Origin of the sequence: Pseudomonas siliginis (assembly GCF_019145195.1) — a bacterium.
GTDB lineage: Bacteria > Pseudomonadota > Gammaproteobacteria > Pseudomonadales > Pseudomonadaceae > Aquipseudomonas > Aquipseudomonas siliginis.
Genome location: NZ_JAHSTW010000007.1, coordinates 113,298 through 228,640 on the forward strand (window position 1 = coordinate 113,298; position 115,343 = coordinate 228,640).

102 protein-coding genes and 1 tRNA gene are annotated in these 115,343 nt (G+C 59.8%); 40 read left to right on the forward strand and 63 right to left on the reverse strand.

Annotated features, from left to right (window positions below):
• Positions 1 to 556: 556 nt before the first annotated feature.
• Both KVG87_RS15210 and KVG87_RS15215 read left to right on the forward strand, forming a co-directional pair.
• Complete coding sequence (locus KVG87_RS15210; protein WP_217851404.1) at positions 557 to 3,676, forward strand: transglycosylase domain-containing protein; 3,120 nt, start codon at positions 557 to 559, stop codon at positions 3,674 to 3,676.
• Positions 3,677 to 3,861: 185 nt separating this feature from the next.
• Positions 3,862 to 8,853, forward strand: coding sequence for a dermonecrotic toxin domain-containing protein (locus KVG87_RS15215; protein ID WP_217851406.1), 4,992 nt, complete (start codon positions 3,862 to 3,864; stop codon positions 8,851 to 8,853).
• Between the two features lie 92 nt (positions 8,854 to 8,945).
• On the opposite strand, the gene KVG87_RS15220 is transcribed toward KVG87_RS15215, so the two are convergent.
• The 5 genes from KVG87_RS15220 to KVG87_RS15240 all read right to left on the reverse strand — a co-directional run bounded on the left by KVG87_RS15220 (position 8,946) and on the right by KVG87_RS15240 (position 14,630).
• A complete protein-coding gene (locus tag KVG87_RS15220; protein ID WP_217851408.1) occupies positions 8,946 to 9,461 on the reverse strand; it encodes a CS1 type fimbrial major subunit in 516 nt (171 codons plus the stop codon).
• A gap of 33 nt (positions 9,462 to 9,494) precedes the next feature.
• The gene (locus KVG87_RS15225) at positions 9,495 to 10,238 is read right to left on the reverse strand and encodes a molecular chaperone (protein WP_217851410.1); all 744 of its coding nucleotides are present in this window, start codon (positions 10,236 to 10,238) and stop codon (positions 9,495 to 9,497) included.
• A 44-nt stretch (positions 10,239 to 10,282) separates the two neighbouring features.
• Positions 10,283 to 11,500, reverse strand: coding sequence for a hypothetical protein (locus KVG87_RS15230; protein ID WP_217851411.1), 1,218 nt, complete (start codon positions 11,498 to 11,500; stop codon positions 10,283 to 10,285).
• A gap of 4 nt (positions 11,501 to 11,504) precedes the next feature.
• Positions 11,505 to 14,027 (reverse strand): TcfC E-set like domain-containing protein, encoded by a 2,523-nt coding sequence (locus KVG87_RS15235; protein WP_217851412.1) that lies wholly within the window; start codon positions 14,025 to 14,027, stop codon positions 11,505 to 11,507.
• 114 nt (positions 14,028 to 14,141) lie between these two features.
• Positions 14,142 to 14,630 (reverse strand): CS1 type fimbrial major subunit, encoded by a 489-nt coding sequence (locus tag KVG87_RS15240; RefSeq protein ID WP_076564027.1) that lies wholly within the window; start codon positions 14,628 to 14,630, stop codon positions 14,142 to 14,144.
• A 494-nt stretch (positions 14,631 to 15,124) separates the two neighbouring features.
• Here KVG87_RS15240 and KVG87_RS15245 point away from each other — a divergent pair, with 494 nt between their 5' ends.
• Both KVG87_RS15245 and KVG87_RS15250 read left to right on the forward strand, forming a co-directional pair.
• On the forward strand, positions 15,125 to 15,700 hold the full coding sequence (locus KVG87_RS15245) for a PadR family transcriptional regulator (protein ID WP_024014184.1): 576 nt from the start codon (positions 15,125 to 15,127) through the stop codon (positions 15,698 to 15,700).
• On the forward strand, positions 15,697 to 16,482 hold the full coding sequence (locus tag KVG87_RS15250) for a siderophore-interacting protein (protein ID WP_076564028.1): 786 nt from the start codon (positions 15,697 to 15,699) through the stop codon (positions 16,480 to 16,482). The genes KVG87_RS15245 and KVG87_RS15250 overlap by 4 nt, the downstream gene beginning before the upstream one ends.
• Before the next feature lie 121 nt (positions 16,483 to 16,603).
• Here the strand turns inward: KVG87_RS15250 and KVG87_RS15255 are convergent, their stop codons facing one another.
• Positions 16,604 to 17,242 (reverse strand): Pr6Pr family membrane protein, encoded by a 639-nt coding sequence (locus tag KVG87_RS15255; RefSeq protein ID WP_217851413.1) that lies wholly within the window; start codon positions 17,240 to 17,242, stop codon positions 16,604 to 16,606.
• Position 17,243: 1 nt separating this feature from the next.
• Positions 17,244 to 17,474 (reverse strand): VF530 family protein, encoded by a 231-nt coding sequence (locus KVG87_RS15260; protein ID WP_016987543.1) that lies wholly within the window; start codon positions 17,472 to 17,474, stop codon positions 17,244 to 17,246.
• A gap of 298 nt (positions 17,475 to 17,772) precedes the next feature.
• On the opposite strand from KVG87_RS15260, the gene KVG87_RS15265 reads away from it, so the two are divergent.
• The gene (locus tag KVG87_RS15265) at positions 17,773 to 19,134 is read left to right on the forward strand and encodes a carbohydrate porin (RefSeq protein WP_217851414.1); all 1,362 of its coding nucleotides are present in this window, start codon (positions 17,773 to 17,775) and stop codon (positions 19,132 to 19,134) included.
• A 222-nt stretch (positions 19,135 to 19,356) separates the two neighbouring features.
• Entirely contained in the window at positions 19,357 to 21,768 is a 2,412-nt protein-coding gene (locus tag KVG87_RS15270; RefSeq protein WP_073473247.1) for a glucose/quinate/shikimate family membrane-bound PQQ-dependent dehydrogenase, read from the forward strand.
• Positions 21,769 to 21,974: 206 nt separating this feature from the next.
• Here the strand turns inward: KVG87_RS15270 and KVG87_RS15275 are convergent, their stop codons facing one another.
• Positions 21,975 to 22,163 carry a hypothetical protein gene (locus tag KVG87_RS15275; RefSeq protein ID WP_076564031.1) on the reverse strand — a complete coding sequence of 63 codons (189 nt, stop codon included), beginning with the start codon at positions 22,161 to 22,163 and terminating at the stop codon, positions 21,975 to 21,977.
• A gap of 396 nt (positions 22,164 to 22,559) precedes the next feature.
• Here KVG87_RS15275 and lon point away from each other — a divergent pair, with 396 nt between their 5' ends.
• From lon to cmoB, 4 genes are all read left to right on the forward strand, one after another.
• On the forward strand, positions 22,560 to 24,974 hold the full coding sequence (gene lon, locus KVG87_RS15280) for an endopeptidase La (protein WP_024014191.1): 2,415 nt from the start codon (positions 22,560 to 22,562) through the stop codon (positions 24,972 to 24,974).
• 217 nt (positions 24,975 to 25,191) lie between these two features.
• On the forward strand, positions 25,192 to 25,584 hold the full coding sequence (locus KVG87_RS15285) for a protease inhibitor I42 family protein (protein WP_217851415.1): 393 nt from the start codon (positions 25,192 to 25,194) through the stop codon (positions 25,582 to 25,584).
• A 209-nt stretch (positions 25,585 to 25,793) separates the two neighbouring features.
• Positions 25,794 to 26,537 carry a carboxy-S-adenosyl-L-methionine synthase CmoA gene (cmoA, locus tag KVG87_RS15290; RefSeq protein WP_217851417.1) on the forward strand — a complete coding sequence of 248 codons (744 nt, stop codon included), beginning with the start codon at positions 25,794 to 25,796 and terminating at the stop codon, positions 26,535 to 26,537.
• Positions 26,534 to 27,490, forward strand: coding sequence for a tRNA 5-methoxyuridine(34)/uridine 5-oxyacetic acid(34) synthase CmoB (gene cmoB / locus KVG87_RS15295; protein ID WP_076564033.1), 957 nt, complete (start codon positions 26,534 to 26,536; stop codon positions 27,488 to 27,490). The genes cmoA and cmoB overlap by 4 nt, the downstream gene beginning before the upstream one ends.
• A 131-nt stretch (positions 27,491 to 27,621) precedes the next feature.
• On the opposite strand, the gene tadA is transcribed toward cmoB, so the two are convergent.
• The 7 genes from tadA to treP all read right to left on the reverse strand — a co-directional run bounded on the left by tadA (position 27,622) and on the right by treP (position 36,925).
• Positions 27,622 to 28,119: a tRNA adenosine(34) deaminase TadA gene (gene tadA / locus KVG87_RS15300; protein ID WP_122611858.1), complete on the reverse strand. Its 498-nt coding sequence runs from the start codon at positions 28,117 to 28,119 to the stop codon at positions 27,622 to 27,624.
• Positions 28,119 to 29,495, reverse strand: coding sequence for a multicopper oxidase family protein (locus tag KVG87_RS15305; protein WP_076564035.1), 1,377 nt, complete (start codon positions 29,493 to 29,495; stop codon positions 28,119 to 28,121). Before KVG87_RS15305 ends, tadA begins: the two co-directional genes overlap by 1 nt.
• Positions 29,496 to 29,613: 118 nt before the next feature.
• Positions 29,614 to 29,904, reverse strand: coding sequence for a PTS sugar transporter subunit IIB (locus KVG87_RS15310; protein WP_076564036.1), 291 nt, complete (start codon positions 29,902 to 29,904; stop codon positions 29,614 to 29,616).
• 2 nt (positions 29,905 to 29,906) lie between these two features.
• The gene (gene ptsP, locus KVG87_RS15315; RefSeq protein WP_217851419.1) at positions 29,907 to 32,435 is read right to left on the reverse strand and encodes a phosphoenolpyruvate--protein phosphotransferase; all 2,529 of its coding nucleotides are present in this window, start codon (positions 32,433 to 32,435) and stop codon (positions 29,907 to 29,909) included.
• A gap of 50 nt (positions 32,436 to 32,485) precedes the next feature.
• Positions 32,486 to 33,709 (reverse strand): maltoporin, encoded by a 1,224-nt coding sequence (locus KVG87_RS15320; RefSeq protein WP_217851421.1) that lies wholly within the window; start codon positions 33,707 to 33,709, stop codon positions 32,486 to 32,488.
• A 105-nt stretch (positions 33,710 to 33,814) separates the two neighbouring features.
• Complete coding sequence (treC, locus tag KVG87_RS15325) at positions 33,815 to 35,461, reverse strand: alpha,alpha-phosphotrehalase (protein WP_217851422.1); 1,647 nt, start codon at positions 35,459 to 35,461, stop codon at positions 33,815 to 33,817.
• 21 nt (positions 35,462 to 35,482) lie between these two features.
• A complete protein-coding gene (gene treP / locus KVG87_RS15330) occupies positions 35,483 to 36,925 on the reverse strand; it encodes a PTS system trehalose-specific EIIBC component (protein WP_041479919.1) in 1,443 nt (480 codons plus the stop codon).
• 235 nt (positions 36,926 to 37,160) lie between these two features.
• Between treP and treR the strand changes: the two genes are divergently transcribed.
• The 3 genes from treR to KVG87_RS15345 all read left to right on the forward strand — a co-directional run bounded on the left by treR (position 37,161) and on the right by KVG87_RS15345 (position 43,404).
• Entirely contained in the window at positions 37,161 to 37,865 is a 705-nt protein-coding gene (gene treR, locus KVG87_RS15335; RefSeq protein ID WP_041479920.1) for a trehalose operon repressor, read from the forward strand.
• Between the two features lie 176 nt (positions 37,866 to 38,041).
• The gene (locus tag KVG87_RS15340; RefSeq protein ID WP_367616685.1) at positions 38,042 to 40,159 is read left to right on the forward strand and encodes a TerD family protein; all 2,118 of its coding nucleotides are present in this window, start codon (positions 38,042 to 38,044) and stop codon (positions 40,157 to 40,159) included.
• 116 nt (positions 40,160 to 40,275) lie between these two features.
• The gene (locus tag KVG87_RS15345; RefSeq protein WP_217851423.1) at positions 40,276 to 43,404 is read left to right on the forward strand and encodes a membrane-targeted effector domain-containing toxin; all 3,129 of its coding nucleotides are present in this window, start codon (positions 40,276 to 40,278) and stop codon (positions 43,402 to 43,404) included.
• A 77-nt stretch (positions 43,405 to 43,481) separates the two neighbouring features.
• Here KVG87_RS15345 and guaA read toward each other — a convergent pair whose 3' ends face one another.
• The 4 genes from guaA to KVG87_RS15365 all read right to left on the reverse strand — a co-directional run bounded on the left by guaA (position 43,482) and on the right by KVG87_RS15365 (position 48,194).
• Positions 43,482 to 45,059 (reverse strand): glutamine-hydrolyzing GMP synthase, encoded by a 1,578-nt coding sequence (gene guaA / locus KVG87_RS15350; RefSeq protein WP_016773344.1) that lies wholly within the window; start codon positions 45,057 to 45,059, stop codon positions 43,482 to 43,484.
• Positions 45,060 to 45,139: 80 nt separating this feature from the next.
• Positions 45,140 to 46,609 carry an IMP dehydrogenase gene (guaB, locus tag KVG87_RS15355; RefSeq protein WP_016773343.1) on the reverse strand — a complete coding sequence of 490 codons (1,470 nt, stop codon included), beginning with the start codon at positions 46,607 to 46,609 and terminating at the stop codon, positions 45,140 to 45,142.
• Between the two features lie 105 nt (positions 46,610 to 46,714).
• Positions 46,715 to 47,263, reverse strand: coding sequence for a sugar ABC transporter ATPase (locus KVG87_RS15360; protein ID WP_041479923.1), 549 nt, complete (start codon positions 47,261 to 47,263; stop codon positions 46,715 to 46,717).
• A 163-nt stretch (positions 47,264 to 47,426) separates the two neighbouring features.
• The gene (locus KVG87_RS15365; protein WP_217851424.1) at positions 47,427 to 48,194 is read right to left on the reverse strand and encodes a sulfite exporter TauE/SafE family protein; all 768 of its coding nucleotides are present in this window, start codon (positions 48,192 to 48,194) and stop codon (positions 47,427 to 47,429) included.
• Between the two features lie 221 nt (positions 48,195 to 48,415).
• Here KVG87_RS15365 and xseA point away from each other — a divergent pair, with 221 nt between their 5' ends.
• The 3 genes from xseA to leuA all read left to right on the forward strand — a co-directional run bounded on the left by xseA (position 48,416) and on the right by leuA (position 52,763).
• Positions 48,416 to 49,795 carry an exodeoxyribonuclease VII large subunit gene (gene xseA / locus KVG87_RS15370; RefSeq protein WP_024014206.1) on the forward strand — a complete coding sequence of 460 codons (1,380 nt, stop codon included), beginning with the start codon at positions 48,416 to 48,418 and terminating at the stop codon, positions 49,793 to 49,795.
• 3 nt (positions 49,796 to 49,798) lie between these two features.
• Complete coding sequence (locus KVG87_RS15375) at positions 49,799 to 50,620, forward strand: peptidoglycan DD-metalloendopeptidase family protein (protein WP_217851425.1); 822 nt, start codon at positions 49,799 to 49,801, stop codon at positions 50,618 to 50,620.
• A 463-nt stretch (positions 50,621 to 51,083) separates the two neighbouring features.
• On the forward strand, positions 51,084 to 52,763 hold the full coding sequence (leuA, locus tag KVG87_RS15380; protein WP_217851426.1) for a 2-isopropylmalate synthase: 1,680 nt from the start codon (positions 51,084 to 51,086) through the stop codon (positions 52,761 to 52,763).
• A gap of 177 nt (positions 52,764 to 52,940) precedes the next feature.
• On the opposite strand, the gene KVG87_RS15385 is transcribed toward leuA, so the two are convergent.
• The 21 genes from KVG87_RS15385 to trmJ all read right to left on the reverse strand — a co-directional run bounded on the left by KVG87_RS15385 (position 52,941) and on the right by trmJ (position 71,755).
• The gene (locus KVG87_RS15385; protein WP_217851427.1) at positions 52,941 to 53,732 is read right to left on the reverse strand and encodes an amidohydrolase; all 792 of its coding nucleotides are present in this window, start codon (positions 53,730 to 53,732) and stop codon (positions 52,941 to 52,943) included.
• Positions 53,720 to 54,868, reverse strand: coding sequence for a pyridoxal phosphate-dependent aminotransferase (locus KVG87_RS15390; protein WP_217851429.1), 1,149 nt, complete (start codon positions 54,866 to 54,868; stop codon positions 53,720 to 53,722). The genes KVG87_RS15385 and KVG87_RS15390 overlap by 13 nt, the downstream gene beginning before the upstream one ends.
• A 151-nt stretch (positions 54,869 to 55,019) precedes the next feature.
• On the reverse strand, positions 55,020 to 56,492 hold the full coding sequence (gene der, locus KVG87_RS15395) for a ribosome biogenesis GTPase Der (protein ID WP_024014210.1): 1,473 nt from the start codon (positions 56,490 to 56,492) through the stop codon (positions 55,020 to 55,022).
• A 135-nt stretch (positions 56,493 to 56,627) separates the two neighbouring features.
• On the reverse strand, positions 56,628 to 57,779 hold the full coding sequence (gene bamB, locus KVG87_RS15400) for an outer membrane protein assembly factor BamB (RefSeq protein ID WP_051600540.1): 1,152 nt from the start codon (positions 57,777 to 57,779) through the stop codon (positions 56,628 to 56,630).
• Positions 57,772 to 58,413 carry a tetratricopeptide repeat protein gene (locus tag KVG87_RS15405; protein WP_056790153.1) on the reverse strand — a complete coding sequence of 214 codons (642 nt, stop codon included), beginning with the start codon at positions 58,411 to 58,413 and terminating at the stop codon, positions 57,772 to 57,774. Before KVG87_RS15405 ends, bamB begins: the two co-directional genes overlap by 8 nt.
• 41 nt (positions 58,414 to 58,454) lie before the next feature.
• A complete protein-coding gene (gene hisS, locus KVG87_RS15410; protein WP_016773333.1) occupies positions 58,455 to 59,744 on the reverse strand; it encodes a histidine--tRNA ligase in 1,290 nt (429 codons plus the stop codon).
• A gap of 22 nt (positions 59,745 to 59,766) precedes the next feature.
• A complete protein-coding gene (gene ispG, locus KVG87_RS15415) occupies positions 59,767 to 60,876 on the reverse strand; it encodes a flavodoxin-dependent (E)-4-hydroxy-3-methylbut-2-enyl-diphosphate synthase (RefSeq protein ID WP_016773332.1) in 1,110 nt (369 codons plus the stop codon).
• A gap of 3 nt (positions 60,877 to 60,879) precedes the next feature.
• Positions 60,880 to 61,899, reverse strand: coding sequence for a RodZ domain-containing protein (locus KVG87_RS15420; protein WP_217851431.1), 1,020 nt, complete (start codon positions 61,897 to 61,899; stop codon positions 60,880 to 60,882).
• Positions 61,899 to 62,657: a type IV pilus biogenesis/stability protein PilW gene (gene pilW / locus KVG87_RS15425; protein ID WP_016773330.1), complete on the reverse strand. Its 759-nt coding sequence runs from the start codon at positions 62,655 to 62,657 to the stop codon at positions 61,899 to 61,901. The genes KVG87_RS15420 and pilW overlap by 1 nt, the downstream gene beginning before the upstream one ends.
• Positions 62,658 to 62,669: 12 nt before the next feature.
• Positions 62,670 to 63,818: a dual-specificity RNA methyltransferase RlmN gene (gene rlmN / locus KVG87_RS15430; RefSeq protein ID WP_024014215.1), complete on the reverse strand. Its 1,149-nt coding sequence runs from the start codon at positions 63,816 to 63,818 to the stop codon at positions 62,670 to 62,672.
• 28 nt (positions 63,819 to 63,846) lie between these two features.
• Entirely contained in the window at positions 63,847 to 64,272 is a 426-nt protein-coding gene (gene ndk / locus KVG87_RS15435) for a nucleoside-diphosphate kinase (RefSeq protein WP_024014216.1), read from the reverse strand.
• A gap of 88 nt (positions 64,273 to 64,360) precedes the next feature.
• Complete coding sequence (gene iscX, locus KVG87_RS15440) at positions 64,361 to 64,561, reverse strand: Fe-S cluster assembly protein IscX (RefSeq protein WP_027619659.1); 201 nt, start codon at positions 64,559 to 64,561, stop codon at positions 64,361 to 64,363.
• 14 nt (positions 64,562 to 64,575) lie between these two features.
• Positions 64,576 to 64,917, reverse strand: a complete 342-nt coding sequence (gene fdx / locus KVG87_RS15445) for an ISC system 2Fe-2S type ferredoxin (protein WP_016773327.1) — start codon at positions 64,915 to 64,917, stop codon at positions 64,576 to 64,578.
• On the reverse strand, positions 64,917 to 66,782 hold the full coding sequence (gene hscA / locus KVG87_RS15450) for a Fe-S protein assembly chaperone HscA (RefSeq protein ID WP_217851433.1): 1,866 nt from the start codon (positions 66,780 to 66,782) through the stop codon (positions 64,917 to 64,919). Before hscA ends, fdx begins: the two co-directional genes overlap by 1 nt.
• A 50-nt stretch (positions 66,783 to 66,832) precedes the next feature.
• The gene (gene hscB / locus KVG87_RS15455; RefSeq protein ID WP_217851436.1) at positions 66,833 to 67,354 is read right to left on the reverse strand and encodes a co-chaperone HscB; all 522 of its coding nucleotides are present in this window, start codon (positions 67,352 to 67,354) and stop codon (positions 66,833 to 66,835) included.
• Positions 67,355 to 67,362: 8 nt separating this feature from the next.
• Positions 67,363 to 67,686, reverse strand: coding sequence for an iron-sulfur cluster assembly protein IscA (gene iscA / locus KVG87_RS15460; protein ID WP_003227904.1), 324 nt, complete (start codon positions 67,684 to 67,686; stop codon positions 67,363 to 67,365).
• Positions 67,687 to 67,720: 34 nt separating this feature from the next.
• The gene (gene iscU / locus KVG87_RS15465; RefSeq protein ID WP_003227907.1) at positions 67,721 to 68,107 is read right to left on the reverse strand and encodes a Fe-S cluster assembly scaffold IscU; all 387 of its coding nucleotides are present in this window, start codon (positions 68,105 to 68,107) and stop codon (positions 67,721 to 67,723) included.
• A gap of 100 nt (positions 68,108 to 68,207) precedes the next feature.
• Complete coding sequence (locus tag KVG87_RS15470; protein ID WP_016773324.1) at positions 68,208 to 69,422, reverse strand: IscS subfamily cysteine desulfurase; 1,215 nt, start codon at positions 69,420 to 69,422, stop codon at positions 68,208 to 68,210.
• Between the two features lie 50 nt (positions 69,423 to 69,472).
• Positions 69,473 to 69,964, reverse strand: a complete 492-nt coding sequence (gene iscR, locus KVG87_RS15475) for a Fe-S cluster assembly transcriptional regulator IscR (protein ID WP_016773323.1) — start codon at positions 69,962 to 69,964, stop codon at positions 69,473 to 69,475.
• Between the two features lie 240 nt (positions 69,965 to 70,204).
• Entirely contained in the window at positions 70,205 to 70,981 is a 777-nt protein-coding gene (cysE, locus tag KVG87_RS15480) for a serine O-acetyltransferase (protein ID WP_024014221.1), read from the reverse strand.
• Positions 70,982 to 70,984: 3 nt separating this feature from the next.
• Complete coding sequence (gene trmJ / locus KVG87_RS15485) at positions 70,985 to 71,755, reverse strand: tRNA (cytosine(32)/uridine(32)-2'-O)-methyltransferase TrmJ (protein WP_041479930.1); 771 nt, start codon at positions 71,753 to 71,755, stop codon at positions 70,985 to 70,987.
• A 145-nt stretch (positions 71,756 to 71,900) separates the two neighbouring features.
• On the opposite strand from trmJ, the gene suhB reads away from it, so the two are divergent.
• Positions 71,901 to 72,719: a type III secretion system regulator SuhB gene (gene suhB, locus KVG87_RS15490; protein ID WP_016773320.1), complete on the forward strand. Its 819-nt coding sequence runs from the start codon at positions 71,901 to 71,903 to the stop codon at positions 72,717 to 72,719.
• Positions 72,720 to 72,962: 243 nt separating this feature from the next.
• Here suhB and KVG87_RS15495 read toward each other — a convergent pair whose 3' ends face one another.
• From KVG87_RS15495 to queA, 6 genes are all read right to left on the reverse strand, one after another.
• Positions 72,963 to 73,511 carry a glycine zipper 2TM domain-containing protein gene (locus tag KVG87_RS15495; RefSeq protein ID WP_217851438.1) on the reverse strand — a complete coding sequence of 183 codons (549 nt, stop codon included), beginning with the start codon at positions 73,509 to 73,511 and terminating at the stop codon, positions 72,963 to 72,965.
• A 121-nt stretch (positions 73,512 to 73,632) separates the two neighbouring features.
• Positions 73,633 to 74,547 (reverse strand): protein translocase subunit SecF, encoded by a 915-nt coding sequence (gene secF / locus KVG87_RS15500; RefSeq protein WP_110603668.1) that lies wholly within the window; start codon positions 74,545 to 74,547, stop codon positions 73,633 to 73,635.
• Positions 74,548 to 74,556: 9 nt separating this feature from the next.
• Positions 74,557 to 76,425, reverse strand: coding sequence for a protein translocase subunit SecD (gene secD / locus KVG87_RS15505; RefSeq protein WP_217851440.1), 1,869 nt, complete (start codon positions 76,423 to 76,425; stop codon positions 74,557 to 74,559).
• A gap of 65 nt (positions 76,426 to 76,490) precedes the next feature.
• A complete protein-coding gene (gene yajC / locus KVG87_RS15510) occupies positions 76,491 to 76,829 on the reverse strand; it encodes a preprotein translocase subunit YajC (protein ID WP_016773317.1) in 339 nt (112 codons plus the stop codon).
• Positions 76,830 to 76,872: 43 nt separating this feature from the next.
• Positions 76,873 to 77,988, reverse strand: a complete 1,116-nt coding sequence (tgt, locus tag KVG87_RS15515) for a tRNA guanosine(34) transglycosylase Tgt (RefSeq protein WP_160768392.1) — start codon at positions 77,986 to 77,988, stop codon at positions 76,873 to 76,875.
• A gap of 14 nt (positions 77,989 to 78,002) precedes the next feature.
• Complete coding sequence (gene queA / locus KVG87_RS15520) at positions 78,003 to 79,067, reverse strand: tRNA preQ1(34) S-adenosylmethionine ribosyltransferase-isomerase QueA (RefSeq protein WP_123444221.1); 1,065 nt, start codon at positions 79,065 to 79,067, stop codon at positions 78,003 to 78,005.
• 108 nt (positions 79,068 to 79,175) lie between these two features.
• Here queA and KVG87_RS15525 point away from each other — a divergent pair.
• Positions 79,176 to 79,260 (forward strand) — tRNA-Leu (locus tag KVG87_RS15525).
• 313 nt (positions 79,261 to 79,573) lie between these two features.
• On the opposite strand, the gene KVG87_RS15530 is transcribed toward KVG87_RS15525, so the two are convergent.
• The 4 genes from KVG87_RS15530 to KVG87_RS15545 form a co-directional block, all read right to left on the reverse strand.
• Positions 79,574 to 79,930: a DUF7079 family protein gene (locus KVG87_RS15530; RefSeq protein WP_039761423.1), complete on the reverse strand. Its 357-nt coding sequence runs from the start codon at positions 79,928 to 79,930 to the stop codon at positions 79,574 to 79,576.
• Complete coding sequence (locus KVG87_RS15535; protein WP_217851442.1) at positions 79,915 to 80,697, reverse strand: hypothetical protein; 783 nt, start codon at positions 80,695 to 80,697, stop codon at positions 79,915 to 79,917. The genes KVG87_RS15530 and KVG87_RS15535 overlap by 16 nt, the downstream gene beginning before the upstream one ends.
• Before the next feature lie 10 nt (positions 80,698 to 80,707).
• On the reverse strand, positions 80,708 to 81,253 hold the full coding sequence (locus KVG87_RS15540; RefSeq protein ID WP_217851444.1) for a PAAR domain-containing protein: 546 nt from the start codon (positions 81,251 to 81,253) through the stop codon (positions 80,708 to 80,710).
• A gap of 200 nt (positions 81,254 to 81,453) precedes the next feature.
• Positions 81,454 to 81,672, reverse strand: coding sequence for a DUF6429 family protein (locus KVG87_RS15545; RefSeq protein ID WP_225930902.1), 219 nt, complete (start codon positions 81,670 to 81,672; stop codon positions 81,454 to 81,456).
• 220 nt (positions 81,673 to 81,892) lie between these two features.
• Here KVG87_RS15545 and KVG87_RS15550 point away from each other — a divergent pair, with 220 nt between their 5' ends.
• Positions 81,893 to 82,222 (forward strand): hypothetical protein, encoded by a 330-nt coding sequence (locus KVG87_RS15550; RefSeq protein ID WP_041479934.1) that lies wholly within the window; start codon positions 81,893 to 81,895, stop codon positions 82,220 to 82,222.
• A 35-nt stretch (positions 82,223 to 82,257) separates the two neighbouring features.
• Here KVG87_RS15550 and KVG87_RS15555 read toward each other — a convergent pair whose 3' ends face one another.
• Positions 82,258 to 83,007, reverse strand: coding sequence for a hypothetical protein (locus KVG87_RS15555; RefSeq protein ID WP_056790170.1), 750 nt, complete (start codon positions 83,005 to 83,007; stop codon positions 82,258 to 82,260).
• A gap of 115 nt (positions 83,008 to 83,122) precedes the next feature.
• Here KVG87_RS15555 and KVG87_RS15560 point away from each other — a divergent pair, with 115 nt between their 5' ends.
• The 5 genes from KVG87_RS15560 (at position 83,123) to KVG87_RS15580 (ending at position 87,051) form a co-directional block, all read left to right on the forward strand.
• Entirely contained in the window at positions 83,123 to 83,488 is a 366-nt protein-coding gene (locus tag KVG87_RS15560; protein ID WP_041479936.1) for a hypothetical protein, read from the forward strand.
• 100 nt (positions 83,489 to 83,588) lie between these two features.
• Positions 83,589 to 84,323, forward strand: coding sequence for a hypothetical protein (locus tag KVG87_RS15565; RefSeq protein WP_217851446.1), 735 nt, complete (start codon positions 83,589 to 83,591; stop codon positions 84,321 to 84,323).
• 71 nt (positions 84,324 to 84,394) lie between these two features.
• Positions 84,395 to 86,314 carry an alkaline phosphatase D family protein gene (locus KVG87_RS15570; RefSeq protein WP_217851448.1) on the forward strand — a complete coding sequence of 640 codons (1,920 nt, stop codon included), beginning with the start codon at positions 84,395 to 84,397 and terminating at the stop codon, positions 86,312 to 86,314.
• Between the two features lie 231 nt (positions 86,315 to 86,545).
• Entirely contained in the window at positions 86,546 to 86,800 is a 255-nt protein-coding gene (locus KVG87_RS15575; RefSeq protein ID WP_042608352.1) for a type II toxin-antitoxin system prevent-host-death family antitoxin, read from the forward strand.
• On the forward strand, positions 86,797 to 87,051 hold the full coding sequence (locus KVG87_RS15580) for a Txe/YoeB family addiction module toxin (RefSeq protein WP_073473381.1): 255 nt from the start codon (positions 86,797 to 86,799) through the stop codon (positions 87,049 to 87,051). The genes KVG87_RS15575 and KVG87_RS15580 overlap by 4 nt, the downstream gene beginning before the upstream one ends.
• Here KVG87_RS15580 and KVG87_RS15585 read toward each other — a convergent pair.
• Positions 87,045 to 88,232 carry an aspartate aminotransferase family protein gene (locus KVG87_RS15585; RefSeq protein WP_217851450.1) on the reverse strand — a complete coding sequence of 396 codons (1,188 nt, stop codon included), beginning with the start codon at positions 88,230 to 88,232 and terminating at the stop codon, positions 87,045 to 87,047. The two genes, KVG87_RS15580 and KVG87_RS15585, sit on opposite strands and share 7 nt — an antisense overlap.
• A 102-nt stretch (positions 88,233 to 88,334) precedes the next feature.
• Here KVG87_RS15585 and KVG87_RS15590 point away from each other — a divergent pair, with 102 nt between their 5' ends.
• The 3 genes from KVG87_RS15590 to KVG87_RS15600 all read left to right on the forward strand — a co-directional run bounded on the left by KVG87_RS15590 (position 88,335) and on the right by KVG87_RS15600 (position 90,534).
• A complete protein-coding gene (locus KVG87_RS15590) occupies positions 88,335 to 89,255 on the forward strand; it encodes a LysR family transcriptional regulator (RefSeq protein ID WP_110646188.1) in 921 nt (306 codons plus the stop codon).
• Positions 89,256 to 89,293: 38 nt separating this feature from the next.
• On the forward strand, positions 89,294 to 89,698 hold the full coding sequence (locus tag KVG87_RS15595) for a GNAT family N-acetyltransferase (RefSeq protein WP_217851452.1): 405 nt from the start codon (positions 89,294 to 89,296) through the stop codon (positions 89,696 to 89,698).
• Between the two features lie 134 nt (positions 89,699 to 89,832).
• Positions 89,833 to 90,534, forward strand: a complete 702-nt coding sequence (locus tag KVG87_RS15600; protein WP_016773307.1) for a hypothetical protein — start codon at positions 89,833 to 89,835, stop codon at positions 90,532 to 90,534.
• Positions 90,535 to 90,607: 73 nt separating this feature from the next.
• Here KVG87_RS15600 and KVG87_RS15605 read toward each other — a convergent pair whose 3' ends face one another.
• The 6 genes from KVG87_RS15605 to cyoA all read right to left on the reverse strand — a co-directional run bounded on the left by KVG87_RS15605 (position 90,608) and on the right by cyoA (position 96,171).
• Entirely contained in the window at positions 90,608 to 91,099 is a 492-nt protein-coding gene (locus tag KVG87_RS15605) for a RidA family protein (protein WP_076564057.1), read from the reverse strand.
• Between the two features lie 236 nt (positions 91,100 to 91,335).
• Positions 91,336 to 92,223: a heme o synthase gene (gene cyoE, locus KVG87_RS15610; protein ID WP_016773305.1), complete on the reverse strand. Its 888-nt coding sequence runs from the start codon at positions 92,221 to 92,223 to the stop codon at positions 91,336 to 91,338.
• A 10-nt stretch (positions 92,224 to 92,233) separates the two neighbouring features.
• Positions 92,234 to 92,569: a cytochrome o ubiquinol oxidase subunit IV gene (gene cyoD / locus KVG87_RS15615; RefSeq protein ID WP_011335842.1), complete on the reverse strand. Its 336-nt coding sequence runs from the start codon at positions 92,567 to 92,569 to the stop codon at positions 92,234 to 92,236.
• The gene (gene cyoC / locus KVG87_RS15620) at positions 92,569 to 93,192 is read right to left on the reverse strand and encodes a cytochrome o ubiquinol oxidase subunit III (RefSeq protein WP_024014230.1); all 624 of its coding nucleotides are present in this window, start codon (positions 93,190 to 93,192) and stop codon (positions 92,569 to 92,571) included. Before cyoC ends, cyoD begins: the two co-directional genes overlap by 1 nt.
• A gap of 3 nt (positions 93,193 to 93,195) precedes the next feature.
• Positions 93,196 to 95,226: a cytochrome o ubiquinol oxidase subunit I gene (gene cyoB / locus KVG87_RS15625; RefSeq protein ID WP_016773302.1), complete on the reverse strand. Its 2,031-nt coding sequence runs from the start codon at positions 95,224 to 95,226 to the stop codon at positions 93,196 to 93,198.
• Between the two features lie 3 nt (positions 95,227 to 95,229).
• Positions 95,230 to 96,171 carry a ubiquinol oxidase subunit II gene (gene cyoA / locus KVG87_RS15630; protein ID WP_024014231.1) on the reverse strand — a complete coding sequence of 314 codons (942 nt, stop codon included), beginning with the start codon at positions 96,169 to 96,171 and terminating at the stop codon, positions 95,230 to 95,232.
• A 350-nt stretch (positions 96,172 to 96,521) separates the two neighbouring features.
• On the opposite strand from cyoA, the gene KVG87_RS15635 reads away from it, so the two are divergent.
• On the forward strand, positions 96,522 to 96,857 hold the full coding sequence (locus KVG87_RS15635; RefSeq protein WP_217851453.1) for a hypothetical protein: 336 nt from the start codon (positions 96,522 to 96,524) through the stop codon (positions 96,855 to 96,857).
• Positions 96,858 to 96,998: 141 nt separating this feature from the next.
• On the opposite strand, the gene KVG87_RS15640 is transcribed toward KVG87_RS15635, so the two are convergent.
• Complete coding sequence (locus KVG87_RS15640) at positions 96,999 to 97,508, reverse strand: disulfide bond formation protein B (protein ID WP_041479949.1); 510 nt, start codon at positions 97,506 to 97,508, stop codon at positions 96,999 to 97,001.
• 222 nt (positions 97,509 to 97,730) lie between these two features.
• Positions 97,731 to 98,912, reverse strand: coding sequence for an NO-inducible flavohemoprotein (gene hmpA, locus KVG87_RS15645; RefSeq protein ID WP_217851454.1), 1,182 nt, complete (start codon positions 98,910 to 98,912; stop codon positions 97,731 to 97,733).
• Positions 98,913 to 99,075: 163 nt separating this feature from the next.
• On the opposite strand from hmpA, the gene norR reads away from it, so the two are divergent.
• The 5 genes from norR (at position 99,076) to KVG87_RS15670 (ending at position 103,557) form a co-directional block, all read left to right on the forward strand.
• Positions 99,076 to 100,635 carry a nitric oxide reductase transcriptional regulator NorR gene (gene norR, locus KVG87_RS15650; RefSeq protein WP_217851455.1) on the forward strand — a complete coding sequence of 520 codons (1,560 nt, stop codon included), beginning with the start codon at positions 99,076 to 99,078 and terminating at the stop codon, positions 100,633 to 100,635.
• Positions 100,636 to 100,864: 229 nt separating this feature from the next.
• On the forward strand, positions 100,865 to 101,767 hold the full coding sequence (locus KVG87_RS15655) for a chemotaxis protein CheV (protein WP_016773296.1): 903 nt from the start codon (positions 100,865 to 100,867) through the stop codon (positions 101,765 to 101,767).
• A gap of 3 nt (positions 101,768 to 101,770) precedes the next feature.
• Positions 101,771 to 102,253: a GNAT family N-acetyltransferase gene (locus KVG87_RS15660; protein ID WP_217851456.1), complete on the forward strand. Its 483-nt coding sequence runs from the start codon at positions 101,771 to 101,773 to the stop codon at positions 102,251 to 102,253.
• 144 nt (positions 102,254 to 102,397) lie between these two features.
• Positions 102,398 to 102,724, forward strand: coding sequence for a hypothetical protein (locus tag KVG87_RS15665; protein WP_217851457.1), 327 nt, complete (start codon positions 102,398 to 102,400; stop codon positions 102,722 to 102,724).
• A gap of 83 nt (positions 102,725 to 102,807) precedes the next feature.
• Positions 102,808 to 103,557, forward strand: coding sequence for a YkgJ family cysteine cluster protein (locus tag KVG87_RS15670; protein WP_217851458.1), 750 nt, complete (start codon positions 102,808 to 102,810; stop codon positions 103,555 to 103,557).
• Positions 103,558 to 103,691: 134 nt separating this feature from the next.
• On the opposite strand, the gene KVG87_RS15675 is transcribed toward KVG87_RS15670, so the two are convergent.
• The 3 genes from KVG87_RS15675 to KVG87_RS15685 form a co-directional block, all read right to left on the reverse strand.
• Entirely contained in the window at positions 103,692 to 103,931 is a 240-nt protein-coding gene (locus KVG87_RS15675) for a hypothetical protein (RefSeq protein ID WP_064364310.1), read from the reverse strand.
• Positions 103,932 to 104,070: 139 nt separating this feature from the next.
• The gene (locus tag KVG87_RS15680) at positions 104,071 to 104,490 is read right to left on the reverse strand and encodes a hypothetical protein (RefSeq protein WP_122611828.1); all 420 of its coding nucleotides are present in this window, start codon (positions 104,488 to 104,490) and stop codon (positions 104,071 to 104,073) included.
• Entirely contained in the window at positions 104,453 to 105,082 is a 630-nt protein-coding gene (locus tag KVG87_RS15685; protein ID WP_217851459.1) for a nucleotidyltransferase domain-containing protein, read from the reverse strand. Before KVG87_RS15685 ends, KVG87_RS15680 begins: the two co-directional genes overlap by 38 nt.
• 191 nt (positions 105,083 to 105,273) lie before the next feature.
• Here KVG87_RS15685 and KVG87_RS15690 point away from each other — a divergent pair, with 191 nt between their 5' ends.
• The 7 genes from KVG87_RS15690 to KVG87_RS15720 all read left to right on the forward strand — a co-directional run bounded on the left by KVG87_RS15690 (position 105,274) and on the right by KVG87_RS15720 (position 115,309).
• Complete coding sequence (locus KVG87_RS15690) at positions 105,274 to 106,434, forward strand: efflux RND transporter periplasmic adaptor subunit (RefSeq protein ID WP_217851461.1); 1,161 nt, start codon at positions 105,274 to 105,276, stop codon at positions 106,432 to 106,434.
• On the forward strand, positions 106,431 to 109,544 hold the full coding sequence (locus KVG87_RS15695; protein WP_217851463.1) for a multidrug efflux RND transporter permease subunit: 3,114 nt from the start codon (positions 106,431 to 106,433) through the stop codon (positions 109,542 to 109,544). The genes KVG87_RS15690 and KVG87_RS15695 overlap by 4 nt, the downstream gene beginning before the upstream one ends.
• A 7-nt stretch (positions 109,545 to 109,551) precedes the next feature.
• Positions 109,552 to 110,229: a heavy metal response regulator transcription factor gene (locus KVG87_RS15700; protein ID WP_110603080.1), complete on the forward strand. Its 678-nt coding sequence runs from the start codon at positions 109,552 to 109,554 to the stop codon at positions 110,227 to 110,229.
• Positions 110,219 to 111,583: a heavy metal sensor histidine kinase gene (locus KVG87_RS15705; protein ID WP_217851465.1), complete on the forward strand. Its 1,365-nt coding sequence runs from the start codon at positions 110,219 to 110,221 to the stop codon at positions 111,581 to 111,583. Before KVG87_RS15700 ends, KVG87_RS15705 begins: the two co-directional genes overlap by 11 nt.
• 299 nt (positions 111,584 to 111,882) lie before the next feature.
• Positions 111,883 to 112,104, forward strand: a complete 222-nt coding sequence (locus KVG87_RS15710) for a hypothetical protein (protein WP_016773285.1) — start codon at positions 111,883 to 111,885, stop codon at positions 112,102 to 112,104.
• Between the two features lie 194 nt (positions 112,105 to 112,298).
• A complete protein-coding gene (locus tag KVG87_RS15715; protein WP_217851467.1) occupies positions 112,299 to 113,615 on the forward strand; it encodes an OprD family porin in 1,317 nt (438 codons plus the stop codon).
• A gap of 185 nt (positions 113,616 to 113,800) precedes the next feature.
• A complete protein-coding gene (locus KVG87_RS15720; protein ID WP_217851469.1) occupies positions 113,801 to 115,309 on the forward strand; it encodes a sensor domain-containing diguanylate cyclase in 1,509 nt (502 codons plus the stop codon).
• Positions 115,310 to 115,343 lie beyond the last annotated feature (34 nt).

A 115,343-nucleotide genomic window follows, 5' to 3' on the forward strand; every position in this document is an offset into this window, starting at 1 on the left:
TGCAAGACTGACAAATCTGCTAGCCACAGGGAGTCCATCGCTCGCACAGACACATCATGGGGATGTGAACAGCATCCTTGTGGCGAGGGGATTTATCCCCGCTCGGCTGCGCAGCAGGCGCAACTTGCTCACATGCGGTGTGCCTGTAGAAACCGTGGTGGCAGGTTTTGGGGCTGCTTTGCAGCCCAACGGGGATGAATCCCCTCGCCACAGGGAGTCCCTGCAAGACTGATAAATCTGCTAGCCATCTAAATCCATCGCTCGCACAGACACATCATGAGGATGTGAACAGCATCCTTGTGGCGAGGGGATTTATCCCCGCTCGGCTGCGTAGCAGGCGCAACTTGCTCACATGCGCTGTGCCTGTAGAAACCGTGCTGGCAGGTTTTGGGGCTGCTTTGCAGCCCAGCGGGGATAAATCCCCTCGCCACAGTGTTCGTTTCAGTTTTATTCAGACAAGCCGTCTCCACCGCTCTGCACATTTTCTTCACCGGCTCCAACCACCGTCTAAGCTTCAGACAAGTCCGATCAATCTGCGTGAATGGATCAGTCGACTATGGGCGCTTTGTGGCAAACCGATTCGAGTAAAACCGTGGTTCAGACTGAAAGTGTGAATGAAGCGCCTGTCCCTGAAAAACCCCGTCGTCAGCGGCACGGGTGGAAGGCTTTCTGGTTGCTGTTTTTGATCATTGCGGTGGTGGTGGGGCTCGCCGCGTCCAAGGAAATGCGCACTTCGCGCTTTCAGGCGCGGGAGCTGAGCCAGTACGCCGCTTCGCTGACCTACAAACTTGAACCCGGCCCCAGCGAAGCGATTCGTTATCCGGGCAACGGCCCATTCGATCTGCGCCTGGGTTACAGCTCTCTGGACGAATTCCTCCCGCGCCTGCTCAAGCGCAATTACGTGATCACCGAGCAGACGCGCTTCTCCCCCGCCCTGCTCGGTTACACCGACAAAGGCCTGTTCGTTCCGTATTCGGAAAAGATCCAGGCCGGGTTGTCGATCACCGACTGCCGAGGCGCGCCGCTGTATCGATACAACTATCCGCAGCAACTGTATGCCGACTTCGCGGCGATTCCGCCGGTGGTGGTCAGCAGCCTGCTGTTCATCGAAAACCGCTTTCTCCTCGACCCGAAACAGCCGCTGTCCAACCCGGCGGTGGACTGGCCGCGCTTCGGCATGGCCGCGTGGTCGCAAGTGGCGAAGTTGCTGCACCTGCCCGGGCAATCGGCCGGCGGCAGTACCCTGGCGACGCAGCTGGAAAAGTATCGCCATTCGCCCGACGGCCTCACCGTGTCGGGCGCGGAGAAGATCCGCCAGATGATTTCCGCCAGCGTGCGCGCCTATCAGGATGGCCCGCAGACCCTCGGTTCGCGGCAGAACATCGTGCGCGACTACCTCAACAGCGTGCCGCTCTCGGCGGTGCCCGGCCACGGTGAAGTGCACGGCATGGCCGAAGGTTTGCGGGTCTGGTACGGCAGTGATTTCAACAAGGCCAACGAGCAACTGAACAGCCCGAAGACCGACCCGCAGACCATGGCCGCCAAAGGCCTGGCCTTGCGTGAAATGCTCTCGCTGATGATCGCCCAGCGCCGTCCTTCGCATTACCTGACCAAGGGCCGCGAGGAATTGGCCAGCCTCACCGACAGCCACCTGCGCCTGCTCAAGCAGAACGGTGTGATCGACAGCGCCCTTGCTGACGCTGCGCTGGCGAGCACCGTGTCTTATCGCGACTGGCAGACCCAGCCAACGATGCAGCCGATTGAAACCAACAAGGGCATCAGCGTCGCCCGCAGTCGTCTGGCGAGCATGCTCAACCGTCCGCTGTACGACCTCGATCGCCTCGACCTGTCGGCCACCAGCACCCTGCAGGGCGATCTGCAAACGCAGGCCACGGCTTATCTGAAAAAACTTGCCGACCCGGCCTACGCAGCAGAGATCGGTCTGCTCGGCGAACGCTTGCTGACGCCGACCAGCACCACGCAAGTACGCTACAGCTTTACCCTGTTCGAACTGACCCCGGACGGCTCGCGGGTGCGCGTGCAGACCGACAGCACTGATCAACCGTTCGACATCAACGAAGGCAGCAAGCTTGAACTCGGCTCGACGGCGAAAATGCGTGTGCTGACCACGTACCTGCAAATCGTCGCCGAGCTGCACGACAAATACGGCGCGATGAGCGGGCCAGAACTGAAAAAAGTCGAAGTGCCCGATCAGGATCGCCTCAGCCGCTGGGTCATCGACTACCTGATCCAGAACAAGGATCACGACCTGTCGAAGCTGCTCGGCGCCGCGCTGGATCGCAAATATTCAGCGAGCCCGGGCGAGGCGTTTTTCACCGGCGGCGGCCTGCACAGATTCAACAACTTCCGCAAAGAGGACAACGGTCGCCTGCCGACCCTGCGCGATTCGCTGCGCGAGTCGATCAACCTGCCATTCATTCGCCTGATGCGCGACATCGTCCGTTACACCACCTACTCAGGCCCCAACGGCGAATTGCTCAAGGATGACCGCGATCCGCGCCGTCAGGAATACCTGGCCAGTTTCGCCGACCGCGAAGGCACCTCGTTCCTGCTCAAATTCTGGAAAAAGTACAAGAACAAGGACACCCAGGCGCGCCTGGAAACCTTCCTCGACAGCATCCGCCCGACGCCGATCCGCATGGCGGCGGTGCATCGCTATCTGCTGCCGGAGGCCGGTCAGGAAGACTTCAACCGCTTCGTGCGCTCGCACCTCAAGGGCACCAAGCTCAACGAAAAACTCACTGACGACCGTCTGATCCGCCTCTACGATTCCTATGGCCCCGGCAGTTACGATTTGCCTGATCAGGGTTTCATCGCCAAGGTGCATCCGCTGGACCTGTGGATGATGGGTTATCTGCTGCATCACCCGGAAGCGACCTTCAGCGAGATCGTCAAGGCCAGCCATTTCGAACGCCAGGAAGTCTACAGCTGGCTGTTCAAGAGCCGGCACAAAGGCGCGCGCGACAGCCGCATTCGCACCATGCTCGAGATCGAAGCGTTCCTCGACATTCATCAGCGCTGGCAGAAAGTCGGCTACCCGTTCGATCACCTCGTGCCGTCACTGGCCACGGCCATCGGCAGTTCCGGCGACCGTCCCGCCGCGCTCGCCGAGCTGATCGGCACCATTCTCAATGACGGCGTACGCATGCCGACGCTGCGCATCGACAGCCTGCACTTCGCCGCCGATACGCCCTACGAAACCAGACTGGTCAACGACCCGCACGTAGGCAAACGCGTGATGCCGGTGGAAGTGGCCCGGGCCATGCGCGAGGCGCTGTCGCAAGTGGTCGACGCCGGTACTGCCAAACGGCTGTCCGGCAGTTTCAAATTGCCCGACGGCACACCGCTGGCCATGGGCGGCAAGACCGGCACCGGCGACAACCGCATTGCGGCGATCGGCTCCGGCGGGCGGATCATCAGTTCGAAGTCGATCAACCGCACGGCGACCTTTGTGTTCTACATCGGCGACCACCATTTCGGCACCCTCACCGCGTTCGTCCCGGGGCGCTCGGCGGAGAACTTCAAGTTCACCTCGGCCCTGCCCACGCAAGTGCTCAAGGGCATGGCGCCGATTCTCACGCCGTATCTGCAACCGGGCAGCGACTCACAGTGCCAACCGCCACAGGCGCCCGTGGTGGCATCGGCGCTGCACTGACCGAACGTGGCCTGCACGTTGCGCCAAAGGATATCGGCACGAAGGTGGTATTGGTGCATTGTTCCGATTCGAATTCCTGTCGCATCGCTGAGGCGATCACACGTTTGGCTCCCGATCTTTGAACTTTTGTTTTGCCCTGCCGCCGGTACGCTGATCATTCCTCAAACAATCAAGGATGATTGGCCATGTCTGACTCCCCTCAGCCTGCCGCAGCCGCCGACAAAGGCCGGCATTACGCGTTCATCGAATCGGCTGTCAGCGCGCCGTTCAAAGCCGCGACGCTCAGCCGCAGCCTGGCACTCGCCGCCACGCCACTGAAGCGCGAACCCTGGTACAGCGCACCCGGTACGTTTGCCAGCCGACTCGCCGCCGCCAATCTCAAGGCCTGGGACTCGCAGAACAAGGTCGATCATCTGCTGGCCAGAACCGACCTGTACGCCTTCGCCGAGCCGCTGCTCAAAGCAAGGATCAAGCAATGCCATGGCATCGAGCCGGACGTCAGGAAGACCTGGCTGCGCCTGTACATTCCCGCCAGCAGTCCCTGGTATGCAATCGACGTGGTCGACGGCTCGACGACCCGTACGGTCTCACTGCTCGACGCCGCTCTGCACAACTTTGCCGCCAACGAGACGGTCGGCGCAGGCTCGGACTACATCAGCCAGCCTGATGCGCGCGGCCACTTCGACGTATTGCCGCTCAAAAACCAAATGCCCATCAGCCAGTTCCAGACACTGTGTCGCGACCTCGACCTGGGCGGGCAATATGCCAGGCACTTGCATGGCTACTTGCTGCCCGGCGAAGCGCTGGCCGAGAGCCTTTTGCAATACAAGATTGGCACCAGCCTCAAAGACGCCCTCGCCGTCGCGGCGCACATCGCCTTGCTCAAGGCAGAGATCCAGTACGACACCTTCAGGATGGTGCTCAGCTTCAGCACAGAGGAAAACCCGCGCTTGCGTCTCAACAACCGTTCGATTCGCTGCAATGACCTGTCCATGCTCGGTACCCGCCTGACCGGCATTCTGTTGCTGATGCACGGCCACCCCGACAGTCGTGGGGTTCGACGCCTGATCGTCTACGTGCCGCACGATCCTGATCATCCACTCAAGGAGTACGAGTCGCTGGCTGCGTTTCGTGACGAACTGACTCGCCAGTTGCGCGAAGACCGCCTGAGCGCCTCGACCGGGCAGACCTACCGGCAATTCTTCAGCCAGTTCGTCGATCAGCAGCAACGTGGGCATTTCTTTGCCGAACTCGAACAGCGCTTGTTCGTCGTCCGCCATCACGAACGCGAGCAGAGCACCGACCAACGCCCGGTGTGGCGCAAGGACCCGGTGGAAAAGCCCAGGTTGCAGTTCACGCGCTTGCCGTTGCAAGGCGATTACTGGCGGCACGTCTATCAGCAGAAACTCAACAAGATCATCAATGATGCGCGGCAAATCGCTGTCTCGACCGCCGATGCCGACAGCAACGCACGCTGGGCATGGTGGGACAACTTCAAGCGGATCGTCTCGGACATTTTCAACGTCGCCCTGCTGATTGCCACGCCTTTTGTGCCTGGTCTGGGCGAGGTGATGATGGCCTATACCGCCTATCAACTGACCAGCGATGTGATTGAAGGCATCGTCGATCTGGCCGAAGGCGTCTGGGAGGAAGCTGCCGGACATGTCATCAGTGTGGTGACCGATGTCATTCAACTGGCGGCGTTCGGCGCCGGCGCGCAGATTGGCGAAACGTTGCGGATAAAACTCTCACCGCAGGTCGATGCCATGCAACAGGTCAAATTGCCCGACGGCAAACCAAGCCTGTGGCATCGCGACCTCAGCCCTTATGCACGTGACGAACTGAGCCTGGCAGCGCAATCGAAGCCCGATCAACACGGTCTGCATCAACATGCCAGCGCCAGCGTCCTGCCGCTGGAGGGCAAGCTCTATGTGGTGGAAAAAGCCTCCGCCGATGCCACCAGCAAAACTCACCGGATCAAACATCCGAATCGAGAAAATGCCTACCAGCCACGGATCGAACACAACGGTCACGGCGCCTGGCTGCATGAAGCAGAATCGCCAGGCGACTGGCCCGACGCCCGGCTGATGCCTCGCCTGGGTCACAGCGTCGAGCGCTTTACGCCTGTGCAACTGGAGGATATCCGGCGCAGCAGCGGCACCAGCCACGATGAACTGCGTCGCATGCACAGCGACAACAGCCCGCCACCGCCGCTGCTGGCCGACACGGTCAGGCGCGTCAATGCATACGAGGATGTCATCGAGGCTGCGCAGAACCTGCGTAACGGCAAACCGATCGATGCCGATGCGGTATGGCTGGAGCCGATGCTGACCAGCCTGCCGGGCTGGCCGCCGCGACGCGCGCTGGAGGTTTTCGCGCGTCAGGACCTGACCGGCTACTCGCATAAATACGGCAACCCGCTGGCGTCCGAAGCCGACACGTTGCGTATCAGCCAGGCTGATCTCAACGCCGGACATTTGCCCGAGCGGGTCGCCGGGTTCCTGCGCGACGACGAGTTCAATCATCTGCTCGGCCCGAAGGTCACTGCCGAGCAACGGGTCGAGGTCCTGCGCGGTCAACTGGCCGACGCGCTCAATGAGCAGCGCAGCGCCGTCGCCCGCCATCTGTACCAGGCCGGGCAGCGCAACGGCCACGCCGACATTGCCGTAATCAGACAGTCGTTTCCGGATCTGCCGTTGCCCTTGGCCGAGACGGTTCTGAGCCAGGCTCGTGCTGCCGAACGGCAACGCATCAGCGACGAACAGCACTTGCCGCTACGCCTGAAGAATCAGGCCCGGGAGCTGGATTTCGAGGCGTCGGCCAGTCGCGCGTACGACGGTTTTTATCGGGACGATCTGATGACCGAACAGACCGAACGCCTGGCGCTCAATACGCTGAAAATCCACACCGACACCTTTGCCGACCTGCGCATCGAGGTGTTCGATGGCAGTCCGCACGGTCCGTTGCGCTGCAGTGTCGGGCCGCAGGACGCCAGCACCGTAAGGCAACTGCTCAGGCGTGGCGAAGGCCGTTATGAAGTGCGCGACGCCAAGGGTCAGGTGCTGCATGACAGTAGCGATTTCCACGAAGCCATCCTGCGCGCCGTACCACTCGAAACGCTGGCGAGTACCGGTTATCAGCGCGGTCAGGGCCGCGCCTTGAAACTGTGGATCATGGAACAGTGCGCCCCGCCAGCCGAACGCCGTATTGCTCTGGCGCAACCGCCGATCCGAACGGTCGCCCCCCGCGAGACGGAGATTCTTCTACGCGGCTGGCCCTGGGCGGCAAAAACCCCGGAACAGCGGCTCAGACAGTTGTACCCGAAACTGAACGACAGAGAGATCGCGGGTTTCCTGATGACGCTGGAAAAAAAGGGCAACAGCGAACGCGCCATCGCCGCCCTTGAGCGCGAGCGCGAAGTGCTCGACAACGCCCTCGACAGCTGGCGCAGCAGTTACACCCCCGTCATTGAAGACAACGGGGAGCTGATCGCGCTGCCAACGGATTTCGTCCGCGAGGGCGGCCTGTATATCGAGCAGCAGTTGAGGAAGTGCTTCAAACGCGAGAGCGAACGGCCCGGCGCACGCAATCCCCATCCGGAACACGGCTATACGCTGGACCTTTCAGCCGAACTGCCGCTACCGAACCTTGAGTCATGGTGGCGCGACTTGCGACGGCGTCCCGGGATGCAGCAATACTTCGACCGGATTACCGGACTGAACATCACCAACGTTGCGCTTTCAACCACACCGGACAGCCTGCTGGCGAGTTTCCCGAATCTGCGGCAATTGAGCGCCCAACGCTGCGGTTTCAAGGAGGTGCCGGCTGCCCTCGGGAAAATGCATCAGTTGCAGACGCTGGATCTGTCGCACAACAGCATTGAACTGACCTATGACTCAAGCACGCGCCTGAGCAATCTCACCCGCCTGCACAGCCTGAATCTCAATGGCAACAACCTGCGTGTGCCGCCGGATATCGGGCGCATGGAGCAACTGGTGGAACTGAACCTGGTCAATACGCGCATTCGCGATTGGCCGGCGGGATGGCTTGAAGTCGATGGACAGATACGGCAGCGCCCGAAAGGCTTCTACCTGGACATGCGAGACAATCCGCTGGACACCCTGCCCCGGGTCGAACCCGGTAGCGATCAGGCGCGCCTGCTGGCTCGCGCACGGATCAGTGTTGCCGAATTCGACAGTGACCAGTTGCGGCGTCTTGGCGAGTATCGCCAGTCGGTAGGGTTGAGCGTCGTGCCCGGTTATTCATCCGCCGCCGCCGATGAGCTTGATTACTGGAAGTTGATGCCCGCCAATGCGGATCCGTCCCACCCCTCCTCGGCCTTCAGCCGATACCGCGAGCAGTCCTGGCATGACCTGATGGCCGAGCCTGATTCCGCCGGCTTTTTCAGCGTGATCCGCAAGCAACGCGAATCCGCCGACTATGGGACTGACGCGGGGCGGCGGAATTTGACCGCACGGGTCTGGGACATGGTCGATGCGGCGGCGCTCGACGAACATCTGCGCAAAAAGCTCTTCGAGCAGAACGTGTCTGCACAGGACTGCGCTGATCTGGGCCAGCAGCTGTTCAATTCACTGGGGCTCAAAGTCCTGGTATCCAAGGCCTACAACGAATCGGCATCGGCCTCGCAGCTGGAAGACAGACTCGTGCGTCTGGCGCGCAGCGCGGCGCGCCTTGATCGGGTCAGCGATGAGGCCGCCATGGAGGTCAGTCGCCAGCAGCAGCAACACCTGATTGATCCGCGCCTGCCGGCGCCGGACGAAATTCAGATTCATCGGGCGTTCGAAGCGGGCCTGGGCGAGCGTCTGGAATTGCCCTGGCAAGCGGAGGGCGTGCCTGTGCAGCCTCGGGCCGGGGTCACCGAGGAAAAGCTCAACGCTGCCTACCAGAGAATCATCCAGCGCGAACAGGGGGACGGCCTGGTCAACGGCATGATCGATCTCTATACCGATCCTTTCTGGGAGGATTACCTGCGCAATACCTATCCTGACCGTTATCAGGAGAATCTGCGCCTGTTCGAAGAACAATCCCGTCAGCTCGACAGCCAAGTGTTCAGCAACGACCGGGAGTACAGGAAGCTGGCCGACAAAATCAGCTACGAGCGCAACGAGCTATCCCGCGCATTGAGTCGCGAAGCCCTCGACAGGGCCGGACTCTGAAACCATCACACGGCATTCGGCGAGCGTTTCCGGCTGGCCGAATCTGCGCGGCGGACCTGCGTCGTGCGAGCGTTACCCACCTCGTACGACATTCAGGCATCAGCGTCATTGCCGTCTGGCGCGCTGGCGTTGAACAACAACACTACGTTGCCGCTGTAATGCCCGGGGCGATACCCACCTGGGGGTTTGATGGGTTCGATTTTCAGCAGCACACGTTTACCGACAGCGGCCTCTTCTTTCGACAGCACTTGCTGCGGGGTGATGTGCGAACTCAGCACGACGTCATTGAACGTCACCCGCAGCTCAATCACTTCACCCGTTGTGCCGGTGTCAATGAATGGCTCGATGGCCAGACGCGCCTCGATGGCGCTGCTGTCATGCCGTATGTCAAAAGATTTTTCCAGATTGCCCAGGCTGTCCGTGGCGTGTTGCCAGGCCAGCACCTGCGGACGGTGAATCCAGTCCGGTTGTGCCGGAATGATGTAGAAGGGCCGACTGGGAATGGTCAGCGACACTTCGAAGGTGTGCTCCTCCCGGGCGGCCCACGTCACAGCCGCGGTCAACGCGGCGGCGACCGCCAGCAGGGCGGCGGTGCATTGCTTGATCATGTTGGCTACCTGATGCGTGAATGGAAAACCGGCCTAGCGGCTGGCGACTTTCATGGTTTTCTTGTCGCTGCCTTCGATCAGAAAGAAGCGGTACTCACGGCCCTTTTCCTTGTTGAAGGCAAAGGACTTGCCCGCCAGCACATGGTGTTTGGTGGTCGCCCCGCAATCGCTTTCCTTGCTCAGCGAACAGCTCTTGAACTCATCGACGATCACCACGGTATTGCCGTTGTTACGCAGTTCGTAGCGACTCTCGGTTTCGTTGATCGCCGTGGCGTAACGCGCGTCTCTGGGGCGGACAAAGAAGATCGTGCCGAACCCGGTCATGACGTTGACGCCGGCCGACAACGACTTTTTGTAATCCTCCCGCTCTTCACCGGTGACGACAAAATCGTCTTCCTTTTCCGGCACCACGGGCACGAAGCGCACGCGAAAATAGCGTTCTCGATCCCGTTCGCCCATGTACAGCAAGCGTGTGCCCTGCATGCCTTGCGCCGGGACGATCAGCCGCGCCGGGCTGGCCATCAGGCCGTTGCGCGAGGCGCCATCGGCGGCGTTCTCGACAGCAATTTCCTTGGGCGCGCCGGCGTCGTCGTAAACGATTTCGAGCACATTGATCTTGACGAATGCGGTGGCGTCGCCGCTGTTGAAAACCCGTTTGAGATAGGTGCTCTTGTCGGCTTCCAGATAGTCGTAAACGGTGCCGACATTGATCTGCGGCCCGGCCTGCGCCGTCAGGCAAAAAACGCTGAGCAGGCCCAGCAAAAGACCACGGTTCATCGTGTTGAACTCCATGAACGTTGAGTGAAAGCGGACCGGGAGGCTCATACTTCCGAATCCCAGATAATGGTGACGTTGCCGCGCAAACGGTCGTTCTTGCCCGGCCTGAGCAGGAAGTCGATGTCTTTCGATTTCATATCAAAATGCAGATAGCCAGGCTTGCGCTCGACATACACGCCAGGCTGAAACGGCGCTGACCAGCGATTGAAATCCAGGGAAATCCGGTTAACCGGACCGCCGCCGGGGCCAATGATGCCTGGCGGCAAACTCATCGAGACCTGAACCGGGGCCGTATCACCCTTCGGGCTACCCAGGTTGCAGACGTTTCCGCCGTAGGACTTGCACAACATCATGACCTTGAAACGCGACGAGGCCGAAATGTAGAAGACTTGGTCGGCAAATATCCGCGTGGGTTTGCGTCCACTGTTGATCCATGGCTCCCAGCCACCTACGGGCTCAAGCGTGACCCGAGTGCCGCCGGGGGGCAGGTCGACCTTGAGGGTGTGTTGCACGTCGAGGACGAAATCCAGGGTCAGCGTGGGGTCGTCGGGCTGCAGCAAGAGGCCGCCCAGAACAAAATCGCGGCCGCCTCCCAGGGTGTAAGTAACCGAACCGGTATATTGCCCGGTAGACATGCCCAACGGATTGGGAGTCCTTAACTCATAAGCAAAATCCATCTTGTCGAAAGCTATTGACGGGAGACGGTAAGCGGCGTTTTTGGTGCAGCCAGCTTGCACCGGGGTCTTCCAGAAGAAGCGATAACTGTCAGGACCATAGGACGCCACACCGCTGTAGCGGCAGGGTTCCGGCACATAAACCCAACCGCTGGAGTCCCATAATTTGTCATGTGCTTGAGCCTCGTCTGACACGCCGGTGATGTTGGTCGCGGTATCGCCCAGAATGTATGTGGAGCCGATACCGATGATGCGCACTTCGACGGTTTCGGTTTCCTGCGTTTGCATATTGGTAACTGTCAATTGTCGCCAGTCGGCCGGGGCTTTCACGAGCATCGGTTCACCGCGTGAGATGAAGCGTGTGGAGTCGAACCGTACAGGCATCTCGATGCTGAAAATGTTGTGGTCGGCGCATTGCGCCGGGTAGCTTGCGCAGTAGCCGGTGTTGGGGGTTTTGTTCACGAACAGGTTCTTGCCTGGCTGCGTCGGGTCAGGCTGGAACAACGCACGGATTTCCTGATTGAACCCATGGGCGGTGGACATGGCCAACGCCAGCGTCAGCGCGCAGCTTGCCTGGAGGATTTTCATATGCTCAGCCTGCCTTCATTTCGGTGGTAGTGACGTCGGCGAGAGTGTCTGGGGTGCAACGCAGATCGCCGATCATCAACACGTCGTTTTCGCTGCGGTGGTCGGCCTCGTTCAAGCGGAACTGACACAGCAACTGGTTGCCCTGGCGCACTTCCAGGGTGGGTGAACCAGCGTTCATTTCCATCGAGAAGAAACCGTCGACTTCGGTCACGCCACGGCTGGCGTGGTTGATCACGTGGTGGCCCTTGAGCGGCCGCCCGCTTGCATCGACCAGGCGACCGAGCACGGTGAGGGTTTTCATCACGCGAACCTTGCGATACTCGATGCCGCCCTTGTTCAGGTGATAGCGGGTTCGCGCCGGTTCGATGGTGGCGGCCGGTACGGTGTTGCCTTCGAAGTCGAAGCTCACCGAGCTGTTCTGATAGGCGGTGATCGGAATGAAATTGCGCCCCGGCTTCAGCGCGGCACCGCCGCCGCTGTAGTCGTCAGCCCGCAGGACAATGTCGTCGATATCCGACTCGACATCGACGATCATTCCGGCACCACGCACGTCGCTCTGGCTGGTCAGGAGCATCTTTTCGCCGCCGACCACCAATGTGCTGTCGAGGTTGAGCCCGCCAGTGAAGTTGCCGTTGTAGGAAGAGCGCTGGACGAAGGCGTCGCCGTTTACCGCGTCGGTGCGGAAATTGGTCAGGCTCGACATGCCCAGACCGTAAGTGTCGGTAAGCGCCGTGACCGAGACGCTTTGCAGCACGTGGTCCTTGAAATCCTTGCGCCAGCCGAGCGAGGCATTGTTGTCGCGTTTGCCGTCGCGGGCCGTGCGTGAACCGATGCTGCCGGTAAGCTGCTGACCGGGAGCGCCCAACGCCAGGTTGATGCTCAGATCGACGCCGCGATTGCGCGCATCGCCACTGCTGAAACTGCCCGGGCGATCAAAGACCGACAGGCGCCAACTGGCATCACTGCCCAGCAATACCGCGCGCTGGGTCCAGCCCAGATCCACGCCCACGCCTTCGACATTGCCTTCGCTGTGCGAGACCCGGGCATTGACCGAACTCTTGCTGCTCAGCCGATGGTTGAGCGCCAGCGACGAATTGCTGGTCTGGCCGACAAACACGTTACGTGGACGAACGCGCGTGCCGTCCGGCAGCGTGTCGTAGGTGTTGGTGGTGTCGAGCCAGCTGCGGTTGTGGCTGATCACCAGACTGCCCGCGCCATAGTTGTAAAGGCTTTGCAGGTCCAGACCGGTGCCGTAATCCTCGGTCTTGTAGACATTGGCGTACAGGCTGACGTGGTTGGCCAGCGTCCAGTCGATGGAAGTGCCGTACTGCAGTTTTTCGCGGATCTGCCGCGCCGAAGCGCCGACAATCACTCGCGGGTGCAGCAGGTAATTGACCGCAGCACCGGCGGTGGGACTGCCGCTCGATTGCGTGTCCCAGTTGCTCAGCAGTTTGCTTTCTTCACCGGCAAACACGTTGTAGCGCCAGCGTTCGTCGAGGTTGCGCCAGTTGCTGGGCTTGTACACCAACTCCTGGGTGGTGGAGGTGATCTGGCCGTCTTCGATCAGGCGCACTTCCACTTCATAAATACCGCCGGGCAGCGGCCGGGTATCAAGGGTCTGCAAACCGGCCGGCACCGATTGGGTATTGATCAACAGACCGTCGCGCCAGATCTCCACCGCACCCTGCCGGTTGGCTGTCACGTAGATCGGGTAAACGCTGGGCATCGGGCTGTTGATCGCGAGGCTGTCGGAGCTGCCGTACATGATGCCGACCGCCGTATCGGGGCTGGTGCCAAACGTGCGCGGCTGGCGCGTCAGTCCCTCGGAATTGGGGGTGAAATAGCCCAGGCGCAAGAAGCTGCCTTGCAGTTCGCGCTGGGTGTGCAGCTCGTGCACGGCGTGGTAGAGCTTGTCGTCGGGGCCACCAAGCCGGGCCAATTGCAGATTCAGCGTCTGGCTCCAGTTGCCCAGGCTTGAACTGGCTTCCAGGCCGAAGCGTCCGCCGAGGTCCTGATCCTGGCCACCGTTGAGGTTGAGCTGGTTGCGCACCATCAGGCCGCTGCTACCACCGCTCGGTTGCTCGTAATAACGCTTGGCTTGAAGGTCGCGTTCGGCGTTTTCGGTAACGATCGAAACCAGGGAATTTTCCAGGCTGTAGTGCACCGCGAGAAACTGGTCCGGGCAGGAACCGCTGCACGCACCTAATGGCACGCCGGGTTTGAGGTAGCTTGCCCATTTTTCCCGTTCAGCGGGGCCGAAGCGGTTTTCGCTGGTGTCGGTGAATTCGAGAAGGGTGATGCGATCATCGCGGGACAACACCACCATGGCCTCACCCAACGGCTGTTGGTCGACTTCGACCCGCACCGCCAGAGGCACATCAAAGAAATGCTCCTCGAAATCCGCTGGCAAGCCTTTGGCCTGCGCCAGCAAACTACGTGGCGTCGTACCGGCGGTGTTGGATGCGACGGCTGCGCTGGCACAAAACAACAGCGCAAGCGCAGCCGCGATGGGTGTCATCGGGAACATGAACTCGTACTCTGATTGACTGACAATGAAAGTCCGTCGGGGCAAACATCACTGCCTGCCCCGTCGGTTGACGCCACTGCTGAAAAGCGAGCGTTTTTGAACCTGATCAGTCGATCAGTTGCTGGCAACCGGTGGCACAGCGTCGAAGATCATCGCCACGGAACCGGTGTAGTCACCCGGCTGGAAGTTGCTGCCTTTGGCGGAGATTTTCAGCGGGGCGCGGTAGTTCACATCCGACTCGGATTCACCGACGACCATTTGCGGGGTCAGGGTCAGTTCCTTGTTGTTGAGCATGACCTGCAGGTCGATCGAGGTATTGCCGGCAACCAGTTTCGGCAGGCTTTCCAGGCTGGCGTGGACCGAACCGTTGTTATTGCGCACATCGAAGAAACCGTTGACGTCGGCCATCTTGCCGGTGGTCGGCTGATAGCTCATGTCCTGGTCCTTGTTGACCAGATCCGGATCGGTCGGCACCACATAGAAACCATTGGTTGGCACATGAGCGATCAGGCTGATGGAGTGCGACGCTTCGCCCGCAGCGAAGGCAGTGGAGGACATTGCCAGAAGAGCCAGTGGAGCAGCGATTGCGATTTTCTTGAACATCGTTCAGTACCTGTTTGCTTTATATAGGGGGGTCATTGAAAGTTCACAAACCATTTGCTCATCGACCGCCGGAGCAACTTGAACCTTCAATGGCGGGCATCATCGGCTGTTGCCTCTGGAATGTAAGCAGGCAACTTCCGACAAACTCGTAGTTAAACAACCTCACACCCCGCCAGAAAAAAGAACAAAAAACAGATACTTGCAACATTCGCTGTAAGTTTCGCCCTACACACAGTTACAGACAAAAAACCATACAGCAACTTAGCCGCTTTAACGCGGTAACTTGCGAGGAATTAGAACATATACTCAAGTACAACTAGAGCGATAACTTTAACTTCAAGGTCACCGCTGCGTTTTATTGATCAAAAAACTTTTTCCGGCTCTTTTTCGCTTTGACCACTCGTCCGTCGAGCTCAGGACAAGGCCAAAAACGTCTTGCGCAACCCTTAAGATATATCTTAAGTTGTATCTAAATACGACGAGAGAGAAGTGAAATGAGAGACCATCATTCCCCCCATCGCGAGCACGGCGATGGCCGCGACGGCTTCGAGAAACGCCCCGGTCGCGAACGCGGCGGCCGCGGCCCGCGAGTCTTTGCCCCCGGCGACTTGAAATTGCTGTTGCTGGCGCTGATCGCCGAGCAGCCCTGCCACGGTTACGACCTGATCCGCCAGATCGAAGGCATGTTCGATGGCGCTTACAGCCCGAGCCCCGGGGTGATCTACCCGACCCTGACCTTTCTGGAAGAGAGCGATTTGATTGCCGGTGATGCCGAGGCCGGCAAAAAGCGTTACAGCGTCACCGACGCCGGTCGTTTGTCTTTAAGTGAACAAGCGGTGGCGCTCGACGGCGTACGCATGCGCATCGATGTCAGCAAGCGCTCGCTGCGCGGCCATGATCGTCCGGCGGAAATCCACGAAGCGGTGCATAACCTGCGCCATGCCTTGCAGCTGCACCACGGGCGCTGGAGTGCCGAAGAAATCCTGCGCGTGCGCGACCTGCTCAACGACACCGCCAAAGCCATCGTCGACGGCCCTGCCGTTCAACCTGCCACGGAGAAAGCCGAATGACTGCAGTCGATACTCAAACCATTCACCGCGTGATGCACGAAATCAAACGGCGCAAGCTTGAAGTGCTGCGCGTCACCGACCTGACCCCACGCATGCGCCGCATCACCCTCGGCGGGCCGGAACTGGCCGGGTTCATCAGCCTGGGCACGGACGATCACGTCAAACTGCTGTTCCCGCAGAACGCCGAACAAGCGGCGGCGCTAGAGACGATGCAACTGGGCGCCGGCAAGGACAACGGGCCGATGCCCGAGATGCGCGACTACACGCCGCGTCGTTACGACCTGGAAAAAATGGAGCTGGACATCGATTTCGTCCTGCACGGCGACGGCCCTGCCTCGACCTGGGCCGAGCAGGCACAGCCGGGGCAGTTCCTGCACATCGGCGGGCCACGCGGGTCGATGATCGTGCCGGACATCTTCGACAGCTATCTGCTGATCGGCGACGAAACCGCCCTCCCCGCCATCGCCCGCCGCCTCGAAGGTCTGGCGGCAAATCGCCGGGCATTGGTGGTGATCGAAGTGGAAAACGGCGCCGAGCAGCAAGTGCTGGAAAGTGCGGCGCAGTTCAATGTGATCTGGGTGCTGCGCGAAGGCGGCAAGGACAACCTGCTGGCTACCGTCAAGCAATTGCAGGTGCCCAAGGGCAATCTGTACGCGTGGGTGGCGACCGAAACCAAGGTCTCACGGCAGATCCGCCGGGTACTGATCGATGAGCACGGGCTCGATGAGCAGTTCATCAAGGCGGTTGGCTACTGGCGCGCGGAAGGCTCTGAGGAAGAGTGATCTCTTCCTGACCCATATCACCCATGTGGGAGCGAGCCTGCTCGCGAAGGCATCGGCACAGTCGAAAGATTTGCTGACTGCCGCACCGCCTTCGCGAGCAGGCTCGCTCCCACACTGGATCTCAACTTCGTGCGGACAATTTGCGGTCGAGGCCGATAATCAGCACCCCCACCAACACAAACCCCACCAATATCCCCCCGGCATTGATCAGCACCTGTGGATAACCCAACACCGCCACATCAATAAACGGATACGCATAGGCGCCGAGCAGATGCCCGCGCAGCAAGGCATAGATGAAATACACCAGCGGATAGATCAGCCACAGCGGCAGATGCCACAGGCGCAACGTGCCTTTTGGGACGCAGCGCCACCAATAGCCGAGAAACAGCAATGGCATGACGTCGTGGAGCAACTCATCGGCAACAAACTGCCAGCCTTCGGGGTGCCACAAATGCCGTAACAGAATGCTGTAGGCCAGACCGACCACGGCGATACTCACCGCGATTCCACTGCTGACCCACGGTTGCAGAAACCAGCGCCGCGCGGCGGATTCGCGCTCGGTGACCGCGCAGGTCAGCACCGTCGCCACCAGGGTGTTGGTCAATATGGTGAAGTAGCTGAAGAAACTCACCAGCCCGCCCAGCAGGCTGGCGCCGATGCTCAATCGTGCGAAGAGAATCAGGTACAGCTGAATTGCCAGCCCCGCCCAGCCCAACACGGCCAGGCCGGTGATCAGGCGTCGGCGCCTCGCGCTGTCCATCTCAGAGCGGTCGCTTGGTGCGCATCAGCTTCACGTACAGGCGTTCGACCTTTTCCCGCGCCCATGGGGTTTTACGCAGGAAGGTCAGGCTCGACTTGATGCTTGGATCGCTTTTGAAGCAACGGATGTCGATACGCTCGGCCAGACCCGACCACTCGTAGTGAGTCACCAGTGCATTGAGGATCTGTTCAAGGGTCACGCCGTGCAGCGGATCGGGGGTTTGTTCGTTCATGCCGGGCCTTTGGGCGAAGTGATATGCAGAAGCCGCGCACCTTAGCCGAGGGGCTGAGCGGGTGGAAGGCCTTCCTGCAAATGTAGGCCAACCCGGGAAGATCGCAGGCTGCGGCCCGACTCACAATGCGCCCGTTTGCCGCACTGTTACCGAATCCGAAACGCTGCATGTCTGCAAAAGCGCTTTCTCAATTTGTTACAGATCATTATCCTGCCGCCCTTCCGCTGAAACGCTTCACTGCCTGCGACAATCTGAAGCGCTCGGCCTGCACCTGAAAACATCAAAAAAAGACTTCTTCATGCCTGACTTTTCCTTCTCCCGAGACAGCGCTATCTCTGCCCTGCGCACCCTTGGCGGCTGCACCGCCCTTGGCTTGGCGACCTGTGCCCACGCGGCGCCGGCCTTCGACAGTGAATCACCGTACATGCTCGGTGACTGGAACGGCACGCGCACAGAACTTGCGGAAAAAGGCTACGACTTCAAACTCGATTACACCGGCGAAATGGGCAGCAACCTGCACGGCGGCTATGACCACGACCGCACTGCCCGCTACAGCGACCAGTTCGGCCTGGGCACCCATCTGGATCTGCAGAAGATCCTCGGTTGGAACGACGCCGAATTTCAGCTGACCATCACCAAACGCAGCGGCAACAACATCAGTAACGACCGCATCAACGACCCGCGCGTCGGTGGCTTCACTTCCGCCCAGGAAGTCTGGGGCCGTGGCCAGACCACGCGCCTGACGCAGATGTGGTATCAGCAGAAATTCTTCGATCAGAAACTCGACATCAAGGTCGGCCGTTTCGGCGAAGGTGAAGACTTCAACAGCTTCCCTTGCGACTTCCAGAACCTGGCCTTCTGCGGCTCGCAGGTCGGCAACTGGGTCGGCGGCATCTGGTACAACTGGCCGGTCAGCCAATGGGCGCTGCGGGTCAAATATCACCTGACGCCGGAGCTGTATGCGCAGGTCGGCGCCTACGAGCAGAACCCGTCGAACCTTGATCGCGGCAACGGCTTCAAACTCAGCGGCAGCGGCACGCAAGGCGCGATCCTGCCGGTCGAACTGGTGTGGACGCCGAAGCTCAACGGTCTGCCGGGCGAATACCGCGCCGGTTATTACTACAGCAATGCCAAGGCCTCTGACGTCTATAAAGACCGCAACGACCAGCCGGCAGCGCTGAGCGGCGAAGCCTATCGCAGCGCGTCGAGCAAGCACGGCGTGTGGCTGGGCATTCAGCAGCAGGTCACCAGCATCGCCAGCGACCACTCGCGCGGCTTGAGCCTGTTTGCCAATGCGACGATGCATGACAAGAAAACCAATGCCATCGACAACTACGTGCAGGCCGGCCTGACCTACAAAGGCCCGTTCGACGCCCGCGCCAAGGACGACATCGGTTTCGCCCTCGCTCGTGTGCACGTCAACCCGGCCTATCGCAAGAACGCCGAAATGACCAACCGCGCCAACGCCGTCTACGACTACGACAATCCGGCGTTCCTGCCACCGCAGGACACCGAATACAGCGCCGAGCTGTATTACGGCGTGCACGTGACCAACTGGCTGACCGTACGCCCGAACCTGCAATACATCCGCCACCCCGGTGGCGTGAACGACGTCGACGACGCCCTGATCGGCGGGATCAAGATCCAGTCGTCGTTCTAAAAAACTCCACAAGGCCCTGTGGGAGCTGGCTTGCCAGCGATAGCAATCTGTCTGGCGATTTCAGTGGTGGATGTGCAATCGCCATCGCTGGCAAGCCAGCTCCCACAGGGATCCATGAAATTCGTTAGCCGAACAAGTTTTTATCTGAACCATGCCTGCGCCAGATCGTCATCTAAAGTGACTACAGCGCGGGACTACATAAACGTCACGGAGAATCACACTATGAGCACCGAAAGTGCTTCGAGTCGGGGCCGTCTGCTACCGGGCCTGCTCGGCATCCTGCTTCTACTGATGGGCCTGGCCATGCTGGCCGGGGGAGTCAAGCTGAGCATGCTCGGCGGCTCGCTTTACTATCTGCTGGCCGGTATCGGCATTGCGCTGAGCGGCATTCTGCTGCTGATGCGCCGCCGCGCGGCACTGGGCCTGTACGCCATCGTGCTGTTTGCCAGCACTGTCTGGGCATTGTGGGAAGTCGGTCTGGACTGGTGGCAACTGGTGCCGCGTCTGGCGCTGTGGTTTGTCCTCGGCTTCGTGATGCTGCTGCCATGGTTCCGTCGTCCGCTGCTGCTCAACGGCCCGGCAAAAATCGGCACTGGCGGTCTGACCGTGGCGGTGATCCTGGCCGGCGTTACCGCCCTGGCCAGCCTCTTCACTCATCCAGGCGAAACCTTCGGCGAACTGGGCCGCGACAGCGCCGACATGACCAGCACCGCACCGGCCATGCCGGATGGCGACTGGCAAGCGTACGGTCGCACCGAGTTCGGTGACCGCTACTCGCCGCTCAAGCAGATCACCCCGGAAAATGTCGGCAAGCTGCAAGAAGCCTGGCGCATCCAGACCGGCGACCTGCCAACTGCGGATGACCCGGTCGAGCTGACCAACGAAAACACCCCGCTCAAAGCCAACGGCATGGTCTACGCCTGCACCGCGCACAGCAAAGTGCTGGCACTGGACCCGGACACCGGCAAGGAAATCTGGCGCTTCGATCCACAGATCAAGAGCCCGGTCGGCTTCAAGGGCTTCGCCCACATGACTTGCCGTGGCGTTTCGTATTACGACGAAGCCGCCTATGCCAAGTCTGAAAACGCTGGCTCGGCCGTCATCTCCGAAGCCGGCCAGGCCGTTGCTCAGGCCTGCCCGCGTCGTCTGTACCTGCCAACCGCAGATGCCCGCCTGATCGCACTGAACGCCGACACCGGCAAAATCTGCGAAGGCTTCGGCACCAACGGCGTGGTCGACCTGACCCAAGGCATCGGCCCGTTCACCGCTGGCGGCTACTACTCCACCTCGCCAGCAGCGATTACCCGTGATCTGGTGATCATGGGCGGTCACGTCACCGACAACGAGTCGACCAACGAGCCATCGGGCGTGATCCGCGCCTTCGACGTGCGCGACGGTCACCTGGTGTGGAACTGGGACAGCGACAAGCCGGACGCCACCGAGCCATTGGCTCCGGGCGAAACCTACAGCCGCAACTCGGCGAACATGTGGTCGCTGGCCAGCGTCGATGAAAAACTCGGCATGGTCTACCTGCCACTGGGCAACCAGACCCCTGACCAATGGGGCGGCAATCGCACCCCGGGCGCCGAGAAATTCAGCGCCGGCCTCGTCGCGCTGGACCTGGCCACCGGTAAAGTGCGCTGGAACTACCAGTTCACCCACCATGACCTGTGGGACATGGACGTGGGCAGCCAGCCTACCCTGCTCGACATGAAAACCGCCGACGGCGTGAAACCTGCGCTGATCGCTCCGACCAAACAGGGCAGCCTGTACGTCCTCGACCGTCGTGACGGCACGCCGATCATTCCGATCAAGGAAATCCCGGTTCCGCAGGGCGCCGTGAAAGGCGACCACACCGCACCGACCCAGGCCCGTTCGGACCTCAACCTGCTGGCCCCGGAACTGACCGAAAAAGCCATGTGGGGCGCGAGCCCGTTCGATCAGATGCTGTGCCGCATCCAGTTCAAGGAACTGCGTTACGAAGGCCAGTACACCCCGCCATCGGAACAGGGCAGCCTGATCTATCCGGGTAACGTCGGCGTGTTCAACTGGGGCGGCGTCTCGGTCGACCCGGTTCGCCAGCTGCTGTTCACCAGCCCGAACTACATGGCCTTCGTCTCGAAAATGGTCCCACGCGAGCAAGTCGAAGCCGGCAGCAAGCGCGAGAGCGAAACTTCGGGCGTGCAGCCAAACACCGGCGCGCCATACGCGGTGATCATGCACCCGTTCATGTCGCCACTGGGCGTACCGTGCCAGGCCCCGGCCTGGGGCTACGTCGCCGGTATCGACCTGACCACCGGCAAAGTCGTGTGGAAACGCAAGAACGGCACCAGCCGCGACAGCTCGCCAATCCCGATCGGCTTCACCCTCGGCGTACCGAGCATGGGCGGTTCGATGGTTACAGCCGGCGGCGTCGGCTTCCTCAGCGGCACCCTTGACCAGTACCTGCGTGCTTATGACGTGAACACCGGTAAAGAGCTGTGGAAATCGCGCCTGCCAGCCGGCGGTCAAGCGACTCCGATGACCTACACCGGCAAGGACGGCAAGCAATACGTGCTGCTCGTTGTTGGCGGTCACGGCTCGCTGGGCACCAAGATGGGTGACTACATCATTGCGTACAAACTGCCGGAATAAGCGTTAGCTGGCGGTAAAAAAGAAGGCGCCACCCTGTGAGGGGGGCGCCTTTTTACATGGAGGACTGCCCAACATGCTCCATTCGCACCCAGGTGTATGGCGTCAATGAAGTCTGTCCACTTCGCCTTGGGCAATTCGGTGCTTTCAAGAAAAAATCAAAAGATCGCAACCTTCGAACGCTCATCGTCAGCGTTGACCCTACAGCATCAAAAGGCTTTTCCTCCATTTGCCATCCCTTGCAATCGATCAATGATCAGTTGCTCGGCGTGCTTGCGGGTCTCCAGCAACAAACTCTTTTCCGTTTCGCTGTAGATCACCTGGAAACGCAAACCCGGCGTGTCGGAAGAATATTCGCGAATGATGAAATCCCTGTATTTCGTATCGGTATGACTCATGGTTCGATTCCGTGACGTTGGTAAATTCTCGAACACCTCTCTGGCGTTCGAGATTGAACTGCAATCTTCGGACGATTGAGTCAGTTGTCTACTGTCAGAAATTACAGGGGCTCAAGGTCAGTTCGAAATAAGCCGAACGGAACCCATCAAAACTCCATTTAATCGTTAAAGCTAACCAACACTCGCGTTTTTCGCTAGTTATGCACAGACATTGTTAGATTCCACTAGGCATCCGTGCCGACCTGAAGGATCTTGCCACCGGCCCAAAGGCCGCCAAGGTTAACAAGGTCAAAAACTTTGCAAACCTGAACACACACGCAGAAACACACCCGCCCCATTGAAACCACCCCACCCCTGCCCCATCTAACACCCCATACCCCATTGCGCAGGTGCCCCATGACCGACCAGCAAGATCGCCCGGACAACCACGACGATTACGAAACCGACCACATCGAACACACCTCCTCCGGCACCGGCCTGGCGCTGCCCGGGCAAAACCTGCCGGACAAGGTCTATATCATCCCGATCCACAACCGCCCGTTCTTCCCGGCTCAGGTCCTGCCGGTCATCGTCAATGAAGAGCCGTGGGCCGAAACCCTCGAACTGGTCAGCAAATCCGAACACCACTCCCTGGCCCTGTTCTTCATGGACACGCCCCAGGAAGACCCGCGCCACTTCGACACCGGCGCCCTCCCCGAATACGGCACGCTGGTCAAGGTCCACCACGCCAGCCGCGAAAACGGCAAATTGCAATTTGTCGCCCAGGGCCTGAGCCGTGTGCGCATCAAGACCTGGCTCAAACACCACCGCCCGCCGTACCTGGTCGAAGTCGAATACCCGCACCAGCCCACCGAGCCGACCGACGAGGTCAAGGCCTACGGCATGGCGCTGATCAATGCGATCAAGGAGCTGCTGCCGCTCAACCCGCTGTACAGCGAAGAGCTGAAAAATTACCTCAATCGCTTCAGCCCCAACGACCCGTCGCCGCTGACCGACTTCGCCGCCGCCCTGACCTCCGCCACCGGCCCCGAACTGCAAGAAGTGCTCGACTGCGTGCCGATGCTCAAGCGCATGGAAAAAGTCCTCCCGATGCTGCGCAAGGAAGTCGAAGTCGCGCGCCTGCAGAAAGAAATTTCCGCCGAAGTCAACCGCAAGATCGGCGAGCATCAGCGTGAGTTCTTTCTCAAGGAACAGCTCAAGGTCATCCAGCAGGAACTTGGCCTGACCAAGGACGACCGCAGCGCCGACCTCGAACAGTTCCAGCAACGCCTCGAAGGCAAAACCCTGCCGGCGCAGGTGCAGAAACGCCTCGAAGAAGAAACCCACAAACTGTCGATCCTCGAAACCGGCTCGCCGGAGTACGCGGTCACGCGCAATTATCTGGACTGGGCAACATCGGTGCCGTGGGGCGTGTACGGCGAGGACAAACTCGACCTCAAGCACGCGCGCAAAATCCTCGATAAACACCATGCGGGTCTGGACGACATCAAGGATCGCATCCTCGAATTCCTCGCCGTCGGTGCGTACAAAGGCGAGATCAGCGGCTCGATCGTGCTGCTGGTCGGCCCGCCGGGCGTGGGTAAAACCAGCGTCGGCAAATCCATCGCCGAATCCCTCGGGCGGCCGTTCTACCGCTTCAGCGTCGGCGGCATGCGCGACGAAGCCGAAATCAAGGGCCACCGCCGCACCTACATCGGCGCGCAGCCGGGCAAACTGGTGCAGGCGTTGAAAGACGTCGAAGTGATGAACCCGGTGATCATGCTCGACGAGATCGACAAGATGGGCCAGAGCTATCAGGGCGACCCGGCCTCGGCGCTGCTGGAAACCCTCGACCCGGAACAGAACGTCGAATTCCTCGACCACTACCTCGACCTGCGCATGGACTTGTCGAAGGTCCTGTTCGTCTGCACCGCCAATACCCTGGATTCAATTCCCGGCCCGTTGCTCGACCGAATGGAAGTGATTCGCCTGTCCGGCTACATCACCGAAGAAAAAGTCGCCATCGCCAAGCGTCACCTGTGGCCGAAACTGCTGGAAAAGGCTGGCGTATCAAAAGGCAGCCTGAGCATCAGCGACACCGCGCTCAAAGCCCTGATCGACGGCTATGCCCGTGAAGCCGGCGTGCGGCAGCTGGAAAAGCAGATGGGCAAACTGGTGCGCAAAGCGGTGATGAAGCTGATCGACGATCCGAAAGCGGTGATCAAACTCGGGCCGAAAGATCTTGAAGCCTCGCTGGGCCATCCGGTATTCCGCAATGAGCAAGTGCTGTCCGGCACCGGCGTGATTACCGGTCTGGCGTGGACCAGCATGGGCGGCGCGACCTTGCCGATCGAGGCCACGCGGATCCATACACTCAACCGGGGCTTCAAGCTCACTGGACAACTGGGCGATGTGATGAAGGAATCGGCAGAGATCGCCTACAGCTACGTCAGCTCGCACCTCAAGCAATTTGGCGGTGACGCGAAGTTCTTCGACGAAGCCTTCGTCCACCTGCACGTACCAGAAGGCGCGACACCAAAGGACGGCCCGAGCGCCGGCGTGACCATGGCCAGCGCCCTGCTCTCGCTTGCACGCAATCAACCGCCGAAAAAAGGCGTGGCGATGACCGGCGAACTGACCCTGACCGGGCATGTATTGCCGATCGGCGGCGTGCGCGAGAAAGTGATCGCAGCGCGCCGGCAGAAGATTTTCGAATTGATTCTGCCGGAGCCCAACCGGGGTAACTTTGAGGAATTGCCGGACTACCTGAAGGAAGGGATTACCGTGCACTTTGCCAAGCGGTTTGCGGATGTGGCGAAGGTGCTCTTCTGACAGTCATGTAGCGCCTGATGTACCGCTATCGCTGGCAAGCCAGCTCCCACAATGTTCAATGTGCCCACAAATCTTGTGGTCAACCGAGAAACCTGTGGGAGCTGGCTTGCCAGCGATGGCTTCAGTGCTGCCAACACGGAAACTCCCTGACCGTCACACTTTGTCCCATCTTCAGTTATGCTCGCCGTTCGTCGTAACCGCCGGAGCTGCTGACCTTATGTCCCCCATTCGCCTGTTTGTCCCCCTCGCCCTTTCCTTGCTGGCGGCCTGCGCCACGCAACCGAAACACAACGTGACCGTGGAAAAACAAAGCGAATGCCCCGTACTACTCAACGTTGGGCAAAACCTGATCATCAGCCTGCCAAGCAACCCGACCACCGGCTACCGCTGGGCGATTCAGGATTCAGCTGGCGGTGTTTTGCGCGCCCTCAGCCCCGAGGTTTACAGCAATCCGGAAGATGCCGGCGTGGTGGGCGCAGCGGGGGTTTCGACCTGGCGCTTCCAGGCCTTCGCAGCAGGCACCGGGCGTTTGCGCCTGACCTCGCAACAACCGTGGGCACCGGAAGTGCTGCCCGTGGAAACCTTTGACTGCGCCATTTCGGTGAACTGACTGCGGGAAACGGCGCTGGCTTCTTCGCGAGCAGGCCCGCTCCGACAGATCACCGCGATCCCCCTGTGGGAGCGAGCCTGCTCGCGAAAGCCATATCCCTGACGGCGAGAAATTACACCCCTCTCGGTGCTTTATCAGACAACCCAAGCATCCCCGCGCCACTTTGGCTAAAATGCCGGCCTTTTCCACCGACACCGCCGGACGCCGCCGTGAGCAAAGAACCCGATCGCCTATTCGCCCAGCCTTTGGCCCAGGTGCCTGACTTCGCCTTCAATGAAGACGTGGTGCGGGTGTTCCCGGACATGATCAAGCGCTCGGTGCCGGGTTACCCGACCATCGTCGAGAACCTCGGCGTGCTCGCGGCGCAGTTCGCCCAGCCGAACAGCGTGCTCTACGACCTCGGCTCGTCGCTCGGCGCAGTGACTCAAGCCCTGCGCCGCCATGTGCGCACCGACGGCTGCCGGGTGATCGCTGTGGATAACTCGGCGGCGATGGTCGAGCGTTGCCGCGAGTACCTCAACGGTCAGGATTCGATGTTTCAGGAATTGCTGCCGGTCGAGGTGATCGAAGGTGATATCCTCGCGCTGGAGTTTCAACCAGCCTCGGTGGTGGCGCTGAACTTCACCCTGCAATTCATCGCCCCGAACCAGCGCACCGCGTTGCTCTCGCGGATTCGCCAATCGTTGTTGCCCGGCGGCGCGCTGATTCTCTCGGAAAAGCTGCGCTTCAACGATGCCGAAGAACACGCCCTGCTCACCGACCTGCACGTAGCGTTCAAACGCGCCAACGGCTACAGCGAACTGGAAATCGCCCAGAAGCGCAGCGCCATCGAAAACGTCATGAAGCCCGACAGCCTCGAAGAACACCGCGAACGCCTGCTGGCCGCCGGGTTCTCGAAAGTCGTGCCGTGGTTCCAGTGTCTTAACTTTGCCTCGTTGATTGCCTTGCCATGATTGATCTGTCCCCCCTCGCCCGCCGTCTGGCCGGTACACCGCTGGCCGAATGGGCCAGCACGCTGCAAGCGCAACTCGACAAGAAAATGGAGAAGGGCCACGGCGATCTGGAGCGCTGGCAAAGTGCGCTGGACGCCTTGCCGAAAATCCAGCCAAGCGAAGTCGACCTGCTCAACGGCCTGAAACTCGACACCGATTGCGACGACGACACCCGCGCGCAGATGCGCACCGCGCTGATGGGTCTGTCGCCGTGGCGCAAAGGGCCGTTCGATCTGTTCGGTGTGCATGTCGATACCGAATGGCGCTCGGACTGGAAGTGGTCGCGGGTCTCCCCGCACCTCGACCTGAAGGGCAAACGCATCCTTGATGTCGGTTGCGGCAACGGCTACTACATGTGGCGCATGCTCGGCGCCGGCGCCGACAGCGTGATCGGTGTCGACCCGAACTGGCTGTTCTTCTGCCAGTTCCAGGCTGTGCAGCGTTACTTGTCCGAGCCGAATGCCTGGCACCTGCCGTTCCCGTTTGAAGACCTGCCGCCGAATCTGGAAGGCTTCGACACAGTATTTTCCATGGGCGTGTTCTATCACCGTCGCTCGCCGATCGAGCATTTGCTGGCGCTGAAGGACTGCCTGGTCAAGGGCGGCGAACTGGTGCTGGAAACCCTCGTGGTCGAAGGCGACAAGCATCAGGTGCTGGTGCCGGAAGACCGCTACGCGCAGATGCGCAACGTGTGGTTTTTGCCGTCGGTGCCGGCGCTGGAATTGTGGCTGCGCAGAGCCGGATTCAGCGATATTCGTTGTGTGGATGTCAGTACCACGACGGTGGAAGAACAACGCGGGACGGAGTGGATGAAGTATCAGTCGCTGAGCGATTTTCTGGATCCTGAGGATCACAGCAAAACCATTGAAGGGCTGCCGGCGCCGATGCGGGCAGTTATCGTCGCGAAGAAATAACTCAATCTCCCCAACAACGGAGATCCACCTGTGGGAGCGAGCCTGCTCGCGAAAGCGGTGTGCCAGTCACCATTCATTTTGAATGTACCGACGCTTTCGCGAGCAGGCTCGCTCCCACATTGAAGCTGTGTTTATTCAGCAGGTTTTGTGCGTCTGGCGCGGAAAAACTCGGTCAACACAGCACCACATTCTTCAGCCAGCACCCCGCCCTCATACAACACCCGGTGATTCAAAAAACCCTGGGTAAAAAACTGCCCCTGACTCTGCACAATCCCGGCCTTGGGTTCCAGCGCGCCGTACACCACCCTCGCCACCCGCGAATGCACGATCAGCCCGGCGCACATGCTGCAAGGCTCCAGCGTCACATACAGCGTACTGCCCGGCAGGCGATAGTTATCCACTGCCTGCGCAGCGGCGCGGATCGCGACCATTTCCGCATGGGCACTCGGGTCGCTGGTGCTGATCGGGCAATTGAAGCCGCGACCGATGATCACGCCATCGTGCACCAGCACCGCGCCCACCGGCACCTCACCGAGGGCGGCGCCCTGTGCGGCGAGGGTCAAGGCTTCGCGCATGAAGTCGCGGTCGCGGCTGCGGTCGATGATCGCCGCCGGGCGGATCTGGCGCATCACTTCACCTCGATCGCGGCCATCAGGCCGGTTTCCATGTGGTCGATGACATGGCAGTGGAACATCCACACCCCCGGGTTATCCGCCACCAGCGCCACTTGCGCACGCTCGTTCTTGCCCAGCAGATAGGTGTCGGTGAAATACGGAATGACTTTGTGCCGGTTCGACGCGATCACCTTGAAGCTCATGCCGTGCAGGTGGATCGGGTGCTGGTACTGGGTCATGTTCTTCAATTCGAAAATATAGCTCTGGCCCAGTTTCAGGCTGGCAATCGGTCGGTCAGCACAGGTCTTGTCGGTGATGTCCCAAGCCTTGCCGTTGATCTGCCAGAGGCTCGGCGGCTTGCCGTTTTCGGTGTTCACCGAGACCGAGCCGACCCATTCGAAATTGAAGTTGAGTTTCTCGGCATTGGCCAGGTCCGGCTCGGCCACCGGGTTGGCCGGCAGGGCTTTCGGCCAGTCCGTCGGCGCGTCGGTGTTGGCGACTGAACGCAGCGTGCCCAGACGCACCGGGCCGTTACGCAGCGACAACTCTTCACCGGCCGCCGGGGCCTTGATCGCCAGGCAAATGCGCATGCCGGGGCCGAGCCAGTATTCCTTGCCCAACGGGCGGGGCTCGACCGGGTTGCCATCCAGCGCGTAGATCTTCGCTTCGACACCGGGGATGTTGATGCGATAGGTCAGGGTGTTGTCGAGATTAAGCAGACGCACCCGAGTGACCTGCCCGGCCGGCAGATCAATCACCGGCAGCGGCACACCATTGATCGTCGACAAGCGCCCGGCGGTACCGCCACGGGCCGCTTCGCGGGGGATGCTGAATTCGACGAACTGACCTTGCTCGTCGACATGCCAGTTCTTCAGGCTCAACGTTTTCTCGTACTTGAAACCGGTCGGCTCGCGTTCTTCGATGATCAGCGGCCCGACCAGCCCGCGCCCGAGTTCTTCGCTGCTGCTGACATGCGGGTGATACCAATAGCTGCCGGCGTCCGGCACGCGGAATTTATAGTCGAAGTATTCGCCCGGCAGCACCGGCAACTGCGATACGTAGGGCACGCCGTCCATTTCCAGCGGCAGGCGGATGCCGTGCCAGTGAATGGTAGTCGCCACCGGCAGGTGATTGATGAAGCGCACCCGCAACCATTCACCCTGGCGCACGCGCAACTCGGTGCCCGGCGCCGACGGGCCGAACGCCCAGGCCTCGGTCTTGTGGCCCGGCACCAGTTCGACATCCAGCGGCGCGGCGATCAGTTCATAGTCGTGGCCGGCCTCGGCGTCGGCCATCTTGCCCAGCCAGTAACGCGACGCGCCTCCCGCGCCCACGCCAACGACAACAAGACCGGCCAGGCCACCGAGGATTTGGCGACGGGTAAAGGACATGAACTCAACTACCTCACGTATCAGCGACAGACCCCGAGGGATCCGCAAAAAGGCGAATACGATACACCCGCAGTTGAGAAACAGTAAGGGCGACCTGCGGCCGCACGTCTTGTCGGCCTTATGCGCGCAGCCCGGTAATCAGGTGCAGCACGCCGCCCTCAAGCGGCATGACGCCCGCCACACCGGCCACACTCAGGGCCTGACGGTCGACACGGGCCTCGTCGTGCAGCGCCACGCGCACCCGAGTCAGCGCCACCGGTTGCTGCGACTTGAGGTTATCCACACCGCCCAGCGCCGCAACAATCTCGGCGCTCAGGCCGGCAATCGGTTCGGCGACGGCTTTCACCTCATCCGGGACCAGATCCGGCGTCAGTGCTTTCCAGAATGCCTGCTGCAATTTGTCGAACATGTTCAATTCTCCATAACCGGCGAGGCATCGACTTTCGCCCCATGAAACTGCTGCAAGGCTGCGCGCACGTCGGCGGCGCTTTCCAGGTTCGAAACCTGTTCGGCGATGATTCGACAGTCGGCCAGATTCACCTCCCGCACCGCCGACTTGATCGCCGGAATCAACGGCACGCTCACCGACAGCTCATCCACACCCAGCCCCAGCAGCAGCGGCACGGCAAGGCGTTCAGACGCCATGGCGCCGCAGACGCCGACCCATTTGCCGTGGGCATGCGCAGCCTTCACCGTCATCGCGATCAGGCGCAGCACCGAAGGGTGAAAGCTGTCCGCCTGACTGGCCAGACGCGGATGATCACGATCCATGGCCAGGGTGTATTGGGTGAGATCGTTGGTGCCGATGGAAAAGAAATCCACGTGCGGCGCCAGCACATCGGCCATCAGCGCAGCGGCAGGCACTTCGATCATGATTCCCAGCTTCGGCATGTGCGCCAGGCCCAACACCCGCGCTTCCTGCTCGAGAATCTGCCGCGCCAGACGCAGTTCGGCCAAATTCGTGACCATCGGCAACATGATGTGCAGACGCGTCAGTTCACAGCAGGCGAGGATTGCGCGGAACTGCTCGCGCAACAGTTGCGGTCGTTCAAGACACAGTCGAATGCCACGCAAACCGAGGAATGGATTGGTTTCGCTGTCCATCGGTACATAGGCCAGCGGTTTGTCGCCACCGACATCGAGGGTGCGCACCACCAGATTGTGTGCCGGCCCGATGGTACGCGCGATGGCGCTGTAAGTGGCCACCTGTTCGTCATGGCTCGGCGCCTGCTGACGGCCCAGGTAGAGAAACTCCGATCGCAGCAGCCCTACGCCATGCGCGCCCAGCTCCATGACCTGGGCGGTTTCTTCCTGCGAGGCAACGTTGGCGGTGACTTCGATGTGCTGACCGTCACGGGTGCAGGCCGCCTCGCTGGCCTGGGCCAGTTCCTGCTGATGACGCTGGCGCTGGCGCTCATGCCGCGTGCGCAATTGATCAATGGACTCGGCGTCCGGGTGCAAATGCAATTCGCCTTTATCGGCATCGAGCAGCACCCGCGTGCCGTTGCCGAGCCCGAGCATTTGCCCCGGCATGCCGCAGATCGCCGGTAAACCGCAGGCTCGCGCGAGGATCGCGACATGGCTGGTGGCGCCACCGCCGACGGTGGCAAACCCGAGCACTTTGCGCGTATCGAGCCCGGCGGTCTGGGACGGGGTCAACTGATCGGCGATCAGAATGGTGTCGTCCGGCAACTCCAGCGCTTGCTCGTGAACACCGAGGATCAGCTTCAGCACGCGCTGGCCGACATCATCCAGATCCGCCGCGCGCTCAGCCAGTAAGGCATTGCCCAGCGAGCGAAACATCGCCGCCGTTGCGTCGGTGCTGGTCTTCCAGGCAAACGCCGCGCTGTTGCCCGCGTCGATCAGCGCCCGGGCCTGATCCAGCAGGCTCGGGTCGGCCAGCAGTTCCTGATGCGCCTTGAAGATCTCCGCCTGCGCCTGGCCGCTGGCGGTGTCGCGCAGATGTTGCAGGGCCATGTCGGCTTCGATCAGGGCTTGGCTCAACGCCTCCAGTTCAACTGGCGGCTCGGCGCCGAACTCGTTGACCATGAGCGACGCTTCGACAATCTGCATGACTTGCCCCAACGCCGAACCGGGCGAGGCGCAGACACCGCGCAGGATGTTCGGCATTTCTGCTGCATCGACTTCGACCGGCGCGGGCGCTGTGACCGCTTCACCGCAGCCTTCGCCCAGCAAGCGTGTCAGCGCCGCGACCGCTGCCTCGGCATCTTCACCTTCGGCGCTGACCTGCACGCTGTCGCCATGGGCCGTCTGCAACGCCATGATCGCCACCAAGGATTTGCCGTTGGCTTGCGCGTGCAGCTTGTGCAGATGGATGGTCGCTGAAAATGCTTTGGCCGCTTGGGCGAATACTGCCGCCGGCCGCGCGTGCAGACCATTGGAATTGGGCAGGTTGATCGGCTGCGAGAACACCGCATCGCCCGGCACCGGTGCTGGATGTTCGCCGACGGCTGCGCCGACCACGACGTCCAGCACTGGCTGGCCCACCTCGACCAACCCGGTTGAGCCAACGAGTGAAGCGAACGGCTCGCCGCTGACCACCAGCATCAAGGTCAACAAACTGCGCGCGTGCAGGGCAATGTAGTCAGCATCGAAGTCGATCAGCGCCTGCCCCGCTTCGACCCGCTGCCCCGTTTCAACGCGGCGGGTGAATCCTTCGCCGGCAAGGTTCACCGTGTCCAGGCCGATGTGCATCAACACTTGAACACCCGCATCACTGGTGATGGTGAGCGCATGCCCGCTGGTCTGCACATCGCTGACCACACCGGCCAACGGTGCGCAGAGCGTTGACGAAGTCGGGTCGATGCACAACCCGTCGCCGATGATCCGCCCGGCAAATACCGGGTCGGGCACCTGGTCCAGCGCCATCAGCACGCCGGATAAAGGAGCCAGCAGCTGCAATTGTTGGGGTGTGGCCATGACATCACCTGAGCTTGTATTGATTGAATGAGCGGTCGCAGCCGCTTTGCTTATTTCCACCAGTATTCAACCTGCAAGCCGACATTGGCGCCGTGCCGTGCGTTGCCGAAGGCGCCGGTGTCGGACAGCGCCGAACCTTTGGCCAACAGGTTGGCGGCACGCTTGGCTGCCTGGTTCCAGCTGGCATAGGTGTAATACAGACGCACCTCGGGCCGCGCCCAGAATTCCGGGCCTTTCGGTGACCAGGTCGGTGCAAAGGTGAACTTGCTCAGCTTGCGCGTGCCGTCCGCCGCCTCGACCTGATCGTGACCCAGTTCGGTCACCAGTTTGAACTGCTCGCTCAGTGCATAGGCCGGACGCACACCGAGTGACAGCCAGTTCTGATCGGCGCCGCCCTGACGAATATCTTTCTGATACACCGCCTGGAATTGTCCGCCAAAACGTGGCGTCAGTTGCCAGTCGAAGAACTCGACGATCCGATAACTCTTGTTGCGGTCATCGAGCCTGACGTTACCGGTATAGCCCAATCCGGTGCCCGGCCCTTCACCGTATTGCAGCGCCAGTTTGTTCTTGCCGCCGAGAAAGTCCTGCTGCACGTGCTGAGTGGTAATCGCCCAGCCACGGTGGGCGTCGCGGCTGTCGGGCTTGTCGATGTAGCTGAGGCCGAACTCAAGTTCACCGCCCGGGTTACTGTTGAAACCGCCGACGTTGAAGTCGTGGCGGTTGATGTAATCCTTTTGGTCAAGGTTGTCCTTGCGCGAAAAGGCGTAGCTGTATTTCAGGCCACCGAGCAACACGTCTTCAATGCCTGCACCGGTGGCGCTCTGGTTCCAGTAATAGAAATCGGAAATATGGATGTCGTTACGTTTGTAGTAACGCCGCCCGGCCCACAGCGAGCCGCCGTTGAGCGCGGGCATCGCCGACCATTGCGCGTAAGCCTGCGGCAAACGAATCGAGCCGTTGTCTTCCTTGAACGTCAGGCTACGGTCGTAACGGTTGTACAGCGAGGCCATGCCGTCGACGCTCAGCACCGAGCCGTCGTCGAGCGTGTACAGATCCTGGCGCAGCTCGAGCTCACCGTACTGCTCGCACTCGTTACCGAGGCGATATTTGGTCTGCGCGCCGGGCAACTGGAAACACGACTGGCTGCCGCTGTTGACCGAAGTACCGACACCGCTGCGCAGATAGCCGCCGAACTCCAGCGCCTGTGATGACGTGGGCATTGCCAGACAAAATCCGGCGATTGCCAAGCTGTGATTTATGGTTGTTTTCATATGCCACCCATTGTTTTTATTGTGTGGTTGCAGGAATTCAGCGCGCACGAATCCCCCGCGCAGCGTTCTGCGTGTTTTTTCAAAGGTTGTTATTCAGTTAAAAAATCAGGGGTCGGTCAGGTGCAGCACGAAGGATTCGTAAGGTCGCAACTGCAGCAAACTCGTGCGCTGCGGGCAGTCCGGGTAATTGCTGATCAACAAGCGCTGCTCCTGGGCTTCATCGATCAGTGCCGGTAGCTCGACCTCACATGCGGTGCCATAGAAATTGTTCACCACTAACAAGCGCTCTCCCTTCCCCTCGCGCAGGTACGCCCAGACCTGTGGATGCTCCGGCAACAACTGCCGATAGATGCCATCGGAGATCAACGCTTCAGTGCGGCGCAAGTTGATCAGGCGCCGATAGTGATGCAGCACCGATTCCGGGTCGTGCAGTTGCTGCGCGACGTTGATCTGTGCGGCATTGGCCGACACACCAATCCATGGTTCACTGCGAGTGAAGCCGGCGTTGTGCCCGGCGTGCCAGTGCATCGGCGTGCGCCCGTTGTCGCGGGACTTCTGCATGATCGCCGCCATGTTGTCGAGGTCGCTTGCCCCGGCTTCACGCTTGAGGCGAAAGATATTCAGGGTCTCGACGTCACGGTACTGCTCGATGCTTTCGAACCCCGGATTGGTCATGCCCAACTCTTCGCCCTGATAGATGAAAGGCGTGCCCTGCAGAAAGTGCAGCGCAGTGCCGAGCATCTTCGCCGACAGCTCGCGGTATTCGCCGTCGTTGCCGAATCGCGACACCACACGCGGCTGATCGTGGTTACACCAGAACAGCGCATTCCAGCCGCCACCCGCCTGCATGCCGGTCTGCCAGTCGGAGAGAATCTGCTTGAGCTGGAGGAAATCGAAATCGGCGCGCACCCATTTCTGCAGATTCGGGTAATCGACCTTCAGGTGATGAAAATTGAAGGTCATCGACAGCTCTTTCGACTGTGGATTGGAGTAACGAATGCAATGTTCGAGGCGGGTCGAAGACATTTCGCCGACGTTGATCAGCTCATGCCCTTCGAAGACCTCGCGGTGCATCTGCTGCAAGTAGGTGTGCACGTTCGGCCCGTCGGTGTAGAAGCGCCGACCGTCGCTGTCGTCTTCGGGAAAATCCGCCGGTTTGGAGATCAGGTTGATCACGTCCAGACGAAAGCCACCGACGCCTTTGTCGCGCCAGAAGCGCATCATCTTGAACACTTCGTCGCGGACCTTGGGGTTGTCCCAATTGAGATCCGCCTGGGTGTGGTCGAACAGGTGCAGATAATATTGGCCGGTCTGCGCTTCGTACTCCCAGGCCGAACCGCCGAACTTGGATTCCCAGTTGTTCGGCTGGTCGCGCCAGATATAGAAGTCGCGGTAAGGGTTGTCGAGGCTGCTGCGCGCCTGCTGGAACCAGACGTGCTCGATCGAGGTGTGGTTGACCACGATGTCGAGCATCAACTTGATTCCGCGTTTGCCCGCTTCGGCGATCAGCAGCTCACAGTCGGCCATGCTGCCGTAACTCGGATCGACCGCGTAGTAGTCGCTGATGTCGTAGCCGTTGTCGCGCTGCGGCGAACGCAGGAACGGCGTGATCCACAGGTAATCGACCCCCAGCCATTGCAGGTAATCGAGCTTGGCGACGATGCCGAGCAGATCGCCGGTGGCGTTGCCGGCATGGCTGTGAAAGCTCTTCGGGTAGATCTGGTAGATCACCGAACGTTGCCAGTCTTGCATGGCGCGACTCCTTTATTAATTTCAGGCAACCCGGTAACCCGGACGGACGATCTTCATGCTCAGCACGCAGGTCAGGGCAAACGGCACGAGCATGGCGATCAGCATCCCGATGACGAACATCGGGATGAACTGCGGAATGATCGAGATGAAACCGGGCAGGCCACCGACGCCGATGGCCGAGGCCTGGATCTTGTTCAGCGAGAGGAACATGCAACCCAGCGCCGAACCGGCCAGCGCGGCGTAAAACGGGAACTTGTAGCGCAGGTTGACACCGAACATCGCCGGCTCGGTGATGCCGAAATACGCAGAAATCGCCGAGGTCGAGGCCATGCTCTTGTCCCGCGCATTACGCGTCATCCAGAACACCGCCAGGGCCGCACTGCCCTGCGCCAGATTGGACATGACGATCATCGGCCAGATGAACGTGCCGCCCTGACTCGAAATCAATTGCAGGTCCACGGCGAGGAACATGTGGTGCATGCCGGTGATCACCAGCGGCGCATATAACAGGCCGAAAATCAGACCGCCCACCAGCGGCGCCAGATCGAACAGCATCACCAGCCCTTCGGTGATGTAGATGCCGATATGCCGGGTCACCGGGCCGATGATTGCCAGCGCCAGCACGCCAGTGACAACGATGGTGGTGATAGGCACCACCAGCAACTGCACGGCGTTGGGCACTCGCGCGCGCAGCCATTTTTCGATGACGCTCATCACGTACGCCGCCAGCAGGATCGGCAAGATCTGCCCCTGGTAGCCGACCTTTTCCACCTGGAACAGGCCGAGGATGTCGAAGTACGGCAGTTGCTGCCCATCCAGCCCGGCCACGGCCTTGCCGTAATTCCAGGCGTTGAGCAGGTCCGGGTGTACCAGCATCAGACCGAGGACAATGCCGAGGATTTCGCTGCCGCCGAAACGCTTGGCCGCCGACCAGCCGACCAGCGCCGGCAGGAACACGAACGAGGTGTTGGCCATCAGATTGATCAGGCTCCACAACCCGTCGAGGTTGGGATAGGCATCCAGCAGGGTCTGGCCCTCGATGAACATGCCCTTGGCACCGAGCAGGTTGTTGATGCCCATCAACAGGCCGGCAATGATCAGCGCCGGCAGGATCGGCATGAACACATCGGAAAACACCCGCACCAGCCGCTGCATGGCGTTGATCTTCTCGGCGCTTTTCTGTTTAACGTCGGCGATGGTCGACGCCGCCAGGCCAGTCTGCTGGCGCAGTTCGGCGTAGACCTTTTCAACATCACCCGGGCCGATGACCACCTGATACAACCCGCCGGTGAAGAACGAACCCTTGACCAGATCGACGCCATTGAGCGCGGCCACATTCACCAGCGCGGGGTTCTTCAGCGCCAGGCGCAAACGCGTCACGCAATGCGCCGCCTGCTCGATGTTGTCGCGGCCACCGAGGCTTTCCAGCAGCTCCTTGGCGATGTTCGGATAGTCATGGCTCATGCTTGTTCTTCCGTCGTGGATTGTTGTTATTGGCAGCACGCCGAGAGAAAAAATACTCGTCTGTACGAGTTAATGCAACAACTCGTCTGTACGAGTTTGCATCCGTGGATGAACGTCAGAAAAATGCGGATTCTTCCTACTCTGACCTAAGATGTTTTCCTTCGTCCGCATGGACAAACCCCTACCCTGCCCTTAAGGTTCGGGGTTTTGAGTACCGTCGGCACAGAGTCCAGCCATGAGCAAATACAACCAGATCTACAGCGATTTGCTTGCCAGCATCACCACGCAGCGCCTGGAGCGCGGCGCCCGGCTGCCTTCCGAAACCGAGCTGATGGACACCTATCAGGCCAGCCGTGGCACGGTACGCAAGGCCATCGACCAGTTGCAGGAACGCGGTTTCGCTCAGAAGATTCATGGCAAAGGCGCGTTCGTGCTGGCGACCAACCCGATCGAATTCCAGCTCGGCGGCATCGTCAGTTTCCAGGAGACCCACCCGCGACTGGGCAACGACGTCAGCACCGAAGTGGTCGAGATGTGTCAGGTGCCGCTGGAAGGTGCATTGCTTGAACATATCAATGCCGAGCCCGGCAGCCCGATCACCCGGATCAAACGGGTGCGGCGCATCGACGGCAAACGCGTCATCCTCGACATCAACCACTTCGTCAGCGAGGTGATCCCCGACCTGTCTGCAGACATCGCCGAACATTCGATCTACGCCCACATCGAACAGACCCTGCAACTGCAGATCGCCTACGCCCAGCGCACCATCGAAGCCGTGCCGTGCAGCAAGGACGACCACCACCATCTGGACCTCGACGGCCAGAGCCATGTCATCGTGGTCAGCAACCAGACCTTCCTGCAGGACGGCCGCCAGTTCGAGTACACCGAATCGCGGCATACGCTGGACAAGTTCTATTTTTCGGATGTGGCGCGGCGGTAATATCCGCTGACAGGCGAGCCCATTTCAAAATATGTGATTGGCTGACAAGCCGCGATGACCTCCGGTAGTATGCCGCCGTGGCTATGGAACACCTTCCTTCTATCCTCCATGAACTAGGGGTTCCGCTCTCCACACCGCGCCTGCTTATTGCAGGCGTTTTCGTATCGATTGCACAGGTGAGCATCAGCTCACCGGAAACGGCGACCAAGGAAGAAATCATGATCAATCAGGAGCTGTTCCTGCGGCGCCGTACAAAACTTCACGTCCCTGCCGGCTCTGGCGGAGCCACACGCGCGCAGGTCGCATCAGCGGTCAAAGAAGTCGCGGCGTTTCGATATGTACTCTCCGAACCGCTGATCGAGCGAATCGGCATGCTCTCTGCGGTCGAACTCAAGAACTGGCTGCGTGAAGTCATTCGAGTCCTGCGCCGTCGCAGCGGTGCTCATGTACATCACCGACCGTTTTATCCTGACTTCCCCAATCAAGTCCTCGAAGCGACAGAGGCGGAGTTGTATCTCAGCGCCGTCATTCACTACCACACACTTCGGCGCCTGCCACCCAGCGAACAGGTTCGGCCAGCCATGCTTGAAGGCAACTTCATCCATTGGGTCATCGAACCGGGAAGTGTCAGCGAGTTCGAGGCATTGCTCGAGCCGCTGGTCTCATCGCGCACCTCGCTGTCCGAAGAGGAAGCTGCGGATGTCAGCTGGTTTATCCGAACGTACAAAAGCGATGTGTTCCGTCTACTGCCCGAGACCGTTCCGTTTCGCGAGATTCGCGCGCTCGTTGGCGGCGCGCTGATCCTGCATATCGGCGACGATGCACAGGTTGAGGCTTTCCTTGAGCAAAATGTCGAAACGGCGACGGACGTGCTCCGCGTGGCGATCGCACTGCATGGTGGAGACGTGTCGCTGGCGACAGCGTTGACGCGCTTTAGCAAAATGAAACGTTCGATGCGTCGCAAGCTGTTGCGCCTGCTCGACCGCATGCCCAACGCTACCGAGGATGTGATGCGCCAGGCCGAACGCTGGAAACGTCTGGCCGAAGTCCTGCATCCAGGCGATTACGCTGAGAAGTATCCGCGAGCATTTGCGGCCATCACCGCAGCGCGACGCAATGATCCGCCGGCCTCGTTCGGGTCGCGTGTCGAAACCATGCTTGCCCAACGCCAGATCGCCGCGCTTACGTCGGTGCTGCAGGATCGTCCCGGAGAATTCGCGCGCCGTCTGGACGTGATGTTACGGCGTGCCACAGAACCGGACGCGGTGCTCGACGCCTTTGCGGCTGTCGCGGCGCAAGTGTCCTCACCTGTGCTGCTGCAATTACTGGCCCAGGTAAATGCCCCGCGCCCCCTGCCCTTGCGAGCGTTCACACCTAAAGGAGCGCTGGCGAAAGTCTTCGGCACTGCTGATCGTCGAGAGTCGATCGCACCGCAGGTATTGGCACGTGCCGCACAGATTTGCGAGAACGCCCTGATCACACGTTTCGCGTCGCTGCCACCGCTGGGCCGCTGCTTTGTCGATCCGGCATTGCGCGAATACCGGGCGCCATTGGCACAGCGCGCCGCAGCGAAGTCACTGCGAACACTTGTACGCGGCAGTCGCTTGCCAATGCCCGATACGCGATTCATTCGCCTATTCCTGTGGTGGAAGAACGGTCGTGACCGCACGGACATCGACTTGTCCGCCGCCTTCTTCGACACCGACTTCGTCTTCAAGGAAGCGATCGCCTATTACAACCTCAAAGGTTATGGCGGTTACCACAGCGGCGACATCGTCGACGCGCCCAACGGCGCCTCCGAATTCATCGACCTCGACCTTGATGTTCTCGTCAAAAAGGGCGTCCGCTATGTCGTCACGTCCCTCAATTCGTTTACCTGGCAGCCATATTGTGATCTTCCGGAATGCTTCGCAGGCTGGATGGCCCGCGCCGACACGGCATCTGGCGAAGTGTTCGAGCCGCGCACCGTAGTCGACCGCATCGATATCGCCTCCGACACCGGTATCTGTCTACCTTTCGTGATGGACTTACAGGAAGGTCGCATGATCTGGGCCGATCTGGGGCTGACTTCATCGCCCCGCTGGAACAACGTTGACAACAACCTCAGCGGAGTTTCGTTGATGCTGCGCGCCCTGGTGCATACACCAAGGCCGGACCTGCACACGCTTTTCGATTTACATGTGCGGGCACGAGGCGAACGAGTGGCCTCTGCTGAGCAGGCGCAGAGGGTGTTCGCACCTGAACAAGGGCTGACTCCGTTCGATACGGATCTGATTCGGTCTGAATATCTTTGATATCTGCGAAGGCATTGGCTCACTTTCAAAAGGACAACACGCAATAGCCGAGTAACACCCTCCCCTTGAGCACATCGGTCATCTTCGGCCTTTGTGTCTCAAGGATGAACACCTGCATGACCGCTCCCGAACGTCGTCTGCTGCCAAACGCAGCGGACAAAACCGCCCTCAAAGCCATCGCCACTACCATTGTGCAGAACTGCCCAAATCTGCTCGATGCGGCCAGGCAACTTGCGATCGAACTGCTGACCGACAAAGGGCTGTCCGGCCTTGATCCCGACCAGGTTTATTTCCACCGCTTCAAAACAGCGCAAAGCAGCACGCTGACCTTTACCGGTTGGGAACACTTGCTGGAAAAGCCTTATGAAACGCTCACCCTCACGCAGTTGGTGATCCATCGATTTCGTGCGACCGATCAAGACAACGCAGATTTGCTGGGCCTTTACTGTGGCTTCTACTCGGATGGCCCGGACGCGGAGAACTTCAATCAGAGCAACGAAGTGCGACTGCTGGGCAGCGATGTGCTGAAGGCATTCTGGGCCGTTGATTTCAGCACGCGTTACAGCGATCAATTGGCCAAATTCTGGCAAACCTCGTCGGAAGATTTCCGCGCCCTGGCCAAGTGCAATTTCCTCAGTCAGGCGGTGCAGGCGCTGCAACAGGGGGACGTTGACGGCAATGACTTTCAACGCATCGTCACCTCGCTGATCGGCTTCGTGAGCTGGCCGGTAACCCTGCAAATGCTCCGATCGACGTACCCGGTCGGCGCGCAGGTGCGCGCGCTGGATCTGGACGGTCACGTCGCCACCAACGTGCTGCGTCTGGTCCAAGACAGTGGCCGGCAGACCCTTTACCTGCCGGGACAAGCCCAGGCCTTTCGGCTGATAAACACTGCCGCGGATCTGCACTGGTGGCTGCTTGAGCAGATGAATTCAGAGCAGAAACGCCTTTTGTTTCTGAAGCACTTCTCGCTGGCTGACAGCAACCACATCACCGAGAACCTCACTGATCTGATGAATCGCCTGGTGAGCACCTGGGGCAACAGCGATCATCGGATGATCAACTGCAGCAACGTCGCGATCAGTGGTGACGCCTTCACGTGGTTAAGCGAGTCGACCCGCACGGGCATGGTTGCCGAAGCGCATCTGGTGCTCACGTCCAACAGTGACCTGCGCAAGAAACTCTGGACCGGCTATCTGAGCGCCGGGCTGAAAGTGTTCGGCCCGATGGCGGCCGTGGGCTGGCCTGCAGCTTTGCCGTTGATTGGGGCGGGCGTCGTCAACACGGGGCTGAACATCGATCAGGCGATCAACGGCGTTACGGCGACCGAGCGTAGAGCCGGGGTTATCGGTGCAGTGCTCAGCGCTATCGAAACCGTATTCAATGTTCCGTTCCTGATTGGCACTGGCGCGCAGTTGGAAGTTGGGCCACAGGTCGAGTATGCCGAGGCTGAAGAGATGCGCGGGCTGATCGAACTTACTTCGGCTGACTCACGGTTATTGCCGCCTCTGGATCCCCCGCCCGTCACGTCGTCCAATCAAACTGCCAGCGAGTTGGCAAACGAACTCCCCGGCGAAACGGCATTCGTCGATGTCACTGAGCCATTGATTACGCCTGCTCCGCGGCAAGGTTCGACTTTTGCGCAAGTACCTGCCAGCTATCGATGCAACGAGTTACTGGCGCAACATTCCGTAGAGGCGGCGCCGGGGAAATACGAACGCGTCTACCGCCTCGACAAAGAACCCGGTCATGCCATCGAAATGGATGGCGCCGCCTATTACGTGCGCTACTTCGCCGACTCGCAAGACGGTGGCAACTGGGCAATCATCAATCCCGAGCGTCCCAATCAGTTCGCTTATTCGTTGCCGGTCCGCCTGGGAAGCGCCGGCAAGTGGGAGCGCATGCCAGCGCTGCGACTGCGCGGAGGCGGTCAATGCATGGGCAAGGCATGTTTGCCGGAGACTGATGTGAGCTCAACCGAGGCAACACCGTCGGTGGACCTGCCACGCGTCGAACCGCTTCCAGGCGTTCCGTGTCCGCTACGCCCGGTTACGAAGCTCAAGGGTATCTCAGAGACGGAAATACCCGGAATGAGAAGATGGGCAATGAACTTGCCCAACGCCTCCGCCGAGACCACAAGCGCCGGGCGCCGCTATCTGCTGGCGACCGACCGCTACGTGGCACATTTCGGCGAACAACGCACGGCTCTGCTGAACGACGCCGAAGCATTCTACCGGGAGTTGAAATGGATCAACCTGCCCCAGCGCCCGGTCATTCCGCCCGTCAGTCTGCAGATGGAGATCGATGAGTTGATTGACCTCATCTTTGCCAATACCGATGGACTGGCCGTCGGTGAAACCCTCGATCGCATCGCCAGCACGCGCTTCATGATCGAGAACATGCCAACGTTCGCGCGGCATATCAAAACCCTCTACGTGCGTGGGTTGCTGAGTGATTTCGCCCAGGATGACCTCAACCATTTCTACCTGTCGGGAGACATGTCAGAGGACCTCAGTACCTATTTGTCCAGCCTGGGTACCGACCCTGAGAACCGGTTCAACATGCTCGAATTGATCCGGGCTGCCCAAGCCAATGGCATCCGGGTTCATGGACTGGATGCAGCAGAAACCTGCACGCTGAAAGTCCCGCTCACGTCGATCGAAGAGCAGATGATCAAGGCGCGCCTCGCAACGCAGATCATGGAGCGTGACAAGCTGCTCAACAGACCCGGCAAGTGGGTGGCTCTGGTCGATGCCACGAATACCAATACTTTCAGAGATCTGGCAGGCATAAGCGAACTTCGGGGCGGCATCGGTTTGCGCATCGAAGAAGTCTGGCCCGACGAGGTGGCCGACCTCAGGATCGACCCGGGAGTGGAAGTCGCTCGCGGCCCGTTTTACAACGGGGCGACGACAAACAGCGCCTTCGACCCTCTGTTCGCTGACCTGCGATTGCAGGTCAAGGCCCCCATGCCGCCATGGAATGATGCAACGCTGGAAAAGCTTCTGCCTCGCAATGGCATGTTCGTGATACGGAAAACAGAACCAAGCACATACACACTTGTGCGGCGCAACAGCGCCAGCAACATCGTGCAAACAAGGGTGCATTGCACCGCAGATGGCCGGTTTTATATCTGGGACCCGTCGATGCGTCGCATCACCGGCATGGTCTTCCGCGACATCGCCGCAGTAGCCGAGCGCCTGATCGAGCTCGGCATGACCCTGCAAAGTCGTTTACCCGCCTGACCTGTTTTCAGGGTCCTGAAACGAAAAAACCCTTGGCTCGAGGCCAAGGGTTTTTCGTTATTCGAACCGCAGCAGGATCATTCCCACTCAATCGTCGCCGGCGGCTTGCTCGACACGTCGTAAGTGACGCGGGAGATGCCTTCGATTTCGTTGATGATGCGGCCGGAAACGGTTTCCAGCAGTTCGTAAGGCAGGTGTGCCCAACGCGCGGTCATGAAGTCGATGGTTTCCACGGCACGCAGGGCCACGACCCAGGCGTAACGACGGCCATCGCCGACCACGCCGACCGATTTGACTGGCTGGAATACTACGAACGCCTGGCTGACCTTGTGGTACCAGTCGGCCTTGCGCAGTTCTTCGATGAAGATGTGGTCGGCGCGACGCAGCAGGTCGGCGTATTCCTTTTTCACTTCACCGAGGATGCGCACGCCCAGGCCCGGGCCCGGGAACGGGTGACGGTAGACCATGTCGTACGGCAGGCCGAGTTCCAGGCCGAGACGACGGACTTCGTCCTTGAACAGTTCGCGCAGGGGCTCGACCAGTTTCAGGTTCATTTCTTCCGGCAGGCCGCCCACGTTGTGGTGCGACTTGATCACGTGGGCCTTGCCGCTTTTCGCGCCAGCCGACTCGATCACGTCCGGGTAGATGGTGCCCTGAGCGAGGTACTTGATGTTGTCCAGCTTGCACGATTCGGCATCGAACACGTCGATGAAAGTGCGGCCGATGATCTTGCGCTTCTTCTCCGGGTCGGCCTCGCCGGCCAGGTTGTTGAGGAACTGCTCCTCAGCGTTGGCGCGGATCACCTTGACGCCCATGTTCTCGGCGAACATGGCCATCACTTGCTCGCCTTCGTGCAGACGCAGCAGGCCGTTGTCGACGAAGACGCAGGTCAGCTGATCGCCGATGGCCTTGTGCAGCAGCGCGGCAACCACCGAGGAGTCAACGCCGCCGGACAGGCCCAGCAGCACGTTGTCGGTGCCGACCTGGGCGCGGATATTGGCGATGGCGTCTTCAGCGATCTTCGACGGCGTCCACAGGGCTTCACAGCCGCAGATGTCGAGGACGAAGCGCGACAGGATGCGACCGCCTTGCTTGGTGTGGGTCACTTCCGGGTGGAACTGCACGCCGTAGTAAGCGCGGTCGTCGTTGAACATACCGGCGATCGGGCAGCTCGGGGTGCTGGCGAGGATGTGGAAGTCTTCCGGCATCTTCGTGACTTTGTCACCGTGGCTCATCCACACGTCGAGGCCGAACAGGCCGTCGGCGTCGATGTGGTCTTCGATGCCGTCGAGCAGGCGGCTCTTGCCGACCACGTCAACGCGGGCGTAACCGAACTCACGCAGTTCGGAACCTTCCACCTTGCCGCCCAGTTGCTCGGCCATGGTCTGCATGCCGTAGCAGATGCCGAATACCGGGACGCCGAGGTCGAACACTGCCTGCGGGCAGCGCGGGCTGTTGGCTTCGTGCACGGACTCGGGGCCGCCGGCGAGGATGACGCCTTTAGGAGCGAATTCGCGGATCGCATCTTCGTCCATGTCGAACGGGTGCAGTTCGCAGTACACGCCGATCTCGCGCACGCGGCGGGCAATCAGTTGGGTGTATTGCGAACCGAAGTCGAGGATCAGGATGCGGTGAGCGTGAATGTCGAGGGCCATGACTCATTCTCATGTAGTGAATCAGAAACAACTCGGGGCTGAATGAACAGCCCCGGTGATTAAACGTTTTGCTGGAAGCCTCAACCTACGCGGTAGTTCGGCGCTTCCTTGGTGATCTGCACGTCGTGAACGTGGGACTCGGCCATGCCGGCACCGGTGATCCGCACGAACTCGGGCTTGGTACGCATTTCTTCGATGTTGGCGCTGCCGGTGTAACCCATCGAAGAACGCAGACCGCCCATCAACTGGTGAATGATCGCGCTCAGGGTGCCTTTGTACGGCACACGGCCTTCGATGCCTTCCGGGACCAGTTTCTCGGCGCCTGCCGAGGAGTCCTGGAAGTAACGGTCGGACGAGCCCTGAGCCTGGGACATGGCGCCCAGCGAACCCATGCCGCGATAAGCCTTGTACGAACGGCCCTGGAACAGTTCGATCTCGCCCGGGGCCTCTTCGGTACCGGCGAACATCGAGCCCATCATCACGCAGGACGCACCGGCCACGATGGCCTTGGACAGGTCACCGGAGAAACGGATACCGCCGTCGGCGATCAACGGTACGCCAGTGCCTTCAAGGGCAGCGGCGACGTTGGCGATGGCACTGATTTGCGGTACGCCGACACCAGCGACGATACGGGTGGTGCAGATCGAGCCAGGGCCGATACCGACCTTGACTGCGTCGGCGCCCGCTTCGGCCAGGGCCTTGGCGGCAGCGCCGGTGGCGATGTTGCCGCCGATCACCTGCACTTCAGGGAAGTTCTCTTTGACCCAGCGTACGCGGTCGATCACGCCTTTGGAGTGACCGTGTGCGGTGTCGACCACCACCACGTCCACGCCGGCGTTGACCAGTGCGGTAACGCGATCACCGGTGTCCTTACCGGTGCCGACCGCAGCGCCAACGCGCAGACGACCTTGATCGTCCTTGCTGGCCAGCGGGTAGGCTTTGGCTTTTTCGATGTCGTTGACGGTCATCATGCCTTTGAGGGCGAATTTGTCGTCGACGATCAGCACGCGCTCGATGCGGTGCTTGTGCAGCAGTTCGCGTACGTCGTTCTTGTCGGCGCCTTCCTTGACCGTGACCAGACGCTCTTTAGGCGTCATCACTTCGCGGACAGTGGCTTCCAGACGGTTTTCGAAACGTACGTCGCGGGAGGTAACGATGCCGACCAGGTCGCCATCGTGCAGTACCGGAACGCCGGAAATATTGTGCAGACGGGTCAGCTCGAACAGATCACGCACCGTGGCATCGGCCTCGATGGTGATGGGATCCTTGACCACACCGGCTTCGAACTTCTTGACCTTGCGCACTTCGGCAGCTTGCTGCTCGATGGTCATGTTCTTGTGGATAATGCCGATGCCACCTTCCTGAGCCATGGCGATTGCCAGACGGGCTTCAGTAACGGTGTCCATGGCGGCAGAAACCAGAGGAATATTCAGTTCGATGCCACGGGTAAGACGGGTCTTGAGACTGACTTCGTTGGGAAGCACCTCGGAATAACCGGGCACTAGGAGAATGTCGTCGAATGTCAGAGCTTCTTGGCTGATACGCAGCATCGCGGGGGCTCCCGAGCGGGAAAATGGAAGCGCGCCATTATAGTCAGACACCCCCTGCTGTTCAATGTAAAACTCAGCCTAATTGATAGATGGAAAAGCCCGGCCCTACAGCTCCACCTTGACCCAAGAGACAGGTTGATCGAGCCAATCGGCGAACTCGTCGATAAAGCTCTGCTTGAACCCCGCCTCCAGCCAATTGTTGAAAATGAAGCCGAGGTTGGAAAACGCGCATTCCTGCAGAAACAGGAAGCCGTTGATGTCGTCCTCATGCCCGCATTCCGGGCAGGTGAAATTGTCGGTGCGGCCTGGAAACCAGTCTTCAAGACTCTCGAACAGCGCCTCGCCCACTTCGCGACGGCACTCGGCGCAACCGGCCTCTTCGAGAAAGCCTTTGGCCGGGGTGTAGATGCAGCGTTTGGTGACGATCTCCAGGCCATTGACGGGCTCGCCGAACGGCAGCGCTTGCGGGTGCAGCACCACGGCGCGAGCACCATCAGCGATGGCGTGGGCCATACGGTTGCCGGTGCGGCCGCAGGTGGTCAATTGTTCTTCGATGATGTTCTTGCGCACCAGCCAGCGCACGATCGCCCGCGCCCGGGGCTCGTGCACCGGCAGGGTGGAGATTTTCGGGACGATGATGCTTTGCGAGTTCATGGTGGAGCCTGCTGCCAATATTTGAGATTTCGAATGTGGGAGCGAGCCTGCTCGCGAAAGCGCAGTGTCAGGCTGCATTTTTGTTGCTGACCCACCGCATTCGCGAGCAGGCTCGCTCCCACAAGGAACTGCGGCCGGCAGCTTAATCCCTGAAGAAATCCGGTCAAGTGCTGAAATAGCGCACGATCAACGCGATGCCGCTGGCCAGCACCAGCCAAGTCACCAGCCGCACAAACGCCTCGCGCGACAATCTCATGCTCAGCCGCCTGCCGATCCACAAGCCCAGCGCCATGGCCGGCAACAGACACAGCGCCAGCATCAACAAGGGTAGCTCGGCATACACACCGGCGATAACAAACAGACTCAAGCGCACCACGGTGCTGCAACTGATCAACGCACTTTGCGTGGCCCGCGCTGCCTCCTTGGGTAAACGGCTGTTCAGATAGATCGCGTAAAGAAAGCCGCCACTGCCAAACAACGCGCCGAACAAACCGCCCACTGTGCCCATCGGCACCGCCCACGCCGCTGACAACTGCGCGGGCCGCGCTTTGACCCACAGGCTGTAAACCGCATAGGCACTGATAAACAGCCCCATCAACAGCAGCAACAGATCGGATTTCAGATTCAGCAGGAAGATCACCCCCAGCGTGCAGCCGATTGCCATGCACGGCAGCAGCCTGAGCAATTCCGGCTTGGCGACGTCCCGCCGCGAGGGCAGCAGATTGCCGAATGCCGCGACAAAATCCAGCAGCACCAGCAACGGCACGATTTTCGACAGCGGCATGAACAGGATCAGCATCGGCCCCGCGACCAGCGCCGTGCCGAAACCGGCGATGCCGAAGACGATGTAGGCCAGAGCAATGGCCAGCCCGATGACCGCCCAACCGCCAGCACCCCACGACCACGCCCCCAACAGCTCCATCATGCTCATCGTCCGCATCCTTTATAAGACCGCGCTGACTGTAGCCAGTAGCGGGCAGCACGACCAGATATCAAACTGATCCCATGTGGGAGCGAGCCTGCTCACGAAGGCGGAGTGTCATCCCCCGTTGTTGTCCGCTGACACAATGCTTTCGCGAGCCAGCTCGCTCCCACAGGGTTTTGTGTGGGTGTCATGGTGATTGGCGGGCAAATGCCTTTAAACTGCGCCCCATGATTAAAGATCCCTTTGCAAGACTTGGCCTGGACCGTGAAGTCCTGACCGTCAGCCAGCTCAACGGCCGCGCGCGGGTGTTGCTTGAAGACGTGTTCAGCAACATCTGGGTCGAAGGTGAAATCTCCAACCTCGCACGCCCGGCGTCCGGCCACGTCTACTTCACCCTCAAGGACAGCGGCGCGCAGGTGCGTTGCGCGTTGTTCCGGCAGAACGCCGCCCGCGTGCGCCAAGCGTTGAAGGACGGTCTGGCGGTCAAGGTGCGCGGCAAGGTTTCGCTGTTCGAAGGCCGTGGCGACTATCAGCTGATCCTCGACACCGTGGAGCCGGCCGGTGACGGCGCGCTGCGTCTGGCCTTCGATGCGCTGAAGGAAAAGCTCAGCGCCGAAGGCCTGTTCAGTGCCGAACGCAAAGTGCCGCTGCCCGCGCATCCGCAGCGCATCGGCATCATCAGCTCGCCGACCGGCGCGGTAATTCGCGACATCATCAGCGTATTCCGCCGCCGTGCGCCGCAGGTGCAACTGACCCTGATTCCAACCGCCGTGCAGGGCCGCGAAGCCACCGCGCAGATTGTCCGCGCGCTGAAAATGGCCGATGCCCGTGGCTTTGACGCGCTGATCCTCGCCCGTGGCGGCGGCTCGCTGGAAGACCTCTGGTGCTTCAACGAGGAAGCGGTGGCGCGCGCGGTCGATGCCTGTGTCACGCCGATCGTCAGCGCCGTCGGCCATGAAACCGATGTTTCGATCAGCGATTTTGTCGCCGACGTCCGCGCACCAACACCCTCAGCCGCCGCCGAGCTGCTCGCCCCGGATTCCAGCCATCTGATCCGTCAGGTCGAGAGCCTGCACCGGCGTCTGGTGATGCGCATGCGTGACCGCTTGATGCGTGATCGCCTGCGTCTCGAAGGCATGGCGCGACGGCTGCGGCATCCCGGCGAACGTCTGCGCCAGCAGGCGCAGCGTCTCGATGATCTGGACATGCGCATGCGCCGCGCATTCGAGCGCAGCCTCAATACGCGTCGAGAACGCCTGATCCGTCTGGAAACCCGTCTCGCCGGGCAACATCCGGGACGCCAATTGGCGATGCTTCGTCAGCGCCTCGACAGCCTCGCCGAACGTCTGCCCCGGGCCATGCGCGATGCTCTGAAACAGCGTCGGCAGCAATTGCACAGTCAGATGCAGACGCTGCACGTGGTCAGCCCGTTGGCGACTCTCGGCCGGGGTTACAGCATTCTGCTCGACGAGCGTGGCCACGCGATCCGCAACGCTGCGCAGACCCACACCGGCCAGCGCCTGAAAGCCAAACTCGGCGAAGGCGAACTGCAAGTGCGCGTCGAGGACAATCACTTGACGCCCGTCACCCTCTCTTTACTGGACTGATCCATGCCGCGTTTTCTCGCTCCGCTGCTGTTGCTCTGCCTGACCTTCAACGCCCACGCCGACAGCTACATCACTCGGCTGCTGAACAAACCGGTGCCGGGCGGCGTCGCCGTGGTGGATCTGGGCACTGTCGCGCAGGCGCCGAAAGCCACTTATCAGGGCAAACCGGTGCTGGTGGTCAAGGAGCAGAACAATTGGCTGGCAATCGTTGGCGTGCCGCTGACAGTCAAGCCCGGCGCACAGCAGATCAGCAGTGGCGGGCGCAATCTGCCCTTCACCGTGGGCAGCAAGAAATATCCGGAACAGCACATCACCCTGAAGAACAAACAGCAGGTCAATCCGAACGCCGACAACCTCAAGCGCATCGAGGGTGAACTGGCGGAACAGATCGCGGCTTACCGCAGTTTCAGCCCGAACACGCCGAGCAATCTGCTGCTGGACAAACCGGTCAACGGGCCGCTGTCGAGCAAGTTCGGCGTGCGTCGTTTCTTCAATGGCGAAGAACGTAATCCTCATGCCGGTCTCGATTTCGCAGTGCCCGCGGGCACGCCGATCAAGACCCCGGCGGCGGGCAAGGTGATTCTGATCGGCAATTACTTCTTCAACGGCAACACGGTGTTTGTTGACCACGGCCAGGGCTTTATCAGCATGTTCTGCCACATGTCGAAGATCGACGTGAAAAACGGCCAGCAACTGGCGCGCGGCGCGGTGGTGGGCAAGGTCGGCGCGACCGGCCGGGCAACCGGGCCGCATATGCACTGGAACGTCAGCCTGAATGATGCGCGGGTGGATCCGGCGATTTTCATTGGTGCCTTCCAACCTTGAGTATGTGTTGAGGCGACCGGCCTCTTCGCGAGCAGGCTCGCTCCCACACTGGATCTTGTTCACAACAAAGATCCCCTGTGGGAGCGAGCCTGCTCGCGAAGGCGGCCTATAACACACCGCCATACTCAATGAATCTCCAAAAACTCAATTGCGCCCCAATCTAGGCTTACGCAAACATCAACAACTTCCACCGCCTTAAGCGCAATAAACTCCTGCAAAATTCCGCTTTCCGGGTATTCCTCTCAATTTTTTTCGACTGCTTGCCATCCTTTCCCCTCGCGGTTAGGGTTGAAGCCATGAAAACCTCTCACACCCTCATTCAGCTTCGCCAGCACCGCAGCCTGTGCCTCGTCAGCGCACGACTGCCAGGCTGAATCGCTGCGCCTCGTCCCACGCTTTTCCAAGAACATTCGTTCAACCGGCAGGCCGCCTCTTTTCGGCCCAGACAACAAGGAATTTCCCGATGAGCATGCTCAAAGACCCGTCTTCGAAATACCGCGCGTTTCCCGTCATCAACCTGCCGGATCGCACCTGGCCGTCGAAGACCATCGACGCCGCGCCGATCTGGTGCAGCTCCGACCTGCGTGACGGCAACCAGTCGCTGATCGAACCAATGGACGCGGCGAAGAAGCTGCGGTTCTGGAAAACCCTGGTGCAGGTCGGCGTGAAGGAGATCGAAGCGTCGTTCCCGGCCGCGTCGCAAACCGACTTCGACTTCGTGCGTACGCTGATCGAAGAAGGCCACATCCCGGACGACACCACCATTCAGGTACTGACCCAGGGCCGTGAAGACCTGATCGAGCGCACCTTCGAATCCCTGCGCGGGGCGAAGAAAGCCATCGTTCACCTGTACAACGCCACTTCGCCTTCTTTCCGTCGCATCGTCTTCAACCAGGACAAGGACGGTATCAAGGCCATCGCAGTCAACGCTGCCAAGCTGTTCGTCAAATATGCAGCCATGCAGCCGGAAACCGAGTGGACCTTCGAATACTCGCCGGAAACCTTCAGCGCTACCGAGCTGGAATTCGCCAAGGAAGTCTGCGATGCAGTGATCGAGGTGTGGAACCCGACGCCTGAGCACAAGATGATCCTCAACCTGCCGGCCACCGTTGAATGCGCGACGCCGAACGTTTACGCCGACCAGATCGAGTGGTTCGGCCGCAACATCAATCGTCGTGACAGCGTGATCATCAGCCTGCACACCCACAACGACCGTGGCACCGGCGTCGCGGCCACCGAGCTGGGCCTGATGGCCGGCGCCGATCGCGTCGAAGGCTGCCTGTTCGGCAACGGCGAGCGCACCGGTAACGTCGACCTCGTCACCGTCGCATTGAACATGTACACCCAGGGTCTCGACCCGCAGCTGGACTTCTCCGACATCGACGGCGTGCGCAAAGTGGTTGAGGAGTGCAACCAGATTCAGGTTCACCCACGTCACCCGTACGTTGGCGACCTGGTGCACACCGCGTTCTCCGGCTCGCACCAGGATGCGATTCGCAAAGGCTTCTCCCAGCAGAAACCCGATGCACTGTGGGAAGTGCCGTACTTGCCGATCGACCCGGCCGACATTGGCCGCAGCTACGAGGCGGTGATTCGCGTCAACAGCCAATCGGGCAAGGGCGGCATCGCTTACTTGCTGGAACAGGAATACGGCATCAGCCTGCCACGCCGCATGCAGATCGAGTTCAGCCAGGTCGTGCAGCGTGAAACCGATCGCCTGGGCCTGGAGATGACAGCCAAGCAGATTCACTCACTGTTGATCAGCGAATACCTGCAAGCCAACACTCCTTACGCGCTGGTCAGCCATCGTTTGCAGGAAGAGAACGGCAACAGCGCCGTCGAAGTCGAAGTGGCCAGCAAAGGTCAGGGCGAAACCAACCTGCACTGGCGCGGCAAGGGTAACGGCGCGCTGGAAGCACTGGTCGCCGGCCTGCCGATTCCGGTGGAAATCATGGACTACAACGAACACGCGATCGGCGCGGGCACCAATGCCAAAGCGGCGGCCTACATCGAACTGCGGGTGAACGGTGAACGTGCGGTGCACGGCGTGGGTATCGATGAAAACATCACCACCGCCAGCTTCAAGGCATTGTTCAGCGCACTGAACCGCTCGCTGAGCCAGCCGGAGGCGAAAGCGGCGTAATCCGACTGCTGAAATGCGAAAGGCCCCAGAGTGTGAGCTCCGGGGCCTTTTTTTGCCTACAGGTTTCTGGCTGACTTTTATGGCCCCTTCGCGAGCAGGCTCGCTCCCACATTTGGAATGCATTTCCCTGTGGGAGCGAGCCTGCTCGCGAAGGCGTCCTGACAGGCGCTGGGAGTATCAGGTGAACTCAAACGTGTCGGCATCCAGGTTCGCCGGAAAGCGCCCGCGATACGCCGCCAACGGCGCCGCTTCCACAATCACCTTGAACACACCATCCGCCTCCCCCGCCGCCAGCAACGTCTCGCCCTGAAAATCCAGCACCTGACTGTCACCGGTATACGCGAAGCCTTTGCCATCGCTGCCCACCCGATTTACCGCTGCCACGTAGCAGAGATTTTCAATCGCTCGTGCCGGCAGCAGGCGATTCCAGTGCAGACGCCGTGCGCCCGGCCAGTTGGCGGTGTATAGCAGCAGATCGGTGTCCTGCGCGTCGCGGCTCCACACCGGGAAACGCAGGTCGTAGCAGATCAGCGGACGAATCCGCCAGCCCTTGAGCTCGAACTGCACCTGACGCTCGCCCGGCGTGTAATGGTTGTGCTCGCCGGCCATACGAAACAGGTGACGCTTGTCGTAATGCAGCACTTCACCGTCCGGCCGCGCCCACAGCAAGCGGTTGCGATGGCTGCCGTCAGCCGCCTGGATGATCACGCTGCCAGTGATGACCGCATCGAACTTGGCCGCCTGCGCCCGCAGCCATTTACTGGTCGGGCCGTTTTCGGCTTCGGCGAGGGTTTCCGATTCCATGGAAAAACCGGTGGTGAACATCTCCGGCAGGATAATCAGATCGGCGCCACGGGCCTGCTCCAGCAGCAGCTCGAAATGCTCGAGGTTGGCCTGGCGGTCGTGCCAGGCCAGGCTGGTCTGGATCAACGCCAGAGTCAGGTCTGGCAATGCACTCAGATCACGCATAGTTTCGCCGCCGCTTCACGCAGCGTCTCCTCGCGTTTGGCAAAGCACAGGCGTATCAGGCGCTGGCCTTGCGGTGGATTCTGGTAGAACACCGACACCGGAATGCTCGCGACACCGTGCTCGCGAGTCATCCACATGGCCATGTCGACATCATTCAGATCAGGACGGATCTGCGAATAATCGACCAACTGGAAATAGGTGCCGGTGACTCGGGTAAAACTGAAGCGCGACGGCGCGAGCAGATCGCAGAACAGATCGCGCTTGGCCTGATAGAAACCCGGCAGCTCTTCAACGTGCTCCGGGTGCTCGGCCATGTAATCGGCCAGCGCGTATTGCAGCGGCGTGACGCCACAGAAACTGACGTACTGATGCACCTTGCGCAATTCGGCTGTCAGCGCTGGCGGGGCGACGACGTAGCCGGTTTTCCAGCCGGTGACGTGGTACGTCTTGCCGAACGAGCTGACCACGAACGCGCGCTGATACAACTCTTCATGGGCCAGCACGCTGACATGCGGCACGCCGTCGAAAACCAAGTGCTCGTAGACTTCGTCGCTGATCAGATAGATGTCGCGATCGCGGATCAACGCCGCCAGTTGATCGAGCTCGTCGCGGCTGATCAACGCGCCGCTAGGGTTGTGCGGGGTGTTGATGACGATCATTTTCGTCCGCGGGCTCAGGGCCGCAGCGAGCTGGTCGAAGTCGATGGAGAAATCGTCCGGATTCAGCTGCACATGCACGCAACGACCGCCCGCCAGCTCCGTCGCCGGGGCGTAGCTGTCGTAGCACGGATCGAAGACGATGACTTCATCGCCGCTGTGAATCACTGCCTGAATCGCGCAGAAGATTGCCTGAGTCGCACCGGGCGTTACCGTCACTTCATGATCGGCATCGACAGTCACGCCATAGCTGCGCGCGATCTTGGCCGCGATCTGCTGACGCAACGCCGGCAATCCGGTCATCGGTGAATACTGGTTATGGCCACTGGCGATATGCCGCCCGACCGCATCACGCAACGACTGCGGGCCGTCGAAATCCGGGAAACCCTGGGACAGGTTGATCGCGCCGGTCTGCGCCGCGAGCTGAGACATCTGCGTGAAAATAGTGATGCCGATATTCGGCAGCTTGCTGGTGATCATCGGAGGCCCCTTGCAGGTGAGCTGCAAGTTTCAAGCGTCAAGCTGCAAGCTGCAAGCAAAAACCCGCGCCCACAAAAAAGGGCTTCATACGAAGCCCTCTCTGCTTTACCGCTTTTACTTGCAGCTTGCAGCTTGAAACTCGCAGCTGCTTCTACTTCTTGTCGCGGCGCTTCTTGCTGGCTTTCTTGTTGTGCGACATCAAGCGACGCTTCTTGTTGACCTGGCGGTCGGTCAGCGTGTTCTTGTTGCCTTCGTACGGGTTCTCGCCGCCCTTGAACTCGATGCGGATCGGCGTACCGACCAACTTGAGTACACGACGGTAAGTGTTTTCCAGATAGCGCACGTACGACTTCGGCACTTTCTCGATCTGGTTACCGTGGATCACGATGATCGGCGGGTTCGCACCACCGAGGTGAGCGTAGCGCAGCTTGATCCGGCGGTTGTTGACCATCGGCGGCGCGTGCTCGCCCACCGCATCTTCGAGAATCTGGGTCAGACGGTTGGTCGGCCAGCGGGTAACAGCGGACTTGAACGAGTTCTGCACCGAAGCGTAGAGGTTGCCCACGCCCGTGCCGTGCAACGCCGAGATGAAGTGAATGTCGGCGTAGTCGACGAAGAACAGACGACGTTGCAGCTCGACTTTCACAAAGTCGCGCTCGCTCGGCGTCATGCCGTCCCACTTGTTGATCGCGATGACCAGCGCACGACCGGATTCGATCGCGAAGCCCAGCAGGTTCAGGTCGTGATCGACCACACCCTCGCGGGCGTCCATCACGAAGATCACCACGTTGGCGTCTTTGATCGCCTGCAGGGTTTTGACCACGGAGAACTTTTCGACTTCTTCGTGGATCTTGCCCCGCTTGCGCACACCGGCGGTGTCGATCAGCGTGTACTTCTCTTCATTGCGCTCGAACGGAATGTAGATGCTGTCGCGGGTGGTGCCCGGCTGGTCATACACGATGACCCGGTCTTCACCGAGCATACGGTTGACCAGGGTCGACTTGCCGACGTTCGGACGGCCGATGATGGCGATCTTGATCCCGTCTTTCTCGCTCGGGCCAGGAATGCGCTTGGCTTCCTCGCCTTCGGCAACGACTTCTTCCTCTTCGCCCTCAGCCGGCTCGTCATCATCGCGCGGGAATTCGCTCAGGGCGGCTTCCAGCAGTTGCGTGATGCCACGGCCGTGGGCGCCGGCGATCGGGATCGCGTGGCCCATGCCCAGCGGGGCGAATTCGGCGCGGGCCATTTCCGGGTCGATGTTGTCGACCTTGTTGGCCACCACGTGGGAACGCTTGTTACGTTTGCGCAAATGCTCGGCGATCATCTGGTCGGCAGCGGTAAAACCGGCCTTGGCATCTACCAGAAACAGCACCACATCGGCTTCTTCGATGGCCAGCAGCGACTGCTCGGCCATTTTTTCGTCCATACCATGTTCGTCACCGGAGATACCGCCGGTGTCGATCAGAATGTAGGAACGCCCTTGCCACTTGGCCTCACCGTACTGGCGATCACGGGTCAGACCGGACAGGTCGCCGACGATGGCGTCACGCGTCCTGGTCAGGCGGTTGAACAAGGTGGACTTGCCGACGTTCGGTCGGCCCACCAGGGCGATTACGGGAACCATGCGGCTCTCCACTTCGTTATTTCAGAAAATACAAAAGCCGCTGCGAGGCAGCGGCTGGTGCTCGGGGCAACACCCGGGGGCGCTGCAAACCCTGCTGATGCAGGGCCGCTTGGGGATGAACCCCAAGCATAGTTGTTACTTGATGGTCAGGGCTTCCAGTTTGCCGCTGTTGCCATACACATAAATCGTGTCGCCCACCACCAGCGGACGGGCACGCAGGCCGTCGCTGTCGATGCGCTCACGGCCGACGAAACGACCGTCGACCTGACTCAGCAGATGCAGATAACCTTCCAGGTCACCCACAGCTACGTAGCTGGAGAACACTTCCGGTGCCGACAGTTGACGGCGAGCCAGCGAGTCGTTGCTCCACAGTGCGGTGGTGGAACGCTCGTCGACGCCTTCAACGGTGCCCGAAGACAGGCTCACGTAGACGCTGCCGAAACCTTGAGCGATACCGGCATAGCTCGACGCATCGCGCTGCCACAGTTGACGACCGCTTTCCAGATCCAGTGCCGCAACGCGACCCTGATAGCTGGCCACGTACAGCGTGCCGCCGGACAGCAGCAGGCCGCCGTCGATGTCGACCACGCGCTCCAGTTCCGAACGACCCTGTGGAATGGCGATGCGTTGTTCCCACACCGGCACGCCGTTGGAGATGTCCAGCGCAACCACTTTACCGGTCGACAGGCCAGCTACCGCCAGACGGTTGGTGACCAGCGGAGCACTGGTGCCACGCAGGGTCAGGACCGCCGGGGTGCTGTCATACACCCAGCGCTGGTTGCCGGTGGCAGCGTCCAGACCGATCAGACGATCGTCCTGGGTCTGCACAACGACCACGTCGCCATTGTTGGCCGGCGGCGCGAGGACTTCACTGTTGACGCGGGCACGCCACTTCTCTTCACCGTTGCTGGTGTCCAGAGCGACGACTTCGCCACGCAGGGTACCGATCAGTACCAGACCGTAACCCACGCCAACGGCGCCGGAGACAGGCAGTTCCAGATCCTGGTCCCACTTCACGTCGCCATTGCTGCGATCCATGGCCATTACGACACCGGTAACATCGGCGGCGTAGATGGTGTCACCGTCGATCGCCGGCACCAGCATGTTGTAGGTCTCGCCCTGACCGTCACCGATCGAGCGGCTCCATTGCTTCTGCAGAACCACTTCCTCTTTGAAGTCGGTCAGCTCGGCCGGTGGCAATTCTTTCTTGCTGTTGCTGCTGCAACCCGCGGCCAGAAGGGCCAGAGCCAGCAATGCTGCATGCTTCCAACGGATCACGTCACGCATCCCCTTTGGCCAGGTCGTCGAGCTTGATTTGAAGGCCACCGACCGCCGCTTCATCCGACAGTGCCGCCTTGGCTTTTTGATACGCCTTGTTCGCGTCATCGGTACGGCCCAAGCGCACCAGCAGGTCGCCCTTGAGTTCTTCGCGAGTGGCCAGGAACGCTTTGTCGGCATCGCCGTCGAGCAGTTTCAGGGCGTCTTCGGCCTTGTCCTGCGCGCCCAGCACCTGCGCCAGACGCTGACGGGCGATTTCGCCCAGCGCCGGGTTGGCCGGTTTGTCGACGATGGCTTTGAGTTCGGTTGCCGCGTCGTCCAGCTTGCCGCTGTCAACCGCCACTTTGGCGACGAACAGGCTGCCGTATTGCGCATAGGCAGAACCGCCGTATTCGCTGTTGAGCTTGCCGGCCAGATCCGCAACGCGGGCGGCATCAGGCTTGCCGTCAGGCGTCAGCGTGGTTTCCAGCAATTGCTGATAGAGCACCGAGGCGCCTTGCGACTGGTTGCTCTGATATTTGTGCCAGGCCTGCCAGCCGAACACGATGACCAGCGCCAACAGGCCGCCGGTGACCAGAGGTTTGCCGTTGCGTGTCCACCAGTCCTTCAAATCCGCCAACTGTTCGTCTTCGGTACTCGACACCCCAATACTCCTTAATCGCTAAATCGGCTGTTAAGACAGCTTCAACCCTGCACGACGCAGGTGGCCAGGTGAGCGGCAAGCGCATCCCAGGCAATGCTTTGTTGTTCGCCCTGGCCACGCAGGGGTTTGAAACCTACCACTTGCTGGGCCATTTCGTCGTCACCGAGGATCAATGCGTACAGCGCACCGCTCTTGTCGGCCTTCTTGAACTGGCTTTTGAAACTGCCGGCGCCGGCATTGACTTGCAGGCGCAGGTTTGGAAGTTCATCGCGAACCCGTTCGGCCAGGGCCAGACCGGCCAGCTCGGCCTCTTCACCGAAGGCGCAGAGGTAGACGTCGACCTGACGGGCAATTTCCTGCGGAATCTGCTCAAGGGTTTCGAGCATCAATACCAGACGCTCGATGCCCATGGCGAAACCGACGCCCGGGGTTGGCTTGCCGCCCATCTGCTCGACCAGACCGTCGTAACGGCCGCCCGCGCACACGGTGCCTTGGGCGCCGAGCTTGTCGGTGACCCATTCGAAAACGGTTTTGCTGTAGTAATCGAGGCCACGCACCAGTTTCGGGTTGAGCACGTAAGGAATGCCGACGGCATCCAGACGCGCCTTCAGGCCTTCGAAGTGAGCGCGGGACTCGTCGTCGAGGTAGTCGGCCATTTTCGGCGCATCGACCAGCACGGCCTGGGTGTCGGCATTTTTCGTGTCGAGCACGCGCAGCGGGTTGGTTTTCAGGCGACGCTGGCTGTCTTCGTCGAGCTTGTCGTGGTGCGCCGAGAGGTACTCGACCAGGGCTTCACGATAGCGACCACGGGATTCGCTGGTGCCGAGGCTGTTGAGTTCGAGCTTGACCGCATCACGAATGCCCAGCTCGCCCCACAGGCGCCAGGTCATGATGATCAGCTCGGCGTCGATGTCCGGACCGTCGAGGTTGAACACCTCCAGACCGATCTGGTGAAACTGACGATAACGGCCTTTCTGCGGACGCTCGTGGCGGAACATCGGGCCGATGTACCAGAGTTTCTGCACCTGACCACCGCCGGTGATGCCGTGCTCGAGTACGGCACGCACGCACGCCGCGGTACCTTCCGGACGCAGGGTCAGGGAGTCGCCGTTGCGGTCTTCGAAGGTGTACATCTCTTTTTCGACGATGTCGGTCACTTCGCCGATCGAGCGCTTGAACAGCTCGGTGAACTCGACGATCGGCATGCGGATCTGCTTGTAACCGTAGTTATCCAGCAGACGCGCCACAGTGCCTTCGAAATAACGCCACAGCGGGGTCTGTTCGGGCAGGATGTCGTTCATGCCACGAATGGCTTGCAGAGACTTGCTCACAAAATTTCCTTAATTCATTCGATCAGCCGCGCGCGATAACGGCAGCGTCAGCTTCGACCTTTTCGGCCGCTTTCTGGCGGATCAGCTTTTCCAGCTCGTCCACCAGATTGTCATTCGTCAGCTTCTGCGACGGCTTGCCGTCGATGTAAATCAGGTTGGGCGTGCCGCCGGTCAAGCCGATATGGGCTTCCTTGGCTTCGCCGGGGCCGTTGACCACGCAACCGATGACCGCGACATCCAGCGGCACCAGCAGGTCTTCAAGGCGCCCTTCCAGCTCGTTCATGGTCTTGACCACATCGAAGTTCTGCCGCGAGCAGCTCGGGCAGGCGATGAAGTTGATGCCACGGGAACGCAGATGCAAAGACTTGAGAATGTCATAACCGACCTTCACTTCCTCGACCGGGTCGGCCGCCAGCGAGATGCGGATAGTATCGCCAATCCCTTCGGCGAGCAGCATACCTAGGCCCACGGCGGATTTCACCGTGCCCGAACGCAAACCGCCAGCTTCAGTGATGCCGAGGTGCAGCGGCTGGACGATTTCTTTCGCCAGCAAACGGTACGCTTCGACGGCCATGAACACGTCGGAGGCCTTAACGCTGACCTTGAAGTCCTGGAAATTCAAGCGTTCAAGGTGTTCAACGTGGCGCAAAGCGGACTCGACCAGCGCCGCCGGGGTCGGCTCGCCGTATTTCTTTTGCAGGTCTTTTTCCAGGGAACCGGCATTGACGCCGATGCGGATCGGAATGCCGCGATCACGCGCCGCATCGACCACGGCACGCACACGGTCTTCACGACCGATGTTGCCCGGATTGATACGCAGGCAATCCACACCCAGTTCGGCCACGCGCAAGGCGATTTTGTAGTCGAAGTGGATGTCAGCCACCAACGGCACTTTGACCAGTTGCTTGATCTTGCCGAACGCCTCGGCGGCGTCCATGTCCGGCACCGAGACGCGAACGATGTCGACGCCGGCGGCTTCCAGACGATTGATCTGCGCCACGGTCGCAGCGACATCATTGGTATCGCTGTTGGTCATGCTCTGCACAGCGATCGGCGCGTCGCCGCCCACCGGTACGTTGCCGACCCAGATCTTGCGCGATTCGCGACGTTTGATTGGAGATTCGCCGTGCATGACTTATTGACCCAACTTCAGGCGAGCAGTCTCGCCACTGGTGAACGGAGCGATATCGACCGGTTGGCCGTTGTAGCTGACCTGTGCTGCGCGGGCAACGCCCAGACGCACATTGAGCGGCGGTTTGCCGGAAACGGTCACGCTGTCGCCTTTATGCTTCAGACCACTGAAAATCACTTTGCCACGGCCATCGGTCACCTGTGCCCAGCAATCGCCGGTGAACTGCAATTGCACCTGGCCTTCGCCGGCAACCGGAGCAGCTGCTTCAGCGCTTGGCGCTTGGGCGACCGGCGCGGTCGGGGCAGGTGTCGCTGGGACATTCGGCGCTGGAGTGGCCGGAGCCGCCACCACTGGCGCAGGCGTCTGTGCCGGTGCGCTTGGCGCAACTGCCGGGGCAGCTGGCTCGGTCGCTGGGGCAGCAGATTCGGCGCCGGTCGATTCAGCACTGGTTTCCGACTGCGGCAAGGCCAGCGTTGTCGAACTGTCGGCCTGATTTTCGGCGACAGCCTGATCTTCCGGCTCGTCGATCGGGTGGATCTGCGTGGTGCCGTCCGCGCCTTCGACTTCGACGTGTTCCGGCGCCAGGCTGGTCAGATCGCGGGTGCGCTGCGAGGTCTGATCCTGCCACCAGACGAAACCGCCGCCGATGACCGCAATCAGCAACAACAGGCTGACAATACGCAAAATGGTGTGGGAAACGCGCACTGGCTCTTCGATACGACCGAGGGCGTGAACGTTGCTGCCCTGGGAGTCGGTGCCGGTGGACTGGTCGAATTGCTGAACCAGAACGGTCTGGTCCATGCCGAGCAATTTGGCATAGGCGCGAATGTAACCGCGAGCGAAGGTATGCCCCGGCAGCTTGTCGAAAGCGCCGGCTTCAAGATTGCTCAGGGACGTCACGGTGAGGTTGAGCTTGAGGGCCACTTCGGCCAGCGACCAGCCATTGCTTTCGCGGGCCTGGCGCAGGGTCTCACCGGGATTTACGCGATTCGCTGCTACAACTTCGGGATGCGCCGCTTTCATCATTGCTCCGACAGGTATTGCTGATATTCCGGCGTACCGGGATAGAGTCGTTTTAATTGCAGACCGTAACTGGCTGCCTTGTCGCGATCTTCAAACACTTTTGCCAGCCGAACGCCGAGCAATAGACTACGTGCATTTTGTTCGGTGAGCTGGCTGAAACGGTCGTAATAGTCACGCGCGGGCACATAATGCCTGTCTTCGAAGGACAACTCAGCCATTTCCAGCAATGCGCGCGGTTGTTGGCGATTCAGGCGCAGAGCTTTTTCCAGCTGTTGCTGCGCCAGATCACGCTGGCCAAGCTTGGCGGCGGTCATGCCGAGGTTTTCGAAGACCCGCGAGCGCTCAGGATACAGGGTATCGGCGGCCGCTTGTTCAAAACGCTCGTAGGCTTCCTTGTAGCGCTGTTCTTCGTAGAGAAAACTGCCGTAGTTGTTGAGGATGCGCGCATCGGCGGGACGTGAGGACAGGGCCTTGCGAAAGTGCTCGTCGGCAAGTGCCGGCTCCATTTCAGCCTGGAACACCAGACCGAGGGCCGCATTGGCGTCGGGGTCGGAACCGTCCAGTTCCAGCGCTTTCTTCAATGGCACCTTGGCGCGCTCGGTCATGCCTTGCTGCAGATAGCCCAGCCCCAGCTGCACGTAGGCAGCCCGCGCTTCATCGCGGCCCTTGCTGGTCTTCATCGGGTTGTAGTCACCCGACAGGACACAACCAGCGCACAGGCTGGCCAACAGCAACAGCAGCGCAAAGCGCAGGGACATAGAGATCCTCTCTTAGTTAGTGTTCGCGGCGTTCTGTGCCAGATCGCTGTCGGCGCTCAACTCGCGCACGGCGATGTAACGTTCGCTGCGACGGGTGCGATCCAGCACCTGCCCTACCAATTGACCACATGCGGCATCGATGTCTTCACCACGGGTGGTGCGCACGGTGACGTTGAAACCGGCCTGATGCAACTGATCCTGGAAGCGGCGGATGGCATTGTTGCTCGGCCGCTCGTACCCGGAGTGCGGGAACGGATTGAATGGGATCAGGTTGATCTTGCACGGGATGTCTTTAAGCAGCTCGATCATTTCCACTGCGTGCTCAAGCTTGTCGTTGACGTCCTTGAGCAACGTGTACTCGATGGTCAGCACACGTTTCTCGCCAAGGGCGGACATGTAGCGCTGGCACGACTCGAGCAGCATCTTAAGCGGATATTTCTTGTTGATCGGCACCAATTGGTTACGCAATGCGTCATTCGGTGCGTGCAGGGACAACGCCAGGGACACGTCGATGTGCTTGGCCAGCTCATCGATCATCGGCACCACACCCGAGGTGGACAGGGTCACGCGGCGCTTGGAGATCCCGTAGCCGAGGTCATCCATCATCAGATGCATGGCGGCGACGACGTTGTCGAAGTTCAGCAACGGCTCGCCCATGCCCATCATCACCACGTTGGTGATCGCACGGTCGACGGTGGCCGGGACGCTGCCGAAAGATTTGTTGGCAATCCACACCTGACCGATGACTTCGGCGGCGGTGAGGTTGCTGTTGAAGCCTTGCTTGCCGGTGGAGCAGAAACTGCAATCCAGGGCACAGCCTGCCTGGGACGAAACGCACAAGGTGCCGCGCTTGCCCTGGGGAATGTACACGGTCTCGACGCAGCTGCCGGACGCCACGCGCACCACCCATTTACGGGTGCCGTCGCTGGAGATGTCCTCGCTGACCACTTCCGGACCACGCACTTCAGCAATGGCCTTGAGCTTGTCGCGCAAGGCTTTGCTGACGTTCGTCATGGCGTCGAAATCATCGACGCCAAAGTGGTGAATCCATTTCATTACCTGACCGGCACGGAAACGCTTCTCCCCGATTGAGTCGAAGAATTTTTCCATTTCCGGCTGGGTCAGACCCAGCAGGTTTGTTTTAACAGTCGATGTAGTCATGGATTCACCTTCACTCTGCAAGCAATGCTTAGCGAGTGGTTACTTCAGTAGCTGCGAAGAAGTAAGCGATTTCGCGAGCGGCAGCAGCTTCGGAGTCCGAACCGTGAACGGCGTTGGCGTCGATCGATTCAGCGAAGTCAGCACGGATGGTGCCGGCAGCAGCTTCTTTAGGGTTGGTAGCGCCCATCAGCTCACGGTTGCGAGCGATAGCGTTTTCGCCTTCCAGAACCTGAACGACAACCGGACCGGAAGTCATGAAAGCAACCAGGTCACCGAAGAAACCGCGCTCGCTGTGCTCAGCGTAGAAGCCTTCGGCTTCGGCTTTGGACAGTTGCTTCAGTTTCGAAGCTACAACGCGCAGGCCAGCGTCTTCGAAGCGAGTGGTGATCTTGCCGATCACGTTTTTAGCAACGGCGTCAGGCTTGATGATGGAGAAAGTACGTTGAACAGCCATGGTGTAACTCCAGAAACGGTAATTTGCGAAAAATTAAACCCGCGAATTATACGCGGGTTCTTTGGTATTGCCTAACCTGCGAGGACGATCAGTCGACTTCTTCGATCCAGAGCGCCTGAACCGCTTCCAACACCTTCTCGCCGACACGGCCGGAGGTGTTGTCGAAGTCAGGCAGTTCCATGATCCATCGCTGCAGGTCGACGAAATTGACAGAAAGCGGATCTACATCCGGCTTGGCTTCCGCCAATTCTTCTGCAATGCGTTGAACATCATTCCAACCGTAGCTCATGACAGTCTTACCAGTCAGTGCGGCGCTTCGGCCGCATGGTTAAGCGAATATTTCGGAATTTCGACGGTGAGGTCTTCCTCACCGACGATGGCCTGGCAAGCCAGACGCGATTGCGCCTCAAGGCCCCAGGCACGATCAAGGAAGTCTTCTTCCAGCTCGTCGGCCTCTTCCAGCGAGTCGAAACCCTCGCGGATGATGCAATGGCACGTGGTGCAGGCGCAGACGCCGCCGCACGCGCTTTCCATCTCGATATGGTGTTCGTGGGCCAGTTCGAGAATCGATGTGCCGGGCGCAGCCTCGACCACCATGCCTTCAGGGCAGAACTTCTCGTGGGGCAGAAAAATGACCTGCGGCATCAGATATCCTCGATTTCATTCAGGTTGCGCCCCGACAGAGCGGCTTTCACCGTCAGATCCATGCGGCGGGCAGCAAAAGCATCGGTCACTTGCGACAGACGCTTGGTCTGCTGCTCGATGGCATAGCCATCGGTACCTTTCATCAGTTCGGCCAGTTCCTGCATTTGCAGTTCGATGACCATGCGCTCTTCGGCATCGAGCAAACGCTCGCCATCGGCATCCAGCGCGCCCTGCACCGCTTCGAGCAGGCGCTGGGCATCGACTTGCTGCTCACGCAGAACACGGGCGACCTTGTCGTCATTGGCGTGCTGGAACGAATCTTTGAGCATCTTGGCGATTTCGCCATCGGTCAGACCATAGGATGGTTTGACCTGAATGCTCGCTTCAACGCCCGAGCCCAATTCACGGGCAGACACGCTGAGCAGACCGTCGGCATCGACCTGGAAGGTCACGCGAATTTTCGCCGCACCGGCCACCATCGCCGGAATGCCGCGCAATTCGAAACGTGCCAGAGAGCGACAGTCGCTGATCAGCTCGCGCTCGCCCTGCAACACGTGGATCGCCATGGCCGACTGGCCGTCTTTATAAGTGGTGAAGTCCTGGGCGCGCGCGACGGGGATGGTGGTGTTGCGCGGAATCACCTTCTCCATCAGCCCGCCCATGGTTTCCAGCCCCAGGGACAGCGGAATCACGTCGAGCAGCAGCAGTTCGCCGCCATCGCGCTTGTTGCCAGCCAGGGTGTCGGCCTGGATCGCGGCCCCGATGGCCACCACTTGATCCGGGTCGATTTCCGTCAATGGCTGACGACCGAAGGCTTCGGCAACGGCTTCACGAACACGTGGCACGCGGGTCGAACCGCCGACCATGACCACGGCGTGGACGTCTTCCAGTTCGATACCGGAATCGCGAACCGCGCGGCGGCAGGCTTTCAGACTGCGCGCGACCATTGGCTCGATCAGCGCATCGAAGGCTTCGCGGGTCAACTGGGCTTTCCAGTGGCCGTAAGCCACTTCAACGCTGGCGGCGTCGGTCAAAGCTTCTTTGGCCGCACAGGCAGTTTGCAGCAGATTGCGTTGTGCGCCCGGGTCGAGATCGGCGGACAAGCCAGCACTCTCGATGATCCAGCCGGCAATCGCATGATCGAAGTCATCGCCGCCCAGCGCGCTGTCGCCGCCAGTGGCCAGAACTTCGAAAACGCCGCCAGTCAGACGCAGAATGGAAATATCGAAAGTACCGCCGCCCAGGTCATATATCGCCACCAGACCTTCGGCGTGCTGATCCAGACCGTACGCTACAGCGGCAGCGGTCGGTTCGTTGAGCAGACGCAACACGTTCAGACCGGCGAGTTTGGCCGCATCTTTGGTGGCCTGACGCTGCGCATCGTCGAAGTAGGCAGGAACGGTGATTACCGCGCCAACCAGTTCACCACCCAAGGTCGCTTCAGCGCGCTGACGCAGGACCTTGAGGATATCGGCGGAGACTTCAACCGGGCTTTTCGGGCCTTGCACGGTATCGATAAACGGCATGTGCGATTCGCCGCCGACAAAGCGGTACGGCAGTTGCTCGCCCAATTGCTTGACGTCGGATAGACCACGACCCATCAAGCGCTTGACCGAGAGCACGGTGTTCAGAGGATCGGAGGCTGCTGCCAGCTTGGCGGACTCACCGACTTCGACGCGGTCGGCGTGATAACGCACGGCGGACGGCAGGATGACCTGCCCGTTGGCGTCGGCCAGCGGTTCGGAAAGACCACTGCGCAGCGCAGCGACCAGCGAATTGGTAGTACCCAAGTCGATGCCCACAGCCAGACGGCGCTGGTGCGGTTGAGGACTTTGGCCGGGTTCGGCGATCTGCAGTAGAGCCATGGTGATCAGGTCTTGTCTGTCTGTCAGCGTGCAATCAGGGCAGCACTGGGTTAATCGTCGAGGCGCTCTTCCAGCTGGCGCACTTCGTAGGTGAGCTTGTCGAGGAACTGCATGCGCCGCATCAGGCGTTCGGCCTGCTCGCGTTGCGCTGCATCATCCCAACAGGCTGAGAAGCTTTCGTTGAGCTGTTCCTGAGCTGCCTTCAAACGACGTTTGAATACCGCGACACCGTCGAGGTCGGCACTGTCCTGCAGATCTTCGAGCTCTTCGCGCCATTGCATCTGCTGCAGAAGAAACTCGGGATCGTGGACGGTGACTTCCATCGGCACTTCATGCCCGCTGATTTTCAGCAGGTAGCGTGCGCGCTGGGCCGGACTCTTGAGCGTCTGGTAGGCGTCGTTGAGCCGCGCCGATTGCTCGAGTGCCGAGCGCTGCTCGCGTTCGGAGGCGTCGGCAAAACGGTCAGGATGGACGCCGCGCGCCAACTCACGATAGCGCGTGGCCAACTGCTCGAGATCCAGGCGGAAGCTCGGTTGCAGCTCGAATAAAGCGAAATGACAAGGAATACCCACGACCAGCCTCAGATGTTGAAGCTTTCGCCGCAGCCACATTCACCGCGCACGTTGGGGTTGTTGAACTTGAAGCCTTCGTTCAACCCTTCCTTGACGAAGTCGAGCTCGGTGCCATCCAGGTAGGCCAGGCTTTTCGGGTCGATGATCACCTTTTCGCCGTGACTCTCGAACACCTGATCTTCCGCCACTACCTCGTCGACAAACTCCAGCACGTAGGCAAGGCCGGAACAGCCTGTGGTGCGAACACCCAGACGAATCCCTTCACCTTTGCCGCGCCCGTCGAGGGAGCGCCGCACGTGTCGAGCAGCCGCTTCTGTCATGCTGATAGCCATCGTTGACTCCTTACTCGTCGCCGAATCTTGAAATTCAGATCAAGCCTTTCTTCTGCTTGTAATCGCGGACAGCCGCTTTGATAGCGTCTTCAGCGAGCACGGAGCAGTGGATTTTCACTGGCGGCAGGGCCAGTTCTTCGGCCAGCTGAGTGTTCTTGATGGTTTCGGCTTCGTCCAGGGTCTTGCCCTTCATCCACTCGGTGGCGAGGGAGCTGGAGGCAATGGCCGAACCGCAACCGTAGGTCTTGAACTTGGCGTCTTCGATAACGCCCTGATCGTTGACCTTGATCTGCAGACGCATCACGTCGCCGCACGCCGGAGCGCCGACCATGCCGGTGCCGACATCAGGATCTTCCGCGTTCATCTTGCCGACGTTGCGCGGGTTTTCGTAGTGGTCGATGACCTTTTCGCTGTAAGCCATGATTCTCAATCCTCACTCATCAGGGCCGCTCTTGAGACCCTGCAACTGCGCTGCGTTAACGCCGCGTCGCTACAGGATCTGTATCCGGCGGCTTCTATAGTTAGTGTGCCGCCCACTCGATTTTCGAGATATCGACGCCGTCTTTGTACATGTCCCAGAGCGGCGACAGAGCGCGCAGCTTGGTAACGGCCTCGCAGACTTTCTGCGCGGCGTAGTCGATTTCTTCTTCGGTGGTGAAACGGCCGAAGGTAAAGCGGATCGAGCTGTGTGCCAGTTCGTCGTTGCGGCCCAGGGCGCGCAGTACGTACGAAGGCTCCAGCGACGCCGAGGTACAGGCCGAACCGGACGATACCGCCAGATCTTTGAGCGCCATGATCAGCGACTCGCCTTCAACGTAGTTGAAGCTCAGGTTCAGGTTGTGCGGAACGCGGGCGGTCAGGCTGCCGTTGACGTACAGCTCTTCCAGATGCTCGACCTGCTTGTAGAAGCGATCGCTCAAGGCTTTGATGCGCACGTTTTCGGCAGCCATGTCTTCCTTGGCTACGCGGAACGCTTCGCCCATGCCGACGATCTGGTGGGTCGCGAGGGTGCCGGAACGCATGCCGCGCTCGTGACCGCCGCCGTGCATGGTCGCTTCGATGCGCACACGCGGCTTGCGGCTGACGTACAGCGCGCCGATGCCTTTAGGGCCATAAGTCTTGTGGGCGGAGAACGACATCATGTCGACTTTCAGCTTCTGCAGGTCGATCTCGACCTTGCCGGTGGACTGAGCCGCGTCGACATGGAACAACACGCCTTTGGCGCGCAGCATCTCGCCGATTGCGGCGATGTCGTTGATGGTGCCGATTTCGTTGTTGACGTGCATCACCGACACCAGAATGGTGTCTTCGCGCAGTGCAGCATCGATCATTGCCGGGGTGATCAGACCGTCTTCGGTCGGCTCGAGGTAAGTCACTTCGAAACCTTCACGCTCCAGCTGGCGCATGGTGTCGAGGACAGCCTTGTGCTCGATCTTGCTGGTGATCAGGTGCTTGCCCTTGGAGGCGTAGAAATGTGCCGCGCCCTTGATCGCCAGGTTGTCGGATTCGGTGGCGCCGGAGGTCCAGACGATTTCACGCGGGTCGGCGTTGACCAGATCGGCCACCTGACGACGAGCGTTTTCGACGGACTCTTCAGCCTTCCAGCCGAACACGTGGGAACGGGACGCCGGGTTACCGAAGTTTCCGTCGACCAGCAGGCATTCACTCATTTTCTGCGCAACGCGCGGATCAACCGGGGTGGTTGCAGAGTAATCAAGGTAAATCGGCAATTTCATGGACTATCTCCTAAATCAGGGCTGGCGTGCCGCGGGTAGCTCTTCGGCTGTCATTCGACGGCGGACGCTTCAATCTTGTCCAGGCGTGGCGCCTTGCTGCTGCAACGGCGCTGGTCCTGACGCTGGGCCACTTCTTGTACCTCACGGCGAGTCACAAGGTCGGCCAAGCTGATACCGCTCAGAAATTCGTGAATCTGCAGGCTCAAGTCGCACCACAGATGATGGGTCAGGCAGGTATCACCGGAATGGCAATCGCCCTGGCCCTGGCACTTGGTGGCATCGACCGATTCGTTCACCGCATCAATCACCTGGGCGACCTGGATGCCCTGCATGTCGCGGGACAACTGGTAGCCACCACCCGGACCGCGAACGCTGGAAACCAGGTTGCTGCGGCGCAGCTTGGCGAACAGCTGTTCGAGGTAGGACAGGGAGATGCCTTGGCGCTCGGAGATATCGGCCAGAGACACCGGCCCGTGCTGCGCGTGCAACGCCAGGTCAAGCATGGCGGTCACGGCGTATCGGCCTTTTGTAGTCAGTCGCATGGACAGTTACCACGGAGTTCGGAATGGGCGGGAGTATGCAATTCCCGAGCATTTAAGTCAACTATAAGACCTAGTGCTTTAGTCGGGTTTACCCGCAAAAGAGCGCGCGCACTATAGCAAAGACGGGGCGCGGACAGCCAGCGCAACCGCGTGATCGTTCTTCGCGAGCAGGCTCGCTCACACATTGGAATGCATTGCTCTTGTGGGAGCGAGCCTGCTCGCGAAAAGCAGCGCCGCGGTTCAGCCGGCTTTCGATTCGTCCTTGCCCTTGACGCAAGCGAAGTCTTCTTCGCGCAGCTCAGGCAGATCTTTCGCACAGTAATTGCTGCCCAGATCCTTCAGTGCGCCGCACATGCCTTCCAGACGCCCGTCCACCGCTTGCAGATGATCGAGCAATTGGCCGATGGCGCGGGCCACCGGGTCAGGCATGTCTTCGCTGACACCGTAGGCGTCGAAACCGATCTTTTCCGCCATGGCTTTGCGCTTGGCGTCCTGCTCTTCATCGGTCTTGACGATGATCCGCCCCGGAATCCCCACCACCGTGGCGCCCGGCGGCACTTCCTTGGTGACCACAGCGTTGGAGCCGACTTTGGCGCCGGCACCCACCGTGAACGGGCCAAGCACCTTGGCGCCAGCACCGACCACGACGCCATCACCCAGCGTCGGGTGGCGCTTGCCTTTGTTCCAACTGGTGCCGCCGAGGGTTACACCCTGATAGATAGTCACGTCGTCGCCGATCTCGGCGGTTTCACCAATGACGATGCCCATGCCGTGGTCGATGAAGAAACGCCGACCGACCTTGGCGCCCGGGTGAATCTCGATCCCGGTCAGCCAGCGACCGAAGTTCGACACCAGCCGCGCCAGCCACTTCAATTCGTTGCGCCAGAGCATGCCGGCCAGACGATGAATCCAGATCGCATGCATGCCGGGGTAGCAGGTCAGGACTTCAAAAGCGTTACGCGCCGCCGGGTCTCGATGGAATACGCTTTGGATATCTTCACGCAAACGCTCAAACATCATTCAATCCTTCCGCTTTAGAAGCTCGCCACGGGCCGCTTTCTGGGTTTCCGTGAGGATGCCACGCAAAATGTTCATTTCCGCCCGGCTGACCGAGCTGCGTCCGTACAACCGGCGCAGGCGCGCCATCAAGTGCCGTGGCTTTTCCGGGTCGAGGAATTCGATGGCAACCAGCGTCTGCTCCAGGTGCTCATAGAATCGCTCCAGCTCATCCATGGTCGCCAGCTCGGCACTTTTCACCGAGGCCACTTCTTCTTTCTCGACCTTGCTTGGCTGACCCTGTGCGGCCAGCCAGGCCATGCGCACTTCATAACTCAACACCTGCACCGCCGCCCCGAGATTCAGCGAACTGAACGTCGGGTCGGAAGGGATGTGCACGTGAAAGTGACATCGCTGCAGCTCTTCGTTGGTCAGGCCGGAGTCTTCACGGCCGAACACCAAAGCAATCTCGGCGCCCTGCCCGGCTTCCTCGACCACCTTGTTGCCGCATTCGCGCGGGTCCAGCAGCGGCCAGGGAATACGCCGGTCGCGGGCGCTGGTGCCGAGCACCAGATTGCAGCCGACCAGAGCATCTTCCAACGTGGCGACGACTTGCGCGTTTTCAAGGATGTCACCGGCACCAGAGGCGCGGGCATCGGCCTCGTGGTGCGGGAAGACCCGCGGATCGACCAGCACCAGTCGCGACAGACCCATGTTTTTCATGGCGCGCGCGGCCCCGCCGATGTTGCCGGGGTGGCTGGTGTTGACCAGGACGACACGAATGTTCTGCAGCAAGGGAGGCGCTCTCGGACACAGGAAAGGGGGGCAAATCTTACAGAACAGCCTACCGTTAAGCTATGAAAGCGAACAGCGTCCTTCACCTGAAGAAAAGTTCTGATAGAATGCGCGGCTTTCTTTAACAACCTTAGGTGACACATCCATGCAGCCCATGCTGAATATCGCGCTGCGCGCCGCCCGCAGCGCCAGTGAACTGATCTTCCGCTCCATCGAGCGCCTGGATACCATCAAGGTCGACGAAAAAGACGCCAAGGATTACGTATCCGAGGTCGATCGCGCCGCTGAACAGAAAATCATCGATGCCCTGCGCAAGGCTTACCCGAATCACTCGATTCAGGGTGAAGAAACCGGCCTGCACGCTGGCACCGGCATCGAAGGCGAAGAGTACCTGTGGATCATCGATCCACTGGACGGCACCACCAACTTCCTCCGTGGCATTCCGCACTTTGCAGTGAGCATTGCCTGCAAATATCGTGGTCGCCTGGAACACGCAGTGGTTCTGGACCCGGTTCGCCAGGAAGAATTCACCGCCAGCCGTGGTCGCGGCGCTCAACTGAACGGTCGTCGTCTGCGCGTAAGCGGTCGCACCAGCCTCGACGGCGCCCTGCTCGGCACTGGCTTCCCGTTCCGTGACGATCAGATGGACAACCTCGACAACTACCTGGGCATGTTCCGCGCCCTGGTTGGCCAGACTGCCGGCATCCGCCGCGCCGGTTCGGCGAGCCTGGACCTAGCTTACGTGGCTGCCGGTCGTTTCGATGCGTTCTGGGAGTCGGGCCTGTCCGAGTGGGACATGGCTGCAGGCGCCCTGCTGATTCAAGAAGCCGGCGGCCTGGTGAGCGACTTCACCGGTGGTCACGACTTCCTTGAGAAAGGCCACATCGTTGCCGGCAACACCAAATGCTTCAAGGCAGTGCTGACGGCGATCCAGCCGCACCTGCCGGCCTCGCTGAAGCGCTAAGCTGTACGCGAAACCAAAAAAGCACCCTCCGGGGTGCTTTTTTTATGCCTGCAATTCCAAACACCACAATTTCCCTGTAGGAGCGAGCCTGCTCGCGAATGGGCGTGTCAACAAAGGAAATATAAACTGTTGGACCGCATTCGCGAGCAGGCTCGCTCCCACAGGTGAGAACCGCGTTCAGCCCTGAATTGCGGGTACAAAAAAAGCACCCCGCAGGGTGCTTCTTTTCACAACAGTAGCGCTTTACTGACTTGGCTCATTCTGCGACAGGATCAGCTTGCCTTCCTTGTCGACCGGAATCTGGTTACCCGGATCGCGATCCATCCGCACTTTGCCTTCCTTGCCATCAAGCGAGTAACGCACGTCGTAACCGACGACCTTGTCGCTGATGTCATTGACCGTGTTGCAGCGAGTTTGCGTGGTGGTGTAGGTGTCACGCTCCTGCATGCCCTCCTGCACCTTGTTGCCCGCATAACCGCCACCGACCGCACCGGCCACCGTGGCAATCTTCTTGCCGGTACCGCCGCCAATCTGGTTACCCAGCAAACCACCGGCCAGCGCGCCGACCACGGTACCGGCGATCTGGTGTTGATCTTTTACCGGCGCCTGACGGGTCACCGTTACATCCTTGCATACTTCACGTGGAGTCTTGATCTGTGTCTTGACCGGCTCAACGGCTAATACTTGCGCATACTCAGGGCCGCTTTTAACCAGGCTGTAGGTGGCAACAGCACCCCCGGCTGTGACACCGACAGCACCCAATACCGCACCAACCAGCAACGACTTGTTCACATGAACCTCCTGACCATCACATGCGGGACGCGCCCGCGCTTCTCCCAGCCTTGGAGCACAAAAAAAGGCGCGAGTTCAACTCGCGCCTTTTGTTGGCTGATAGCCGGGAAATCGCTGGCCGTTATGGACGGTCGTCGACTTCCTTATCGGTGTTGGCCGGAGGAATCAGATCCTCGGTGGTCAGGTTCAGCCAGATCAGCACCACGTTGGCGATGTAGATCGACGAGTAGGTACCCGCCAATACACCGATGAACAGCGCGATGGAGAAGCCGAACAGGTTGTCGCCGCCGAAGAACAACAGTGCCGCGATTGCCAGCAGGGTGGAGATCGAGGTCGCCATGGTGCGCAGCAGGGTCTGGGTGGTCGAGATGTTGATGTTCTCGATCAGCGTCGCCTTGCGCAGCACACGGAAGTTCTCACGTACCCGGTCGAAAACCACGATGGTGTCGTTCAGCGAGTAACCGATGATCGCCAGCACCGCCGCCAGTACTGTCAGATCGAAGGTGATCTGGAAGTACGAGAGGATACCCACGGTCACGATCACGTCGTGGATCAGCGACACAATCGCGCCGACCGCAAACTTCCACTGAAAGCGGAACGCCAGGTAGATCAGGATGCCGCCGAGCGCCAGCAGCATGCCGAGGCCGCCCTGGTCGCGCAGTTCTTCACCGACCTGCGGGCCGACGAACTCGACACGCTTGACCGTCGCCGGGTTGTCACCGCCGACTTTCTGCAATGCGTCTGCGACCTGATGGCCCAGCTGCGGGTCTTCACCCGGCATGCGCACCAGCAAGTCAGTAGTGGCGCCGAAGTTCTGCACCACGGCTTCGTGATAACCGGAAGTCGCCAGTTGCTCGCGCACCTTGGTGACGTCGGCCGGACGCTCGTAGGTCAGCTCGATGAGCGTACCGCCGGTGAAGTCCAGGCCCCAGTTCATGCCCTTGGTGGCGACACTGAACAAGGCAATGACGGTAAGCAGCAATGTGACGCCGAACGCGAAGTTGCGAACGCCCATGAAGTTGATTGTACGTAACATGGCAGCCCCTTAAATCCACAACTTCTTGAAGTCACGTCCGCCAAAGATCAGGTTGACCATTGCGCGGGTCACCATGATGGCCGTGAACATCGAGGTAAAGATCCCGAGGGACATCGTCACTGCGAACCCCTTCACCGGGCCGGTGCCCATGGCGAAGAGAATGCCGCCGACCAGCAACGTGGTCAGGTTGGCGTCGAGAATCGCGGTGAATGCCCGGCCGAAGCCTTCGTTGATTGCCCGCTGCACAGTCATGCCGGCGGCGATCTCTTCACGAATCCGCGAGAAGATCAGTACGTTGGCGTCGACCGCCATACCCATGGTCAATACGATACCGGCGATACCCGGCAGGGTCAGAGTGGCACCCAGCAACGACATCAATGCCAGCAGCAGCACCATGTTCACCGCCAGCGCGACGGTGGCGATGACGCCGAAGAAGCGGTAGATGGCGATGATGAACAGCGACACGAACAGCATGCCCCACAGGGAAGCGTCGATACCTTTGGTGATGTTGTCAGCACCCAGGCTCGGACCGATTGTGCGCTCTTCAGCGAAGTACATCGGTGCAGCCAGACCACCGGCACGCAGCAGCAGCGCCAGCTCGGACGACTCGCCCTGACCGTTCAGGCCAGTGATGCGGAATTGCGCACCCAGCGGCGACTGAATGGTCGCCAGGCTGATGATCTTCTTCTCTTCCTTGAACGTCTGCACCGCGACGTCTTTCTCGACGCCATCAACCACTTGCTTGGTGTAAGTGGTGACCGGACGCTGTTCGATGAAGATCACCGCCATGCTGCGACCGACGTTGGAACGGGTCGCGCGGCTCATCAGCTCGCCACCATGACCATCCAGACGGATGTTCACTTCAGGCGTACCGTGCTCGCCGAAACCGGCCTTGGCGTCGGTGACCTGGTCACCGGTGATGATCAGGCCACGCTCGATCTGCGCAGGCGGACGGTTGCCTTCGCGGAATTCGAACGATTCGGAAGTGGCTTTCGAAGCGCCCGGCTCGGCGGCCAGACGGAACTCAAGGTTGGCCGTCTTGCCGAGAATACGCTTGGCTTCGGCAGTGTCCTGCACGCCCGGCAGCTCAACCACGATGCGGTTGGCGCCCTGACGCTGCACGATCGGTTCGGCAACACCCAGCTCGTTGACGCGGTTACGTACCGTTGTCAGGTTCTGCTTGATGGAGTATTCACGGATTTCCGCCAGCTTGGCCGGGGTCATCGCCAGACGTAGCACCGGTTGACCGTTGAGGTCGGCCGGAACAATGTCGAAATCGTTGAAATTCTTGCGGATCAGCGCACGGGCCTGTTCGCGGGAATCTTCATCGCTGAAGCCCAACTGAATGGCACCGCCCAGTTGCGGCAGGCTGCGATAGCGCAGCTTCTCTTTGCGCAGCAGGCTCTTGACGTCGCCTTCGTAGACCTTCAGGCGCGCATCAAGGGCTTTGTCCATGTCCACTTCGAGCAGGAAGTGCACACCACCGGACAAGTCCAGACCCAGCTTCATCGGGTGCGCACCGAGGTTGCGCAGCCATTGCGGAGTGGTCTGTGCCAGGTTCAGCGCGACGACGTAGTCATCACCCAATGCCTTGCGTACAACGTCCTTGGCCGGCAGCTGATCTTCAGCCTTGCTCAGACGGATCAGACCGCCCTTGCCGCCAGCCGTCAGCGAGGCCGCCTTGACGTTGATGCCGGACTCTTTCAGCGCTGTGCTGACGCGAGCCAGATCGGCGTCATTAACCTGCAGAGCCGTGCTGGCGCCGCTGATCTGAATCGCCGGGTCATCAGGATAAAGATTGGGAGCGGAATAAATCAGACCGATCGCCAGCACCGCCAGGATCAGAATGTATTTCCACAGAGGGTATTTGTTCAGCATCACGCCGCCCGTTATGAACGCGGGGCGCCTTGCGCGCCCCGTCGATTGAGTAGAAGTTGTTGCTCTTAGATCGCTTTCAGCGTGCCTTTTGGCAGCGTGGCGGCGATGGCGCCTTTCTGGAACTTCATTTCCACGGTGTCGGAAACTTCCAGAACCACGAAGTCATCGGCAACCTTGGTGATCTTGCCGGCGATGCCGCCAGTGGTCACGACTTCGTCGCCCTTCTGCAGGCTGCTCAGCAGGTTCTTCTGCTCTTTGGCGCGCTTGGCCTGTGGACGCCAGATCATCAGGTAGAAGATGACCAGGAAGCCGACCAGGAAAATCCACTCGAAGCCGCCGCCCATTGGACTTGCAGCAGCCGGTGCAGCTGCGTCAGCCATGGCGTTAGAGATAAAAAAGCTCATTTAGCACTCCAGTTGCAAATGTTGAATCTTGGGGTCAGAAAACTCAGTCCAAAGGCGGAACGGGAAGTCCGCGTTTGGCGTAGAAGGCATCGACAAAGGCGGCCAATGTACCCTGTTGAATAGCCTCGCGCAAACCAGCCATGAGCACCTGATAATGGCGCAAGTTATGGATGGTATTGAGCATGCTGCCGAGCATTTCGCCGCACTTGTCCAGGTGATGCAGATAAGCGCGCGAGAAGTTCTGGCAGGTGTAGCAATCGCAGGTCGGATCCAGCGGCGATTCATCATGGCGATGGAACGCGTTACGGATCTTCAGCACACCGGTATCGATGAACAGATGCCCATTGCGGGCATTACGGGTTGGCATCACGCAATCGAACATGTCCACCCCGCGGCGCACACCCTCAACCAGATCTTCCGGTTTGCCAACGCCCATAAGGTAACGAGGTTTGTCAGCGGGCATTTGGCCCGGCAGATAATCCAGCACCTTGATCATTTCGTGCTTCGGTTCGCCCACCGACAGACCGCCGATGGCGAGGCCGTCGAAGCCGATCTTGTCGAGGCCTTCGAGCGAGCGCATGCGCAGGTTTTCATGCATGCCGCCCTGGACGATACCGAACAGCGCCGCGGTGTTGTCGCCGTGGGCATTCTTCGAACGCTGCGCCCAGCGCAGCGACAATTCCATCGATACGCGCGCGACGTCTTCGTCAGCCGGATACGGCGTGCATTCGTCGAAGATCATCACAATGTCGGAACCGAGATCGCGCTGCACCTGCATCGACTCTTCCGGGCCCATGAACACTTTGGCGCCGTCGACCGGAGAAGCGAAGGTCACGCCCTCCTCCTTGATCTTGCGCATCGCGCCGAGGCTGAACACCTGGAAGCCGCCGGAGTCGGTGAGGATCGGGCCTTTCCACTGCATGAAATCGTGCAGGTCGCCGTGCTCCTTGATCACTTGAGTGCCGGGACGCAACCACAGGTGAAAGGTGTTGCCCAGAATGATTTCCGCGCCAGTGGCGACGATGTCGCGCGGCAGCATGCCCTTGACCGTGCCGTAGGTGCCGACCGGCATGAACGCCGGGGTCTCGACGGTGCCACGGGGAAAGGTCAGGCGACCACGACGAGCCTTGCCATCGGTGGCCAGCAGCTCAAAGGACATTCGACATTCGCGACTCATTCTGTTTCCTCTGGGCCTGTCTGTTCAGGGGCAGTTGGAGCGGGATTGCGGGTGATGAACATCGCATCCCCGTAACTGAAAAAGCGGTAGCCGTTTTCCACCGCGGCCTTGTAGGCGGCCATGGTTTCGGGATAACCGGCAAACGCGGAAACCAGCATCAACAGCGTGGATTCCGGCAAATGGAAATTGGTCACCAGGGCATCGACCACATGAAACGGCCGGCCCGGATAGATAAAGATGTCGGTGTCGCCACTGAACGGCTTGAGCACACCATCGCGCGCCGCACTTTCCAGCGAACGCACGCTGGTGGTGCCGACCGCAACCACCCGACCGCCCCGCGCACGGCACGCAGCGACCGCATCGACCACATCCTGGCCGACTTCCAGCCACTCGCTGTGCATGTGGTGATCTTCGATCTTCTCGACACGCACCGGCTGAAACGTCCCCGCGCCGACGTGCAACGTCACGAACGCAGTCTCGACGCCCTTGGCGGCAATCGCCTGCATCAGCGGCTCATCGAAATGCAGCCCCGCCGTCGGCGCAGCGACCGCACCCAGACGCTGGGCGTACACGGTCTGATAACGCTCGCGATCCGAGCCTTCATCCGGGCGGTCTATATAAGGAGGCAATGGCATGTGCCCGACGCGATCGAGCAGCGGCAACACTTCCTCGGCAAAACCCAGCTCGAACAGCGCATCATGACGCGCGAGCATCTCGGCTTCGCCACCGCCGTCGATAAGGATCTTCGAACCCGGCTTCGGCGACTTGCTGGAGCGCACATGAGCCAGCACGCGGTGCGCATCGAGCACGCGCTCGATGAGAATTTCCAGCTTGCCGCCGGACGCTTTCTGCCCGAACAGCCGCGCCGGAATCACCCGGGTATTGTTGAACACCATCAAATCGCCCGGGCGCAAATGCTCAAGCAAATCAGTGAATTGACGGTGTGCCAAGGCGCCGCTCGGCCCATCAAGGGTCAGCAGGCGACTACCGCGACGCTCGGCCAACGGATGGCGGGCGATCAGCGAATCAGGAAGCTCGAAAGTAAAGTCAGCAACGCGCATGATGGGGTTCGTCTAGCAGGGCCGGAAAGTCTAGCGGAAATATCAAAAATTGACCATGAAACGTGATTGACCAACGGTAATCACCTCTCTATACTTCGCCGCCATTGAGCCCTGATGGCGGAATTGGTAGACGCGGCGGATTCAAAATCCGTTTTCGAAAGGAGTGGGAGTTCGAGTCTCCCTCGGGGCACCAACACAGAGAAAAAGGTCTTGCGAAAGCAGGGCCTTTTTTTTCGTCTGGAGGAAAGTGGAGGGTTGTTTTTGTCTTTTTTCCAAAACAATCAGGGCAACCAGCTTTTCACTCTTGCGGCGCCGGGGCCAACGCGCCACCGGCTAGCCTAATGCCCAACCGTCTAGGGCAACAAGCCCATCAAAAAACCTCAATCGAACCTGCAGTAATTGCTCTGACTCCATGTCCTGACGCTGGGGAACTGGCCGGATCGGTTACGTGCCGCAGGTTTTGCCAAACGCCCTGTCATAATCGCCTGATCCCGGCTAGTTCGAGCTCAAAGCCTACTTTCGATTTCCTCCCAGATGTACGCGTAGTTGTACTTCAACCAACGAACCAGCACTTTATCGAACTGGCGACGAAACCAGTTTCGCTCTCTAGCTGCCAGCCTTTCCTCAATCGATTCTCTGAGTATGTCGGGGTCGAAACCCGTCCATATCGGAGGCACAGGTGCAACGAGATTGGTAAAGCACACCGGCGCGACCTCTGAATAAAGAATTGAGTAAAGGATTTCAGGGTCGACACCTCTCACCTTATTCGCCAAATAATCATATTCCACGGGAAAATCATTGAATGGCTCGGAAAGAGCGGCTCTAACTTTTGTCAGTTGTGGCTCGGTCAGAAGATGTCCCAATTTGTGAGCTCCTCTAACTCTTCGTCCAATGAACTTGCCACTGCTTCGCCTGCAATACCGCCGGCAATTGTTCCTGCCAAGACAACTGCTATCGCACAAATAGGAGCGCCTGGGCCGCAGAGTGCGCTAACGCCCATCCCCGCGAGAACACCGCCGACCGCCCCCGAACCAACAATGATGCCTTGGCGAGCAGCTTCTTTGGGTTTGTTGTCAGCATTCAGAATTTGATAGGTTGCCAGAGCCGCCGTCACGAGAACACCAAGCTTGCCCATGACCAGCATTTTTTTGGTGCCGGCCGTGAACCTCGCATTATCACGACCGGAGGATTCCAGGATGGCGTAGTGAACTTTGTTCTTCTCTACATCCGAAAGACTGTCATACCCCTTCTGAAACAAGTTTTCAGAGTAGATATCCAATAGTGTTTTCAGTCCTTTCCCGTCTTTCTTTTTCCTCTGAGCGATCGCCAATCCTTGCGCTGACGTGAATTTACGATGCTCCATCATGATTTTGTTACGCATCTCATGACTAAACTTCACACCTTCTTGCGCCGTAATTCTTCCCGCTTTCACGTCGTCTCTAACTTGTTGAGACATACGCTTGATATTCTTGGTATAGCTCGCCCTGATCTTTTCATCAGAGATCGCATCCAGTGAAAATCTCAGCGCAGTGCCCTCCATCAGCTCCAGAGCCCTGTCGAGTGGCGAGTCCTGAAGGGCGTGCTCGCGCTGGACTACGTAGCTGCCTGTCACAATGTACGGTTCGGTCATAGGACGGTCCTTATCCCAATATTTTGCTCAAAAGGCTTTCAGTAAGAGACGAGCCTTCTGCAGGCTGTTCTTCCTCGAATTTGAGCATCAAGCACGTCTTGCCCGATGGATTTGCGAATTTGACCGCATTGTCCTTGTTAAAGACGCCCAGGAGTGATGAACCATCATCAAAGTGGGCGATACAGGAAAGTCCCTCATAACTTTCCTCGGCAGGAATTCTGAAGCCAATCCATCCGGCTTGTCCGATTAGAGGTTCGGGTGGAACAAAGTCGCACGGGGTGTGCGTATCGCCAATGATGATTGTGCTCGACCCACCTATTACGATGCTGCCGTGCGTACCGCCGGTATTGATCGTGGCAGCATTTTTACCATTTATGAAAACTGTCGAGGAAAGCCCCGAAGAGAGCGCACTGCCGCAGGTACATGAATCACCTTGGCGAGCTGCGGGCAAACCATCGAAGAAAACGTCAGGCGAACCTGTCGCGATGGGGTTCGTTCCGTGCCCTGGAACAGGACAGCTGGAGGGATCGCTTTTACGAGCGGCTGGGTTAGCCATGGATGACTCCTGTCAAAAAAATCCTTTTCGAAAGATAAACCTATCACGAAATTCAGCCTGGACGGCCGCATCCGATCATTCAAAAAAGTGCTTGTTCACCAGACCGCGCTACCTGTTTCTCCGGTTAACGCGGTTGGTACTTCGCGGGCGTTTTCTACCTTGCCATCAACTCAAGTTTCAGAATGGGACGCGGCCCCTCCCTACTCCTTGACTGCAAACATCCGCTCAGCAATCTCCCGCCCCCGCTCCAACCCTTCCTCCGTCAACCATATCGATTTGTTCCGGTTCACCGGATTACTGATCAAACCCTGCTCGTGCAAGCGGTTCATGATCTCGAAGTCATAGCCCTTCCACGCATTGCCGGCGTCGGAGCTATAGGCTGCCAGGAGAGCGAGGACGGCGTCGTCGATCAGTTTCATGTCGTATTCCATGATGGTCGCTCCGCTGATGTTCAGTTTTTGTAATCAAAGCGTCGTATCAAAGTGGATGTCAATGCTGCGCGAGCTTGAGAGTTTAGATGGCCGATTGCTGGTTGCCTCGCATGCGATGACCGCCCGTATAATCGCGCCCGCAAAATAGACTTCCGCTGGTACTTCGCACATCGGGCTCAAGCCCTTCACTTCATTGACAGACATCCCCATGGAAACCTCACTGGAAACCGTCGCCCTCTTCTCCCTCAAACTCGCCTACGAAGAAGAGGGCCTGAGCCCGATCCTGCGCGATGACATGGTCATGGGCGATTACCAGAAAGATGTTTTCGAGCTACTGGTGAAACGCGGCGATGTCGAGGCCATTCAGTTCAAGATGAACGAATGCCTGAATCTGGCGCTGGATGCTTTGGGCGGGGTCGAAAAGCCGTTGGGGCGGGAGTTGGGCAAGTTGTCGGCGGAGTTGGCTCAGGCGCGGTCGGTGGAGCAGTTGGGTCAGCCGCTGCTCGCGCTGAAAGGGTATCTGCGCGACATTCTTTGAATGCCGCGCTACAGCCATGCCGGTATCTCTCCTGATCAGCGACGTGCTTTAAGCACCCGAATATCTGTTGGGAAGCCGTCAGCGCCCACCAGCTTTTTCCAGCCCATGTACTGAAATTCGCCGTTGGGATCAATGTAGTCGCCCTTCTCTGGTTGCCCTCCGCCAACTATCGCAACACGCTTCACTTCGCCACAGCCGCCATCCGACGGTCGCACGGTGTAGATCACATAGGGCTTCACGTATTGCGTGGCGCGGAAGTATTGGCCGCAGATTTCGTCGACGGTGATCAGCATGGTTTTCAGGCGGGCTTCGCCGTCGGTGTCTTCGTGCAGTTTCAGGAAAGAGATGTCGCCGACGTCGCTGTAGCCGAGGGAACGGGCGCGTTGGTAGGCGGGGGAGTTCTGGTGCGCAATACGGCCCTCCTCCACACCCCGTTGCATTTGCGCGGCGAACTCGGCTTTGCCTTGGGCCAGGGTTGCCTCGGCATGGGCCGCGACGTTTTCGCAGTGGGCGTACTCGCTGGAGTCGAGGTGTTGCGGTAGCAGGTTAAGGCGGCGCTCGTTCATGGAGGCGAGGCTGTCTTGCAGGCCGGACGTTAGTGCATAGGCAGCGGAGACGCGACCGCTCTGGACGTCGGCGATTGTCTCCTGCATGCGCTGGCAATTGGCGAGGTAGTAATCCCAGCTGGCTTGCGGGTGTTCTTTTGCGAAGCAGAAGGCTGGGGTAATGGAGACGGCAAGGGTGAGAGCGCCGAGCAGTTGCAGCAAACGGGTTGTGGAAAACATGGGTAGTCCATTACAGAGAAGGCATGGCGCGACGCTACTATTTTGCTATCGTTCCGTCCACTCTCAACAGGCGACCAAGTTGTCGCCTCTGTCTCGTGGCAAGGAAAGAAATCCGATGGATGCTGTGTTGTGTTTAGTGGTCATGGCGGCAATGTGGTTCTGGGTGGTGCGTCAGCGCGGGCACTGGAATCTGTTGTTGGCGAACCTCGCCGGAGCGGGCAGCGCTGTGGTGGCGGGCATTGTCTTCACACTGCTTTATGACGGGCTGTTCGGCACCACCATGGCAGCGCCGGGACTGCACAACAGCTTGGTGGTGTTCATGACCAGCGCGGGCGTCCTGGCGGGTGTGTGGTTGTGGATCGCCAAGCGTCGTCAGCCGGCGCATCCGGTTGCACGTCAACTGCTCGCGGGGGTCTGTGGCGTTGCCGCCGGCATGGTCACGTTGATTTTTCTGGCGGCGAATTATTTTCCGCAACCGTAGCCGGACGGCGCGTCTATTTTGCTATCTTGCCGCGCATCGTCGGGGCTTGCTGATCGTCTCGCGTCGCGCTTGGATTGTTGAAAGGTAAGGAAAGGATCAAATGGAGTTTTTGCGTTTTCTGGCGTTCGTCGCTGTCTGGGGTTTCATGTGGCGCTGGGTGGTGAAGAACCGCGGCAGCTGGAATATTTTCTACGGCAACATCGTTGGCGCGGCGGGTGGGTTCATTGTCGGGCTGGTGATGTTGTCGATCACCTTTTCGCTGTTTCCTTCGTCGTTCGATCACGAGGCGCAGGCGCAAAACACGCCAGTCGTCGAGTCGACCTCTGTGTTGCCTGAAGCCGAGGCAGTCACGCCCGTCACCGAGCTGAAAGATGCGCCTGTTTTTGCTGCCATCGAAGCGGATGACAAGCCTTCCCCGCCGGACTCCGCACTGTTGCCGAATAACGTCAGCCGAGCGCCGAAATCAATGGCGGTACAGACGGTGCTGGATCAAAGCGACTACGAGGGTCGCATGGCCCTGGCCGCGCTGAACAAGAAGTTGCGCGGCGACGCACAGGCCGACAAGTCGATGATCGCGTATGTCATGTGCAGCCCGTTTGTCACCAGCACCCTGCGTTATCCCGCTTCGGCGCGTTTCGCTGACAGCAAAGCGCTGGTCAGTCATCGCTACAAGGATCAGGTCTACAGCTTCAGCAACAGCGTCACTGCGCGCAACATGAATGGCGACGATGTCACCTACCGTTTCGATTGCTCCGTGCAGGAATTGCCACGGGTTAATGCGACGGCTGGGGAATGGCGTTTGCTGGCGCTGAAACTGCAAAAAGCCGACTCTTAAGGCTGATTTAAGGGATCAAGGCGCCGGCTGCGCTATCATCGCTGGCCTGTGCGCCTTGAACCTTGCCCTCAATGTTTTCAACTCCCGATGACCTCACCTCGCTGCCTCCTGTACTAGCCGGCCCGCTGCTGCGGCGGCTGGAGCCGACGCGCGTGGTGCTGTGGCTGGTGGGCTCGCGTGAACTGTCGCTGACCTTGCGCCTGCAAGGTGTAGGAGATATTCCGCTCGACTCAGAGAAATGCACGGTCATTGCCGTAGGCCGTCATGCGTTCGTGCATCTGATCGACGTTCAACTTGAAAGCGCCCTGCCCTGCGACACGTTTATCGCTTACGACCTGCTGATCGATGACGCCATCGGTATGGCTGAGTGGGCGCCTCACCTGCTTTACCCCGGCGCTACCTGCGCGAACCTCGTAGTGCGTTCGCGGATCGACCAATTGCTCCACGGCTCCTGCCGCAAGCCGCATCATCCGGCAACCGATGGTTTGCTCTGCGTCGATCAATTGCTGGCCGACGAAACCGATGCGCAACGACGTCCGGCGTTGCTGATGATGAGCGGTGATCAGGTCTATGCCGACGACGTCGCCGGGCCGATGCTGCGGGCGATTCATGCCCTGATCGAGCGCCTGGGTCTGTTCGATGAGCACCTTGACGGTGCCGTGGTCAGCGACAGCGCCAAGCTCTATGAACACCCGGCCAGCTACTACCACCGTGCGGATTTGTTACCGGCGCTGGAGAGCAACGAGACCTTGCGCGAGCGATTTTTCGGTGGCGCGCGTAAGCCGATTTTCACCAGCAGCAGCGCCGACAATCACTTGGTGACATTCGCCGAAGTCATGGCCATGTACATGCTGGTGTGGTCGCCGACGCCGTGGTCGCTGATCAATCCGAGCGCGCCGACGCTGACGCCGGAACGCCGCAACCGCTACCACCTCGAGCAGACGCGCATCGATGCCTTCAAGGCGGGCCTGGGCAATGTCGCGCGGGCACTGGCGCATCTGCCGAGCCTGATGATTTTCGATGATCACGACATCACCGATGACTGGAATCTTTCTGCGCAGTGGGAGGAAACCGCCTACGGCCATCCGTTTTCCAAGCGCATTATCGGCAACGCTCTGATTGCTTATCTGTTGTGTCAGGGCTGGGGCAACAATCCGGATGCCTTCAAGGACGTGCTGGAACAGACCGCGCAACTGAGCGCCAGCGGTGATGACGGCTATCTGGACATGCCGGTGCAGGATGATCTGATTGATCAGCTGCTGCGTTTTCAGCAGTGGCATTTTGTGTTGCCGAGCAGTCCGGCACTGGTGGTGATCGACACGCGCACCCGGCGCTGGCGCAGCGAGATGGCGCTCAAGCAACCGTCGGGCCTGCTCGACTGGGAAGCCTTGAGCGAACTGCAACAGGAACTGCTCGATCACCCTTCGGCGATCATCGTGTCGCCGGCGCCGATCTTTGGCGTGAAGCTGATTGAAACCGTGCAGAAGGTGTTCAGCTGGTGCGGTTATCCACTGCTGGTCGACGCGGAAAACTGGATGGCCCATCGCGGCGCGGCGCAGGTGATCCTGAACATTTTCCGACACTCGCGCACACCCGGAAACTACGTGGTGCTGTCCGGCGATGTGCATTATTCCTTCGTCTACGAAGTCCTGATCCGCCACCGCAAGGCCGGCCCACGGATCTGGCAGATCACCAGCAGCGGCATCAAGAACGAATTCCCGCCAACGCTGCTGGAATGGTTCGACCGCCTCAACCGCTGGCTCTACTCCCCGCGCTCGCCATTGAACTGGTTCACCAAACGCCGCCTGATGCGCATCGTCCCGTACACGCCGGAACATGCCGAGGCCGGGGAACGGCTGTGGAATTCGGCGGGGATCGGACAGGTGTTTTTCAATGAACAGGGGCAGCCGAGCGAGATTGTTCAGCACAACTCGAATGGGGCGGAGAAGACGAGGATGCTGGCGCCGGAGTCGGGGGACGGGCTGGATTGAAGCAGTAACCATTTCCTACATCGGCTAGTTCATGGGATGACGAGATAAGGGCTTCGCGACACTGAACAGGAGGGAAGAGGATTACAACCTTCTCAGAAACGTCTCGAATATTACTGAGCGATACTGATTGAAGTCGCAGTCAGCCCTGCTGCGACACAACCACTGGTAGGTGTCGACTTGTCATCCTGTACTCATTTCTGTACGTTCTCTGCATCCAGCGAGGACTTCAATATGCAAACCATCAACTACACCACCGCCCGTGCGCATTTGGCCGAGACGATGGACCGTGTCAATGAAGATCGTGCGCCGCTATTGGTCACTCGGCAGAAAGGTGAACCCGTAGTGATGATGTCTTTGGCCGAATACAACGCGTTGGAAGAAACAGCTTACTTACTTCGCTCCCCTGCCAACGCCGAAAGGCTGATGAAATCCATCGGTGAGTTGCGCGCCGGCAAAGCCAAAGTCAGGCAATTGATCGAAGAATGAAAATCGAGTTCACGCCCACAGGCTGGGAAGACTATTTGTGGTTTCAGCAAAACGACAAGGCTGGGCTCAAGCGTATCAATCTTCTGATCAAAGCAATCAAGCGCGAACCGTTTGAGGGTGTCGGTAAACCAGAGGCGCTCAAACATAATATGAGCGGCCTCTGGTCACGCCGAATAACGGCCGAACATCGTCTGGTGTACAGGGTTGAGGACGGCGAAATCTGCGTCATCAGTTGCCGGTATCACTATTGAACCTGAGCTGAATCAGTCATCAGAGCGCGCCCAACCCCTCTGACAATCATCCCCACCTCGCGCTCATCAATCGTCAGCGGAGGGAGCAACCTGATGGTCTTGCCACGAGTCACGTTGATCAACAAGCCGTGATCCCGCGCAGCGATCAGCGTCAGGTCGCGCACCGGTTGTTTCAGTTCGATACCGATCATCAGGCCCTGCCCCCGGATTGCCAGCACGTTCGGGTTGTCTGCCAATTCGGCGCGCAAGCGTTCCAGCAGCAGTGCGCCCTGCACCCACGCATTCTCCAGCAGGCCTTGCTCTTCGATGATGTCCAGCACCGTGCAGCCAACCCGACAGGCCAGCGGATTGCCGCCGAAAGTGCTGCCGTGGCTGCCCGGGGTGAACAGGTCGGCCGCGCGGCCGCGGGCCAGGCAGGCGCCGATCGGCACGCCATTGCCCAAGCCTTTGGCGAGGGTCATGACGTCGGGCACGATGCCTTCGTGTTGAAAGGCGAACCACTGCCCGGTGCGGCCGATGCCGGTCTGGATTTCATCGAGCATCAGCAGCCACGCGTGGCGACTGCACAGGTCGCGCAGGGCTTTGAGATAACCCGGCGGTGCGATTTGTACGCCGCTTTCGCCCTGGATCGGTTCGACCAGAATCGCCACGATGCGCGCGCCGTGTTTGCGCTGTATTTGCTCCAGCGCCGCGAGATCGCCGAACGGCACTTTGACGAAATCCCCCGGCAGTTCGTTGAAGCCCAGGCGCACCGCCGGGCCATCGCTGGCAGACAGCGTGCCGAGGGTGCGGCCATGAAACGCGTTGGCCATGACCACCACCAGCGGCTGCTCGATGCCTTTGCGCCAGCCGTACAGGCGCGCCAGTTTCAGTGCCGTCTCGTTCGCTTCGGCGCCGGAGTTGTTGAAGAACGCGCGCTCCATCCCCGACAACACAGTCAGCCGCTTGGCCAGTTGTTGTTGCCAATCGATGCTGTACAGGTTGGAGGTGTGCAGCAGCAATCCCGCCTGCTCGCTGATCGCCGAGACAATGCGCGGATGCGAGTGGCCGACATTGGTCACTGCCACACCGGCAACAGCGTCCAGATATTCGCGCCCCGCCTGATCCCACAGGCGCGTGCCCAGGCCCTTGGTGAAACTCAGGGCCAGTGGTTGGTAGGTGTTCATCAGGGCGGCGGTCATGACGTGAAACTCCATTGCAGGTCGGTGTTTTTGCAGTATGGTTAGCCACCTGAGCTGGATAAACCCGGAAAAACTTCAATCATTTAAAAGCCGAGCTTGATAATGGATTTGTTTCAGTCGATGGGCGTCTACGTCAAAGTGGTCGAAACCGGGAGCATGACGGCCGCCGCTGCGAAGTGCGAAATGTCGACGACGATGGTGGGCAATCATCTGCGCGCGCTGGAGCAACGGCTCGGCGTGCAACTGCTGCAACGCACCACGCGCCGCCAGCGCCTGACCGAATTCGGCAGCGTCTATTATCAACGTTGCCTGGAAGTGCTCGGCCTGGTGGCCGACTCCGAACGCCTTGCCGAACAAGCGTCGGACGAGCCGCGCGGCTTGCTGCGTATCACCGCGCCGCTGACCTTCGGCGTCGAACGACTGACCCCGGCTCTCAGCGAATACTCCTTGCTCTATCCGCAAGTGAAGCTCGACGTGGTGCTGACCAACAGCCGTCCGGATCTGCTGGAGAACGGCCTCGATGTCGCATTCCGCCTGGGCAATTTCGACCAATCCAACCTGATCGCCCGGCCCTTGATCGACTACACCCTGACGGTCTGCGCCTCCCCCGAATACATCGCGCGGCGCGGCATGCCGCATACGCCACAGGATTTGCAGCAACACGATTGCCTGTCCTTCGCCTATCCGGCTGGGGATGACTGGCAATCGGTGGAAAAACGCTGGCGTCTCAGTGGCCCGGAAGGCGAAGTCCTCGTCGACGTCAGCGGACCGATGCTGATCAACAGTTCCGCCGGTTTGCACCAGGCAGCGCGCAACGGCATGGGCATCATGATGCTGCCCGACGCGCTGGTGGAGCAGGATCTGCGCGACGGAAAACTGGTCAGGGTAATGACGGACTACCAACCGCCGAGCAGGCCGATGCATCTGTTGTATGCGCAGGATCGCTATCGATTGCCGAAGCTGAGACGGTTTGTTGAGTTTGCGATGCGTACGTGGGGGAAACCTGACGTCGGCCGGCCGTAATCAATCACGATGGAAATTGATAAGGACTTGAATATCCCATGAACGACAGCCTTACCGTGCGCGACTTGCATCCCGGCGAAACAGAATCGGCGAGGCTGTTTCTCAGCCAGCATGGCTGGGGCCATCGCATTGGCGATGCCGAATCTTTTGCTCGTTTGATTCACAATTCGCAACGCACAGCTGTTGCGCTCTTAGGCGAGCAAATTGTCGGTTTCGCTCGAGCAATTACCGATGAGGTCGCCAACGGCTATCTGTCTATGGTGGTGGTCGATGACCAGCATCGGCGCCAAGGAATCGGGCGGGCGCTGGTGGAGTACGTCATGGGTGACAACCCGGACATCACCTGGGTGCTGCGCGCTGGACGCGAGGGCGCTGAAGCTTTTTTCGCCGACCTGGGTTTCGAGAAGTCCGTGATTGCCATGGAACGTCAGCGCCGCAAATAGCGCACGGTGGAAAAATCCCGACCACCAGACCGTTGCTCCGTGACAACGCCGCCCCGCTCCCCTAAATTAGTCGGCCTGAAAAAGACCTCGTGCTTTCTCGCCTCAACTCAAGTTAAAAAAGTAGTGAAATTTCAATGTCCGATTTCAACACCGCTGAATCCGTAGTCACCCAGTCGTCCAAAGCGGAATACGAAAACTCCATCAATCTTTCACAACACCTGCCACAAGCCAAAATCATCAGCGAGATGGTCCTGGACGCGTTCCAGTCGACCCGCGAGAGCGACCAGATCCGCGAATTGCGTGCGGCGATCCGTCAGGCGCATGACAGTTTTGATGACGACAAGGCGTACGAGCTGATGGGCGAACTCAAGCGCCTGAAAGACGCCGAGGCAGCGGACATCGCCGCGCTGGAAGACCTGAGCAGCAAGTTCTCGATCGGGCGCATTCTGTCCAGCTTCAAGGACGATCCGGCGTTTCAGGAAATCGTTTATGGTCTGGCGCTGAAAGTGCTGAATCAGACCCATCAGGCGATCAGCAATCCGAGCGGCGGCAAGAGCAAAGCTGCGAAGAAGAAAGAAGTGGAAATCTTCACCATCAGCAAGGACGGCGCCAGCGTGACCCTGCCAATGCGCACGCCGCGTTCGCGTCTGAACGTTGATCGTGAGGCGCTGGAATTCCTCGGTTTCACCTTCGTCGGTGAAGGCGATGAAGCCGAACTGGAGAGCGAAACCTTCGTCGACAACGCCGGTACGGAACAGGCTGTAAACCGCAAGAACATCATCACCGCCCTGCAGCAGCAGACCGCGTTTGATGGTTACAGCATCGCGGCGCAGTAATCTGCAAAGCACTTGTGAAAAAGCCCCGCGCTGAGTTATCAGGCGGGGCTTTTTGTTTGAGGCGGGGATAACCTCAAGCCGAAGGATGCAACGCCGCAATCATGTCCACTTCAATCGCCGCATTCTTCGGCAACTGATACACGCCGATGGTCGTACGTGTATGCCGCCCGGCATCGCCCAGCACATGGCTGAACACGTCCGAAGCGCCGTTGGCCACTTCGCTCAGGTCGACAAAGTCAGCAGTCGACTTCACATACACCGTGACCCGCAACAACGCGCGAATCTTGTCCAGCGAACCCACCGCATCGACGATCAGCGCCAGGCAACGCATGGCGCTGATGCTCGCCGCTGCTTGCGCATCCTTGAGGTTCAGTTCCAGCCCCACGCGACCGGGATAGAGGATCTTGCCATTGACCCGCGGCACCATGCCGCTGATGTACAGCTCATCGTGATGACGTATCAGCGGCGCGTAATTGCCACCGGCGCTGTTCTCGCCATAGATGTCGTAGTTGAGTTCTTCGGCCAGGGCGATAAAGCGCTCATCGCAGGTCATCCGTTCGGTCATTGCGCCCAGCCTTTTGATCAATGCACGGGTTGAGACAGTCGAGCACCGAAGGATGGCTTGGAGCTACTACTGTCGGGGTTGGATCCGAATCTAGGTCTTTTACCGAATGGCCGCAACCGCAAACTGTGGGAGCGAGCCTGCTCGCGAATGGCAGCACCCCGAACGAGCATATTTAAGCCAACAAAAAACCCCGCACATCTCTCAACGTGCGGGGTTTTTCCTGAAGCTTGCAAACCTTACGGCGCGTACGTCAGCAACAGCTCTGTCGGCACCTTGAAGTCCAGGGACATCATGACGCTCAACGCAGTGATGGTGAAGATCGAGAACACGAACAGCTTGCGTGCCCAGACGGTGTCATCGACTGCCTTGTAGCCGGTCCAGGCCATGTACAGCCAGTACATGCCCATGGCGGCGGCGACGGCGAGGTAGCTCATGCCGGCGTAGCCGCTGAAGGTCAGCATCAAGGTCGCCACGAGGAACGCCAGGATGTAGAGCAGGATGTGCTTCTTCGCCACTTGAATGCCGCGTTTCACTGGCAGCACCGGAATCGATGCGGCCAGGTAATCATTGAAACGGAAAATCGCGATGGCGTAGGAATGCGGCATCTGCCACAGGCTGAACATCACCAGCAGGGTCAGTGCGGCCATGTCGAAGCTGTTGGTCACGGCAACGTAACCGATCACTGGCGGCATGGCCCCCGACAGACTGCCCACCAGCGTGCCGTGAACCGACTTGCGCTTGAGGTACAGGCTGTAGAAGCCGACGTAGATGATGAAGCCGATTACTGCGAACAAGGCAGCCAACGGGTTGGCCACCTTGTACAACAAGGCAACGCCGAGAACACCCAGAATGGTCGCGTAAACCAGGGCCAGTTTCAGGGAGATGAGGCCCTGGACCAGCACGCGGTTCTTGGTGCGTTCCATCTTCAGGTCGATGTCGCGGTCGATGCAGTTGTTGAACACGCAACCGGAGGCCACGACCAGGGAAGTACCGATCATGGCGGCCAGAAACACCGCCAGATCGACATGCCCTTTCGAGGCCAGGAAGAACCCGCCTGCCACAGAAAGCACGTTACCGAAAATGATCCCCGGTTTGGTGATTTGGATAAAGTGCTTGAGCGACATCGGGTCTACCTCACTTCGCCATCATGTACGTGTGGATGCTGAACATGATCCACAGCGACAGGCCAACCAGCAGCACGATCACGATCGCCGTAAAGACGAATGCGATCACGTTGTTACGCTGTGCAATGGAACGGTCCAGGTGCAGGAAGTAATACAGGTGAACGATCACCTGGATCACTGCGAACAGCAGAACGATTGCCAGCGTCGTCGACTTCGGCAGGGTCGGGTACATCACCAGACCGAACGGAATGACGGTCAGGATTACCGACAGGATGAAGCCGATGGCGTACGACTTGACGCTGCCGTGGCCAGCATCGTGGCTGTCATGGGAGTGTGCATTAGCCATTACAGAGTCCCCATCAGGTAAACAACGGTGAAGACGCAAATCCAGACCACGTCCAGGAAGTGCCAGAACAGGCTCAGGCAGCTCAGACGGGTCTTGTTGGTCGACGTCAGGCCATGCTTGTTGACCTGATACATCATGATGCCCATCCAGATCAGACCGGCCGAAACGTGCAGACCGTGGGTACCGACCAGGGTGAAGAACGCCGACAGGAAGCCCGAACGGCTAGGACCGAAGCCCTCGGAGATCAGCAGGTGGAACTCGTTGATCTCCATGGCGATGAAGCCCGCGCCGAGCAGGAAGGTCATGAACAACCAGCCCAGGACCGCCTGCTTCTTGCCCTTGTACAACGCCAGCATGGCGAAGCCGTAGGTGATCGAACTGAACAGCAGCAGAGCGGTTTCGCCCAGCACGTATGGCAGTTCGAAGATCTCGTGGCCCGATGGGCCACCGGCAACGTTGTTTACCAGTACTGCGTACACCGCGAAGATCGACGCAAACAGAATGCAGTCGGTCATCAGGTAGAGCCAGAAACCGTATACGGTCATCTCGCCCGAGTCGTGGTGATGGTCATCGTGCCCATGGTCACCATGGGCGTGTCCAACATTGGTCACTAAGTTCGACATGGTTTAAGCCTGTTCCAACGAGGTTTCAACACGGGTGGCATTGGCCGGGATTTTCCCTGCCGCGACCAGACGCTTGTGCTGCTCGGCTTCGATACGCTCGATCGTTTCAACCGGAACCATATAGCCCTGGTCGTCACGTGCAGCGTGGATCACGAAGTAAACGACGGTGCCCACCAGGCTCGCGATCGCCAGCCACCAGATGTGCCAGATCATCGCGAAACCAAAGACGGTCAACAGCGCGCCCATCACCACGCCAGTGGCGGTGTTGTTGGGCATGTGGATCGGCTCGTACTTGGCCGGACGCTGGTACGCAGTACCGTTTTCCTTGGCTTCGGTGAACGGGTCGATGCAGTCAGCCTTAGGCAGCACAGCGAAGTTGTAGAACGGTGGTGGCGACGAGGTCGACCACTCCAGGGTGTGTGCATTCCACGGGTCACCGTGATCGCAAACGTTCTCTGGCTTGTTGCGGTCACGCACACTGACGTACAGCTGGATCAGTTGGCAGGCGATACCGACAGCAATCATCACCGCACCGAACATGGCAACGTACAGGTACGGTACCCACTCAGGGTTGGTGGTGGCGTTCAGACGACGGGTCATGCCCATGAAGCCCAGTGCATAGAGCGGCATGAACGCGACGAAGAAGCCCGAGATCCAGAACCAGAACGCTGCTTTACCCCAGCCTTCGTGCAGCTTGAAGCCGAACGCTTTCGGGAAGTAGAACGCGAAGCCAGCGATGTAACCGAATACCGCACCGCCGATGATCACGTTGTGGAAGTGCGCGATCACGAACAGGCTGTTGTGCAGCACGAAGTCAGCACCCGGGATGGCCAGCAGTACGCCGGTCATGCCGCCGATGGCGAAGGTCACCATGAAGCCCAGAGTCCACATTACCTGGCTGGTGAAGCGCAGACGGCCCTGGTAGATGGTGAACAGCCAGTTGAACAGCTTCACACCCGTCGGGATGGAAATCAGCATCGTCGCCAGACCGAAGAAGGCGTTGACGCTTGCACCCGAACCCATGGTGAAGAAGTGGTGCAGCCAGACCATGAAGCCCAGTACCGAGATCGCGCCCGAGGCGTAGATCATCGAGTGGTGGCCGAACAGTTTCTTGCCGGTGAACGCCGAGATCACTTCCGAGAAGATGCCGAAGGCCGGCAGGATCAGGATGTAAACCTCAGGGTGGCCCCACGCCCAGAACAGGTTGACGTACATCATTGGATTGCCACCAAGTTCATTGGTGAAAATGTGGAAATCCATGTAACGGTCAAGGGTCAGCAGGGCCAGGGTAGCGGTCAGGATCGGGAACGAAGCCACGATCAGAACGTTTGCCCAGGTGCAGGTCCAGGTGAAGATCGGCATGTCCATCAGTTTCATGCCAGGGGTACGCATCTTCAGTACGGTCGCGAGGAAGTTGACCCCGGTTAACGTCGTACCCAATCCGGATAGCTGTAGCGCCCAGATGTAGTAATCCATACCCACGCCAGGGCTGTATTGCAGACCCGACAGCGGCGGATACGCTACCCAACCGGTCTTGGCGAATTCACCGATACCCAGCGACAGGTTGATCAGCACAACGCCGGACACCAGCAGCCAGAAGCTCAGGGAGTTCAGGAACGGGAACGCAACGTCACGCGCGCCGATCTGCAGCGGCACTGCAAGGTTCATCAGGCCGGTGAAGAATGGCATCGCCATGAAGATGATCATGATCACACCGTGAGCGGTGAAGATCTGGTCATAGTGTTCAGGTGGCAGGTAGCCAGGCGAACCCTCGGTGGCCATGGCCAACTGGGTACGCATCATGATCGCGTCGGCAAAACCGCGCAGCAGCATGACCATGGCGACGATGATGTACATCACGCCGATTTTCTTGTGGTCGACCGAAGTCAGCCACTCGGTCCACAGGTACGTCCACTTCTTGAAGTAAGTGATCGCAGCGAACAGCGCCAGACCACCGAGGGCGATCATGGCGATGGTCACCATCACGATCGGCTCGTGGAATGGGACTGCTTCCCAACTTAATTTACCAAACATCGTTTACTCCTCTGCCCCGGCAGCTGAATGCGAACCCGCGTCAATATCCGTGGCCGCCACTTCTTTCTCTTTCTTCTCGTGCTTCAGCGGCTTGCCCGGCTTCATACCTTCGTACTTGTCGACGATGATCTGGAACTGGTTCGGCGTGACCGACGAGTAGAGTTCGACTGGGTTGTTCTGGCTCGGTTTGGCCAGGGCTGCGTATTCAGCCTGATCAAGCTGTTTAGGCGACTTCTTGACTTCACTTACCCAGGCGTCGAAATCTTCCTGAGTGGTGGAGATAGCCTTGAATTTCATACCGGTGAAACCGGCACCGCTATAGTTGGCGGAGATACCGTCCATCTCAGCGTTGCGGTCAGCGATCAGGTGCAGCTTGGTCTGCATGCCCGCCATCGCGTAGATCTGGCCGCCCAGGCCCGGGATGAAGAACGAGTTCATCACGGCGTCGGAGGTGATCTTGAAGTTGATTGGCGTGTGCGCCGGGAACACGATCTTGTTGACCGTGGCAATGCCTTGTTCCGGGTAGATGAACAGCCACTTCCAGTCCAGCGCGACAACTTCGATGGTCACCGGCTTGACGTCAGACTCGATCGGACGATACGGGTCCAGCTCGTGAGTCGAGATGTAAGTGATGTAACCCAGGGCGATGATGATCAGCACCGGGATGGTCCATACGGCCACTTCGATCTTGGTCGAGTGCGACCACTTCGGCGTGTAGACGGCGTTCTTGTTCGAAGCGCGGTACTTCCAGGCAAACAGGAAGGTCATGACGATGACCGGCACGACGACCAACAGCATCAGCAGCGTGGCGGTGATGATCAGGTTGCGCTGTTCCAGGCCGACCTGGCCCGTTGGATTGAGCAAGGTCATGTTGCAGCCTCCCAGCAACAACGTGCCGAGCAGCGGCACTAGGCCTAGTAATCTGGGGTACCTGTTTTTACTCATCTCACGACCTCTAAAGCAGCTTGCGCAATGCAGTTGGGTTTTGATCGCCAACACTTCACCCTGCCAAGGGTTGGCATTTTCTTTGGATTGAATAAGGGCCGCCCGTCGCGCGTCTCACGCTCGACAAAACCTTGGGACAGCGTTCAGTTCTTATTCGAATTCGTGGTCAAAGGCCTTGTTACAGACCAATTCCATTTGGTGCGGAAAATTGGAAAGGCACCGACACCAGGGTGTCTCGAAAGCCTCGCGGCTCGCTCGACACCCGACCTCCTGATCAGTTCCTTGATAAAGGCTGAACAGCGTCGGGAATTCAGTGCGGGCGATTGTAGATAGGTAGCGCCCTATACACCATGTCTTATCCCGAAATAATTTTTATCACTCAGAGCAACAATCCATCGCCATTTTTGCAAAAGTTGCGCAAGTTATCGAAAGCGTTTCTCAATAAAAGCGGCAAAATCTGCCAGCGTAACCGCCTCAAATCAGACAGCTCTGCACTCGATCTACAAACGCTGGAGCGGCGCAAAGCCCGATGTTCCAAGGGCTTCGTCCATCTGCCGGCGCCTGTTAAAACTGCCTGCTCTGGTACGTCCGTGCTCAAGCCCGAAAACACTAAAACTGGCCAATGTTTTTATGTAACAGGCGGCCAATCCGCCGCTTCCCGAGTCCCTGCGACAGCCCCTGTGTGACAACATGTCGCACATTTGCCGCACGCTTCATTGCCGTTCGTCACGGTGTTTTCACAAACGCTCTGAAATGCAAAACGCCCCGATTTTCATCAACGAAAATCGGGGCGTTTTGTTTATCGGCAGCTCTGCCGAGAAGTTGACTCAGCGCAGCGCTTTTCGATTACGCGAGGTCAGCAACGGCACCAGAATGACCACCAGCACGAACGCCACCAGCGCCCATTGCGCCAGCGACAGACCGAGGATCGGCGGATACGGCGTCGAGCAGAAACCGTCAACCTGGAAGCCCAGCGGGAAGATCTTTGCCAGCGGCAGATCATCGACAATCGGCTGCAGCACATCGACGCCACAACTTACCGCCGGATAGAACTGCGTATAGACGTGATGCCCGGCCACACCGGCCCCGGCGATCGCACAGATCACTACCAGTGTCTCGAACACGGTGATGCTGCGACGGCTACGCATGCCCGCACCGATGAAGGCGAACACTGCAATCAGCAACAGTGCATAGCGCTGCAGAATGCACAGTGGGCAAGGTGCTTCGCCGAGCACGACCTGCATGTAAAGTGCGCCGCCGATCAACGCCAGGCAGATGATCCCCAGCAACACCAGATAGCGCCGCTCACGCCCCAACCGCATCGTTTCCTCGCTCATTGCCTTTCCTTTGTAAGTCCATGGTCCAGCCGGCCGGCGGCTGAAATTGTCGCAAGTCTACACCGGGGCAATAAACGATAGAGCGGTTAAGGAATGATTAACCAACATGGCTTCGCGGCGCGCAGAAGATTCGCGAGCAGGCTCGCTCCCACAATGGATCTGCGTCGAACGCAAATCCGGTGGGAGCGAGCCTGCTCGCGAACGAGACAACTCGGTTTCACATCACTCCAGAGCAGCAGCCGGGCCGAAGAACTCGTAACGGCTCTGCTTCTCCGGCACGCCCAACGCTTTCAGGTGCCGTTTGATCGCGCCCATGAACCCTTTAGGCCCGAGGAAGTACGCATCGACATCACGCTGCGCCGGCAGCCACTGGCCGAGCAGTTCTTCGCTGAGCAGGCCGACCTTGTCCGCCGCCGGGCTGACCCCATCTTCTTCGGCGTAGCAATAGAAGCGTTTGAGCTGCGGATGACGCGCCGCCAGCGCATCGACCCAGTCACGGAATGCGTGGACGCTGCCATTGCGCGCGCAGTGGATAAAGTGCACCGGACGTTCGGTGGCCAGCGCTGCTTCCAGCATAGCCAGAGTCGGCGTGATGCCGACGCCGCCGCTGATCAGCACCAGCGGCTTGTCACTGGCCGCCAGGGTGAATTCGCCCGACGGCGGGAACAGTTGAATGCTCGAGCCGACGTGCAGTTGATCATGCAGATAGTTGGACGCGCGGCCATTCGGTTCACGCTTGACGCTGATGCGGTACTGGCCGTTATTGGCCAGTGCCGACAGCGAATAGTTGCGACGGATTTCTTCGCCGTCGAGGATCAGCTTCATGCCGATGTACTGACCCGGTTCGGCCGCAAGAATCGGCCCTTTGTCCGCCGGTTCGAAGTAGAACGAGGTGATTTCCGCGCTCTCCTGCACCTTCGCTGCGACGATGAATTCCCGCGCACCGCGCCAGCCGCCGACGGCTTGTTCCTTCTGGTCATAGATCGCGGTTTCGGCGCCGATCAGGATGTCGGCCAGTTGCCCGTACGCAGCCCCCCAGGCACTCATCACCTCAGGCGTGGCGATCTCTTCGCCGAGCACTTCGGAGATGGCGCGCAGCAGGCAGGTGCCGACGATCGGGTAGTGCTCTGGCAGAATCTGCAGGGCGACGTGCTTGTTGATGATCTTGGCTACCAGATCACCCAACTGATCGAGCTGATCGATGTGCCTGGCGTACATCAGCACGCCGTTGGCCAAGGCACGCGGCTGATCGCCACTGGCCTGATGCGCCTGGTTGAACAGCGGGCGCACCTCCGGGTATTCGGAGAGCATCATGCGGTAGAAATGCGTGATCAACGCCTCGCCGCCGCTTTCCAGCAGAGGCACAGTGGATTTGATGATGGCACGATCCTGGACGCTAAGCATAAGGTGACTCCTGCGCTTTCTTGAAAGATTGGCTTAGGGATATCAGCTTTCGTGCCAACAATTTAATCCATTAAATTCAACGGCTTGAGACATGAGTAGTCATTTCGACACAAATGAACGTATAGTCATCGCGACTACACCTTGTCTATTTGACTACATACCCATGACCGCCAAATCCTTGCTTACCGCCCTGCTGCCTCTGGTCGCCGACCTCTCCCGCGAACTGCCCGAAGGTGAGCGCTACCGGCGTTTGCTCGAGGCCATGCGCGCCTTGTTGCCCTGCGATGCCGCCGCGTTGTTGCGTCTGGATGGCGAATCATTGGTGCCGCTGGCGGTGGATGGCTTGAGTACCGACACCCTCGGCCGGCGCTTCAAGGTCAGCGAGCATCCGCGTTTTGAAATCCTGCTGGCCGGCGCCGGGCCGACACGCTTCGCCGCCGACAGCGACTTGCCCGATCCTTACGACGGTTTGGTTGATGGCCTCGACGATCATCTTGAAGTTCACGACTGCCTCGGCTGTCCTTTATTCGTCGATGAAAAACTCTGGGGCCTGATCACCCTCGACGCGCTGGACCCCGAGCGTTTCGAGCCGATCGAACTCGACGCCCTGCAAGCCTTCGCCAGCCTCGCCTCGGCCACGGTCAACGCCGCCGAACGCATCGAACGTCTGGCCACCCGCGCCGAAGACGAGCATCAGCGCGCCGAGGTCTATCGTCAGGCCAGCGGTCAGCAGCACCGCGAAATGATCGGCCAGAGCAAAGCGCACAAACGCTTGGTGGAAGAAATCAATCTGGTCGGCGGCAGTGATCTGACCGTTCTGATCACCGGCGAAACCGGCGTTGGCAAAGAACTGGTCGCCCAAGCCATCCACGCTGCCTCCGCGCGCGCCGACAAACCGATCATCAGCCTCAATTGCGCCGCCCTCCCCGACACGCTGGTGGAAAGCGAACTGTTCGGCCACGTGCGCGGCGCCTTCACCGGCGCCACCAGCGACCGTCGTGGCAAGTTCGAACTGGCCAATGGCGGCACGCTGTTTCTTGATGAAGTCGGCGAGCTGTCGCTGACAGTCCAGGCCAAGTTGCTGCGCGTGCTGCAGAGCGGTCAGTTGCAGCGCCTGGGTTCGGACAAGGAGCATCAGGTCGATGTGCGTCTGATTGCCGCGACCAATCGCGATCTGGCCGAGGAAGTGCGCAGCGGTCGCTACCGCGCCGACTTCTATCACCGTTTGAGCGTGTATCCGCTGCGAGTGCCGGCGCTACGCGATCGTGGGCGTGATGTATTGTTGCTCAGTGGTTTCTTTCTCGAGCAGAACCGCTCGCGCATGGGCCTCAATAGCCTGCGTTTGAACAGTGATGCTCAGGAAGCGCTGCTCGCCTATACCTGGCCGGGCAATGTCCGAGAGCTGGAGCATTTGATCGGGCGCAGTGCGCTGAAGGCGCTGGGTAACTGCAAAGTGCGGCCGAAGATTCTGAGTCTGAGCGCGGCGGATCTGGATTTGCCCCGAGAGGTTGTGGATAACGTGGTTGCGCCTGCCAGTGCCGACTTGGCCAATGTGATGCCGATGATCACCGGGGATTTGCGCAACGCCACCGATGAGTTTCAGCGGCGGTTCATCGGTGCAGCGCTGGAGCGTCACCAGGATAACTGGGCAAGTGCGGCCCGGGAGTTGGGGGTGGATCGGGCGAATCTTGGGCGGATGGCCAAGCGTTTGGGCATGAAATAACCGCGCCATGTAGCTTGCTTGATGACCTGTGGTGAGGGGATTTATCCCCGTTGGACTGCGCAGCGGGCCCGTCTTTTGCGGCCGCTACGCGACCCAACGGGGATAAATCCCCTCGCCACAGATGTTTTTTGTCCAGCCGACAACTGAGCTAAAGCCCCACCTTCTGACGCCGATAACACGGCATCAAAGGTTTCTGGCGATTCCCACTCTCGCCCCACAGAAGGTTCTTATGTCCTCCACCAAAGCCCGCGCAGATTCACTTTCGCTTCTGCTGTTTACCTTGCGCAGCGGCAAGCTGATGGCGATCAACCTGCTGAAAGTCAGTGAAATCATCCCCTGCCCGCCGCTGACCAAGCTGCCGGAGTCGCACCCGCACGTCAAAGGCATCGCCTCCCTGCGCGGTGCATCCTTGTCGGTGATCGACCTCAGCCGCGCGATCGGCGAGCGGCCTCTGGAAGATCCCAACGGTGGCTGCCTGATCGTCACCGATGTCAGCCGTTCCAAGCAGGGTCTGCATGTGCAGGCGGTGAGCAAGATCGTCCATTGCCTGACCACCGACATCAAGCCACCACCGTTCGGCTCCGGCGGCTCGCGCGCCTACATCACCGGCGTGACCTCGGTGGACGGTACGCTGGTACAGGTGCTGGACATCGAAAAAGTCATCCACAGCATCGCCCCGGCGCAGATCGAAATGGCGCCGACCGACCTGACCATGGAAGACGCCGAAGTGCTCGGCAACGCGCGCATTCTGGTCGTCGATGACAGCCAAGTGGCCCTGCAGCAATCGGTGCACACCCTGCGCAACCTCGGCCTGCAATGCCACACCGCGCGCAGTGCCAAGGAAGCCATCGACTGCCTGCTCGACCTGCAAGGCACCGCGCAGCAGATCAACCTGATCGTCTCCGACATCGAAATGTCGGAAATGGACGGCTACGCCTTCACCCGTACCCTGCGCGAGACCCCGGACTTTGCTCACCTGTACGTGCTGCTGCACACCTCCCTCGACAGCGCGATGAACAGTGAAAAGGCCCGACTGGCCGGTGCCAACGCGGTGTTGACCAAGTTTTCCTCGCCGGAACTGACCCAACGTCTGATCGAAGCCGCCAAGCACGTCGCGGCCAACGGGCACTGAGTCTTGGCCGAGACGTTTTGCTTCTTGCTGCGCCGCGACTTGAGTGGGGTTCTGCCGGATGCGCAGTGGCCAGACGGGATTGAGCTGTCCGTCTACCGCGAGGAACTGGCGCCGGCGGTGCATCAGTTGATGCAGCTCGGACAGCTGGAAGGTGGCGGTCGAGTGCCGTCACTGCACGACTGGCGTCAGCGCTTCGCCAGCGACCCTGAATACGATCCAGCATTGTGTTTCGTGGCCTGCGATGCCGAGGGCGTGGTGGGCGTGGCGCAGTGCTGGACCAGTGCGTATATCAAGAATCTGGTGGTGCACCCGCGAATGCAGGGCCGGGGGCTTGGACGCGCGTTGTTGTTGCATGCCTTCAGCGTCTTTCAACAGCGCCGCGAGGGGTTTGTCGATTTGAGGGTTCTGGAGGACAACCTGCGGGCGCAGCGGTTGTATGAGAGTGTCGGGATGTTTGTGGTTCGGCGCGAGCTTGTGCCCGACTGATCTACCGCTTTCGCGAGCAGGCTCGCTCCCACAGATGGATTGCATTTCAGACTGTGGGAGCGAGCCTGCTCGCGAAGGGCAGCACTGGCAACTTCCGCTATCCGACAGACTCCAACCTTGGCCATAACCAAGGATGCCCCAACCATGAAAGCCATCACCCTGGCCCTGCTCAGCCTCACCGCCCTCGCCTCCCAGGCCCACGCCTCCAGCCCCGACGCCTGGGCTGCCTATGACAAGACCGTACTCGCCAGCTGCACCAAGGCCAGTGGCCTGAAAAACGTCAAACCGGTCGGCACACCTGCGCAATTCGATGACCGCGTCGGTTACACCGCTGTCCTGCTGCAAGGCCAATACCCGCAAAAACACATGAAAGGCCAGCAAGGCAGCGAGCTGTGTCTGTACAACAAACAGTCGAAAACCGCGTTCGTCACCGAGTGGGATTCGATTCGTCCGGTCACGAAAACCCACTGAGTGGCGCAGTCCTTGCTTCGATCCGGTTCTGTGCGATGGTTTTCTGCCGTCGTTTCACACCCTGATTGAAGACAGATCGCTCAATGAATACGACGTTTTCCTGCGTAGGTTGCGGCAAATGCTGCACTGACCACCATGTCCCGCTGACGCTGGCCGAAGCCCGCATGTGGGCGGCGGATGGCGGTCAGGTGATCGTGCTGGTCGAGGCGTTTCTCGGCAATGGCCTGGGCCTGCCAGCGCAGCAGCGCGAACATGCCGAGCGCCGTTCGGCGGTGGTCCGCAGTGGCACTACTGATGCTCACGTGGCGATCACCTTTGCCGCCTACAACGTCGGCCCCTGCCGGAATCTTGACGAAGACAAGCGCTGCCGGATCTACGAGCGCCGCCCGCTGGTCTGCCGGATTTACCCGGCGGAAATCAATCCGCACATCCCGCTCAATCCAGCTGCCAAGGATTGCCCGCCAGAGTCCTGGGAGCAGGGGCCGGAGTTGATTGTGGGAGGCGAGTTGGTTGATCGGGCACTGGTTGAGCTGATCCAGCGTTCGCGTCAGGCGGACCGGGACGACATCAAACTCAAGGATGCGATCTGCGCTGCATTGGGGATTCGCACCACGGCCCTAAAGGGTGACGGGTTCACCGCGTACTTGCCGAACATGGAGGCGTTTGCTGCAGTGATCGACCAAGTGAGCGCGCAACCGCTGGCGGCGCGAACCAGCGAATGGCTGTTTCATTTGTCTGGCGATGACGTGGCTGGACAGGTACAGGCTGCGGGTGGGCAAGTAGTGACCGAGCCGGCGCAGACTTATGCGTTTATTTCATTGCGCGCGGCTTGATCTGATATTTGTGCTGTAGCGGATGTCGCTTTCGCGAGCAGGCTCGCTCCCACAGGGTTGGGTTCTACACAAATCCAATGTGGGAGCGAGCCTGCTCGCGAAGAGGCCAGCACAAGCACCATCACTTTCCGATGTCAGCGCTTGCCCATCGACCGACGCGTGCCCGGTGGCGCCATGCCCGGGGTTTTGGTGTGGCCATTCTTCGCGCCATTCTTGTACCACGGCTGATTCGAGCCTTTCGCCGAAGCCAGCTCGCCCGGTTTGAACGGGAACTTGAACGCCGGGATCTCGGCCTTGGTTTCGCTGGCATCTGCCACGTCAGCCGGGACGTCGCTCACAGCGTCGTCAACCGGCGGTTGGGTCGGGGAAGTCATAAAAGCTCCGGGAACAAAAAGTCGGCCCGATCAGTGAGCCGCAAAGGCGCGCAGTATACCTGTGCGCTCTGGCTCGGCATCTGAAGATTTGCGCGATGCGCTGAATGGCTGCCTGGCACTGACACTGCGTGATGATATTTCAGTTCATGCGTTGTTGAACGTCACCCAACAATTGCGACGTGCTCTCCAGCAATTGCTCAAGAAGCGCGTCATCTTCATCCATATAGCCTTCATATTCGGCGAGATTGCGCCGCTCGTGGCATAGCGCAAACAATCGCACCTGAACCTTACTGCTTTGCGTGGTATGGATCAGGCACTGGAATACCAGATAGCGCTTGTCCGATCGATAGCCACTCAAGCGAAGAGCCGTCAGCGCCAGCGCGTGAGCGGCGTTGTAGGCCAAATCGAACCGGCTGGAAAACGACAGTGTGCAAGTGTGCGCATCCTTGAGCCTGTCCAAAGCCGAGCGCATCAGACCTTCACACTCCTTGCGGTCAGGTGGCTCCGCTTTCAGTACACCGCTACGTAGAAGATTCTCCAGACTCTCGTTGCTGCCCATCCTTGGACTCCAAAGGGTTTGCCCCTGACAGATCGATTTTTTCCTGCTGCATCACCCGCATGACAAAACTGTTCTGTGCCGCCAGCTTCCTGGCCCAGTCTTGCGGGGTGTATAGCGTCGGGTTGATGGGACGCCCCAATTGCTCCTCCAACGGCATGAGTCGCTCCATCAACTCACTGTAGTTCAGGCCTTCGCCAATCAGCATGAGATCTATGTCACTGAGTGTGTTCGCCGAGTTTTTGGCGATGGAGCCATACACGAACGCCCACGTGATCTGTTCGGCAAACGGTTCTAATGCCTGACGAAGAGGCTCGGCAAAACCGAATGTCTTGCGCGTGATGCCCAGAAGCTCCGCGTAGATAGGACATGCGGGATTGGCCTGGTAATGGGTCTGGTTACCCACTCGTGTCATGCTGAGGATCCCGGCTCGTTGCAATCGATCAAGCTCACGCATCAGGCCGCCTTTGCCAACCTGTGCCCAGCGCACAATTTCGTTGGCGTAGAACGTCCGGTCAGGCTTGCCGAACAACAATCCCAACACTTTTTGCTGGGTGGCGGTGAACAGGGCTTCGCTTAAAGAAAGGTTTTCCACTGGCGCAAACCGAAGAGTCCCAAAAAAGGAACGATAGGTCCCTTTTAGGGACTTATCAAGTCAACGGTAATCGCAGCCAGTGCAATTAACGTCGGAAACTGACAATCCTGACAGCCAGCCGTCACCCTGCCGACCGCCTGACCGGTTTATAACTGGTCAATCTGCCCAAACTCCAGACTTCGGCGCCGCGCATGTCCATCCAGAAAAACAAAATCCTGCTGGCCACTTTTCTGATTCTGCTGGCAGCCGCCGGCCTGTGGTTCGCGCTAAAGCCAGCGCCGACCAAACTGGCCAGTCCGACCGCCATCCCGGTGCGGGTGGTGACGGTCAGCGCCAAAGACGTGCCGCGTTACACCAGCGGCATCGGCTCGGTGCTTTCGCTGCACAGCGTGGTGGTGCGTCCGCAGATCGACGGCATTCTGACGAAAATTCTGGTCAAGGAAGGCCAACTGGTCAAAGCAGGCGACCTGCTCGCCACCATCGACGACCGCTCGATCCGCGCCAGCCTCGACCAGGCCCGAGCGCAGTTGGGCGAGAGCCAGGCGCAGTTGCAGGTCGCGCTGGTCAATCTCAAGCGCTACAAATTGCTCAGCGTCGACGACGGCGTGTCGAAGCAGACCTTCGACCAGCAGCAAGCGCTGGTCAACCAGCTCAAAGCCACGGCACAAGGCAATCAGGCCTCGATCGATGCGGCGCAGGTGCAGCTGTCCTACACGCAGATTCGCTCGCCGGTCACCGGGCGCGTCGGTATTCGTACCGTCGATGAAGGCAACTTCCTGCGCATGACCGACACCCAGGGCCTGTTCACCGTCACGCAGATCGACCCGATCGCCGTCGAGTTCTCCCTGCCGCAGCAGATGCTGCCGACCCTGCAGAGCCTGATCAGCGATCCGCAACGCGCACCGGTCAAGGCTTACATCGGCGCCGGCACCGATGGCGAAACCGGCAATCTGCTCGGCGAAGGTCAGCTGACCCTGATCGACAACCAGATCAACGCCAACACCGGCACCATCCGCGCCAAGGCCGAGTTCGCCAATGCCAGCCAGAAGCTCTGGCCGGGTTTGCTGGTGACGGTAAAAATTCAGACCGCTGTGGATAAAGATGCGCTGGTGGTTCCGCCCACCGTCGTACAGCGTGGCCTCGAACAACACTTTGTTTACCGCGTGAAGGACGACAAGGTCGAGGCAGTGCCGGTACAGATGATTTATCAGGGCAGCGGTCAGGACATCATCAAAGGCGTCAACACCGGTGACGTACTGGTGACCGACGGCCAGTCGCGGCTCAAGCCCGGGGCGAGCGTGCAAGTCATGAGTGAGCCGCCGCAAGTGGTGCAGGCGGAGCCCAAGCCATGAACTCGCACAAGGGCATCTCGACCTGGTGCATCGATCACCCGGTAGCGACGATTTTGCTGACGTTCGCTTTGGTACTGGTCGGCGTAATTGCCTTCCCGCGTTTGCCGATTGCGCCACTGCCGGAAGCGGAGTTTCCTACGATCCAGGTCTCGGCACAGTTGCCCGGCGCCAGCCCCGACACCATGGCTTCCTCGGTGGCGACGCCGCTGGAGGTGCAATTTAGCGCCATCCCCGGCATGACCCAGATGACCTCGAGCAGCGCGCTGGGCTCAACTCTGCTGACCTTACAGTTCACCCTCGACAAAAGCATCGACACCGCCGCCCAGGAAGTACAGGCGGCGATCAATACCGCCGCCGGCAAGTTGCCCAAAGACATGCCGACGCTGCCAACATGGAAGAAGGTCAACCCGGCCGACAGCCCGGTGTTGATTCTCAGCGTCAGCTCGACGCAAATGCCCGGCACCGAACTCAGCGACCTGGTGGAAACCCTGCTCTCGCGTCAGATCAGTCAGATCGACGGCGTCGGCCAGATCAACATCACCGGTCAGCAACGCCCGGCGATTCGCGTACAAGCTTCGGCGGACAAACTCGCGGCCATCGGCCTGACGCTGGCCGACATTCGGCTGGCGATCCAGCAGACCAGCCTTAATCTGGCCAAAGGTGCGCTGTACGGCGAATCGAGCATCTCGACGCTGTCGACCAACGACCAGTTGTTCCACCCTGAGGACTACAGCGAGCTCATCGTTTCCTACAAGGATGGCGCCCCGGTTCACCTGCGCGATGTCGCCAAAGTCGTCAACGGTGCGGAAGATGCCTACGTGCAGGCCTGGGCCGGTGATCGCCCGGGTGTGAATCTGGTGATTTTCCGCCAGCCCGGCGCCAACATCGTTGAAACCGTCGACCGCATTCAGGCCGCCCTGCCCGGCCTCGAAGCGATGCTGCCGGCCTCGGTGCAAGTGAAAACCCTGATCGACCGCACGCAGACCATTCGCGCCTCGCTGCATGAAGTCGAGATCACTTTGCTGATCGCGATCCTGCTGGTGGTCGCGGTGATGGCGCTGTTCCTGCGGCAGTTGTCGGCGACGCTGATTGTCTCGGCGGTGCTCGGTGTCTCGCTGATCGCCAGTTTCGCCCTGATGTACGTGCTCGGCTTCAGTCTGAACAACCTGACGTTGGTGGCGATCGTCGTCGCGGTCGGCTTCGTCGTGGACGATGCGATCGTGGTGGTGGAAAACATTCATCGCCATCTCGAGGCCGGTGACGATATGCGCGAGGCGGCGATCAAGGGAGCCGGCGAGATTGGCTTCACCGTCGTTTCGATCAGTTTCTCGCTGGTGGCGGCATTCATTCCGCTGCTGTTCATGGGCGGTGTGGTCGGGCGCCTTTTCAAGGAATTCGCCCTGACCGCGACTTCGACCATCATGATTTCCGTGGTGGTCTCGCTGACACTGGCGCCAACCCTTGCTGCGCTGTACATGCGCAAACCGGTGCATCACGCCAGCGCCAAACCGGGTTTCAGCGAGCGCTTGCTCGGCTGGTACGAAAAAGGCCTGCGCCGCGCCCTCGACCACCAGAAACTGATGATTGGTGTGTTCGGTTTATCGTTGGCGCTGGCTGTTGCCGGTTACATTTTCATTCCCAAGGGGTTCTTCCCGGTGCAGGACACCGGTTTTGTCCTCGGCACCACCGAAGCCGCTGCGGATATCTCCTACGGCGACATGGTGAAAAAACACTTGGCGATGGCCGAAATCGTTGCAGCCGATCCGGCGGTGCAGGCGTTTTCGCACTCGGTCGGGGTTTCCGGCAGCAACCAGACCATCGCCAACGGGCGCTTCTGGATCGCCCTGAAAAAACGTGGCGATCGCGATGTCAGCGCCAGCCAGTTCATTGATCGCATCCGCCCGCAACTGATGAAAGTCCCCGGCATCGTTCTGTATTTGCGCGCAGGGCAAGACATCAACCTCAGCTCCGGCCCCAGCCGTGCGCAGTACCAATACGTACTCAAGAGCAATGACGGCGCGACCCTCGCCACCTGGACCCAGCGCCTGACCGAGAAACTGCGCAGCAACCCGGCGTTTCGCGACATTTCCAACGATCTGCAACTGGGCGGCAGCATCACCCATATCAGCATCGACCGCAGCGCCGCCGCGCGTTTCGGCCTGACCGCCAGCGATGTCGACGAGGCGCTGTACGATGCGTTCGGCCAACGGCAGATCAATGAATTCCAGACCCAGGTCAACCAGTACAACGTGATTCTCGAGCTGGACACCAAACAGCGCGGCAAGGCCGAAAGCCTCAACTATTTCTATCTGCGCTCGCCGCTCAGTGGGGAAATGGTGCCGCTGTCGGCGCTGGCCCGATTTGACGCGCCAACCATCGGCCCGCTGTCGATTGCCCATGACGGCATGTTTCCCGCCGCCAATATGTCATTCAACCTCGCCCCCGGCGTGGCATTGGGCGATGCGGTGATTCAGCTCAATCAGGCCAAGGCCGAGATCGGCATGCCCGCTGCGATCAGCGGCAATTTCCAGGGTGCGGCGCAGGCCTTCCAGAGTTCGCTGGCCAGCCAGCCGTGGCTGATTCTGGCGGCGCTGGTGGCGGTGTACATCATTCTCGGCGTGCTTTATGAAAGCTTCGTGCATCCACTGACGATCATTTCGACCCTGCCGGCGGCAGGCCTCGGCGCGGTGATCATGCTGTGGATCTGCGGCCAGGACTTTTCGATCATGGCGTTGATCGGGCTGGTGCTGCTGATCGGTATCGTCAAGAAGAACGGCATCCTGATGATCGACTTCGCGCTTGAAGCGCAGCGCCAGCGCGGCCTGGCGCCGCAGGAAGCGATTTTCGAGGCGTGCATCACGCGATTCCGGCCGATCATCATGACCACCCTCGCCGCCCTGCTCGGTGCGTTGCCGCTGATGCTCGGTTACGGCACCGGCGCCGAACTGCGCCAGCCGTTGGGCATTGCCGTGGTCGGTGGTTTGCTGGTCAGCCAGATGCTGACGCTGTTCACCACGCCGGTCATATACTTATGGCTCGAGCGGCTGTTTCACCGGCACTCACACCCACCAGCCCCAACGCCCGCAACGGCACTGGCGACCACAGACTGAGGCGGTCATGCGCGTCCTGATTATCGAAGACGAAGAAAAAACCGCGGACTATCTGCACCGTGGCCTGAGCGAACAGGGCTACACCGTCGACCTTGCCCGCGACGGCGTCGAAGGCCTGCATCTGGCGCTGGAATGCGACTACGCAGTTATCGTGCTCGACGTCATGCTGCCGGGGCTCGATGGCTTCGGCGTACTGCGCGCATTGCGTGCGCGCAAGCAGACCCCGGTGATCATGCTCACCGCCCGCGAGCGCGTCGAAGACCGCATCAAAGGCCTGCGCGACGGCGCCGACGATTACCTCGGCAAACCGTTTTCCTTTCTCGAACTGGTCGCCCGGCTGCAAGCGCTGACCCGACGCAGCGGCGGCCACGAACCGGTACAAGTGACCATCGCCGACCTGTGGATCGACCTGATCAGCCGCAAGGCCACCCGCGCCGGCACACGCTTGGATCTGACCGCTAAAGAATTCTCGCTGTTGAGCGTGTTGGCCCGTCGGCAAGGTGAAATCCTTTCGAAGACCGCAATCGCGGAAATGGTCTGGGACATCAATTTCGACAGTGACGCCAACGTCGTCGAAGTCGCGATCAAACGCCTGCGCGCCAAGCTCGACGGGCCGTTCAACGAAAAACTGCTGCACACGATCCGCGGCATGGGTTATGTGCTGGAGAGCCGTGGTGTCCAGTAATTCGATTGCCCTGCGCCTGAGCGGGATGTTCACGCTGGTGGCGCTGCTGGTGTTTCTGTTGATCGGCGGCGCGCTGTATCAGCAGGTCGACAAGGGCTTGGGATTGTTGCCCGAAGCCGAGCTGGATGCGCGGTACAGCGTGCTCGAATCCACCGTCGGCCGTTACGGCACGCCGGAGCATTGGGTGAAGATCAACAACAAGCTCAAGCTGCTCGGCGAAGAAGACAAGCGCATCAGCTTCTGGATCAGCAGCGGTGATCCGCGCTACGAATACGGCAACCTTACCCCGCAGATTCGTGCCGCCATCAATGGCCCGTTGGGCATGCATGATCTGCAACTGCCCGATCAACCCTACCCGCTGAAAGTGCTGGTCAGTCAGTTCCCCGCCAAGGATCAGCGCCCGCCGTTGCGTTTCATGATCGGCATCGACACCGAGACGCTGCATCAGACCCAGCATCACTTGCTCATCGCCCTGATCAGTCTGGCGATTGTCGGGGTGCTGCTGGCCTCTGCATTGGGCTATTGGGTCGCAAGAATCGGTCTGAAGCCGTTGATCAAACTATCGCAGGAAGCCCAGCGTCTGGCACCACCGCTGCGCGCCGGGCGCTTGCGTCTGTCGCCGCTGCCGCCGGAACTGGAGCAGTTTGTCGAATCGTTCAACTCAACTCTGGAACGGGTCGAACTGGCCTATTCACGGCTGGAATCGTTCAACGCCGACGTCGCCCATGAACTGCGTTCGCCGCTGACCAACCTGATCGGCCAGACCCAGGTCGCACTGACCCGTGGGCGCTCCGCCGAACACTATTTCGAAGTGCTGCAATCCAATCTCGAAGAGCTGGAGCGACTGCGCTCGATCATCAACGACATGCTGTTTCTGGCCAGCGCCGATCAGGGCAACAAGGCGACCAAACTGACCTCGACGTCACTGGCTGATGAGGTCGCGACGACGCTGGACTATCTGGATTTCATTCTTGAAGACGCGCAGGTTGAAGTGCAGGTCAGCGGCGATGCGCAGGTGCAGATCGAGGTCGCGCACCTGCGCCGGGCGCTGATCAATTTGCTGAGCAACGCGGTGCAGCACACCGAACCGGGTCAAGTGATCGAAGTGCGCATCGAAGTTGAAGAACATCAGGTGAGCATTGGCGTGGCCAATCCCGGGACGCCGATTGCCAGCGAGCATCTGCCGAGGTTGTTCGAGCGGTTTTATCGGGTTGATGCCTCGCGTAGCAACAGCGGCAACAACCACGGCCTGGGGCTGGCGATCGTCAAGGCGATTGCGCTGATGCATGGCGGGGATGTGTTTGTGCGCAGTGATCGGGGCATGAACACCTTTGGCATCAACCTCCCGGTCTGAATGCTGAGCCAAGCCCTGTGGCGAGGGGATTTATCCCCGCTCGGCTGCGCAGCAGTCGCAAATCCTGTGCACAAGGTCCAAGAATCTTTGAGGCTGGAATTCTTGGGGCCGCTTCGCAGCCCAACGGGGATAAATCCCCTCGCCACAGGCCACCATTACGCACAGACTGGGTCGTTCCCCGTGCCGATCTTTGCTTTTGCTGTAACAGTCATTTATGAAAATCGCGCTGTTTCCCAACCCCCGGCAACCTTATCTTTGCCCGCACCAAACAGCACTCGCCAAGCGAGAAGGTTTTCAAGATGTCCAACAGTATGGGTATTGCCAGCGCATTCGTTTTGTCCTCATTGATCCTGTCGCCGATGGCGATGGCTGAAGAATCGCAAGCGTTCGTGGCGCACAACGTCGCTCGCGCGCAGGCATTCGATCAGCATCAGGCCGAAGTGATGGCCAAGGCTCAAGACGCGACGCAATCCCCGCAGGCCGCTACTTCCCAGGCTCAAGCGCTCGAGAAAGACAGCTGAGTCGCACCGCGAAAGGTTTCCCTCGACGCGGTTGTTTGGCTCTTCCCGTTCAACCGTCGTCACTCCAGGCCGCTGCCATTCAGCGGCCTTTTTTCATTGTGGTCTGAAAGCCGTCTGGCGCGTCTGAAAAAACAAGAAACATCAAGCCGCTCAAGAACCAGAGCGGCCCGCTGACCCAAGGAGCTCCACCGCACGTGTTTTACCCTGCCCGCCTCACCCCGCTGTTCATTGCAATTGCCGCAACGATTGCCCCCGCTGTCCACGCCGATGAGTCTGCCCAACAAGGCTTCGTCGCAGGCTCGAGCCTCAACCTCAACGCCCGCAACTACTACATGAATCGCAACCGCTTGCAGAAGGCGGACGACAATATCGAGTGGGGCCAGGGGTTTCTCGGGGTGTTCCAGTCCGGCTACACCGAAGGCACGGTCGGCTTCGGCGTCGATGCTCACGCCATGCTCGGCCTGAAACTCGACGGCGGAGGCGGGACCGACGGTTCGAGCATCCTGCCGATCAGCGATGGCAACGGCAAAGCGCCGAGCTCGTTCTCCACCGCAGGCGGGACGTTGAAGATGCGCGCCTTCGAGACCGAGCTGAAGGCCGGTGACCTGTTCCTCACCAACCCGGTCATCGCCGGCGGCGACACGCGGATGCTGCCGCAGACGTTTCGTGGCATCAGCCTGAGTAACCGCAGCTTCGACGGCTGGCTGATCGAAGGTGGCCAGGCCAGTTTCACCAATCCCTATAACCAGAGCGGTCATACGCGAATTGGTACGTCGTACGGCACCCTCGCCGCCGGTGACGAAAGCCGCCACCTGAACTGGGCCGGTGTGGCCTGGAGCGGCATTGAAGGCCTGACGAGCAGCCTTTACGCGTCCGAGCTCAAGGACATCTGGAACCAGTACTACTACGATCTCGACTACACATGGCAACTGAACGATCTGGTCAGCCTCAACCCGGGCCTGCACTTCTATCACACGCAAGACACCGGTGATGCGCTGCTCGGCAACATCGACAACAACACCTGGAGCGCGCATTTCACCGTTGGCATCGGCAGCCACAGCGTCACTGCCGCCTATCAGCGGGTCAACGGCAACACGCCGTTCGACTACATCAGCCAGGGCGACAGCGTTTATCTGGACAACTCGCAGCAGTATTCGGACTTCAACGGCCCGAACGAACGCTCGTGGAAGCTCAAGTACGCCTATGACTTCACCGGTGTCGGCATGCCCGGCCTGACTTCGGCGCTGTCCTACTCGCGCGGCACGGTGGACCTGACCAAAGCCGACCCGGACAGCACAGGCTATTCCAGCTGGTACAGCGCCGATGGCCGCAACGCCAAGCATTGGGAACGCGACATCGATTTGCAGTACGTCGTACAAAGCGGCCAGGCCAAGGATCTCGCGGTGCGCCTGCAATGGGCCACCAACCGGGGCGGCAACGGCTACGGCGCGATTGATTCGGATACAGATGAATACCGCGTGATCATCGACTACCCGGTCAACGTCTTCTAAGATCGGCGCTGCGCTTTTCAGACCCTGTGATTTCCCCTGTGGGAGCGAGCCTGCTCGCGAAAGCTGATTGTCAGTCAACATCTGTGTTGAATGACACACCGCTTTCGCGAGCAGGCTCGCTCCCACAGGTTCGTCCGGCGTCAGCCCAACTAAGCTTATGAAACCACTTCAACCGGCTCCCCATCATGATCACCAGCCGCACGCCTTCCATCACAGGCCTTACCGGTCGCCCCGAGCGCCTGCTGATCCTTGGCAGCCTGCTGACCGTGATTGCGATGGTGTGCATCGTCACCTTCCTGCTGATCCGCGAGTACGCCAGTGCGCAGGAAGTCGCCACGCGCCGCGCCACGACCATTGCGCAATTGATCGACGCCGATGTGCTGCGCACCGTCGAGCTGTACGACCTGACGCTGCAAGGCCTGATCGCCGCCGCCCAGCGTGACGACCTGCAGAACGTCTCGCCGCAGATCCGTCATCTGGCGCTGTTTGATCGCTCTGCCACCGCGCGCTTCAAGGGCGACATCCTCCTGCTCGACAAGCATGGCGAGGTGATCGCCGACTCCTCGCGCATCGAAGCGAAACCGGGCAATTTCGCCGATCGCGATTATTTTCTCGCCCACGCATTCAACCGCGACATCGGCATGTTCATCAGCCGCCCGTTCAAGACCCGCTGCGATTGCGAAGAGGCTGATCAGTGGCGCATCAGCTTCAGCCGGCGCATTTCCTCGCAGACCGGCGAATTCCTCGGCGTTGCCGTCGCTTCGTTGAAACTCGACTACTTCGACGACCTGTTCAAGAGCCTCGACATCGGCACCGACAGCACGTTGAACATCATCAACAGCGATGGCGTGCTGCTCGCGCAGAAGCCGTATCTGCAAAGCGATTCGGTCGGCAAGAGTTTCGGCAACCGGCCCAACGTCGTGCGGATTCTCAACGATCGCGATGGCAGCGGCAGTTTCACCAGTACCTCGAGCATGGATAAACAACGCCGGCTCTATACCTACTCGCGGGTGGGCAATCTGCCGTTGACCGTGATGGTGGCGCTGTCCAGCGAGGAGGTGTTCGGCACCTGGCGGCGCACGGCGATTCTGATCAGCGGCGCCACCGGCGTGTTGTGCCTGGGGCTGTTGTGGCTGACCTGGCTGCTCGCTCGGGAACTGCGTTTGCGCCATCGCGCCGAACGCGAACTGGCGCAACTGGCTGCCACCGATGACCTGACCGGCGTGGCCAACCGGCGCATGCTCGATCAGACCCTGCGCCACGAATGGTTCCGCGCGCAACGCTCGGGCCAGCCGCTGTCGGTGATGATGATCGATGCCGACCACTTCAAGGCCTTCAATGATCGCCATGGCCATCAGGCCGGGGATCAAGTCTTGCGTGAACTGGCCAAGGTAATCACCGCGAACGTGCGGCGTCCGGCGGATCTGGTCGCGCGGTATGGCGGTGAAGAATTTTCGGTGATTCTCGCCGAGACCGACAGCGCCGGGGCGCAGCAGATCGCCGAGCAGATTCGCCAGGCTGTGGAAAACTTGCCCTGGGTCGAAGGCGCTGAGCGGGCGATGACCGTGAGTATCGGCATTGCCACATGGACATCGGCAAGCGAGATGACACTGGAGCAGTTGTTGTTTGCAGCGGACAAGGCGTTGTATCAGGCCAAGGAAGGGGGCCGCAATCGGGTGGTGGTATCAACCTGAAGTCTTGCAATGGTGGTAATGGCCCCATCGCTGG

Excerpts from the sequence above, each read along its gene's own strand:
- KVG87_RS15210 (WP_217851404.1), top strand. The coding sequence starts at position 557 with ATGGGCGCTTTGTGGCAAACCGATTCGAGTAAAACCGTGGTTCAGACT.
- KVG87_RS15215 (WP_217851406.1), top strand. The coding sequence starts at position 3,862 with ATGTCTGACTCCCCTCAGCCTGCCGCAGCCGCCGACAAAGGCCGGCAT.
- KVG87_RS15220 (WP_217851408.1), bottom strand. The coding sequence starts at position 9,461 with ATGATCAAGCAATGCACCGCCGCCCTGCTGGCGGTCGCCGCCGCGTTG.
- KVG87_RS15225 (WP_217851410.1), bottom strand. The coding sequence starts at position 10,238 with ATGAACCGTGGTCTTTTGCTGGGCCTGCTCAGCGTTTTTTGCCTGACG.
- KVG87_RS15230 (WP_217851411.1), bottom strand. The coding sequence starts at position 11,500 with ATGAAAATCCTCCAGGCAAGCTGCGCGCTGACGCTGGCGTTGGCCATG.
- KVG87_RS15235 (WP_217851412.1), bottom strand. The coding sequence starts at position 14,027 with ATGTTCCCGATGACACCCATCGCGGCTGCGCTTGCGCTGTTGTTTTGT.
- KVG87_RS15240 (WP_076564027.1), bottom strand. The coding sequence starts at position 14,630 with ATGTTCAAGAAAATCGCAATCGCTGCTCCACTGGCTCTTCTGGCAATG.
- KVG87_RS15245 (WP_024014184.1), top strand. The coding sequence starts at position 15,125 with ATGAGAGACCATCATTCCCCCCATCGCGAGCACGGCGATGGCCGCGAC.
- KVG87_RS15250 (WP_076564028.1), top strand. The coding sequence starts at position 15,697 with ATGACTGCAGTCGATACTCAAACCATTCACCGCGTGATGCACGAAATC.
- KVG87_RS15255 (WP_217851413.1), bottom strand. The coding sequence starts at position 17,242 with ATGGACAGCGCGAGGCGCCGACGCCTGATCACCGGCCTGGCCGTGTTG.
- KVG87_RS15260 (WP_016987543.1), bottom strand. The coding sequence starts at position 17,474 with ATGAACGAACAAACCCCCGATCCGCTGCACGGCGTGACCCTTGAACAG.
- KVG87_RS15265 (WP_217851414.1), top strand. The coding sequence starts at position 17,773 with ATGCCTGACTTTTCCTTCTCCCGAGACAGCGCTATCTCTGCCCTGCGC.
- KVG87_RS15270 (WP_073473247.1), top strand. The coding sequence starts at position 19,357 with ATGAGCACCGAAAGTGCTTCGAGTCGGGGCCGTCTGCTACCGGGCCTG.
- KVG87_RS15275 (WP_076564031.1), bottom strand. The coding sequence starts at position 22,163 with ATGAGTCATACCGATACGAAATACAGGGATTTCATCATTCGCGAATAT.
- lon (WP_024014191.1), top strand. The coding sequence starts at position 22,560 with ATGACCGACCAGCAAGATCGCCCGGACAACCACGACGATTACGAAACC.
- KVG87_RS15285 (WP_217851415.1), top strand. The coding sequence starts at position 25,192 with ATGTCCCCCATTCGCCTGTTTGTCCCCCTCGCCCTTTCCTTGCTGGCG.
- cmoB (WP_076564033.1), top strand. The coding sequence starts at position 26,534 with ATGATTGATCTGTCCCCCCTCGCCCGCCGTCTGGCCGGTACACCGCTG.
- tadA (WP_122611858.1), bottom strand. The coding sequence starts at position 28,119 with ATGCGCCAGATCCGCCCGGCGGCGATCATCGACCGCAGCCGCGACCGC.
- KVG87_RS15305 (WP_076564035.1), bottom strand. The coding sequence starts at position 29,495 with ATGTCCTTTACCCGTCGCCAAATCCTCGGTGGCCTGGCCGGTCTTGTT.
- KVG87_RS15310 (WP_076564036.1), bottom strand. The coding sequence starts at position 29,904 with ATGTTCGACAAATTGCAGCAGGCATTCTGGAAAGCACTGACGCCGGAT.
- ptsP (WP_217851419.1), bottom strand. The coding sequence starts at position 32,435 with ATGGCCACACCCCAACAATTGCAGCTGCTGGCTCCTTTATCCGGCGTG.
- KVG87_RS15320 (WP_217851421.1), bottom strand. The coding sequence starts at position 33,709 with ATGAAAACAACCATAAATCACAGCTTGGCAATCGCCGGATTTTGTCTG.
- treC (WP_217851422.1), bottom strand. The coding sequence starts at position 35,461 with ATGCAAGACTGGCAACGTTCGGTGATCTACCAGATCTACCCGAAGAGC.
- treP (WP_041479919.1), bottom strand. The coding sequence starts at position 36,925 with ATGAGCCATGACTATCCGAACATCGCCAAGGAGCTGCTGGAAAGCCTC.
- treR (WP_041479920.1), top strand. The coding sequence starts at position 37,161 with ATGAGCAAATACAACCAGATCTACAGCGATTTGCTTGCCAGCATCACC.
- KVG87_RS15345 (WP_217851423.1), top strand. The coding sequence starts at position 40,276 with ATGACCGCTCCCGAACGTCGTCTGCTGCCAAACGCAGCGGACAAAACC.
- guaA (WP_016773344.1), bottom strand. The coding sequence starts at position 45,059 with ATGGCCCTCGACATTCACGCTCACCGCATCCTGATCCTCGACTTCGGT.
- guaB (WP_016773343.1), bottom strand. The coding sequence starts at position 46,609 with ATGCTGCGTATCAGCCAAGAAGCTCTGACATTCGACGACATTCTCCTA.
- KVG87_RS15360 (WP_041479923.1), bottom strand. The coding sequence starts at position 47,263 with ATGAACTCGCAAAGCATCATCGTCCCGAAAATCTCCACCCTGCCGGTG.
- KVG87_RS15365 (WP_217851424.1), bottom strand. The coding sequence starts at position 48,194 with ATGAGCATGATGGAGCTGTTGGGGGCGTGGTCGTGGGGTGCTGGCGGT.
- xseA (WP_024014206.1), top strand. The coding sequence starts at position 48,416 with ATGATTAAAGATCCCTTTGCAAGACTTGGCCTGGACCGTGAAGTCCTG.
- KVG87_RS15375 (WP_217851425.1), top strand. The coding sequence starts at position 49,799 with ATGCCGCGTTTTCTCGCTCCGCTGCTGTTGCTCTGCCTGACCTTCAAC.
- leuA (WP_217851426.1), top strand. The coding sequence starts at position 51,084 with ATGAGCATGCTCAAAGACCCGTCTTCGAAATACCGCGCGTTTCCCGTC.
- KVG87_RS15385 (WP_217851427.1), bottom strand. The coding sequence starts at position 53,732 with ATGCGTGATCTGAGTGCATTGCCAGACCTGACTCTGGCGTTGATCCAG.
- KVG87_RS15390 (WP_217851429.1), bottom strand. The coding sequence starts at position 54,868 with ATGATCACCAGCAAGCTGCCGAATATCGGCATCACTATTTTCACGCAG.
- der (WP_024014210.1), bottom strand. The coding sequence starts at position 56,492 with ATGGTTCCCGTAATCGCCCTGGTGGGCCGACCGAACGTCGGCAAGTCC.
- bamB (WP_051600540.1), bottom strand. The coding sequence starts at position 57,779 with ATGCGTGACGTGATCCGTTGGAAGCATGCAGCATTGCTGGCTCTGGCC.
- ispG (WP_016773332.1), bottom strand. The coding sequence starts at position 60,876 with ATGCACGGCGAATCTCCAATCAAACGTCGCGAATCGCGCAAGATCTGG.
- KVG87_RS15420 (WP_217851431.1), bottom strand. The coding sequence starts at position 61,899 with ATGAAAGCGGCGCATCCCGAAGTTGTAGCAGCGAATCGCGTAAATCCC.
- pilW (WP_016773330.1), bottom strand. The coding sequence starts at position 62,657 with ATGTCCCTGCGCTTTGCGCTGCTGTTGCTGTTGGCCAGCCTGTGCGCT.
- rlmN (WP_024014215.1), bottom strand. The coding sequence starts at position 63,818 with ATGACTACATCGACTGTTAAAACAAACCTGCTGGGTCTGACCCAGCCG.
- ndk (WP_024014216.1), bottom strand. The coding sequence starts at position 64,272 with ATGGCTGTTCAACGTACTTTCTCCATCATCAAGCCTGACGCCGTTGCT.
- iscX (WP_027619659.1), bottom strand. The coding sequence starts at position 64,561 with ATGAGCTACGGTTGGAATGATGTTCAACGCATTGCAGAAGAATTGGCG.
- fdx (WP_016773327.1), bottom strand. The coding sequence starts at position 64,917 with ATGCCGCAGGTCATTTTTCTGCCCCACGAGAAGTTCTGCCCTGAAGGC.
- hscA (WP_217851433.1), bottom strand. The coding sequence starts at position 66,782 with ATGGCTCTACTGCAGATCGCCGAACCCGGCCAAAGTCCTCAACCGCAC.
- iscA (WP_003227904.1), bottom strand. The coding sequence starts at position 67,686 with ATGGCTATCAGCATGACAGAAGCGGCTGCTCGACACGTGCGGCGCTCC.
- iscU (WP_003227907.1), bottom strand. The coding sequence starts at position 68,107 with ATGGCTTACAGCGAAAAGGTCATCGACCACTACGAAAACCCGCGCAAC.
- KVG87_RS15470 (WP_016773324.1), bottom strand. The coding sequence starts at position 69,422 with ATGAAATTGCCGATTTACCTTGATTACTCTGCAACCACCCCGGTTGAT.
- iscR (WP_016773323.1), bottom strand. The coding sequence starts at position 69,964 with ATGCGACTGACTACAAAAGGCCGATACGCCGTGACCGCCATGCTTGAC.
- cysE (WP_024014221.1), bottom strand. The coding sequence starts at position 70,981 with ATGTTTGAGCGTTTGCGTGAAGATATCCAAAGCGTATTCCATCGAGAC.
- suhB (WP_016773320.1), top strand. The coding sequence starts at position 71,901 with ATGCAGCCCATGCTGAATATCGCGCTGCGCGCCGCCCGCAGCGCCAGT.
- secF (WP_110603668.1), bottom strand. The coding sequence starts at position 74,547 with ATGTTACGTACAATCAACTTCATGGGCGTTCGCAACTTCGCGTTCGGC.
- secD (WP_217851440.1), bottom strand. The coding sequence starts at position 76,425 with ATGCTGAACAAATACCCTCTGTGGAAATACATTCTGATCCTGGCGGTG.
- yajC (WP_016773317.1), bottom strand. The coding sequence starts at position 76,829 with ATGAGCTTTTTTATCTCTAACGCCATGGCTGACGCAGCTGCACCGGCT.
- tgt (WP_160768392.1), bottom strand. The coding sequence starts at position 77,988 with ATGTCCTTTGAGCTGCTGGCCACCGATGGCAAGGCTCGTCGTGGTCGC.
- queA (WP_123444221.1), bottom strand. The coding sequence starts at position 79,067 with ATGCGCGTTGCTGACTTTACTTTCGAGCTTCCTGATTCGCTGATCGCC.
- KVG87_RS15535 (WP_217851442.1), bottom strand. The coding sequence starts at position 80,697 with ATGACCGAACCGTACATTGTGACAGGCAGCTACGTAGTCCAGCGCGAG.
- KVG87_RS15540 (WP_217851444.1), bottom strand. The coding sequence starts at position 81,253 with ATGGCTAACCCAGCCGCTCGTAAAAGCGATCCCTCCAGCTGTCCTGTT.
- KVG87_RS15545 (WP_225930902.1), bottom strand. The coding sequence starts at position 81,672 with ATGAAACTGATCGACGACGCCGTCCTCGCTCTCCTGGCAGCCTATAGC.
- KVG87_RS15550 (WP_041479934.1), top strand. The coding sequence starts at position 81,893 with ATGGAAACCTCACTGGAAACCGTCGCCCTCTTCTCCCTCAAACTCGCC.
- KVG87_RS15555 (WP_056790170.1), bottom strand. The coding sequence starts at position 83,007 with ATGTTTTCCACAACCCGTTTGCTGCAACTGCTCGGCGCTCTCACCCTT.
- KVG87_RS15560 (WP_041479936.1), top strand. The coding sequence starts at position 83,123 with ATGGATGCTGTGTTGTGTTTAGTGGTCATGGCGGCAATGTGGTTCTGG.
- KVG87_RS15565 (WP_217851446.1), top strand. The coding sequence starts at position 83,589 with ATGGAGTTTTTGCGTTTTCTGGCGTTCGTCGCTGTCTGGGGTTTCATG.
- KVG87_RS15570 (WP_217851448.1), top strand. The coding sequence starts at position 84,395 with ATGTTTTCAACTCCCGATGACCTCACCTCGCTGCCTCCTGTACTAGCC.
- KVG87_RS15575 (WP_042608352.1), top strand. The coding sequence starts at position 86,546 with ATGCAAACCATCAACTACACCACCGCCCGTGCGCATTTGGCCGAGACG.
- KVG87_RS15580 (WP_073473381.1), top strand. The coding sequence starts at position 86,797 with ATGAAAATCGAGTTCACGCCCACAGGCTGGGAAGACTATTTGTGGTTT.
- KVG87_RS15585 (WP_217851450.1), bottom strand. The coding sequence starts at position 88,232 with ATGACCGCCGCCCTGATGAACACCTACCAACCACTGGCCCTGAGTTTC.
- KVG87_RS15590 (WP_110646188.1), top strand. The coding sequence starts at position 88,335 with ATGGATTTGTTTCAGTCGATGGGCGTCTACGTCAAAGTGGTCGAAACC.
- KVG87_RS15595 (WP_217851452.1), top strand. The coding sequence starts at position 89,294 with ATGAACGACAGCCTTACCGTGCGCGACTTGCATCCCGGCGAAACAGAA.
- KVG87_RS15600 (WP_016773307.1), top strand. The coding sequence starts at position 89,833 with ATGTCCGATTTCAACACCGCTGAATCCGTAGTCACCCAGTCGTCCAAA.
- KVG87_RS15605 (WP_076564057.1), bottom strand. The coding sequence starts at position 91,099 with ATGACCGAACGGATGACCTGCGATGAGCGCTTTATCGCCCTGGCCGAA.
- cyoE (WP_016773305.1), bottom strand. The coding sequence starts at position 92,223 with ATGTCGCTCAAGCACTTTATCCAAATCACCAAACCGGGGATCATTTTC.
- cyoD (WP_011335842.1), bottom strand. The coding sequence starts at position 92,569 with ATGGCTAATGCACACTCCCATGACAGCCACGATGCTGGCCACGGCAGC.
- cyoC (WP_024014230.1), bottom strand. The coding sequence starts at position 93,192 with ATGTCGAACTTAGTGACCAATGTTGGACACGCCCATGGTGACCATGGG.
- cyoB (WP_016773302.1), bottom strand. The coding sequence starts at position 95,226 with ATGTTTGGTAAATTAAGTTGGGAAGCAGTCCCATTCCACGAGCCGATC.
- cyoA (WP_024014231.1), bottom strand. The coding sequence starts at position 96,171 with ATGAGTAAAAACAGGTACCCCAGATTACTAGGCCTAGTGCCGCTGCTC.
- KVG87_RS15635 (WP_217851453.1), top strand. The coding sequence starts at position 96,522 with ATGTCTTATCCCGAAATAATTTTTATCACTCAGAGCAACAATCCATCG.
- KVG87_RS15640 (WP_041479949.1), bottom strand. The coding sequence starts at position 97,508 with ATGAGCGAGGAAACGATGCGGTTGGGGCGTGAGCGGCGCTATCTGGTG.
- hmpA (WP_217851454.1), bottom strand. The coding sequence starts at position 98,912 with ATGCTTAGCGTCCAGGATCGTGCCATCATCAAATCCACTGTGCCTCTG.
- norR (WP_217851455.1), top strand. The coding sequence starts at position 99,076 with ATGACCGCCAAATCCTTGCTTACCGCCCTGCTGCCTCTGGTCGCCGAC.
- KVG87_RS15655 (WP_016773296.1), top strand. The coding sequence starts at position 100,865 with ATGTCCTCCACCAAAGCCCGCGCAGATTCACTTTCGCTTCTGCTGTTT.
- KVG87_RS15665 (WP_217851457.1), top strand. The coding sequence starts at position 102,398 with ATGAAAGCCATCACCCTGGCCCTGCTCAGCCTCACCGCCCTCGCCTCC.
- KVG87_RS15670 (WP_217851458.1), top strand. The coding sequence starts at position 102,808 with ATGAATACGACGTTTTCCTGCGTAGGTTGCGGCAAATGCTGCACTGAC.
- KVG87_RS15675 (WP_064364310.1), bottom strand. The coding sequence starts at position 103,931 with ATGACTTCCCCGACCCAACCGCCGGTTGACGACGCTGTGAGCGACGTC.
- KVG87_RS15680 (WP_122611828.1), bottom strand. The coding sequence starts at position 104,490 with ATGGGCAGCAACGAGAGTCTGGAGAATCTTCTACGTAGCGGTGTACTG.
- KVG87_RS15690 (WP_217851461.1), top strand. The coding sequence starts at position 105,274 with ATGTCCATCCAGAAAAACAAAATCCTGCTGGCCACTTTTCTGATTCTG.
- KVG87_RS15695 (WP_217851463.1), top strand. The coding sequence starts at position 106,431 with ATGAACTCGCACAAGGGCATCTCGACCTGGTGCATCGATCACCCGGTA.
- KVG87_RS15700 (WP_110603080.1), top strand. The coding sequence starts at position 109,552 with ATGCGCGTCCTGATTATCGAAGACGAAGAAAAAACCGCGGACTATCTG.
- KVG87_RS15710 (WP_016773285.1), top strand. The coding sequence starts at position 111,883 with ATGTCCAACAGTATGGGTATTGCCAGCGCATTCGTTTTGTCCTCATTG.
- KVG87_RS15720 (WP_217851469.1), top strand. The coding sequence starts at position 113,801 with ATGATCACCAGCCGCACGCCTTCCATCACAGGCCTTACCGGTCGCCCC.